The organism is Serratia sp. TSO36 (assembly GCF_057808395.1).
The window spans coordinates 113,351-225,356 of the sequence record NZ_JBJZOU010000015.1 but is presented as its reverse complement, the minus strand read 5'-3'; the positions used below and the strand labels follow the sequence as shown (position 1 = coordinate 225,356).

The following is a 112,006-nucleotide window of genomic DNA, read 5'->3' as shown; positions in this document are numbered from 1 at the left end:
TGAGGAAGATTTTGCCTTCCTTGAAGGTGGAGACGCGGATTTTCGGCCCTTGCAGATCGCCGAGTATAGCGACGTGACGTCCCAGTTTTGCGGCGATTTCGCGCACTTTGTCAGCGCGAGCCTGGTGATCTTCCGGGCTGCCGTGGGAGAAGTTAAGCCGAACTACGTTGGCGCCGGCGGCAATGATCTTTTCCAGATTATTGTCGCGGTCAGTAGCCGGACCCAGGGTGGTAACGATTTTGGTTCTTCTGAGCCGTCTGGACATGTATTACTCCGTTGACTGGTGAAGCAAATATTGGTGTTGCGATAACGTCGGATAACGAAACCAGGCGTGAAATGTAATTTTACAACACTGATATTTCACCCGGGTTACCCGCATGAGCATGTTAACAGGGTACCGCCTCTGATGCCGTCATTCAAATGTCTGTTGAACGGCGATTTTTTCTTCGTCGGGTCACGAATCAAAACTGTTGGGAATGACCACGCCTTTATCAAAGCGCGATTCTTTGAGCGCTTCTTTGACCCGCTTCAAGTTATCTCTGAATTTAGCCCCTCGGCGCAAGGTAAATCCGGTGGCGAGCACGTCAATGAGCGTTAATTGCGCGATCCGCGACACCATCGGCATGTAAACGTCGGTGTCTTCGGGCACGTCGAGCAGCAGAGCGAGGGTCGCTGCCTGGGCGAGCGGGGTGTCGCGCGAGGTGATAGCCAATACCGTGGCGTCGTTTTCTCGCGCCAGGTGGGCCATCTCCACCAGATTCTTGGTGCGGCCGGTGTGTGAGATCAGCACCACCACGTCGCCTTCGCCGGAGTTCATGCAGCTCATGCGCTGCATGACGATGTCATCGAAGTAGACCACCGGAATGTTGAAGCGGAAAAATTTGTTCATCGCATCGTGCGCCACCGCCGCGGAGGCGCCCAGGCCGAAGAAAGAGATCTTTTTTGCCTGGGTGAGCAGGTCAACCGCACGATTGATTGCGGCAATATCCAAATTTGCCTTTACTGTATCCAGGCTGGCCATGACCGATTCGAAGATCTTGCTGGTATAGGCATCGACGCTGTCGTCTTCCTCGACATTACGGTTTACGTAGGGCGTGCCGTTAGCCAGGCTTTGGGCGAGATGCAGTTTGAAGTCGGGAAAGCCTTTGGTATCAAGGCGGCGGCAAAAACGGTTGACGGTGGGTTCGCTGACGTCGGCCATGCGCGCCAGCGTGGCGATGCTGGAGTGAATGGCGGTCTGCGGGGAGGCCAGGATCACCTCGGCGACTTTCCTTTCAGATTTGCTCAGGAGTTCCAGATGGCTCTGGATTTTGTCCAGCGTATTCATATAACGAGAGTCACTCATGGTTTTATCCCTGTGGCTTTCAAGCAACAGCGTCGAATCTCGCCCGTGTTCGCCGTGCAAGCAGACGCCAAACGAGCGGCTGTAACCTGGAATCGATAGGGTATGACGATTTCAAACAAAGGAGAAATCAATGCCGGTTTAGTGAAAATATACTACGTGCTGGTAACCGTTGGCAGTCTCGACAGGGCGTATGCAGGCTTTTTTCACCAGAATATGACCTGTGTCTAACTTTCATAATGGTAACAGAGCGTCAAAAAAGACGAAAAATTACAGTTTTGCCCGGGACGAGGGCGCTGGCGCACATTGGCGCTTTCCACTGGAATATTGAGGTCTTTTTTTCTGCTTCTGCACCGGGTTTGCTGGCCGTAGTCAAACAGAGTACATTAGTAATGTAAGAAAATTACAAATATCCTGCAACGAGGAGATGAACATGGCGGTAACCTCTACAGCCCAGGCGTGTGACCTGGTTATTTTCGGCGCGAAAGGTGATTTGGCGCGCCGTAAGCTGCTGCCTTCCCTGTACCAGTTAGAGAAAGCCGGACACATCCACCCGGAAACGCGGATCATCGGCGTCGGCCGCGCGGAGTGGGATAAAAAAGCCTATACCGAAGTGGTCAAGGAAGCGCTTGGCACCTTCATGAAGGAAAAACTGGATGACGAACTCTGGGCCACGCTGAGCGCACGCCTGGACTTCTGCAATCTGGACGTCAACGACAGCAAGAACTTTACCAAATTGGGTAAAATGCTGGATCAGAAACACCGCACCACCATCAACTACTTCGCCATGCCGCCAAGCACCTTCGGCGCCATCTGCAAAGGGTTGGGCGAAGCCAAACTGAACCATGAGCCGGCGCGCGTGGTGATGGAGAAGCCGCTGGGCACCGATCTGGCGTCTTCCCGCGTGATTAACGACCAGGTGGCGGAGTACTTCAACGAATCCCAGGTTTACCGTATCGACCACTATCTCGGCAAAGAGACGGTGCTGAACCTGTTGGCGCTGCGTTTCGCCAACTCGCTGTTCGCATCCAACTGGGATAACCGCACCATCGATTCGGTGCAGATCACCGTGGCGGAAGAGGTGGGCATCGAAGGGCGCTGGGGTTACTTCGACCAGGCCGGCCAGATGCGCGACATGATCCAGAACCACCTGCTGCAGATCCTGACCATGATCGCCATGTCGCCGCCGGCGGATCTGACCACCGACCGTATCCGCGACGAGAAGGTGAAGGTACTGCGTTCGCTGCGCCGCATCGATCAGACCAATGTACGGGAAACCACCGTGCGCGGTCAGTACACCGCCGGTTTCGTCCAGGGCAAGAAAGTGCCGGGTTATCTGGAAGAGGAAGGGGCGAACAAGAGCAGCAGCACCGAAACCTTCGTCTCCATCCGCGTGGATATCGACAACTGGCAGTGGGCCGGGGTGCCGTTCTACCTGCGTACCGGTAAACGTCTGCCGACCAAATGCTCGGAAGTGGTGGTGTACTTCAAAAACCCACCGCTTAACCTGTTCAGCGACTCTTACCAACAGCTGCCGCAGAACAAGCTGACCATCCGCCTGCAGCCGGACGAAGGCATCGAAATTCAGGTGCTGAACAAGGTGCCGGGGCTGGATCACAAGCACCGTCTGCAGACCACCAAGCTGGATCTGAGCTTCTCGGAAACCTTCAACCAGGAGCACGTGGCGGACGCCTACGAGCGCCTGCTGCTGGAGACCATGCGCGGCATTCAGGCGCTGTTTGTGCGCCGCGATGAAGTGGAAGAGGCCTGGAAGTGGGTCGACTCCATCATGGACGCATGGAAAGCCGACAACGAGGCGCCGAAGCCTTATCAGGCGGGCACCTGGGGGCCGGTGGCCTCGGTGGCGATGATCACCCGCGACGGCCGTTCCTGGAACGAGTTCGAGTAATGCGCAATGCCGGCAGCCTGTCTGCCGGCTTTTTTTTGCCTGCGATCTGCGCGTGGGCCACATCACTTACGGTACGGCCGGACGTCCGCGCATTTGCGCGGAGCCCTGTGGCAGGGGCGTGCCATTGTTAACCGCGAGTAATGGAGAAATAACGATGAAAAACTGGAAAACCAGCGCCGAGCAGATCCTGACGGCAGGGCCGGTGGTGCCTGTTATCGTGATCAACAAGCTGGAGCAGGCGGTGCCGCTGGCGAAAGCGCTGGTTGCCGGCGGCGTGCGGGTATTGGAGGTGACGCTGCGGACCGCCTGCGGGCTGGAGGCGATCCGCGCTATCGCCAAAGAGGTGCCGGAGGCCATTATCGGCGCCGGTACGGTGATCAACCCGCAGCAGCTGCGGGAGGTGACCGAGGCGGGAGCGCAGTTCGCCATCAGCCCGGGGCTGACCGAAGCCTTGCTGCAGGCGGCGACGGCGGGGCCAATCCCGCTGATCCCGGGCATCAGCACCGTTTCCGAGCTGATGCAGGGCATGGATCACGGCCTGCGCGAGTTCAAATTCTTCCCGGCGGAAGCCAACGGCGGCGTGAAGGCGCTGCAGGCGATCGGCGGCCCGTTCCCGCAGGTGCGTTTTTGCCCGACCGGCGGCATTAAGCCGAACAACTACCGCGATTATCTGGCGCTGAACAGCGTACTTTGCATCGGCGGTTCCTGGCTGGTGCCGGCGGACGCGCTCGAAAGCGGCGACTACGCGCGCATCACTGAACTGGCGCGCAGCGCCGTCAGCGGGGCCGCGTTGTAACCCGCGCCGCGCCTGGGGTTGGCGCTTATTTGCGCGCCCGCGAATATCGCAAGGCTCAACGCTCCGTTGAGCCTTTTTTAATTTTTATCGTGATTAACGTTCTTATTTTTAACCCGTTTTTTTTCGATTTTTATGAAAACGGCAGTTTGCTTTCTTATTTTGGCTGTGGTAAAAATATCTCAGTCGAAAATTTTACTTTCATGAGGATATTGGGCAAATCGCACGGTGTGCGGCTGATAATAGAGAACGATTATGATGACTATTAACGGAATTACCCTCAGAACCTCTACGTGCCAACTCTTCCTGTCTGCGATCCTTGCCAGTGAGCATCACTGGTGCAGCGAGCTATAGCGTCTTTCTCCCTTAACCGGTGCCGGTAGCGGGCTTTCGCCTTCGCTCTACCGTTCAGCCGGGCAAACATTCTTTTTGCGTTTGGGTCAGTTTATCCCCAGGGATCTCTGCGTCTTGCGCGCCGCAATGCGCCGTTTGACGAGATAAATCGGGATAAATATGCCTTGGCGCGCGTTATTCGCCGTTTGGGAGAAAAATTATGATTTATTGGATCTTTTTAGGTTTGGCCATCATGACCGAAATCATCGGTACCTTGTCGATGAAATACGCCAGCGTCAATGGCGGCATGATTGGGCACATCGTGATGTACGTGATGATCACCGCGTCTTATGTGTTGCTGTCCGTAGCGGTAAAACGCGTGGCGCTGGGCGTGGCCTATGCGCTGTGGGAAGGCATCGGTATTCTGTTCATTACCCTGTTCAGCGTGCTGTGGTTCGACGAGCCAATCTCGGCGCTGAAGGTGCTGGGCCTGGCTACGCTGATCGCCGGCATCATGCTGGTGAAATCCGGTACCCGCAAAGAGCGAAAACAGGTCAGCCCGCGAGGTAACAACCATGCAACAGTTTGAGTTGTACCACATTGGGTTCCTGGGGCTGGCGATCGTGCTGGAAATCATCGCCAACATCTTCCTGAAGATGTCGGACGGCTTCCGTAAAATTTGGCTGGGGCTGTTGTCGCTGCTGTCGGTGCTCGGCGCGTTCAGCGCCCTGGCGCAGGCGGTGAAGGGCATCGATCTGTCGATCGCTTATGCGCTGTGGGGCGGTTTCGGTATCGCCGCCACCATCGCCGCAGGCTGGATCATGTTCGGCCAGCGGTTGAACGCCAAAGGCTGGATTGGCCTGGCGCTGCTGCTGATGGGGATGGTGATCCTTAAACTGTCCTGATAACGGGCAATAAAAAACCGCAGGCGTTGCCGTCTGCGGTTTTTTTTCGTCTGCGCTCAGGCTTACAGCGCGGCGATGATTTTGATTTCCACCTTGTACTTCGGATTCATCAGCTGCGCCTGCACGGTGCAGCGCACCGGCGCGCTGCCGGCGACCACCCAGGCGTCCCAGGCGGCGTTCATCGCGGCGAAGTCGGCGCTGTTGGCCAGGAAGATGGTGGCGTCCAGAATGCGGCTTTTGTCCGAACCTACACGCGCCAGCAGCACGTCGATGGCGGCGAGGGCGTTGGCGGTCTGCGCGGTCGCGTCGTCGTCCAGGTTCTCCGGCACGCTGGTGTAGTAAACGGTCTCGTTGTGCACCACGGCTTCGGACCAGCGCTGATCGGGATCAATTCTTTCGATATTCATTTGCTTATCTCCATATCATAGTCCCGCTAAGGGTAGCACAGCCGGTGATGAAAAAGCGCGGCGATAAAGTGGGTGGTAGCCGGGCGGCAGGCTTGGCATAATCACCGCTGAATGACACCGGCAGAGAGACAGCGTGACAGACGATTTTGCAACAGACGGCGCCTTGGCGCAGGCTATCAAGGGATTCAAACCGCGTGAGCCGCAGCGGCAGATGGCGCAAGCCGTCACCGAGGCGATCAATTTCAAGCAGGAGCTGGTGGTCGAAGCCGGCACCGGCACCGGCAAAACCTTCGCTTATCTGGCGCCGGCGCTGCGCGCCGATCGCAAAGTGATCATCTCGACCGGTTCGAAAGCGTTGCAGGATCAGCTGTATGCGCGCGATCTGCCCACCGTCGCCAAGGCGTTGAAGTACAAAGGTAAGCTGGCGCTGCTGAAGGGGCGCTCCAACTATTTGTGTCTCGAGCGGCTGGAGCAGCAGTCGATGGCCGGCGGTGAGCTGGCGGGGCAGACGCTGATCGATCTGGTGCAGTTGCGCAAGTGGTCGTCGCAGACCAAAGAGGGCGACATCAGTACCTGCAGCGAAGTGGCGGAGGACAGCTTCGTCTGGCCATTGGTGACCAGCACCAATGACAACTGTCTGGGCAGCGACTGCCCGCTGTATCAGGATTGCTTCGTGGTCAAGGCACGCCGCCGCGCGATGGATGCGGATGTGGTGGTGGTAAACCATCACCTGTTCCTGGCGGATATGGTGGTGAAAGAGGGCGGTTTCGCCGAGCTGATCCCGGAAGCCGAGGTGATGATTTTCGACGAAGCGCACCAAATCCCCGACATCGCCAGCCAGTATTTCGGCCAACAGCTCACCAGCCGCCAACTGTTGGATCTGGCGAAGGACATCACCATCGCCTACCGCACCGAGGTGCGCGACGCCGCTCAACTGCAAAAAAGTGCCGACCGTCTCAGCCTGAGCACGCAAGATTTCCGTCTGAATCTGGGCGAGCCGGGTTTTCGCGGCAATCTGCGTGACGTGCTCGGTGAACCGAACGTGCAGCGCGCTCTGTTGCTGCTCGATGACGCGTTGGAGCTGTGTTATGACGTGATGAAACTGTCGCTGGGGCGTTCGGCGCTGCTGGACGCCGCCTTTGAGCGTGCCACGCTGTACCGCGCGCGCCTCAAGCGGCTGAAGGCGGTGACGGAGCCGGGCTACAGCTATTGGTATGAATGCAACTCGCGCCATTTCGTGCTGGCGCTGACGCCGCTGACGGTAGCCGATCGGTTCCGCGAAATGCTGGACGAGAAGCCGGGCAGTTGGATTTTTACCTCGGCCACGCTGTCGGTCAACGAGCGGTTGGGCCACTTCACCGAACGGCTGGGGCTGACCAAGGCCAAAACGCTGCTGTTGCCGAGCCCGTTCGACTATGCCAAGCAGGCGCTGCTGTGCGTGCCGCGCTTTTTGCCTTCGCCGAATCAGCGCGGCGGAGCGCGCCAGCTGGCGCGCATGCTGCGGCCATTAATTGAAGCCAACAACGGCCGCTGCTTCTTTTTATGCACCTCGCACCAGATGATGCGCGAGCTGGCGGAAGAGTTCCGCGCCACGATGACGTTGCCGGTGCTGTTGCAAGGGGAAACCAGCAAAGGGCAGCTGCTGGCGCAGTTCGTCGCCGCCGGTAACGCGCTGCTGGTGGCGACCAGCAGCTTCTGGGAGGGGGTGGACGTGCGCGGCGATGCGCTGTCGTGCGTGATCATCGATAAGCTGCCGTTCACTTCACCGGACGATCCGCTGCTGAAGGCGCGCATTGAAGATTGCCGCCTGCGCGGCGGCGATCCGTTCAATGACGTGCAACTGCCGGATGCGGTCATCACCCTGAAACAGGGGGTGGGCCGTTTGATCCGCGACACCGACGATCGCGGCGTGCTGGTGATTTGCGATAACCGTCTGGTCATGCGGCCCTACGGCGAGGTGTTCCTCAATAGCCTGCCGCCTACGCCGCGCACCCGCGATTTGAAGCAGGCGATCGCCTTCCTGCAGGCTGCCGACACGTCGGCCACGTGAAAGATGAAGGGCTTACGGGGCTGTGCTACAATGCGCGCCCTGTATGAAAAACCCAGTTTTATTCCCGCCAGAGGTTGGCATGTCCACGCGAATTTTAGCGATCGATACCGCGACGGAAGCCTGTTCCGTCGCCGTCTGGAATCAAGGCGAAATCCACGCCCTGTTTGAGCTGTGCCCACGCGAGCATACGCAACGTATTTTACCTATGGTGCAGCAGGTGCTGGCGGAATCCGGCCTGGCGCTCAACCAGCTCGATGCGCTGGCCTTTGGCCGCGGCCCCGGCAGCTTTACCGGGGTGCGCATCGGCATTGGCATCGCTCAGGGCCTGGCGCTGGGCGCCGATCTGCCGATGCTCGGTATTTCCACGCTGCAAACCATGGCGCAGGGCGCCTGGCGCGTCTGCGGGGCGGAGCGGGTGCTGGCGGCGATAGATGCGCGCATGGGCGAAGTCTACTGGGGGCAGTTCGAACGCCAGGCGGACGGTAGCTGGTTGGAAAGCGAAGGCGAGGCGGTGTTGTCGCCGGCGCAGGCGCTGGAGCGTGCGCAGCGCCTGCAGGGCGAATGGGCCCACGTCGGCACCGGCTGGCAAACCTATCCCGATCTGGTCAAGGGGTCTACGCTGAGCGTGCGTGACGGGCAGATGCTGTTGCCGCAGGCGCAAGACATGCTGCCGCTGGCGCTGCACGCCTGGCAACTGGGGCTGGCGGTGGCGGTGGAAAACGCCGAACCGACCTATCTGCGCAATGAAGTCACCTGGAAAAAACTGCCGGGCCGCGAGTAAGCGCGGCCTATTGTGCTGTTGTTGAGGCCGGGCGATGAAAGCCTGCAACTTGAACGATGAAACGCGGTCAAAGTTACAGCCATTTCAGGAGATTGCGACCATGTTAATCCGCACTGCAAGTAAAAAGCTGTCGCTGCTGGCCGTCGCCTGCGGCGCGCTGGTTCTGTCCGGGTGCGTCACCGTACCGGATGCGATCAAAGGTTCCACCCCTTCGCCGGTGACTCAGCTTTCCTCGGTACAAAATGCACCTAATCTGTTTACCGGCGCGGAAGCCCGCTTCGGCGGCACCGTAGTAAACGTCGCCAACGAGCAAGGGCGCACGGTGCTGGAGATCGCGGCGGTGCCGCTCGACAGCGGTGCGCGGCCGATTTTGGGCGAACCGTCGCGCGGCCGCTTGCTGGCCACGGTAAACGGTTTCCTCGAACCGGTTGATTTCAAAGGCCAGTTGGTGACCGTCGTCGGCCCCATTACCGGCCTGAAAGAGGGGCGTATCGGCATGACGCCGTATCGCTTCGTGACGATGAACGTGACCGGTTTCAAACGCTGGCACCTGGTGCAGCAGGTGGTGATGCCGCCTGCGCCAATGGGCCCTTGGGGCTGGCGCGGTGGCCCGTGGGGACCCGGTTGGGGCGCAGGCTATGGTTGGTACAATCCTGGCCCGGCACAGGTGCAAACCATCGTAACCGAGTAGCATACGCTTGATATGATCACATTTGACAGGGCGGCTCAGGCCGCCCTTTTGCTTTTTGGGATAAGGAATATCCGACAATTAGTGACGTACATCGCAACCTGAATAATGTTTAAAACCTGCACTGGTCTGCTGAGTTAAAATATTGTTATGGTTAGGCTGCGAGTTTGAGGCTGCGATGATAATTAGTAATGATTTCAGGAGTAATACCTTGGATAAGGTCTGGTTAAAACGGTATCCGGCAGATGTGCCCGCAGAGATTGATGCCGATCGCTATTCGTCGTTGATCGAAATGTTTGAGCATGCCGTGCAGCGCTATGCCGATCAGCCCGCCTTTATCAACATGGGCGAGGTGATGACCTTCCGCAAACTGGAAGAGCGCAGCCGGGCTTTCGCGGCTTACCTGCAAAATGAACTGGGCCTGAAGAAGGGCGACCGCGTCGCGCTGATGATGCCTAACCTGTTGCAATACCCCATCGCTCTGTTCGGTATTCTGCGCGCCGGTATGGTGGTGGTTAACGTCAACCCGCTGTATACCCCGCGCGAGCTGGAACACCAGTTGAACGACAGCGGCGCCAGCGCCATCGTTATCGTCTCCAACTTTGCCCATACGTTGGAAAAAGTGGTGTTCAACACCCAGGTCAAGCACGTGATCCTCACGCGCATGGGCGATCAGCTATCGGCCGCCAAAGGCACGCTGGTCAACTTTGTGGTCAAGTACATTAAGCGCCTGGTGCCCAAATATAATCTGCCGGACGCCATTTCATTCCGCAGCGCGCTGCAGCGCGGACGCCGTCTGCAATATGTAAAGCCGGACATCATTAATACCGATTTGGCCTTCCTGCAATACACCGGCGGCACCACCGGCGTAGCGAAGGGCGCGATGCTGACGCACCGCAACATGCAGGCCAATCTCGAACAGGCCAAAGCCGCCTACTCGCCGCTGTTCCGTGAAGGGCAGGAACTGGTGGTGACGGCGTTGCCGCTGTACCACATTTTCGCGCTGACGGTGAACTGCCTGCTGTTTATCGATCTGGGCGGGCGCAATTTGCTGATCACCAACCCGCGCGATATTCCGGGGCTGGTGAAGGAGCTGGGCAAATACCCGTTCACCGCCATGAGCGGGGTGAATACCTTGTTCAACGCGTTGCTGAACAACGAAGAGTTCCACAAACTCGACTTCTCCACGCTGCGTTTCTCGGTCGGCGGCGGCATGTCGGTGCAAAAAGCGGTGGCCGAGAAGTGGGAGAAAACCACCGGCAAACACCTGCTGGAAGGCTATGGCCTGACGGAGTGCGCGCCGCTGGTGGCCGGCAACCCTTACGATCTGAAACACTACAGCGGCAGCATCGGCTTACCGGTGCCGTCGACGGATATTCGGCTGTTGGACGACAATGGCCAGGATGTGCCGCCGGGAGAACCGGGCGAACTGTGGGTCAAAGGCCCGCAAGTTATGTTAGGCTATTGGCAACGCCCGGAAGCTACCGACGAAGTGCTGAAAGATGGCTGGTTGGCGACCGGTGATGTGGTGACCGTGGACGAGCAGGGGTTTGTGCGCATCGTCGACCGTAAGAAAGACATGATCCTGGTCTCTGGTTTCAACGTTTACCCGAACGAGATCGAGGACGTGGTCAGCCAGCATCCGAAGGTGCTGGAATGTGCGGCGATCGGGGTGCCCAGCGAGGTCTCCGGTGAGACGGTGAAGATCTGCGTGGTGAAGAAAGACGCCTCGCTGACCAAGGAAGAGCTGTTGACCCATTGCCGTCGGCACCTGACCGGGTATAAAGTGCCTAAAATTGTTGAGTTCCGCGATGAATTGCCGAAGTCGAACGTCGGCAAGATTTTGCGGCGAGAACTGCGCGATGAGCTAAAAACGCCGAAACCGGCCGATGCCGCCTAGGTTTCGCTCTTGCGCCTGACTATCGACAACGCCGGTGAATGCCGGCGTTGTTGTGTTTGAATCCTACAAGAGAATGATGTTTTGAATTATCAGTTGATCACTACCGATGCCGGATTGCAGCAGGTCTGCGAGCAGGCGAGAAAGCATGCCCAGATTGCGCTGGACACCGAGTTTGTCAGAACGCGCACCTACTATCCGCAGCTGGGCCTGATCCAGCTCTACGACGGTGAACAACTCTCCCTTATCGATCCTCTGCCGATCAAGCAATGGCAGCCGTTTGTCGACCTGCTGGCCGATACCGCCGTGGTGAAGTTCCTGCATGCCGGCAGTGAAGATCTTGAAGTGTTTCTCAACGCCTTTAAAACGCTGCCGACGCCGATGGTCGATACCCAGATCCTGGCGGCGTTTACCGGCCGGCCGCTCTCCTGCGGTTTCGCGACGCTGGTGGCGGAGTATATGAAAGTTGAGCTGGACAAGAGCGAGTCGCGCACCGACTGGCTGGCGCGCCCGCTGACCGAAAGGCAGTGCGTGTACGCAGCCGCCGACGTGTTCTATCTGCTGCCGATGGCTAAACAGCTGGTGCAGGAGACCGAAGAGGCCGGTTGGACCGCGGCGGCCAACAACGAGTGCCTGCTGCTGTGCCAGCGCCGCAGCGAGGCGCTGGCGCCGGAATTGGCCTATCGCGAAATCAGCAATGCCTGGCAGCTGCGCCCGCGTCAGCTCGGTTGTTTGCAGAAGTTGGCGCAATGGCGGCTGCGCCAGGCGCGCGAGCGCGATCTGGCGGTGAACTTCGTGGTGCGTGAGGAAAACCTGTGGCAGGTGGCGCGCTATATGCCGTCTTCGCTGGGAGAACTGGATTCGCTGGGCCTGAGCGGGCCGGAGATCCGTTATCACGGTAAAACGCTGCTGGCGCTGGTGGCGGAGGCCGAAGCGCTGGACGAATCCGAGCTGCCGGCGCCGTTGGCAAACCTGATCGATCAGCCTGGCTACAAGAAGGTGTTCAAAGACATCAAGGCGGCGATCGCTACCGTCAGCGAGCAAAGCGGGTTGAGCAGCGAGCTGCTGGCATCCCGTCGCCAAATTAACCAATTGCTGAACTGGCATTGGCAACTGAAAGACGGCGAAAGTCGCCCTGAATTAATCAGCGGCTGGCGTGGCGATCTATTAATGGCACCGCTGCAGGACATCCTGAAAGATTATTAATCGCTGATTATCACCAGGGCAGGGTAGGGAAACTCTGCTCGGGTGAATATAGGCAGGAAATAATGCGTTGAAGGTAAATCTGGCCAGAATTTACTTTAAACGAGGCGGCGGCAAAGTTAATTGGGAATAGTCCCAAAGGGAAAAATCACTTTTTTACTACCGATAAAGCTTAATAACTGGATGCACATACAGTTACCCCCTGCATAAAATATACAGGGGGTAATTAATGCGTCGCAATCATTTAGCTGCTTCTTCCGATTCCGGTAATGTCACGTTAAGTTCAAGTACCGAAATATCGTCCCCTTTCTGCTCGAACTGCACGTGCAGCATTTCAGGATCGATCTGAATGTATTTGCAAATAACCGCCAGAATATCGCGTTTCAGATCAGGCAGATACGGGGGCTCACTGTCCCCGCGACGACGCTCTGCGACGATAATCTGCAGCCGTTCCTTGGCTATATTGGCTGTCTGTTTTTTGCGGGACAGAAAGAAGTCTAATAAGGCCATGGTTTATCCCCCAAAAAGGCGTTTCAGGAAACCCTTCTTCTCTTCTTCAATGAAGCGGAATGGGCGTTCTTCCCCCAACAAGCGGCAAACGGTATCGTCGTACGCCTTACCGGCGTCTGACTCGGCATCCAGAATGACAGGCTCACCCTGGTTGGAAGCGCGCAGCACGGACTGGTCTTCCGGGATTACACCCACCAGTGGAATGCGCAGGATTTCCAGCACGTCTTCCATGCTCAGCATGTCGCCACGGCTGACGCGGCCCGGGTTGTAACGGGTCAGCAGCAGGTGTTCCTTGATGGGTGACTCGCCTTTCTCGGCGCGGCGTGACTTGGAGGAGAGGATGCCCAGGATACGGTCGGAGTCGCGTACCGAAGATACTTCCGGGTTGGTGGTGATGATAGCTTCGTCGGCGAAATACAGCGCCATCAGCGCACCGGTTTCGATACCGGCCGGTGAATCGCACACCACGAAGTCAAAATCCATCTCGCCGAGATCGTTGAGAATTTTTTCAACGCCTTCGCGGGTCAACGCGTCTTTGTCGCGCGTCTGCGAAGCAGGCAGGATATAGAGGTTTTCAGTGCGTTTGTCTTTGATTAACGCCTGATTCAGCGTGGCATCGCCCTGAATCACGTTCACGAAATCATACACTACCCGACGTTCGCAGCCCATGATCAGGTCAAGATTACGCAGGCCGATATCGAAATCGATCACGACGGTTTTCTTGCCTTTCTGGGCCAGGCCGGTAGCGATGGCCGCGCTCGAAGTGGTCTTGCCAACGCCCCCTTTACCCGATGTAACAACAATAATGCGTGCCATGAAATGGATTCCTTGTCAAAAGGGCTTAATTTAAAGGTTGTATGGTTAAAGCGTTATCCAACAGGCTGAGTCGTACGGCCTGCCCGACGTAATCGGACGGGATTTGGTCGCTCAACCAGTACTGCCCTGCGATAGAGACTAGCTCAGCCGCCAGGTGGGTGCAAAAAATCTGACATTGCGTGTCGCCTGACGCGCCTGCCAGTGCGCGACCGCGCATCATGCCGTAGACATGAATGTTGCCGTCGGCAATCAGTTCGGCGCCGGCGCTGACGCTGCTGGTCACGATAAGATCGCAGTTGCGGGCGTAAATCTGTTGGCCGGAACGGACAGGCGTGCTGATGATGCGCGTTTTGGCGGGGGCGTTATCCGCCACCACGGGCGCAGGTGCAGGCTCCGGCGCCGCCATTTTCTGGCCTTTGCCTTCGCTCAGCAGCGGCAGCCCGGCGCGGGCTATCGCGCGCTTTTGACGCTCATCTCTGCAACCGCTGATACCCACAACGCGCAGACCTGCTGCCGCGACAGCCTGTTGAAGTTCTTTCCAGTTCGCATCGCCTTCCAGCGTTGCGACGTTGATAACAACAGGGGCGTTTTTCAGAAAAGCGGGCGCTTGCTCAACTTTTTCCTGTAACGCCTGACGTATTACCTCGGGCTGCGAATTATGCAAATGAACAACCGATAGGGTAAAACTGCTGCCTTTTAGCTCAATTGGCGATTGTGACATCTATCCTGACTCAGTCTCAGCAACTTTAAATCCCCGGAATACCACTCGGGGTGCGATATTCCGATGTACTATAAGCATGTTATAGTCAGAGTTATATCCAGGCAAGACGCTCCCTCAATTAAATAGAGTTAAAAAAATGCTTTGTGTGATCTATAGAAGCCCGAAACGCGATCAAACTTATCTTTATGTCGAAAAAAAAGACGATTTCTCTCGTGTGCCAGAGGATCTGATGAAAAGTTTCGGCGTGCCGCAATTCGCCATGATGCTTTCGCTCGATGAGCGCAAGAAATTGGCCTCGGCGGATATCGAAAAGGTGAAGCAGGCGTTGAAAGACGAAGGCTATTACCTGCAGTTCCCGCCGCCGGTTGAAAACCTGCTCAATCAGCATCTGGCGGGCGACAAGGCCTGAAACAGTCGCCACGGCCAAGGGAGGCGCGATGACACGTTCGGCGAGAAGAACCGTATTGGCCGCTTGGCTGGCGCTGGGCGGTGTGCTGATGCCCGGCGCGCCGCAGGCGGCTCAGGAGACGACGCTGGCGGCGAGCGGCCGCGATCCGGCGCAGTTCCCGGCGTATGTCGAGCAGCTCAAGCGCCGGGCGCGGGAACAGGGCATCAGCCAGGGCACCCTTGACCGCGCTTTTGCGCAAATCCATTTCGTCGATCGGGTGATCAAGGCCGATCGCAATCAGCCGGAGCAGAAAATTACCCTGGACGACTACCTGCGGCGGGTGATGTCGCCCGTCAAGATGCGTCAAGGGCGCGAACTGTATCGGCAGCGCCAGGCGCAATGGGCGCGCGCCAGCGAGCGCTACCGGGTGCCGGGGCGCTATATCATTGCGCTGTGGGGCATGGAGAGCGCCTACGGCAAGATTCAGGGGCGGGAAGACGTGGTGTCCGCGCTGGCGACGCTGGCGTTTGAAGGGCGCCGCGAGGCCTTTTTCAGCCAGGAGCTGATGGCGGCGTTGCAGATAGTCGAGCAGGGGCACGTCGGCGATACGCCGCTGAAAGGCTCCTGGGCCGGCGCGATGGGGCAATGCCAGTTTATGCCGAGCTCTTTCTTGCGCTACGCGGCGGACGGCGACGGTGACGGGCGCATCGATATCTGGAATAACATTGATGACGTCTTTGCGTCTACGGCCAGTTATTTGTCCAAAGAGGGCTGGCAGCCCGGTATCGGCTGGGGGCGCGAGGTTAAACTGCCCGCCGGTTTCAAGCGATCCGAGCTGGGGTTGAAAGACGCGCAGGCGCGCAGCGTCAACGCCTGGCAACAGCGCGGGGTGCGTCGTGCGGATGGCAGTGCATTGCCGCATGCCGTCCAGCGCGGTTGGATCATCGCGCCGGATGATCTCCAGGGGCGGACGTTCCTGGTCTATGATAATTTCCGCACCCTCATGCACTGGAATCGCTCTTACTATTTCGCCATCGCCGTGGGTATGATGGCGGACGCGATCGGGCATTGATCCGGCACACCAATAATCGGCTTGGCGCGCCAAGCCTCCACAGTTTGGGAGAAGCGGTATGTATCAACATAGAGACTGGCAGGGTTCGCTGCTCGATTTTCCGGTGAACAAGGTGGTTTGTGTCGGCAGCAACTACGCCGATCACATCAAGGAAATGGGCAGTGCGGTTTCCGTCGAGCCGGTGGTGTTCATCAAACCGGAAACGGCGCTGTGCGATATTCGCCAGCCGGTGGCTATCCCCAAAGAGTTCGGTGCGGTGCACCATGAGGTGGAGCTGGCGGTATTGATCGGCACGCCGTTGAAACAGGCCAACGAAGACCGCGTTGCGCGGGCGATCGCCGGCTACGGCGTGGCGCTCGATCTGACGCTGCGCGATCTGCAGGCGGGTTTTAAAAAGGCCGGTCAGCCGTGGGAGAAGGCCAAGGCTTTCGACGGTTCCTGCCCGATGTCGGGGTTTATCCCGGTGGCGGAATTTGGCGATCCGCAAAACGCCGAGCTGTCATTGACCGTCAACGATCAACTGCGCCAGCAGGGCAATACGCGTGACATGATCACGCCGATCCTGCCGCTTATCAGTTACATGAGCCGTTTCTTCACGCTGCGCGCCGGCGACATCATCCTGACCGGCACGCCGCAGGGCGTAGGCCCGATGGCCTCCGGCGACATGCTGAAAATCAGCCTGAACGGCAAAATGCTCAGTACCCGCGTGATCTGATCTCTCGCCGCCGGCGCCGTCGGCGGCAAAGCTTGCATCTTGCGGCTAAAATGTCTATATAGTCCCCCCTCGAACCTGTGCGCAGGTGACTTATCCATTTACCGAAACCGGACGCTAACATGTCACAACTCGCTTTTTGGCAACAGAAAACGCTGGCGGAAATGTCAGAACAAGAGTGGGAATCGCTGTGCGACGGGTGCGGGCAATGCTGTTTGAATAAGCTGATCGACGAAGATACCGACGAGATTTATTTTACCAACGTAGCCTGCAACCAGCTCAACATCAAATCCTGCCAATGCCGCAACTACGAGCGGCGCTTCGAGCTGGAAGAAGACTGCATCAAACTGACGCGCGAGAACCTCACCACCTTCGATTGGTTGCCGCCGACCTGCGCCTATCGCCTGATCGGCGAAGGCAAGCCGCTGTTCCCCTGGCATCCGCTGCTGAGCGGCTCCAAGGCGGCGATGCACGGCGAGCGCATCACGGTGCGGCATATCGCGGTGCGCGAGAGCGAAGTGGTGGACTGGCAGGACCATATCCTCAACAAGCCGGACTGGGCCAGATAAAGGCGGGCGCCTGCAGGGCGAAATGGGGCTTCATGCAAGAGGGCGGCGTGTTCAGACATGCCGCCCTCTTGCATTATTTAATCATTGGCGTGCGAATGGCGTTGACGCTCGAGGCCGGACAGAGGGAAATTTCAACATTTGATTCAAGGATGATAGGGGCTTGCGTAATAGGAGGTAGGGGGAAAAAAGCCCCTGCAAAGATGAGGGGCAAGACACACAACAACACCAGGGAAATCGGTAGTACTCACTTTGCCGATACTATAAGGATTTTATGTGTAAACTTCACCAAAATATTGTGCTCTGAATGTGACAAAGGTGCGGTCGTTCATAAGTAACGGTAATTTATTGATGCCTGTAGGTAGGGATGGCCGCGCTGGCGCAGCCTGTTTTTACCCGCCGGCGTCGCAGAAGTTTAATGTTATGTAAATTACGCGCTTAACCGCGCCAGGATGCTTCTTTTCAAACGATAAGTTGGGTAATTTGGCCGCTCTCCCGCAAGTTCGAGAGTATAACAATGAAAATGGTCCGTCTGTTTGCCGTGGCTGGAGCGCTGATCGTGCTCGTTTACTTCCTTACACATACCTGAGAGGGTTTTCTCTCGGAATGTGACAGCAATACCTAAAAAAACGGCGCCTTTCGGCGCCGTTGTTGTTTGTCAGCCGATCAGCGGCCGAACAGATCGCGGCGACGTGGGCGAACAAATTGTGCGATCAGCACAATCAGCGCCACCAGCAGATAGGCGCCGAAGATGCCGACCAGCCACTGTGGCATTTCCAGCGTCAGGAATTGCCATTGGCGCACGGAGCAGTCGCCGGAAGCGTGGAACACCGCCGGCAGCCATTTGTCCAGCGGCAGCCACGAAGGGAAGCTCACGAAGAAGTCGCAGGTATTGAACGGCGAAGGGTGCAACTGGATCATGGTGTGCTTCCACGCCAGCTGGAGGCCTTCCCAAGCGCTGTAGATCCACAGCAAGATCGCCGCGTAGCGCAGCGGGGTTTTCGGCGCGATGGCGCCCACCAGCGAGGCGCCGAGAATGCCGAACAGCGCACAACGCTCGTAAATGCACATCACGCACGGCTGCAGCAGCATAACGTGCTGAAAATAGAGCGCGACCAGTTCCAACACCAACGCTGTCAGGGCCATTAGCAGCCAGGCGCCGCGTCCTTGTGAACAGCGGTTAAAGAATTGCAACATATCTAGATTCTTCCATGCAGTAAGCAATTGAACCGGCAGTGTAAACCAATTCCTCCTCGCTGCCAGCCTCCTGGGCTGGATTCAGCGTAAAATAGTCGGTTCACCCTGCCGGCACCGTCTCAGTGGCCGACGGCGTCGATGGGCGGCAGCGTCAGCCAATGCCACTGCGTCAACAGCTCGGTCGCCGGTTCCAGCGTGAACTGGACGCACAGCAAGCCAACCACCGTCAGCACCACCGTATAAGGCAGGGCCATCCACACCATGCGGCCATACGACAGACGCACCAGCGGCGCCAATGCCGACGTCAGCAGGAACAGAAACGCCGCCTGCCCGTTAGGGGTGGCAACCGATGGCAGGTTGGTGCCGGTATTGATGGCGACCGCCAGCAGCTCGAACTGCTTCAGCCCGATAGCGCCGGTTTCCAGCGCGGTGCGCGCCTCGTTGATGTAAACCGTGCCGACGAACACGTTGTCGGAAACCGACGACAGCAGGCCGTTGAACAGATAGAACAGCGAAAGCTGAGAGGCGGGCTCGGCGCGCAGCACGAACTGGATCACCGGGCTGAACAGGTGCTGTTCGATGATCACCGCGACCACGGTGAAAAACACCGTCAGCAGAGCGGTGAACGGCAGCGCTTCCTGGAACGCTTTGCCGATGGCGTGCTCATCGTTCACGCCGCACAGGGAGGTGGCGAGCACGATCACCGACAGGCCGATCAGCCCCACTTCCGCCAGGTGGAAGGCCAGCGCCAGCACCAGCCAAACGCCGATCAGCGCCTGCATCACCAGTTTGAGCCGTTCTTGCTTGCTGCGGCCCGCGGTGGCCTTGCGGTCATACTCTTTCAGCACGTCGCGCACCGCCTCCGGCAACTGCGCGCCATAGCCAAACAGGCGAAAACGTTCTACCAGCCAACAAACCAGCAGGCCGCACACCAACACCGGCAGCGTGACCGGCGCCATACGCAGGAAGAAATCGATAAAGCCCCAGCCCGCGTTTTTGGCGATGATTAGGTTCTGCGGCTCGCCCACCATGGTCATGACCCCGCCGAGCGCGGTGCCGACGCCGGCGTGCATCAGCAGGCTGCGCAGAAAGGCGCGGAATTGCTCCAGCGTCTGTTTACGCTCTTCACCGGCGAAATCGCTGTCATCGCCGATGTCGCCATCGGGGCGATTCGAGGTCACGTTGTGATAGATGGAATAAAAGCCGGTGGCCACGCTGATCACTACCGCCACGACCGTCAGCGCGTCGAGGAAGGCGGAAAGTAAGGCGGCGGCCAGGCAGAACGCCAGCGACAGCAGCGTTTTCGAACGGATGTTGAGCAGCAGCTTGGTGAACACGAACAGCAGCAGCTGCTTCATAAAGTAGATGCCGGCCACCATAAAGATCAGCAGCAGCAGCACTTCCAGGTTATGTTCGATTTCCTGCGAAACCTGCGCCGGGCTGGTCATGCCGATAGCCACCGCCTCCAGCGCCAGCAGGCCGCCCGGCAGCAGCGGATAGCATTTCAGCGCCATCGCCAGGGTAAAGATGAACTCGACCACCAGCAGCCAGCCCGCGATAAACGGGCTGGCGAAAAAGAACACCAGGGGATTGATCGCCAGAAAAATGAGAATGGTCAGTTTGTACCAGTCGGGAGATTGCCCCAGAAAATTTTTGAGCAGAGCGCTGCGCAAGGTTGTTTCCATTGTCCTTTATGCATCCTTAAATCAGTCGTAGCACGTACCCTAACAATGCGGCGGGGGCGGGCGCAACCGGAGCTTGTTTTACGGCGGCAAATTTCCGCCGGCCGGTATTTTTGCTCGTTTTTTGCCACGTTATGCACACTTTCGTTTATTGTTTTTCGCTCACGCTATGTCATGTCAGCGCGATCTGGTATGATGAGCTGATTACTTTTACTGATTTTATCGTCGCAACGGAACGTCAAACACATGGTCATAAAGGCGCAGAGTCCTGCCGGTTTCGCGGAAGAGTACATTATTGAGAGTATTTGGAATAATCGCTTCCCCCCTGGCTCTATTTTGCCCGCGGAGCGTGAGCTTTCGGAGTTGATTGGCGTCACGCGCACCACGTTACGTGAAGTGTTGCAACGTCTGGCCCGCGATGGCTGGTTGACCATTCAGCATGGCAAACCGACCAAAGTGAACAATTTCTGGGAAACGTCCGGCCTCAATATCCTTGAGACCGTAGCCCGTCTCGATCACAAAAGCGTCCCGCAGCTGATCGATAACCTGCTGTCCGTGCGCACCAATATCGCGTCGATCTTTATTCGCGCCGCGGTGCGCAATCATCCTGAGCAGGCGCAGGAAGTGCTGGCGAAAGCCGCCGAGGTGGAAGATCAGGCGGACGCTTTCAATCTGCTCGATTACGAGATCTTCCGCGGCTTGGCGTTCGCTTCCGGCAACCCGATCTACGGCCTGATTTTCAACGGCCTGAAAGGGCTGTATACCCGCGTGGGCCGTTACTACTTCTCCAACCCGGAAGCGCGCAAGCTGGCGCTGGCCTTCTACAGCAAGCTGTCCACGCTGTGCCATGAGAAGCTGTACGACCAGGTGATGGATACCGTGCGCAACTACGGTAAAGACAGCGGGGCGATTTGGCAGAGCATGCAGGGCACCATGCCGAGCGATCTGACCGAAGCGCGTCGCTAATCGCGTGTCGATGAAATAACGAAGGGCGCCATGCGGCGCCCTTTGTCGTTGTGGCGGTTACAGCGGCGTCGGCCGCGGCGGGCAGCGATCGAGCAACTCCACGCTGCCGTCTTCGTTTTGCTGTTCGAGGATCACGTCGAAGCCCCACAGGCGATGCAGGTGCTTCAACACGTCGCGGCGGCTCTTATCCAGCGGCGCGCGTTCCTGTGGGATGTAGCGCAGCGTCAGCGAGCGGTCGCCGCGCAGATCCACGTTCCAGATCTGAATGTTCGGCTCGTGATTGCTCAGGTTGTATTGCGCCGACAGCTCCTGGCGGATCGCCCGGTAACCGGCCTCGTTGTGGATCGCGGCAATTTCCAGATAGTTGTTGCGATCGTCGTCCAGCACGGTGAACAACCGGAAATCGCGCATCACTTTGGGCGACAGGAACTGGCTGATAAAGCTCTCGTCCTTGAAGTCGCGCATGGCGAAGTGCAAGGTGTCCAGCCAGTCTTTGCCGGCGATGTCCGGGAACCAGTAGCGGTCTTCTTCGGTTGGCGACTGGCAGATTCGCTTGATGTCCTGGAACATGGCGAAGCCCAGCGCATAAGGGTTGATGCCGTTATAGTACGGGCTGTTGTACGGCGGCTGATACACCACGTTGGTGTGGCTGTGCAAAAACTCCAGCATAAACCGCTCGGTCACACGGCCCTCGTCGTACAAATGGTTGAGGATGGTGTAGTGCCAGAAAGTGGCCCAGCCCTCGTTCATCACCTGAGTCTGTTTTTGCGGATAAAAATACTGGCTGACTTTGCGCACGATGCGCAGCACCTCACGCTGCCAGGGTTCCAGCAGCGGCGCATTTTTCTCGATAAAATAGAGGATGTTTTCCTGCGGCTCGCTCGGATAGCGGCGCGCCTGCTCCGGCGACTCTTCACGTTCGACGCGTGGCAGGGTCTTCCACAGCGTGTTCACCTGGCTTTGCAGATACTCTTCGCGGCTTTTCTGGCGCGCTTTCTCTTCCACCAGTGAGATTTTCTGCGGGCGTTTGTACCTGTCGACCCCGTAGTTCATCAGCGCGTGGCAGGAGTCCAGCAGCCGCTCCACTTCATCGACGCCGTAGCGTTCTTCGCACTGGCTGATGTAGTGGCGGGCGAACAGCAGATAATCGACGATGGAGCTGGCGTCGGTCCAACTGCGGAACAGATAGTTATTCTTGAAGAACGAGTTGTGGCCATAGCAGGCGTGCGCCATCACCAGCGCCTGCATGGTGATAGTGTTCTCCTCCATCAGGTAGGCGATGCAGGGATTGGAGTTGATGACGATTTCATACGCCAGCCCTTGCTGGCCCTGTTTGTAGCGCTGTTCGGTTTCGATGAATTTCTTGCCGAAGGACCAATGGGTATAGTTTATCGGCATGCCGACGCTCGAATAGGCGTCCATCATCTGCTCGGAGGTGATCACCTCGATCTGATGGGGGTAGGTGTCGAGCCGGTAATGCTTGGCGACGCGGTCAATCTGCTCCAAATACACCTGCAGCAGTTCGAACGTCCAGTCCGGTCCATCGCTCAGACGTTTGTCATCCTTGACCTTTTCATGTGTTGAAGTAGTCATCAGCGCACCCTCATTATTCACGGGTCTTGCTCAAACGGCAGACCCTGTATCAAGCATAGTTCAAGTCATAATTAACCATTGCAAATCAGTGAAATAAAAATGCCGGTACGCAAGGGAGCGAGCGGCGGTCAATCCGGCGCCCGTCCCGGCAGAAAGCGCCTCAGCACTTGGCTCCCTCTCCGAGTATAGCCCTGCGGCAAGGGCGCGCAACACACTGCCTGCTGCGCGACAGGGATTGAAAAATGTTATGTTATATTGTAACTTTTGGTTTTTCTCAATAACGGACAAGGAGCGCATTTTGGCGAGGCATTTTGGCAAACTGGCGGTGGCGCTGGCCGCACTGTTTATCAGCGGGCAGGCGTTTGCCCACGGGCATCATTCACATGGCAAGCCGCTGACGGAGGTGGAAAAAAAAGCGGAGGCGGGCGTGTTCGACGATAAGGACGTCAAAGATCGCAATCTGGCGGATTGGGAGGGCGTCTGGCAATCCGTGTATCCTTATCTGCTCAATGGGGATCTTGACCCGGTGTTCAAGAAGAAAGCGGCAAAGGATAAGAGCAAGACCTTCGCGGAAGTAAAAGCGTATTACCGCAAAGGGTATGCTACCGATGTGGATACCATCGGCATTGAAAACGGCGTCATGGAGTTTCATCGCGGCGACCAATCCAGCGCCTGTCAGTATAAGTACGCCGGGCACAAGATCTTGACCTATGTTTCCGGTAAAAAGGGCGTGCGTTATCTGTTCGAATGCCAGGATGCCGGCAGCCTGGCGCCGAAATTCGTGCAGTTCAGCGATCATATTATCGGCCCACGCAAATCGGCACATTTCCATATCTTTATGGGCAACACGTCGCAGGAAGCGTTGCTGAAAGAAATGGACAACTGGCCGACTTACTACCCATTCCAACTGCAGACCAAAGAAGTCGTGGACGAGATGCTACATCATTGATGCCGCTCCCTCCCGTCACCACAAGCCCGCTTATGTGGGCTTGTGCTCAGTCAAACGGTCTGATTTGCAGGTAATCATCCGTCACTGCCATTTCAAATAATGTTTCATCCGCCAACAGGGTCGCACGCATTCGTTCCCGAGCTTGCCGGTAGCGTTCATCCAACTGAATATCACCGGCGTTTTCCCATGCGGCTCGGCTTGGCCACTGCGCATAGCCGATAAACTTCCCGCTCATATCTCGATGCAGGCGCGAGCCGAGGCTGCCGCGCTGCAGATAGATCCCTTGGGTCAACTCAAGCCAGGCCAGGCGAAAGGCGTGTTCGTGCCCGGTTTTGACTGAGAACCGGTAGATGGCGATGAACATAAGGGGTCTCCAGAAAAGCGACATGTGAACTTTAGGATCTGCTTCTGGCTTCAACGTTCATATCGTGCTGCCGCGTTCAACCTAAACGGGCGGGGCTAAGGCGTTCGCCTGTTTTATTCCAGTAGTGAAAACAAGGTTAATTTTTTGCCGAAATTTTACGCGTTTTTTCTGCTGCGGGGAGAGGGGATTCACTTTGTCTGTTATGTTGGTATTTTTTATTTTATTGGATTTTTATTCTGCTTACATGTCGGCTGATGTTTTTATATTCTGTTAAATCAATGTTGCTTATTACGCCTTTTTTGACTGCTGTCATTGATAGCGTTGCTATCGATTCAGCGGCGGTCTGACGCTTTAATCCCTTCTAAACCGCATCTTATCGCTATTTACGAGCGGCTATTGCAAATGCTCGGCTCATCGACGATAAATTAATTGTGAATATTGTCACGTTTGATGACGAAGTTGTTGGACGGATTTTTTCACTGAGTTAATTTCCTGTGAGCAGAAGATTATGCTTTGTGAAGCCTTGGGCTGGAGTCAGCGATGCGAGTGGTAATTTTAGGTAGTGGAGTGGTGGGCGTAGCCAGTGCCTGGTATTTGGCGAAGGCAGGGCATGAGGTGACGGTGATCGATCGTCAGCCTGGCCCGGCACTGGAAACCAGCGCGGCGAACGCCGGGCAGATTTCACCGGGCTATGCTGCTCCCTGGGCGGCTCCGGGCGTGCCGTTGAAGGCCATCAAGTGGATGTTCCAGCGCCATGCGCCGTTGGCGATCCGCCTCGACGGCAGCAGCTTCCAGCTGAGCTGGATGTGGCAGATGCTGAAAAACTGCAACACCGAACACTACATGACCAACAAAGGCCGCATGGTGCGCTTGGCTGAATACAGCCGCGACTGTATCAAGGCGCTGCGTCAGGAGACTGGCATCCAGTACGAAGGTCGCCAAGGCGGCACGCTGCAGCTGTTCCGCACCCAACAACAGTTCGAAAACGCAGCGAAAGACATTGCGGTATTGGAAGATGCCGGTGTGCCTTACAGATTGCTGGAAGCCGGCCAACTCGGCAGCGTCGAGCCGGCGCTGGCGCAGGTGGCGCACAAGCTGACCGGCGGCCTGCAGCTGCCGAACGACGAAACCGGCGATTGCCAGCTGTTTACGCAGCAGCTGGCAAAAATGGCGCAGCAGGCGGGCGTAACCTTCCTGTTCAACCGCAGCGTTGACCGCCTGCTGGTTGAGGGCGACAAGATCGCCGGCGTGCAGTGCGGCGAGGACGTGTTTAAAGCCGACAGCTACGTGGTGGCGTTCGGTTCGTATTCCACGGCGCTGCTGCGCGGCCTGGTTTCTATCCCGGTTTATCCGCTGAAGGGCTATTCGCTGACCATTCCTATCACCGATGAAGCGGCGGCGCCGTTCTCCACGGTGTTGGACGAGACGTACAAAATCGCCATCACCCGTTTCGATCAGCGCATCCGCGTCGGCGGCATGGCGGAGATCGTCGGTTTCAATACGCAGCTGGAGCAAAAACGGCGCGAAACGCTGGAGATGGTGGTGCGCGATCTCTACCCGAACGGCGGCAGAGTGGAAGACGCGACGTTCTGGACCGGCCTGCGGCCGATGACGCCGGACGGTACGCCCATTGTCGGCCGCACTTCGCTGAAGAACCTGTATCTCAATACCGGGCATGGTACGTTGGGCTGGACGATGGCCTGCGGTTCCGGGCAGCTGTTGTCCGATCTGATGTCCGGCATTACGCCGGCGATCCCTTCCGATGATCTGGCGGTGGCGCGTTACAGCGCCGGGTTTCGCCAGCAACACGCGGTTCCGCTGAACGACGTGCATCCCGCACGTTAATCGCCGACGCTGTCATAGACTTTCCCGGCCACGCGCAGGCGCGCGTGGCCGCTGTACGCTGCCCCAAGGAGAAGCGATGCCCCGTCCGATAACCGCCACGATGCATCTTGGCGCAATTGAAAATAACCTGCAGGTGGTGCGCCGTTTCGCCCCCGGCGCCAAAGTTTGGGCGGTGGTCAAGGCCAACGCCTATGGCCACGGCATCAAACACGTTTGGCGTAGCATGGCACAAACCGACGGCTTCGCCATGCTGGATCTGGCCGAAGCGGTGCTGCTGCGTGAGTCGGGTTGGCAAGGGCCGATTCTCCTGCTGGAAGGTTTCTTCCAGCCGCAGGATTTGGCGTTGCTCGATCGTTATCGCCTGACGACGGCGGTGCACAGCGACTGGCAGCTGGCGGCGATCGCCGATGCCACGCTGAGCGCGCCGCTCAATGTCTATCTGAAAGTGAACAGCGGCATGAATCGGCTGGGGTTCGCACCCGAGCGGCTGCACGAGGTGTGGCGCAGGGCGCAGGCGATTGCCAACATCGGCGAGCTTACGCTGATGAGCCATTTCGCCACCGCCGACGGCCCGGAAGGCGTGACCCAGCAGATGGCTACCATCGAGGCGGCCGCTGCCGATATCCCGCTGCCGCGCTGTCTGGCCAACTCGGCCGCCACGCTGTGGCATCCTTCTACCCACGACAGTTGGGTACGCCCTGGGATCATTCTGTATGGCGCTTCGCCGAGTGGGTGCTGGAATGACGTTGCGGCGACGGGGTTGCAGCCGGCGATGACGCTGAGCAGCGAGATCATCGGCATTCAGCAGCTGAAGTCTGGCGATCGCGTGGGTTACGGCGGCCGTTACAGCGCCGCCGGCGCGCAGCGTATTGGCGTGGTGGCCTGCGGTTACGCCGACGGCTATCCGCGTCATGCGCCGACCGGCACGCCGGTATGGGTTGACGGCGTGCTGACACGCACCCTGGGAACGGTATCGATGGATATGCTGGCGGTGGATCTGACGCCCTGTCCGCAAGTCGAGCTGGGCGCCGAAGTGGAGCTGTGGGGGAAACGCCTGCCGGTGGACGAGGTGGCCACGGCGGCAGGAACGTTGGGCTATGAGCTGCTGTCGGCGTTAGCGGCGCGGGTGCCGGTCGCCATTGAAGCCTGAGCCGCGGCTCAGGCGACTTTTCTGATCTGCCCTTTAATCTGCTTGCTGAGCCGCCGCGCGTGCAGCGCCAGCAGGCAGCCCGCCAGCATCACCAGTGCCAGCGACAGCTTCGGTTGCAGCGGCAACGCCATCGCCACCAGACCCAGCGCGGCACCGCCCGCCATCTGCACGAAACCGACCAGCGCGGACGCTACGCCGGCCTCATTGGAATACGGCTCCAGCGCGTAGCTGGTGGCCGGGCCCATCACGAACGCCAACCCGGCGCAGGCGCTGGCGACCGGCAACATATACGCCAGCCAGTGCGCTTGCGCCGTCGCGGGCAGTAGCATGACGCCCAGCAGCAGGCCCAGACAGCCCAGCCCCATCAACATGCCGCCGGTCGCCAGACAAACCGGGCGGCCGACCTTGTGGATGATGCGGTTGGCGAAGAAGCTGACCAGCATGATCCAGAAACCGTTGGCGCCGAACACCAGCGAGAATTGCAGCGGGGTCAGGCCGGCGGTGCCCATCAGCACGTTCGGCGCCAGAGAAACGTAGGTCAGCGCCATGCCCATCGCCCCGGAGTTGACCACCGCAAAGGAGAGGAAACGGCGATCGCTGAGGATGCGCGCGTATTGGCGCACCGGCAGCCCTTTGACCGGCACGGTGTCGGCAGGGCGAGTTTCCGGCAGGCGCAGCGCGATCAGCACCAACACCAGCAGCGCGTAGCCGACCAGGAACCAGAAGGGGGCGCGCCAGCCGAAGGCTTCGGCGAGCAGGCCGCCGAGCAGCGGCGCCAGCGCCGGGATGATGTTCAGCGTGCCGTTGAGAAAGCCGAAAGCGCGGGCGGCATCGTCGCCATTCAGGCGATCGCGCACGCCGCTGAAGGCGACGACGGCGGTACAGCAAACCGCCACCCCTTGCAGCAGACGCGAAGCGATGAAAATCGTCGGGCTGGTGGCCAGCGCCGCCATCGCGGCGCCGATCATGTAGAGGATAATGCCGGCCAGCGCCACCGGCTTGCGGCCATAGTTATCCACCAGCGGCCCGGCGATGACCTGGCCGAGGCCAAGCACCAGAATAAACAGTGAAATGGTGGATTGGATCAGCGCTTCGCTGCTGCCCAGGCCGACGGCAATGGCGGGAATGGTCGGCAGGTAAAGATCGATGCCTAATGGGCCGAGCAGCACCAGGCTGAGAAGCATAAACAGAAACTTTTGCATAACAGGAAAGGCACGTCCAAGTGACAAAGAGGGCTAGAGTAGAGACTCTGGCGGCAAATGAAAAGGGGCAAAGCGGGTCAGCGCTGCGCCCCTTGGCGGTAATAGAGCGCCGAGACGGTATCGGCCACATAACGGGCCTGGTGGCGAGCATCATCCAGCGCGCGATGCGGCATACCTTCGAACGGGCGGGCTTTTTTCGGGTTAAAGCCGTGCAGTTCCGCCAGCGTGATCACCGTGCGCACGTCCTGGGTATCCCAGAATTTCCACGGGCAGGGCATTTCCAATTGCTGGAAGGCGTGTTCGAGGATCGCGCAGTCGAACTCTTTGCCGTTGCCCCAGACTTTCACCGTGTCGGTGCTGTTCATATGGATAAAGCGGCTGAGGCTGCTCAGCACGCGTTTCAGGCTCTCGGTGCCGCTGAAGGCCTGTTTGCGGGCCTCATCGGACTGTTTCGCCCACCAGGCGACCGTATCCAGGCTAATGGTACGGCCCGGCTGGTCTTTCTGGCTGCTGACGGCGGCTTCGAATTCGGCGCCCAGCTCCCCGGTTCGGGGATCGAAAAACACCGCCGCCACCACCAGAATGACGGCGCTGGGTTTTATATCCAGGGTTTCAATGTCTAACATCAGATGGTGCATCGGCGTATCCGGCGGTTGCGTGGTGGCTTAATGTTACTACAGAACGTGCGCCGATGAGGGCTGTGTGCGCATGAAATCCTTTTAAAGCGCCGCGTTCAGGTTATGATATTCGGGATACTCTTGTCAGGTTGGTCGCTATCGGTGAGAACGCTTATCTTTATTCTGTGCATGGTCGGCTACTTGCTGCTGCTGGGCTACCTTGGCATGTTCGTCACGGACAAGATCTGTGAGAAGGCGGGTAACTACACTAAAATCTGCCGTATCGTAGACATTTCCGAACCGCACATCCCCTAATAGCCCCCTGGTTATCCCAGATAGTCGGTGGTAATCAGCGGCGTCAGGATGGCCGCCAGCGCCGTGAGCGCTCCCCATTGCCGCCAGCCCAGCCGCGCCAGCCAGTCATGCCGCTGCGGCGGCGTGGCCAGTTGTCCGACGGCCACGGCGCCGGTAAGCAGCAGCGTCAGAATCAGCAGCACCAGGCCACGGCTCACCAGCGTGAACTCAACATGCAGCACATTGGCGTAATACAGGCGCATCAGAATAAAATAGCTGAGCAAGACCCAGGCGAAAACGACGTTCTTCTTGAGCACCTGCTGCAGCATCAGCGCGAGGAACAGGCTGTGAAACAGCGACAGCAGCGGGGCCTCGATCGGATGCCGAACGCAGACGTTGTAGACCGCCATGTAAATGTTGAAAACCAGCAGGGTATAGATCACGTAAATATACCAGCCGTAGATGACCTTGAGTTTTTTCGGGTTCGGCGGCAGAGAGAGTGCGTCCGGTTTCATTAATGCCTCCTGATGATGCCATGCGAACGCTGCGGTTGAAGGCGGCGCGGCGACATCGTAATTTAAAATCCACAGGGTATATATCACCCGAGCGCTAAATGACAATTAAACGCCGGATCGGCTTTATTTCCGCGTTTGCCTGGAACTCTTTTGCGCTTGCGGGGTCGATTGGCGTGTGAACGCCTGGCGGTGTTCGCACCACAATGGAAGACGTAATGCATTGATATGAAAGATTATAAAAACACTTCGGGCACAAAAATCCTGCTGCTGTTCAGCCTGGCGTTTTATACGTTGTTGCCGCCGTTGTTGACGGCGGCCGTGTTTGACCGTTTCAATCTTAACCCGTTTGCGATCGTTAAATTTTTCCACTTTAACCCGTTTTCAGCCGATCGGGGCATACCCGGTTATCAGACGTTCTTCTACTTGCTGATGTTATGGTTGGGGTTGAATATTTTTCTCTGGCTGCTGGTGTGGGGCGCAGGGCGGCTGTATCAACGCTGGCGTGCGCCGCGCGGCTGATATTTTTCCAGGAGGGAAGAGTTACGCAGGGAAATGACTTTACATTCAATAATGAGACGTATTATCATTTGAATCGCCGGTGAGGGGAAAAGGGTTGTCTCCTTCTGTGCCCCCCGCTCCGGCACGACATTGCTCACATTGCTTCCAGTTTTCATGCCAGCCTTGCGCTGGCGTTTTTTTATCCCGCGCCAAAAATCCACTGCGCCGGTGGTCGGCCTCTTTTCATTAGCATGCCTGTTTAAAAACCCACGCGAGGTATTGGGGGCGTCAGAACAGCGAAAACAGCAACACCACCGGCAGGCTTAACGGCCAGGTTAACCCGATGGTCAGTGCGCTGATACAGCGAATTTTGACGGTGTCCCGGCTAACCAGGTAGGTGAAAATCATAGAAACTAACAGGCCGATAAAATAACAGTATTGCGTTGCAACCCACAGCGACGACATGAAACCCGATCCCAGTTGTATTTTTACGCGCGAATTCTAGGAGCTTGGCGGGGGATAATCAATGACCAAAGGCCGTTTATTCAAACCTTTATCCATAAGAATGCATAATTTATTTCTATAAAGAACGTAGGGTTATTAACGGTCTTACGTTTATTACCAAAAGAAATCAACAGCATAGTTACCGGTAACATTTCGCGCCTGGCAAACCCTCTTTCTGGAGGTGACTCCCCTAAGCAGTAAAAGTGCCGGTGAAGGGGGGGGAACGCGATGGGGGTTATGACTCATAAAAATTAGTGATGTATTGGCGGACGGACGGCTAAGGTGAGGTGGCGTCGGGTTTGGCGGTACGTGAGCCCTTGAGGTGCCGGTTTTAGCGCATCTGTCACGATGCGCCGCCAGCCGGCCAGGGAGGGGGATTGTGGGCGTTGCGGGTTTAATGAATGTTAAGACCGTAGACGAACAGCCACGAAAACAGCAGCGCCAGCAGGCATGCCATAAAAACGATGGAGATCATTTCCTTCACAACTTCATTCCTTTTCCCGTTGAGCTAAATTTACTTCTCTTTGTTTTTGCGCGAAATTTTAGATCGGTATAGGTAAAAATCCTAGTTTTAATCGTTTTTTTATCCACCCTTGCGGCGTAAGCCGCTTCGATAACGCCGTGGCGACGCCGGAGAATCGGGGAGGTTAACCCGTCGTAGCTATTGCTGAACGGCATGAGGCTGACTATATAAAATGGGGACTACGTGGCGTCGAAGGCAGCCGGGCACGTTCCTTCAGGGGGCTGTTCATCTACCTGCGGTGCTTTACTATGAGGTGAAGGAGTCGGCAATGAGCACAAAACCAACTATCGTGCTGGTACACGGATTCTGGGGCGGCGCCGCGCACTGGAGTAAGGTCATCCTCGAGTTGTCACGCAGGGGATATACGGCGATTCATGCGGTGGAAATGCCGTTGACATCGCTGGCTGAGGATGCTGAGCGCACGCGCAAGATGGTCGCGCAGCAAGCGGGACCGGTATTGTTGGTGGGGCACTCTTACGGTGGTGCCGTGATCACGGCAATGGGCAACCAGCCTAACGTGCTCGGCCTGGTCTACATCGCCGCCTTTGCGCCGGATGTCGGCGAAAGCCCCGGCGGCATTACGCAAGCGCATCCTCCTGCGGCAGTCGCGAATCTGGCACCAGACAGCGACGGCTATCTGTGGATCAAAGCCGACAAGTTTCACGAGAGTTTTTGCCAGGACCTTACCCCCGACGAGGCGCTGGTGATGGCGGTAGCGCAGAAGGCCCCGCTGGCCGATACCTTCGGTAACACCATCGGCGAACCGGCATGGAAACATAAACCGTCATGGTATCAACTTTCCAGCGACGATCGCATGATAGCGCCGGAGAATCAGCGGCGAATGGCGCAGCGGCTGCAGGCCAAGAAAATCATGGTGCTGAATGCCAGCCATGCCTCGCTGGTTTCCCATGCCGATGAGGTGGCGGGTTTGATTGACGAAGCGGCCGGTTTGAAATAAAGCAGGGGCAGGAAGGTTCGCCGGACTAAAGGGTGGCATTCTGCGACAGATTATCCCTTCGCTGCCTATTACGGCGGACTAAAGAGCCGGGTAATAGGAGCGAATTAGGGATAAGCGCTGATATCGCTATCGATATTAATAATCAACAGCATCATCGACACGACGGCGGCGGCAATAATGGCGTAGATGCCTGCCTTACGTATATCGCCTTAGCGTCCGTTAACGCCGATCATTTCTATGGCTGCACGATGCAACCGCTGAAAATAATCATCGGGCTGTTTTTCTATCTCCTGGATAAGGCTGGCGAGCAGGTTCTGTTTGGTTATCGGCTTGTTGGCGGTCAGCACCAGCAGCACGTTTTTGCCGAGCAGGCAGCATATTTGCTTATGGTATTCATCAACATCGTGCTTGTTGAGGCCATAGAGGGTGTAATCGATCATGATGTCTAACCTGCTGACAGGTAAATGCCCGCCGCAGCGGGCTGAGAAGCCATAGAAAAATAAAATGAGGCAAATTTCGCTTAGGAAGAGACTTAAGCGACGGGGTAACGATAACTGAATGGGAATATTCCTATCAAGCCGTGTGGGCACAGAGGCGAATGTTTAGGAATAACCTCAGAAGAACAAATAATAGAGACGGCCGTTCTGGGGAATCTGACTTATTATTGATATTGCCATTGCCTAAAAATCAAACATAGGTGATGTAAATATATAATGCGAAAAAGAAACAGCCGGAAAACGGCGTTTTCCGGCTGTGGTGACATTCACGCGACGTTATTCACACGGTCTGTTTGCGAAACAGTTCGCGGAATACCGGATAGATATCGTCCGGTTCTCGGATATGCTGCATGGCGAAGTTATCGAATCTTGCCTGCAGATCCTCATATTCGCGCCACAGCGTTTGATGAGCGCGGCGAGTGATTTCTATGTAGCTGTAATAACGCACCATCGGCAGGATCTTTTTCGCCAACAGCTCATGGCACAGCGGTGAGTCGTCGGCCCAGTTGTCGCCGTCCGACGCTTGCGCGGCGTAGATATTCCATTGCGCCGGGTCATAACGCTCTTCGACCACGTCGTTCATCAACTTCAGCGCGCTGGAGACGATGGTGCCGCCGGTTTCCTGCGAATAGAAGAACTCCTGTTCGTCCACCTCTTTCGCCTGGGTGTGATGGCGAATATAGACCACCTCGACGTTCTTGTAGGTTCGGCTCAGGAACAGATAAAGCAGAATGTAAAAGCGCTTGGCCATGTCTTTGGTCGCCTGATCCATTGAACCGGACACGTCCATCAGGCAGAACATCACCGCCTGGCTGGAAGGCTCCGGCCGGCGCTCATAGTTTTTGTAGCGCAGGTCGAAGGTATCGATAAACGGTACGCTTTCGATTTTCTTGCGCAGTTCGGCAATTTCCTTGCGCAGCCGCTCCTCTTCCAGCAATTGCACCGGTTCGGTGTTTTCCAGCTGGGTCAGCGCGTCTTCCAGCTCGTGCAACGCGCGTCTTTTACCGGCGGTCATGGCGGTACGTCGCGCCAACGAGTTCTGCAGCGAACGCACGACGCTGATGTTGGCCGGCACGCCGTTGGCGGTATAGCCGGCGCGATGGGTTTTGAACTCGGTCAACTGCTTGTACTGATTCTTTTTCAGGTTGGGCAGGGCGAGATCCTCGAACAGCAGATCGAGGTACTCGTCTTTGGAGATCTGGAAGACGAATTCATCCTGGCCTTCACCGTCCTGGCTGGCGTTGCCCTGGCCGCCGCCACCGCCTGCGCCGCCCTGAGGCCGCTCAACGCGATCGTTCTGCACGAAGTGGTCATTGCCCGGGTGAACGCGATGGCGAGTGCCGCCGCGCCCCTGATGAAACATCGGTTCGTTGATATCGTCAGTGGGGATGGAAACCGACTCCCCGCTGTCTACGTCGGTGACCGAACGCTTGTTGATGGCTTCGGCAATCGACTGTTTGATTTGCGACTTGTAACGGCGCAAGAAGCGCTGGCGGTTCACCATGCTCTTGTTTTTGCCGTTCAGCCTCCGGTCAATGAAATAGGCCATACTTCCCCCAAACGACGTTGCCAACTCTTCATGTCCCGGTCGCGACAGCGCAATATGCCAGCCCCTCCCTGGGCTGCGCTGCAACGTCCATGACTGTGGACATGGCCCTGATAATGCCGCTTACCTGAGGCGTTATGAGGATTTTCTGACCCGCAGATACCATTCACACAGCAGGCGCACCTGCTTGCGGGTATAGCCTTTCTCCATCATGCGGTCGACGAAGTCGTCGTGTTTCTTCTGCTCGTCCGTCGATGTTTTGGCGTTAAACGAAATGACCGGCAACAGTTCTTCGGTATTGGAGAACATTTTCTTCTCGATCACGGTGCGCAGCTTCTCGTAGCTGGTCCAGTTCGGATTACGGCCGTTGTTGTTGGCGCGGGCGCGCAGCACGAAGTTCACGATTTCGTTACGGAAATCTTTCGGGTTGCTGATGCCGGCCGGTTTCTCGATTTTCTCCAGTTCGGCGTTCAACGACTCGCGGTCGAACAGCTGACCGGTGTCGGGATCGCGATACTCCTGATCCTGGATCCAGAAGTCCGCGTAGGTCACGTAACGGTCAAAAATGTTCTGCCCGTATTCCGAGTAGGATTCCAGATAGGCGGTCTGGATCTCTTTGCCGATAAATTCGGCGTATTTCGGGATCAGATAGCCTTTCAGGTGCTCCAGGTATTTCTCTGCCAAATCCTGCGGGAACTGTTCGCGTTCGATCTGCTGCTCCAGCACATAGAACAGGTGTACCGGGTTGGCCGCCACCTCGGCGTGATCGAAGTTGAATACCCGCGAGAGGATTTTAAAGGCGAAACGGGTGGAGAGGCCGTTCATGCCTTCGTCAACCCCGGCGTAGTCGCGGTACTCCTGATAAGACTTGGCTTTCGGATCGGTATCCTTGAGGCTTTCACCGTCATACACGCGCATTTTCGAGTAAATGCTCGAGTTTTCCGGTTCTTTCAGCCGCGACAGCACGCTAAAGCGCGCCAGCGTTTCGAGGGTGCCCGGCGCGCAGGGCGCGTGGGTCAGCTCGCTGTGATCCAGCAGCTTGTCGTAAATCTTGATCTCTTCCGACACGCGCAGGCAGTAAGGCACCTTGACGATGTACACGCGGTCGAGGAACGCTTCGTTGTTCTTGTTGTTACGGAAGGTCACCCACTCGGATTCGTTGGAGTGCGCCAGAATGATGCCGTTGAACGGCAGGGCGGAGATGCCCTCGGTGCCGTTGTAGTTGCCTTCCTGGGTCGCCGTCAGCAGCGGGTGCAGCACCTTGATCGGCGCTTTGAACATCTCGACGAATTCCATTATCCCCTGGTTGGCGCGGCACAGGGCACCGGAGTAGCCGTAGGCGTCCGGATCGTTCTGCGCATGGTTCTCCAGTTTACGGATATCCACTTTACCGACCAGCGCCGAGATGTCCTGGTTGTTCTCATCGCCCGGTTCGGTTTTGGCGATGGCGATCTGCTCCAGGATGGAAGGGCGCACTTTGACGACTTTAAACTTGGTGATGTCGCCGCCGAACTCATGCAGGCGCTTCGCCGCCCACGGCGACATGATGGTGCCGAGATAGCGACTCGGGATGTTGAACTCTTTCTCCAGGATCGAGGCATCTTCCTGCGGGTTGAACAGGCACAGCGGATGATCGTTGACCGGGCTGCGTTCGCCGTTGGCGCTGAGGGTGTAGATGGGCACGCGCTGCATCAACGCCTTAAGACGCTCCGCCAGCGAGGATTTACCGCCGCCCACCGGGCCGAGCAGGTACAGGATCTGTTTCTTCTCTTCCAGGCCCTGCGCGGCGTGTTTCAGGTAAGAGACGATCTGTTCGATGGCCTCTTCCATGCCGTAGAATTCTTCAAAGGCAGGATAGCGTGCGATCACGCGGTTGGAGAACAGGCGCGACAGGCGTGATTCTAGCGCAGTGTCGACCATCACAGGTTCACCGATAGCCATCAGCAGACGTTCGGCCGCGTTGGCATAGGCACTGCGATCTTGCCGGCAAATGGTAAGAAATTCCTGCAGTGTGAACTCTTCGTCCTTGGCAGCTTCATAGCGCTGGCGATAGTGGTCAAATATGTTCATGATGCCCGTCCTTTCGTTATTAGCACAGGTTAAAGAGAGCGTGTGATAGTGTTCTGGCCCCCGGAAGATGAGAATACGCCTGAGTACAGCAACCCGTATGCCAACTTGGTGCGCTTATTATCGCGAGTTGCGCTGTTTGCCACTGGGCTCAGGATAAATTCACCTTCTGATTTAAGCTTAGTTTGCTTGCCGGAAAATTTCCTGCCGCAGAAAAAGCTTTTTTTAAGTCATATCAATGACTCAGTTATTACAGTGGAAGCCAAATGCCTTGTCTGGCGCGGCCTGCAGGATGAAACGTCATCGTTCCGCCATGATTAATTCATAATTCCGCTATAAGTTATTCGATCTTGGTCGTTTTCTATTGTAAAGATTAGGCGCGCAACTAAATTTTCACATAAACTATTGCGGCTATTAACCCTGTAATTTATGGAAAAAGAACCAGTGAAGATTTCAAAACTCAAAACGCTAGCAATTATCGCTTCCGCAATGGTTTGTGCGCAAAGTGCTCAGGCGGGAACCTGGTCACTCGGCGCCGGCGCGCTGGTTAGCCCGGACGCGTATCGCGGTTATCAGGATCGCGTATATCCGGTGCCCGTCATCGACTATGAAGGTGACGACTTCTACTTCCGTACTCTGACCGCCGGTTACTACCTGTGGAAAGATCAAGAAAACCAGCTGAGCATCATGGGTTACTACACGCCATGGGGCTACCGCCCTGGCGACAGCGATGACGATCGCATGAAGCGTCTCGACAAACGCCGCGGCACGCTGATGGCCGGCCTGGCTTATTCGCACCACGCGGAGTGGGGCACCCTCCGCACCACCTTCACCGGCGACACGTTGAACTACAGCAACGGGCTGGTGGGCGATGTGGCTTATCTGTACAAGTTTGATCTGGACGCGCTGACGCTGGTCCCGGGCGTAGGCGTGATGTGGAACAGCAAAAACCAGAACAAATATTACTACGGCGTTAGCGCCAATGAATCGCGCCGCAGCGGTCTGGACAGCTACACCCCAGGCGATAGCTGGGCGCCGTACCTTGAGCTGAGCGCCAATTACCAGATCAACAAAAGCTGGAACGCCTTCTTCCTCGGCCGCTATGTGAAGTTGTCGGATGAAGTGAAAGACAGCCCGATGGTGGATAAATCCTACACCGGTTTGTTGATGACGGGTGTGAGCTACACCTTCTAATCACGCATTGCACGATTATCGTGCATGGCGTGCATCAAAAAGGGGCGCTGGCGCCCCTTTTGCACATCTGCAGTGCGCTGTCGCGCGCGGCGCCTCAGGCCTTCTTACGGCTGCGGAAGGTCACGCCCAAACGGGCGGGCTGCTCGCCGGCGGCGACCAGCGGTTTGCTGACGCGCCCGGTCTCGATGCAGACCATGGTCTTGTAACCGTCGTTCGGCATATCCCCCATGCTGCAGGAGAGCTCCACGCCGGGGTTCCAAGCGATGACGTCGCTCATATGATGGTGGTGAACCTCTATGGTGCGCGCGAGCGCCGGATCGCGGATCTGGCTGAAGGCCTCCGGGCGGGTATAGACGCGGTCGGTTTGGCCGACGAAGGTCACTTCGCCTTCCTGAAGCGCCTCTGCGCCGCCCGCCACCTTGTCGATATAAGGCTCGCCCAGACCCGCCACGCTGACCCGATCGATGTCGCCGACCTGGAAGTAACTGTGCAGCGCCGCCGTGGCCTGATAATCGCCGTGCGATTCCAGTTCGATTTCGCACTCCGCACCCAGCTTGAAGCGGGCAATCAGCGTGAAGGCGTGCGGCCACAGTTTGCGGGTCTGCTCATTGTCCTTCAGCGTAAAGGTCAGGATGACGCCGTTGTCATCTTCATCGTGCGCCGTCAGGCTCCAGGGCTGGTTGCGGGCAAAACCGTGGGAGGGTTGCGCCACCGGGCCGAACCACGGCCAGCAGATCGGCACGCCGCCGCGGACGGCCTTGCCTTTGGCGAAGGGGGTATTGTTGCTGAGCCAAATCACCGGCTGCTCACCGCTGGGCTGCCAGGCCAGCAAATGGGCGCCTTGCAGCGCGACGGCGGCGCGCACTTTCGGATGCGACACCACAACCACGCCCAGCTCATCGAGTTGCCGCTGGCTGATGTAAGGCGAAATCTGTTCGGAAACGGGCAGGGTGAAAATTTTCTCGTTCATTTCATGACCTATTGTTTGCCGGAGAGACAAATAAAAAAGGGCGACAAAAATGTCGCCCTCATTATCAGCTTAACATCATGCCATTACTTGGAGATGTGAGCGATCAGATCCAGAACCTTGTTGGAATAACCGGTTTCGTTGTCGTACCAGGAAACCAGTTTCACGAAGTTGTCGTTCAGTGCGATACCGGCTTTGGCATCGAACACGGAAGTCAGGACTTCGCCGTTGAAATCGGTGGAAACCACGTCGTCTTCAACATAGCCCAGAACGCCTTTCATAGAACCTTCAGCGGCGTCTTTGATGGCTTTCTTGATTTCTTCGTAGGTAGCCGCTTTTTCCAGACGCACGGTCAGGTCAACAACGGATACGTTTGGCGTCGGTACGCGGAACGCCATACCGGTCAGTTTGCCTTTCAGCTCTGGCAGAACAACGCCAACCGCTTTCGCTGCGCCGGTAGAAGAAGGGATGATGTTCTGGGATGCGCCGCGGCCGCCGCGCCAGTCTTTGTGGGACGGACCATCAACGGTTTTCTGAGTTGCGGTGGTCGCGTGAACGGTGGTCATCAGGCCTTCAACGATACCGAAGTTGTCGTTGATGACTTTAGCCAGTGGCGCCAGGCAGTTGGTGGTGCAAGAGGCGTTGGACACGATGTCCTGGCCGGCATATTTATCAAAGTTGGCGCCGCGCACGAACATTGGGGTCGCATCTTTGGATGGGCCAGTCAGAACCACTTTTTTGGCGCCGGCGGTGATGTGCTTACGTGCGGTTTCGTCGGTCAGGAAGATACCGGTCGCTTCAGCAACCACGTCAACACCCACTTCGTTCCACTTCAGGTTAGCCGGGTCTTTCTCTGCGGTAACACGGATGGTTTTGCCGTTAACAACCAGGTGGCCGTCTTTAACTTCTACCGTACCGTTGAAACGGCCGTGAGTAGAGTCATACTTCAGCATGTAAGCCATGTACTCTGCGTCCAACAGGTCGTTGATTGCAACGATCTCGATGTCAGAACGCTCTTGAGCAGCACGGAAAACAATGCGACCGATACGGCCAAAACCGTTGATACCTACTTTGATAGTCATATATTCCACCAGCTATTTGTTAGTGAATAAAAGGTTGGTTGTAAAATTACAAAAACCTTACCCAGCGTCAAGCGGAATCGTGTCAATTCTTGCGGCAAGTCAAACCGGAAGGGTGGTTTTGCACGCTTATTGCACAGTCCATTTGCGCTCGGCCTCATCCGTTATATGGGGACAAGCCGCCAAGTATAAAGTCAGCATACGCAAGATGTGTGATCGCTATCACATATCATCGTGACGTGGCCTTTATGGGCTACAGTTTAGGCCAAAAACCCCTGCAGCGGTGTTAATTTTTTGTTATTATTAATCATTGTTTTCGTTGACATTATCCACATTCAGAGATAAGCACAAATGGCTAAAGAGACAACCCCCGGTCATCCGGTCACGGAACTGAATGAAATCCAACGTTATGTGACGCAACAGCGCGGCACCGAAGCGCCGTTCAGCGGCAAATTGCTGCACAACAAGCGCGAGGGCGTGTACCATTGCCTGTGCTGTAACCAGCCGCTGTTCTATTCCGAAACCAAATACGATTCCGGCTGCGGCTGGCCGAGCTTTTATGAGCCGGTTTCCGCCGATGCTATCCGTTATCTTGATGATAATTCACATAATATGCATCGTGTTGAAATCCGCTGTGGCCATTGCGACGCACACCTGGGGCACGTTTTCCCCGATGGCCCGCAGCCGACCGGCGATCGCTACTGTGTCAATTCCGCTTCACTCAGCTTTACCGATGGCGAAAATGGCGACCAAACGGCTGGTTAAGTGGTAATTTAACCAACAAAATCGATTCAGCTAATTATTCATCCGTAAGCGAGAAGGGCTCTGATGGACGTGAAAGATCTGATTGCGGCGATGACGCCCGAGATATACCAGCGCCTGGTACAGGCGGTTGAACTGGGCAAATGGCCGGACGGCGTGGCGCTGACGCCGGAGCAAAAAGAAAACAGCCTGCAGGCGGTGATGCTGTGGCAGTCGATCAACAACGTCGATCCGCAGCACATGAGCATCGGCACCGACGGGCAGATCGTGATGAAGAGCAAGCAAGAGCTGAAACAGCAGTTCGTTGCCGAGCCGTTGGCCAAACTCAAACCGCAGTAAGGCTTCCCTAATGAAAGCGGGGCGATGTCGCCATCGCCCCGTCGATTCACCGTTTTTCGCCCTTAATTCCCAGCGATTCCGCCAGCTGCTGCGCCAGCCGGTTGTCGTCATCCGCGCCGTATTCCCAGAACATCGCACCGCCCAATCCCTGACTTTTGATGTATTCGGCCTTGATGGCCACCGAACGCGGATTCTCGTAGGAGATGGCGAACAGCGGCTTGCCTTCGGCGGATTGCAGCGTCAGGTAAGGCACTTTGGCGTCGTCATCCCAGTGCTCGCGAAAACGATGCTGCGGATCGTTGAGCAATTTACTGACGATATCGTGGTATTTAAAGTAAGTGTCTTTGCTGAGATCCAGCCCCAGCGCGTTGAACAGGGCGGTTTCTCGCGCGCTGAAGTAAGGTTGCGTCACCGGATGTTTGGCGGCGTCCGGCTTGTCCCAGTCGATACCCGCCTCGGTCGCCCGTTTCGGAACCCGGCCGTAGAAACCGATGCCCAGGTTCATCTGCGCCGGTTTCAGCCCGGCAGCCAGATAATTCTTTACCACGAAATCGGCGCTGTAGCGGTCGGCGGCCGCCACGGTTGGCCAACGTTTGGAATCGTACAGGTTGGCATTGAAGTACTGCGTGCCGTAAGCCATGTCGTAGGTCATCAGATTGATGTAGTCGAGGTAAGGGGCAATGCTTTTCACATCGACCCATTCCTGCGGGCTTTTGACGTTGGCCCCGACGGCGATGGTTAGCAGCTTGCCTTTACCCAGTGCCTGGTGAAGCTCTTTTAGCAGCAGGGTGAAGTTGTCGCGATCCGCCGGTTGGCTTTCCACCAGCCCCCAGGCGCCGTTCACCGGATATTCCCAGTCCAGATCGATGCCATCCAGCTGATACTGGGCGATCACCTGCAGCGCGGAGCGGATGAATATCGCCCGGTTTTCCGCAGTTGCCGCGGCACCGGAGAAACCGCGTGCGCCCCAGCCGCCGACCGACAGCAGCACTTTCAGCTCGGGGTTCTGTTTACGCAGTATCGGCAGCCGTTGCAGATCGGCCGTGACCTTCGGCGACAGGTAGATCTGGTGGCGGCGAGCGGGGTCTTTCAGCGCCGCATTGGCTTCGCCTTTCTCGCCGTTGTAGATCAGGCCGAACGAATAGTTGAGGTGGGTGATTTGCGTGACGTCCAGCTTGTCGATATCGCCACCGGGGCCGGCGGTGACGTCGCCGCCGCCGTTGAAGTAGCCGACGGAGAGATAAGCCGCCTGGGCCGTGCCTGCGCCGGCCATAGCCAACTGCACCGCCGCCAGCAAAGGCAGCAGTTTTCGGGTTATTTTCATGTCTGTCTCCTTGGGTCGGCAAGGCCGACCGTACCGCCAGGGGCGGTCACAATAAAGCCGGGCTCAGTGGGCCCCGGATGCGTATAACCGATTGACGCCAAAAGCGTCGCAGCCATAACAGCAAAAGCGCCTGCTGCTCACAAGCGGCTGGCGGAGAAGAAGGGCGATATTGTGAGCGGCGTCGAAGTTTCCGCCGCCGCTCGGAGAAGGCGCCGCTGGCGCTTGGGAGGGGTTAGCGGGCGAGAAACTGTGACAGGGTAACCAGTTGCGCACCGGCGCGCGCCATGTCCTGCAGCGCCCGCTCGCTGTCGTCTGGCTGCAGATTCACGCCGCAGCAGCCATCGACGATCACCTGCGTCGGATAGCCGGCGGCCAGCGCATCCAGCACGCTGAACTTCACGCAGTAGTCGGTCGCCAGGCCCATGATTGCCAGCCGCTGGACGCCCTGCGATTGCAGCCAGCCGTGCAGTTCGGTCTGCGCACGGTGGCCGTTATCGAAGAATGCGCTGTAGCTGTCGATATCCGTATCCTGGCCCTTGCGAAAAACGGCATTGATGTGCTGCCGCTGTAACTGGGGGTGAAAATCGGCGCCGTGGCTCCCTTGCACGCAGTGCACTGGCCACCACACCTGCGGCAGGCCTTCCAGCTCGCCGAGGGTGCCGACCTGCGCATGGGAGTTCACCGCAAAACTGCGGTGATTGGCGGGATGCCAGTCCTGGCTGGCTACCACCGGTTCGCCACGCGCCAGACAGGCGGCGATCGCCTGATTGGCCACCGGGATGACGGCGTCGCCCGCCGTGACCGCCAGCGCGCCGCCGGGGCAGAAATCGTTTTGCAGATCGATCAACAACAGGGCCGTTTTCATCGCCGCTCCAGAGTTCAGTAGGTTAACCGTTGATGCTCAGCTCGCCGCGCAGGTCTTGCTGCATCAGGGCGCGGATTTGTTCCGGCGTCAGCGGCTGGCTCAGCAGGTAGTGCAGCTTGGTCAGGGCGGCTTCCACCGTCATGTCGAAACCGCTGATCACCCCGGCGTGCGCCAGCGCGTTGCCGGTGGCGTAGCCTTCCATATTGACGCGCCCGGAGATGCACTGCGTCAGGTTCACCACCACGATGCCGCGTTCTGAGGCCGCGCGCAACTCGTCGATCAGCTCGGCCTTCTGCGGCGCGTTGCCGACGCCGTAGGAACGCAGGATCAGCGCTTTGACCGGCTGCAGCAGGAAGTTGCGCACCACCGCGCCGGAAATGCCCGGATAGATAGTGACCACTCCGATCGGCTGCGGCGTAATGTCGTGCACCCGCAGCGCGCCGTTGCATGGCGGGCTGTCGATGCCTTGCTGGCGGCGAATGTGAATACCGGCTTCCAGCAGCGGCGGCAGATTCGGGGAGGCGAAGGCGTCGAAGCCGTCGGCGTGCGCTTTGGTGGTGCGGTTGCCGCGGAACAGCTTGTTGTTGAAGAACAGGCTGACTTCATTCACCGGATGGTTGGCCGCCAGATACAGCGCGTTGAGCAGGTTGGTCTGGCCATCGGAGCGCAGCTCCGCCAGCGGAATCTGCGAGCCGGTGACGATCACCGGTTTAGCCAGGTTTTCCAGCATGAAGGAGAGTGCCGACGCGGTGAACGCCATGGTGTCGGTGCCGTGCAGGATCACGAAGCCGTCGTAGCGATCGTAGTTCTGCTTGATGTCGTCGGCGATGTGCTGCCAGTCTTCCGGTGTCATATCCGAAGAGTCAATCAATGGCGCATATTCATGAATGGTGAAATCCGGCATTTCCGGGCGATGGAATTCGGGCATCAGCGCCAGCTGGCGCTGCAGGTGGCCGGAAACCGGGATATAGCCGTGATCGGAACGCTGCATGCCGATGGTGCCGCCGGTGTAGGCGACGTAAATGGATTTCTTTTGCATGGTCATGATTTTAACAAAGATAAGATGGGCTGAATTATAGGGGCATGGCGGCAGAAAAAAAGCCCGGCGATGGCCGGGCTGCAGAATTATTTGTCAGCGGACTTCTCCGCAGGTGAGACAGATCGCATAACGGTTTTGCGGATCGTTCAGGTTATTGAACAAACCCGGCTGTTCTTTCACCGCGTTGGCGACCGAGGCCAGCGGAGCGGGCAGCATGGCTTGAATCGCCGCCGGCAGCATGGCGTGAACGGAAACGCCGAACTGGCTGAGCACCATATCGCTCAGGCTTGGGGTATCGACGAACCAGTTGAGCTGCCACTGTTGCAGCTTCGCCAGCTCGGCGGCTTTTTTCACCGCGTCGTCGAAATCGCCCAACTGATCGACCAGGCCGTTGGCCTTGGCGTCGCTGCCGAGCCAGACGTGGCCCTGGGCGATTTGGTCAACCTGCTGCGGGGTCATCTTGCGCGATTTGGCGACCAAATCGAGGAAGTTCTTATACCCGTTTTCGATGTTCAGCTGCATCATCTGCGAGAACTCCTGCGGCAGCGCCTTGGTGACCGCAATGTCGGCCAGCGGCGAGGTCGCCACGCCGTCGGTGTGCACGCCCAGCGTATCCAGGGTTTTCTCGTAGGTGTTGATGATGCCGAAAATGCCGATGGAACCGGTCAGGGTGCTCGGGCTGGCGATGATGTAGTCGGCCGGCGTCGAAACCCAGTAGCCGCCCGACGCGGCCATGCCGCCCATCGAAACCACCACCGGTTTGCCGGCGGCGCGCACGGCGGCCAGTTCGGAGCGGATCACTTCGGATGCGCTGACGCTGCCCCCCGGGCTGTTGACGCGGAACACCACGGCCTTGATGGCCGGATCCAGACGGGCCTGACGCAGTTCGGCGGCGGTGCTATCACCCCCGACGTTACCCGGCGTCTGCGGGCCGTCCATGATGGCGCCGTTGGCGAAGACCACGGCGATCTTGCCGCCCTGGTTGGCGTCCGGTTTCGGCTGGTAGTCGTAGATGCTGATGGCGTTGAAATCGTTCGCCTGTTTATCCCAGCCGAAGGTCTTGACCAGCTGATTTTCGATCGCGGTGCGCGAGGCCAGCTCGTCCACCAGCTTATTGTCCAGCGCATAGCGAGCGGTGTCGCCACCGGCCGCCTGCAGGCCGCTCAGCACGCCGGCGGCGCCCGGGAACAGCTGCTGTGGCGTCAATTGGCGGTTGGCCGCGACGGTTTCCAGATAGTTCTGCCACAGGCCGCCAATCCAGCGGCTGTCCGCTTCGCGCGCCGCCGGAGACATATCGTCGCGGATCAGCGGTTCGACCGCCGATTTATAGGTGCCGACGCGGAAGATATTGGTGGTGACCTTGAGCATGTCCAGCAACGACTTGTAATACAGGTTGTTGGTGGCGAAACCGTGCAGATCGACCGCGCCCTGCGGCGACAGATAGACCTTGTTGGCGTAGCTGGCCAGGAAGTATTGCGTCTGGTTGTAGCTGTCGCCGATGGCGAAGATCGGCTTGCCGCTGTCGCGGAACTCGCGCAGCGCCTTGCCGATATAGCGCAGCGACGGCTGATCGGCGCCGACGAAGTCATTCAGCTGCAACACCATGCCGGTAATGTTTTTATCGTCTTTGGCCTTGCGGATGCTATCGACCACGTCGAACAGCGAGTTTTCCTGCAGACGGCTGCTGGAGGCGCCCAACAGCTCGCGGCCCCATTGCCGCACCCGGTTGTTTACCGAGGGCTGATCGACCACCACGCCGCTTAAATCGACCAGCAGCGCGCCGCGCGCCGGGGCCGTCGTGGTGGAGGAACTTTGGAAGGACAGATAGATGCCAACCCCAACCAGGATCAGCAAGACCAGGAACAGGTTAAGGATCAGTTCCCTGATAAAATTCAGCAGACGCCATGTCCACCGGAAAATGCCGGCAATAATTTGCCACAATGTGCGCATGTGCTCTCCAACAAGAGTCGAGAATGTTCCGCTATCCTAATGAGCGGCCGGGGAAATGTCAGCTTTAAATCGTGGCACACAGACGCTATCGCCGAGGCTGTAACTCGTCGTTTAGCTATGTTAACGTGGCCGGAATGAAAATTGTTATCAGGAGTTTACGATGGATGCTCTGGATCTTTTATTGAATCGCCGCTCGGCTTCGCGCCTGGCGGAACCGGCGCCGGCGGGGGAAGTGCGCCAAAATATCATCAACGCGGGCCTGCGTGCGCCCGATCACGGCGCGCTGCAGCCGTGGCGTTTCGTGATGATCGAAAATCAGGGTCTGGAGCGCTTCAGCCAGCTGCTGCAGGCGGCGGCGAAGCAGGATCAGCTGGACGAAGCGGCGATCGAAAAGGCCACCAAGGCGCCGTTCCGCGCGCCGCTGATCATCACCGTCATTGCGCACTGCACTGAAGAGACCAAGGTGCCGCGCTGGGAGCAGGTGGTTTCCGCCGGTTGTGCGGTGCAGGCGATGCAGATGGCGGCGCTGGCGCAGGGCTTTAACGGCATCTGGCGCACCGGCGCCTGGACCGAGCATGCGCTGGTGCGCGAAGCCTTCGGCTGCCGCGAGCAGGACGAGATCGTCGGTTTCCTCTATCTGGGCACGCCGCAGCTGAAGGCCGCCACCAAGGTGACGCCGCCGGACAGCACGCCTTTCGTCAGCTATTTCTGAGTTTTCTCCCGCGGGGCGCGGCGAAAATGCGCCAAACCCCGCAAAATCGCATGGTTTCTGAGCAGGTCGTTCGCTTATCGCTGGCGCGCTCTTATCAATCCCTTCGGCAAGCGCTACCCTATGTTATCTTGAGTGCCGTTACCGAAGGGAGTGGACTATGACATCGCCAGCGATCCGTTTAACCCAGTACAGCCATGGCGCTGGCTGCGGCTGCAAAATCTCACCGAAAGTTCTCGAAACCATCTTGCACAGCGAGCGGGAAAAGTTTGTCGATCCGCGCCTGCTGGTCGGCAATGAAACCCGCGACGACGCGGCGGTGTACGACATCGGCAACGGCGTCGGCATCATCAGCACCACCGACTTTTTCATGCCGATCGTCGACGATCCGTTCGATTTCGGCCGCATTGCGGCCGCCAACGCCATCAGCGACGTGTATGCGATGGGCGGCAAACCGATCATGGCGATCGCCATTCTTGGCTGGCCGATCGCCAAGCTGCCGCCGGAGGTGGTGCAGCAGGTGATCGACGGCGGCCGTTTCGCCTGCCAGCAGGCGGGGATCGCGCTGGCCGGCGGCCATTCCATCGATGCGCCGGAACCTATTTTCGGCCTGGCGGTCACCGGCGTGGTCAATACCGAGCGGGTGAAGAAAAACAGCGCGGCACAGGCCGGGGCGAAACTCTATCTGACCAAGCCGCTGGGCATCGGCGTGCTCACGACCGCCGAGAAACAAAGCAAACTGCGCCCTGAGCATCAGGGCCTGGCGACCGAAGTGATGTGCCGCCTGAACAAGCCAGGCGCCGACTTTGCCGAGGTGGCGGGCGTCACGGCGATGACCGATATCACCGGTTTTGGCCTGCTGGGCCACCTGAGCGAGGTGTGCCAGGGCTCCGGTCTGCAGGCGACGGTCTGGTTCGATCGGGTGCCGAAGCTGCCGGACGTCGAGGCGTATATCGCCGAAGGCTGCGTGCCGGGCGGCACCGGGCGCAACTTCGACAGCTATGGCCATCTGGTGGGCGAGATGAGCGATTTGCAGCGCCAGCTGCTGTGCGATCCGCAAACCTCCGGCGGCTTGCTGTTGGCGGTATTGCCAGAGGCGGAAGCGCAGGTGCTGGCGATTGCCGGGCAGCACGGTATCACCCTCAACGCTATCGGTGAATTGCATGCCGCACAGACCGGGCAGCCACTGATCGAGGTTGTGTAGTGTCCCACATCCAAGGAAGGCCGGACAGCGACGATTACCGACGCATTTTCCTGCAGGACGTGCCGCTGATTGACGTGCGCGCACCGATCGAATTTCAGCAGGGCGCCTTCGCACAGGCGGTGAATTTACCGCTGATGATCGACAGCGAGCGCCAGGCGGTCGGCACCTGCTATAAGCAGCATGGGCAGCAGGCGGCGATCGCGCTCGGCCACAGCCTGGTGAACGGCAAACTGCGCGAACAGCGCACCGCCGCCTGGCTGGCGGCCTGCGCAGCGCGGCCCGAAGGTTATATTTACTGCTTCCGCGGCGGGCTGCGCTCGCAGCTGGTGCAGCAATGGCTGCACGAGGCCGGCGTGAGTTATCCGCGTATCACTGGCGGTTATAAGGCGCTGCGCAATTATCTGCTCGGTGTACTGACGCAAAGCGCGGCATTGCCGATGGCCCTGGTGGGCGGCAATACCGGCAGCGGCAAGACGCTGCTGGTCAACGAACTGGCCGACGGCGTCGATCTGGAAGGCGCGGCGCGCCATCGCGGTTCATCTTTTGGCCGAACGCTGGCGGGGCAGAGCTCGCAGATAGATTTTGAGAATCGTCTGGCTGTGTTATTGCTGAAAAAACAGCATGGTGGCAGCCGCCGTTGGGTGCTGGAAGACGAAGGGCGGATCATCGGCAGCAACAATCTGCCGTTGCCGTTGTTCAACGGCATGCAGCAGGCGCCGGTGGCGGTGATCGACGATCCGTTCGATATTCGTCTGGCGCGTCTGCAGGCCGAATATATCGACGGTATGCGCGAACAGTTCGAACAGGCCTATGGTATGGAAGAGGGCTGGCGGCAGTACGACGACTATTTGCATCATGGCCTGTTCGCCATCCGCCGCCGTTTGGGTCTGGAGCGCTTCCAGCAGTTGACGCAGCGGCTGGAGGCGGCGCTGCGGGCTCAGCGCCTCAGTGGCCAGGGCGACGCGCACCGCGAATGGTTGGCGCCTCTGTTGCAGCAGTACTACGATCCGATGTATTGCTATCAGTTGGAAAAGAAAGCCCAGCGGATCGTCTTCCGTGGGAACTATGCAGAAGTAAGAGAATTCTTGATGACGTTCAGCCAGAAAAACGGTGATTAATGCGACTGTTCATAGCCGAGAAACCGAGTTTGGCGCGCGCCATTGCCGACGTCTTGCCCAAGCCGCATCGCCGCGGCGACGGCTATATCGCCTGTGGCAACAACGACGTGGTGACCTGGTGCGTCGGCCACCTGCTGGAGCAGGCCCAGCCTGACGCCTATGACAGCCGCTATGCGCGCTGGTCGTTGGCGGATCTGCCAATCATCCCCGAAAAATGGCGCTTACAGCCACGCCCTTCGGTCAGCAAACAGCTCAACGCCATTAAAAAGCTGCTGCACGAAGCCGATGAAGTGGTTCACGCCGGTGACCCGGATCGCGAGGGGCAACTGCTGGTGGATGAGGTGCTGGACTACCTGGATTTGACGGCGGAGAAGCGCCAGAACGTGCGCCGCTGTCTGATCAACGATCTCAATCCGCAGGCGGTGGAGCGTGCTGTCGAGCGTCTGCGCGACAACCGTGATTTCATTCCGTTGTGCGTGTCTGCGCTGGCGCGTTCGCGCGCCGACTGGCTGTACGGCATCAATATGACCCGCGCCTACACGCTGCTGGGCCGCAACGCCGGTTACGACGGCGTGCTGTCGGTGGGCAGGGTGCAGACCCCGGTGCTCGGATTGGTGGTGCGCCGCGACGAAGAGATCGAAAACTTCGTGCCAAAAGACTTCTTTGAGGTCAAGGCGCACATCGTCACGCCGAAAGAAGAACGCTTTGTGGCGCTGTGGCAACCCAGCGAGTCCTGCGAACCTTATCAGGATGAAGAGGGGCGTTTGCTGCACCGGCCGTTGGCGGAGCACGTGGTCAAGCGCATCGAGGGCCAGCCGGCCCTGGTCACGGCCTATAATGATAAACGGGAATCAGATACCGCGCCGCTGCCGTTCTCGCTCTCTACGCTGCAAATCGAGGCGGCCCGGCGCTATAACCTCAGCGCGCAACAGGTGCTGGACGTTTGCCAGCGGCTGTACGAAACCCACAAATTGATCACCTATCCGCGTTCCGACTGCCGCTATCTGCCGGAAGAGCATTTTGCCGGCCGCCACGCGGTGCTGAACGCCATCAGCGTGCACCAACCCGAGCTGTATCCGCAGCCGGTGATCGACAGCGATCGCCGCAACCGCTGCTGGGACGATAAAAAGGTCGATGCGCACCACGCCATCATTCCCACCGCCCGCGCCGGCAAGGTCAATCTGACGCAGGATGAACGGAATGTGTATGGGCTGGTGGCGCGCCAGTACTTGATGCAGTTCTGTCCGGATGCGGTGTTCCGCAAATGCGTGATCGAGCTGGATATCGCCGGCGGCAAATTCATCGCCAAGGCGCGTTTCCTGGCGGAGGCCGGTTGGCGTACGCTGCTGGGCAGCAAGGAGCGCGACGAGGAAAACGAAGGCGCGCCGCTGCCGGTGGTGGCCAAGGACGATGAGCTGCTGTGCGAGCGCGGTGAAGTGGTGGAGCGCCAGACGCAGCCGCCGCGGCCGTTTACCGACGCCAGCCTGTTGTCGGCCATGACCGGCATCGCGCGGTTCGTACAAGATAAAGCGTTAAAGAAAATCCTGCGGGCGACCGATGGTTTAGGTACGGAAGCGACGCGAGCGGGGATCATCGAATTGCTGTTCAAACGGGCGTTTCTGTACAAGAAGGGGCGCTATATTCACTCCAGCGAAACCGGGCGCGCGTTGATTCACTCGCTGCCGGATCTTGCTGCGCGTCCTGATATGACGGCCAACTGGGAAGCTACGCTGACGCAAATCAGCGAGAAATCCTGCCGCTATCAGGACTTTATGCAGCCGTTGGTCGGCACGCTGCAAGAGCTGATTTATCAGGCCAAGCAGAGCCGGGCGAGCATGGCGTTTCGTGGGTTGCCGCCGCCGCCTTCCAGCGGGGGCAAAAAACGCAGGAAAAGCGCCGGCAAGGCGCAGGAGAAGAGTGAATGAAGCATGGACTCAGTGGGGTTTTAGTCGCCGCAGTCTTGGCGTTTTCCGGCCTGGCCGCCGCCAATCGCGGCGATGTGGACGTGGTTTTGCCGGTTTCGCCGGAGATTTGGGGCACGGCCAAAAACGGCGTCAACCCGCCGCCGGCGCAGCCCTGCAACCGCTGTTGCGTCTACCAGAACCAGAATTATTCCGAAGGGGCGGTGCTCAAAGTCGAAGGGGAAGTGCTGCAGTGCGTGCGTGAGCCTAACACCATCGGCACCAACCCCTTGATTTGGGTGCGATTGAAGAAGTGACGATGTAACCTATCGCCGCGCTCAGCGCGCATCGCCTTGCGCGGCGATATAGTCCGCCAGCAGTGGAACGTCGGCGGGCGCCAGGGCGTATTCCTGCGCCTGTTGCGGCGTGACCCAGACCAGCGCCGAGTGGCAGCGCTGTTGCAATTCACCGGAGAACGCCGCGACTCGCCAGGCGTGCAGCCGGATGAGGCGTTCGCCTTGCTGCCACTGATTGCTGCCCACATAGTCGCCGATACGGGCGCAAATTCCCAATTCTTCATCCAGCTCGCGCGCCAGCGCTTCTGGCTGGCTTTCGCCCGTTTCAACCTTGCCGCCGGGAAACTCCCACAGACCGGCCTGATCGCTGCCTGTGCCGCGCTGGGCCAGTAAAATGCGGCCGTTCTGTTCCAGAATGGCGGCTACCACGTCGATAATTTTCATTGGCTTCACAGAGTAAAACCCCGGCGAGCGCCGGGGTGATGGGATTACAGCGTAAATTCCGCCCACACCGGCGCATGGTCGGAAGGTTTTTCCATGCTGCGGGTTTGGTAATCGATGCCGGTGGCGATGCAGCGCGAAGCCAGTGGGGTGCTGGCCAGCAGCAGATCGATACGCAGGCCGCGGTTGTCGTCGAACCCTTTGGAGCGGTAGTCGAACCACGAGAATTCGTCGCTGCGCCCCGGGTTGGCGTGGCGATAGGTGTCTACCAGGCCCCAATTCAGCAGGCGATCCATCCATTCGCGCTCTTCCGGCAGGAAGGAACACTTGCCGGTGCGCAGCCAGCGTTTGCGGCTGTCTTCGCCGATGCCAATGTCATAATCGCTTGGGCTGATGTTCATGTCACCCATAATCAACACCGGGGATTCAGCCGACAGCTGCTGCTCCAGGTAGTTTTGCAGATCCTGATAAAAGCGTGTTTTAGCCGGGAATTTGATCGGGTGGTCGCGGCTTTCACCTTGCGGGAAGTAGCCGTTGATCACCGTCAGCGTGCCCTGCGGCGTAGCCAGATCGGCCATGATGATGCGACGCTGCGCATCTTCTTCATCGGTCGGGAAACCGCGGCGCACGGCCAGAGGCTCCGCTTTGGTCAGCAGCGCTACGCCGTAATGGCCTTTTTGCCCGTGATAGAACACGTGATAGCCGTGCTGGCTGACTTCTTCCAGCGGGAACATGTCGTCGTGAACTTTCGTTTCTTGCAGACCGATCACGTCGGGCTGGTGCTGTTCGATAATTGCCGCCAGCTGATGCGGACGCGCGCGCAGTCCATTGATATTAAAAGAGACAAACTTCATGAGCGGTGCCGTTTTCACGAGAAAAATGTGCTGTGATAGTAGCAGAGTTTGGCGGGAAATGTAACGCAGACAGCGGCGGGACCGCTGGCTGCGCAGCGGCTTTATTTCGCCCAGCGGTCGTAATTTTTGGGTTGATAGTCGTCAAACTGTTGCAGCAGCGTTTGCGCCGATTCACTGATGTGCAGGGTGCCGAGGTAGTCGTGGCGCATAAAGCCCTGATCGGCGACGTGCTCGAGGAACTGGCTCAGCGGGCGGTAGAACCCGTTGACGTTGAGCAGGCCGACCGGTTTGTTGTGATAGCCGATTTGCCCCCAGGTCCAGATTTCAAACAGCTCTTCCAACGTGCCGATGCCGCCGGGCAGGGCGATAAAACTGTCCGCCAGCGCCGCCATACGGGCTTTGCGCGTGTGCATATCCGGCACCACCTCCAATTCAGTCAGGCCGCGATGCGCGGTTTCCGCTTCAACCAGGCGCTCGGGGATAATGCCGACAGCTTCACCGCCCGCCGCCAACACCGCGTCCGCCACGATCCCCATCAATCCTTTTTTGCCGCCGCCGTAGATTAAACGGCGCCCCTGTGCGGCCAGCAGCTGCCCCAGTTGACGAGCCTGCTCGGCATAAGCGGGATTGACGCCTTCGCTGGCGCCACAAAAAACGCAAATATTGTTTCGCATCCACCTGTTCCTTACTGCACTAAAGAAGCCAGTGGTATAGCGAATTGTCGGTCTTAGTTCAAGTTACGGTTGGATGAGAGCAAACAAAACGGCTGGGTGAAAGCGGTGAATAAGGGAAGATAGCTTGAGTTTTATTGGTGCGAGGATAATGAGTCGATTTGGAAATGTTCTGCAAGAGATGGTGGTGGGGGAAGGATAATTCGTCGCTGCGCGACTCACCCTGCGGGCCGCGCTGAAGCGCGTTGTCTCACTGCGTGAGACTCGAACCTTGTCGAAGCTTCTCATCCTTCCCCAGTGCGGAGCATTATGGGGGCGATGTGCTTTAAGTTTATTTGGGGTTTTCTATAAAGAGATGGTGGTGGGGGAAGGATAATTCGTCGCTGCGCGACTCACCCTGCGGGCCGCGCTGAAGCGCATTGTCTCACTGCGTGAGACTCGAGCCTTATCGAAGCTTCTCATCCTTCCCCAGTGCGGAGCATTATGGGTGCGATGTGCTTTAAGTTTATTTGGGATTTTCTATAAAGAGATGGTGGTGGGGGAAGGATTCGAACCTTCGAAGTCTGTGACGGCAGATTTACAGTCTGCTCCCTTTGGCCGCTCGGGAACCCCACCATGGTATTCATGGATTTACAAATTGTCGTTCCAGTTTTATCTGGAAGAAACCTGGCCGGTTTCTTTACTGCGTCTTCGCTCCTGGCGGAGAGAAGATGGTGGTGGGGGAAGGATTATTCGTCACTTCGTTCCTCACCCTTCGGGCCGCGCTAAAGCACGTTATCCTTCCCTTTCTGATTCGCTTTAACCCAATGCGTATCAGCAACGAAAAGATGGTGGTGGGGGAAGGATTCGAACCTTCGAAGTCTGTGACGGCAGATTTACAGTCTGCTCCCTTTGGCCGCTCGGGAACCCCACCATATACATGGCTATTTAACTGGCCTTGCTTGCGAGAGCGCTGTCTCGGTAAGCGGGGCGCATCATATCAAATGAAGCGGATGTGTAAAGCATTGAAATGCAGAAAATGAATCGTTTGCCGTTTTTTTATTCTTGGCGGTGCATCCCTGAACGAAATGCACCGATTTATTGAGCGATTAGAGAATAACGGTGCGGTTGCCGTAGACGAAGACGCGCTGCGCCAGCACCTGATACAGCGCGCGGCTAAGCACGTTTTTCTCCACGTCGCGGCCGGCGCGCATCATATCCTCGGCGGAGTAGGTGTGATCGACGTGGATCACGTCCTGCATGATGATCGGGCCTTCGTCGAGATTGTCGTTAACGTAGTGGGCGGTGGCGCCGATGATTTTTACCCCGCGCTCATAGGCCTGGTGATAAGGGCGCGCGCCGATAAACGCCGGCAGGAACGAATGGTGAATGTTGATCACCTGATTCGGGTAATGTTGCACGAAGGCCGGGGTCAGCACGCGCATATATTTGGCCAGCACCACGTAATCCGGCTGATATTGATCGATCTTGGCCGTCATTTCGCGGTCATGCTGTTCACGCGTCAGGCCTTCGTGGCTCACCAGATGGAAAGGAATATCGAAACGCTCCACCAGCGATTGCAGCGTGTCGTGGTTGCCGATCACGGCGGCGATTTCAACGTCGAGGCCGCCATAGGCGCTTTTCATCAGCAGATCGCCCAGGCAGTGGGCCTCTTTGGTGACCAGCACCACGATGCGCCGGCGCCCGGTGCTGTGCAGCTCACGCAGCGAACCTTCCGGCAGCGCGCTGTCCAGATCGGCCAGCAGCGTGTTGTCGTTGAAAATGCCTTCCAGCTCGGTGCGCATGAAGAAACGCCCGGTGCGGTGATCGACAAACTCATTATTCTGCACGATGTTGAGTTCGTGCTTGTAACAGATGTTGGTGATCTTGGCGATCAGCCCTTTGGCGTCCGGGCAGATGGTGCGTAACACTTTCCGTTGTACATTTTGGTGTGGCATGGGTTTGAGGATCCTGTCTGATACTGAACGGCCTGTCTGCGCAGGCGTAAACGTGAAGCGCCGGCCGGCTAGCGCCCGCAGCACTTCTTGTATTTTTTCCCTGAGCCACAGGGACACATCGCATTTCTGCCGGGCTGGGGTTTGGTGCCGTCGATATAATACCAACGTTGATCGCGACGAAGGAAGCGCGAGCGCTCATGCATCGCCTGTGGTTCGCCGCTTTCGCCATCGATAAAGCGGGCGATGAATTCGACGAAGCCTTCATCCGGCTCATGACCGGCTTTCTCTTCCACGATCGTCAGGCCTAACCATTCGGTATTTTTAAAGCTGTCGACGATTGCATTGCGCCACGCTTCGGCGCCGCAGTCGGGGTGCCAGGTGGCGATCAGATAGTCGACGTTATGACTCACGTAGGCGGTGAAGCGTGAACGCATCAGCTGACCGGGCGTGGGCGCCGGCTGATTGCCGCTGATAAAAGGGGCGCAGCACGCGTTATACGCCAGTCCGCTGCCGCATGGGCATGATTCGGGCAAAATAACTCCTGAGAACACGAGGCAGAAAATGAATTTAGCGCATATGTTACCTAACAATATTCGTCAGTGACAATCTACCCTGAAAGCAGAGAACACCTTTCACCGCGAGGATGGCGCTATGCGGCAAATCAAGATCGGACTGGCGCTGGGGGCGGGCTCGGCCAAAGGCTGGGCGCACATCGGCGTGATTAATGCGATAAAGAAACTGGGGATTGAGGTTGATATCGTGGCCGGTTGCTCCGTCGGCGCGTTGGTGGGGGCGGCGTTCGCCAGCCATCGTCTGCCGGCGATGGAGCAGTGGGTGCGATCGTTCAGCTATTGGGACGTGATTCGCCTGATGGATTTTTCCTGGCACCGTGGCGGCCTGTTGCGCGGCGAGCGGGTGTTTAACGCCGTCGGACAGTTGTTGAAGATCAATGATATCGCCGAATGTGCGCTGAAGTTCGGCGCCGTGACGACCAATCTCAGCACCGGGCGTGAGCTGTGGCTGACCGAAGGCGATATTCATCAGGCGATACGCGCCTCCTGCAGCATGCCTGGCCTGTTGGCACCGGTGTGGGCCGACGGCTATTGGCTGGTGGATGGCGCGGTGGTCAATCCCGTGCCGGTGTCGCTTTGCCGCGCCATGGGCGCCGATATCGTCATCGCGGTCGATCTGCAGCATGACGCGCACCTGATGCAGCAGGATCTGTTCTCGATACGTATCGAGGAAGAAAGCCCGGACGATGCGCCAGCGGCCACCTGGCGCGGGCGTCTGCGGGAGCGCATCGGCAGAATGCGGCAGCGCAAACCGGCGGCGGCGCCCACGGCGATGGAGGTCATGGGTACCTCGATTCAAATGCTGGAAAATCGCCTGAAACGCAACCGGATGGCGAGCGATCCGCCGGATGTGCTGATTCAACCTTTTTGCCCGCAAATCTCGACGCTGGATTTCCACCGTGCCAATGAAGCGATCGAAGCGGGATTGCTGGCGGTGGAAAAACAACTGGATCGGTTGTTGCCGTTGATAAAAAATAGATAATTCTCGGTTCTCGGTTGGCATTGCGCGGTCAGTCTGTTTCAGACGAGCATAAGTGACCTTTTTGAGCCACTATTACACTATGGAAAGGGACGAGGCTCGGCTGATGGCATTACCACTTACTCACAAGCGCATCTTGATCGTTGAGGACGAACAGGTTTTTCGTTCGGTGCTGGTCGGTTATTTGGCCTCGCTGGGCGCTGAAACCGGCGAGGCGACCAACGGTTTACAGGCGTTGAGTGCCGTCGATGACTTCAAGCCGGATCTGATTCTGTGCGATCTCGCGATGCCGGAAATGGGCGGTATCGAATTCGTTGAACACCTGCGTTTGCAGGGGGTACAGATCCCGGTGCTGGTGATCTCGGCCACCGACAAGATGGCTGACATCGCCAAGGTGCTGCGGTTGGGCGTGCAGGATGTGCTGCTCAAGCCGCTGACCGATCTCAACCGCCTGCGTGAAGCGGTGCTGGCGTGCTTATACCCCAATATGTTCACCTCCCAGGCGATTGAAGAGGTTGAACTGTTTCAGGATTGGGACGCGCTGAGCAAAAATCCTTCCGAAGCCGTCAAACTGCTTAAACAATTGCAGCCGCCGGTACAGCAGACCATTGCGCATTGCCGGATCAACTATCGGCAGTTAACCACCGGCGAAAATCCCGGCCTGGTGCTGGATATCGCCGCCTTGTCAGAAAAGGATCTGGCATTCTATTGTCTGGACGTCACGCGCGCCGGCGATAATGGCGTATTGGCGGCTTTGCTGTTGCGCGCGTTATTTAATGGGCTGCTGCAAGATCATCTGGCTAATCAACAGCATCGTCTGCCGCAAATGTCGGCATTGTTAAAGCAGGTTAATCAATTATTGCGGCAGGGGAAATTAGACGGTCAATTCCCTCTGTTGTTGGGATATTATCACGCCGAAAATAAAAACCTGATCCTGGTTTCCGCCGGGCTGCATGCCAACGTCAATACCGGTGACAATCAAATCCAGCTGAACAACGGCGTGCCGCTGGGGACGCTGGGAGCTACCTACATGAATCAGATCAGTCAGCGCTGTGCCGCCTGGCAGTGTCAGGTATGGGGCAGCGGTGGCCGATTGCGGCTGATGCTCAGCGCTGAATAACAGGCAGCGATCGGCGAGATCTTAAGCTATTCACTTATCGGTAATTAAACCGTTTATTTATTCTCCCGATTATCCGAACGGGTAATAGTCCTAAATGTTTTCTATTTGTGTTCCGGCTAATGCTCGGCGCGTATAAGCTGGTATACTCCGAAGGTTTTTTTATATCGAGCCCAAGCTCATAAAATGAGCGCTTTAGCTTTAAGAGAGGAAATAATGCCTGCTGTAAATCGCAAAGTCAGAAAAGCCGTGATCCCGGTTGCAGGCTTGGGTACGCGGATGTTGCCGGCCACCAAAGCCATTCCGAAAGAAATGCTGCCGCTGGTTGATAAACCGCTGATCCAATACGTCGTCAATGAGTGCATTGCGGCGGGGATTAACGAGATTGTGCTGGTCACCCACTCCTCCAAGAACTCGATCGAAAACCATTTTGATACCAGTTTCGAACTCGAAGCGATGCTGGAAAAACGCGTCAAGCGCCAATTGCTGGATGAAGTGCAGTCGATCTGCCCGAAAGGCGTTACCGTGATGCAGGTTCGTCAGGGCAATGCCAAAGGCCTGGGGCACGCAATTATGTGTGCCTACCCGATGGTGGGCGATGAGCCGGTCGCGGTGGTGCTTCCTGACGTGATCCTCGACGAATACAGCGCCGATCCGAAAAAAGACAACCTGCACGAAATGCTGCAGCGTTTCGAAACCACCGGCGTCAGCCAAATCATGGTTGAACCCGTGCCGCATAAGGATGTCGGAAACTACGGCGTAGCCGACTGCAAGGGCGTCGATCTGCAACCGGGCGAAAGCGCGCCGATGGTCAGCGTGGTCGAGAAGCCGTCGCCGGATAAAGCGCCTTCCAACCTGGCGATTGTCGGGCGTTACGTGTTGTCCGCCGATATTTGGCCGCTGTTGTCGAAAACGCCTCCAGGCGCCGGCGATGAAATTCAGCTGACTGACAGCATCGAAATGCTGATGCAGCAGGAAACGGTGGAAGCGTATCACCTGAAAGGCGTGAGCCATGACTGCGGTAACAAACTGGGTTACATGCAGGCGTTTGTAGAGTACGGCATGCGTCATGCCAGCTTGGGCAAAGAATTTTCTCAGTGGCTGCAACAGGTTGTTGCCGCTGACAAGAAGTAATTTGATCTTTCGTCTTAATTTGAAAAACTAGGATTTTCACATGAAAGTAACAGTTTTTGGTATTGGTTATGTGGGGCTGGTACAGGCCGCGGTGCTGGCTGAAGTTGGCCATGACGTTATGTGCATCGATGTTGATGAGCGAAAAGTCGAAAACCTGAAAAAAGGGAATATCCCGATTTTTGAGCCGGGCCTGGCGCCGCTGGTGCAGCAAAACTATGAGGCCGGGCGCCTGCATTTCACCACCGATGCCAAAGCGGGCGTGGCGCACGGGAATATCCAGTTTATCGCCGTCGGCACGCCGCCGGATGAGGACGGCTCCGCCGATCTGAAATATGTCACCGCGGTGGCGCGCACCATCGCCGAGCACATGACCGATCGCAAAGTGGTGATCGACAAATCCACCGTGCCGGTCGGCACGGCGGACAAGGTGCGTCAGGTGATGGCGGAAACGCTGGCTAAGCGCGGCAGCAACGTGCCGTTCGACGTGGTGTCCAACCCTGAATTCCTGAAGGAAGGCGCTGCGGTGGCTGACTGCATGCGCCCTGAGCGCATCGTGATCGGTACCGATAATAAAGAGGTGATCGAACCTATTCGTGAGCTGTACGAGCCGTTTAACCGCAATCACGATCGTATGATCATGATGGATATCCGCAGCGCGGAGCTGACCAAATACGCCGCCAACTGCATGTTGGCGACCAAAATCAGCTTTATGAACGAAATGTCCAACCTGGCGGAAATGTTGGGCGCGGACATCGAGAAAGTGCGTCAGGGCATCGGTTCCGATTCACGCATCGGCTATCACTTCATCTACCCTGGCTGTGGCTACGGTGGCTCTTGCTTCCCGAAAGATGTGCAGGCCTTGATCCGCACAGCGGAGCAGATCGGTTACCAACCGAAGCTGTTGCAGGCGGTAGAGCAGGTCAACTACCAACAGAAAGACAAGCTGAGCAGCTTTATCAAAGACTATTTCGGCAGCGATTTGAAGGGCAAAACCTTCGCACTGTGGGGCCTGGCGTTCAAGCCGAATACCGATGACATGCGTGAAGCCTCCAGCCGCGTGCTGATGGAGCAACTGTGGGCTGCCGGCGCCACCGTTCAAGCCTACGATCCGGAAGCGATGAACGAAGTTCAGCGCATCTATGGCCAGCGTGACGATCTGAAACTGATGGGCACCAAAGAGGCTGCGTTGCACGGCGCCGATGCGCTGGTGATTTGTACCGAATGGCAGAATTTCCGCGCGCCGGACTTCGACGTGATCAAGGGTGCGTTGAAACAGCCGGTGATCTTCGATGGACGTAACCTGTACGATCCGGAGCGTTTGGCGAATCGTGGCTTTACCTACTATGCGATTGGCCGCGGCGCATCGATTAAACCGGTTATTTAAGGAGTGACCATGAAATTCCTGGTTACAGGCGCCGCAGGGTTTATTGGTTATCACGTTGCAGAGCGTTTGTTGACCGCCGGGCATCAGGTTGTCGGCATCGATAACCTGAATGACTATTATGACGTGGGCCTGAAAACGGCCCGTCTGGACAGACTGGCGGATAAGCCGGGATTCCGCTTTATCAAGCTGGATTTGGCCGATCGCGAAGGCATGGCGGCATTGTTCGCCGAGCATCAGTTTCAGCGCGTCATTCATTTGGGCGCGCAAGCCGGCGTGCGTTATTCGCTGGTCAACCCGTTGGCTTATGCGGACGCCAACCTGATCGGCCATTTGAACGTGCTGGAAGGCTGCCGGCATAATAAGGTCGAGCATTTACTTTACGCGTCCTCCAGCTCTGTTTATGGCCTCAATCGCAAGCTGCCGTTTGCTACCGAAGATTCTGTCGACCACCCTGTGTCACTGTATGCGGCAACCAAAAAAGCCAATGAGCTGATGTCACACAGCTACTCTCATTTATACGGTCTTCCGACGACGGGGCTGCGCTTCTTTACCGTATATGGTCCCTGGGGGCGTCCGGATATGGCGCTGTTCAAGTTTACCAAGGCCATATTGGCGGGGGAGAGCATCGATGTATATAACCACGGTGAAATGCACCGTGACTTTACTTACATTGATGATATCACCGAGGCGATTGTGCGGCTGCAGGCGGTTATTCCGCAGGCAGATCCGTCATGGACCGTTGAACAGGGATCGCCGGCGACCAGTTCCGCGCCGTATCACGTTTATAATATCGGCAATAACTCCCCCGTTAAACTGATGGAATATATCACGGCATTGGAGCAGGCTTTGGGGGTAACGGCCCGCAAGAATATGCTGCCGATGCAACCTGGCGACGTGATGGATACCAGCGCGGATACCGCAGAGCTTTATCGTGACATTGGTTTTAAGCCGGAAACCAGCGTTGAAGAGGGTGTGAAGCGCTTTGTTGATTGGTATAAGGCATTCTACCAGGTTCAATAATTGAACGAGGGTAAATGCGATAAAGGGGCCTTAGGGCCCTTTTTTTTCACTGGGATTTCGTGCAAGGAGGAAAATGCGAATTAGGATATTTACTAAAAGAAAAGGGATGAGGCGGGATCACGGCTATAAGCTTTAAAATGAAAAGGCCCCCCGCAGGGAGCCTTTCAGATACGGACTGAATCGCTATTACAGCAGGAAATCATCCAGAGATTTACCTTGCTCTTCGATAGCTTTCTTAATCACCGCAGGGGTACGGCCTTGGCCGGTCCAGGTTTTCAGTTCGCCGTTTTCGTCTTTATATTGGTATTTAGCAGGACGTGCTGCACGTTTTGCTTTGCCGGCAGCCTTGTTGGCAGCCATGGTTTGCAGCAGTTCATTCGGATCGATACCGTCAGCAATCAGCATTTCGCGGTATTGCTGCAGTTTACGGGTGCGTTCTTCGATTTCTGCTTGAGCCTGGCTGTCTTCTTCGCGACGTTCGTTCACAACAACTTCCAGTTTCTCGAGCATTTCTTCCAGCGTTTCCAGTGTGCATTCTCTTGCCTGGGCGCGCAGAGTGCGGATGTTGTTCAAAATCTTTAATGCTTCGCTCATTGTCCTAGTCTCAAATTATATTGGTGGGGGGCGTCTCGATAATAATAGAGTGCTATTTTCCTTTCTGCAATAGCCAAATTGACTTGAATACTCAAATTTACCTTTTAAAAAACCGTTAATCGGATCTGTCCGACTAATATAGGAAGGGCTGTTAACTATTACCCTCAGCGCACTTAAGTCAAAATTTCAGCAGGCATGCTTTAAAATGCGCGTGGCACAAGGCTTTCATCGATAAGTTATCGCTGTAATTTATATCAATATTACAATGGGTTCTGTGGGCTTAATCACGTCATGACGAGGCAGACATTGTAAACAATAGGGGTATCTGGGTAAAGATTGCGTCAGGAAACGTCGGGGGAGAACGAAGGTGATTAAATGCCCTGTATTGGCCTCACGTATAATAGGCAAGCACTCCGCCGCGCTTGCGGCGCCTGCCGAGGTGAAAGGGGGGATTATGCATTAATCGGCAAAAGACCGGCTTAACCATTAGCAAGAATTAATAGTGATGACAGGCATACATTATCCTGTAAATAGCGGTAAAAAGAACGGGCCGACAGAAGGATATGTTTCGCTTGAAAGCGCATTATTACGGCGAACGCAATATTCGCTCGCTTTGGGCTGAGCCGGGGGGCGGGTTATGGTACACTCACCGTCCTAATCAACATTTGAATATTTCTTATACCATCGGAGTTGCGGGGCCATGGCTCAACTTTATTTTTATTACTCTGCGATGAATGCCGGCAAGTCCACCGCGCTGCTACAGTCTTCATATAACTATCAAGAACGTGGTATGCGCACGCTGGTGTTCACCGCGGAGATCGATCACCGCTTTGGGGTAGGCAAAGTCAGCTCGCGCATCGGTTTATCCTCGCAGGCCCAGCTTTACAACAACGACTCGATGCTGTACGCCATGATTCAGCAGGAGCATCAACAGCAGCCGGTGCATTGCGTGCTGCTGGATGAAAGCCAGTTCCTGACCAAGGCCCAGGTTGAGCAATTGTGCGATGTGGTGGACCAACTGGACATTCCCGTATTGTGCTACGGCCTGCGTACCGATTTTCTCGGTGAGCTGTTTATCGGCAGCCAATATTTGCTGGCCTGGGCTGATAAGCTGGTGGAATTGAAAACCATCTGCCACTGCGGGCGCAAAGCCAATATGGTGTTGCGGTTGGATGAAAACGGCCAGGCGATGCACGCCGGTGAGCAGGTGGTGATTGGCGGTAACGAGAGCTATGTCTCCGTCTGCCGCAAGCATTATAAAGAGGCGATTCACTCCCTGGAGTAGGGGAGAAAACGCCGCCAAAGCCCGCTGAAGCGTTTTGGTGACCTGAGTCGAAATGCAGCGCCTCGGGCGCAATAAAAAACCCGCCGTATGGCGGGTTTTTTTATCGGTTCACTGAACCGTTATTTCTTGGGCTTCTTTACCGCGGCTTTGGCGGCAGCCGGAGCGGCAGCTTCCTCTTCTACCGCTTCGCTGAATTCGCGGCCGTAGAAAGTATCCAGCATGATTTGCTTCAGTTCGGCAATCAGCGGATAGCGCGGGTTGGCGCCGGTGCATTGGTCATCGAACGCGTCTTCAGACAGCTTGTCGACTTTCGCCAGGAAGTCCGCCTCCTGCACACCCGCTTCGCGGATGGAGGTTGGGATGCCCAACTCGGTTTTCAGCTCGTCCAGCCAGGCCAGCAGTTTCTCAATCTTCTGCGCGGTGCGGTCGCCCGGGGCGCTCAGGCCGAGGTGGTCGGCGATTTCAGCGTAGCGGCGGCGCGCCTGAGGGCGGTCGTACTGGCTGAAGGCCGTCTGCTTGGTCGGGTTGTCGTTCGCATTGTAGCGAATAACGTTGGAAATCAGCATCGCGTTGGCCAGGCCGTGCGGAATGTGGAACTCCGAACCCAGCTTGTGCGCCATGGAGTGACAAACCCCAAGGAAGGCGTTGGCGAAAGCGATACCGGCGATGGTGGCGGCGTTGTGCACGCGTTCACGAGCAACCGGGTTTTTCGCGCCTTCTTTATAGCTGGCCGGCAGATACTCTTTCAACAGTTTCAGCGCCTGCAGCGCCTGGCCGTCGGAGTATTCGTTCGCCAGCACCGAGACGTAGGCTTCCAGCGCGTGGGTGACCGCATCCAGACCGCCGAAGGCACACAGGGATTTCGGCATGTTCATCACCAGGTTGGCGTCGACAATCGCCATGTCCGGGGTCAGCGCATAGTCGGCCAGCGGGTATTTCTGCCCGGTGGTGTCGTCGGTCACGACGGCGAATGGCGTGACTTCCGAACCGGTGCCTGAGGTGGTGGTGATGGCGATCATCTTCGCTTTCACGCCCATTTTCGGGAACTTGTAGATACGCTTGCGAATGTCCATGAAGCGCAGCGCCAGATCCTCGAAGTGGGTTTCAGGATGTTCGTACAGCACCCACATGATTTTCGCGGCGTCCATCGGCGAACCGCCGCCCAGCGCGATGATGACGTCCGGTTTGAAGGAGTTCATCTGCTCGGCGCCTTTACGCACGATGCTCAGCGTCGGGTCGGCTTCCACTTCGAAGAACACTTCGGTTTCGATGCCGTGAGACTTCAGAACCTTGGTGATCTGGTCGGCATAGCCGTTGTTGAACAGGAAACGGTCGGTCACGATGAAAGCGCGTTTTGCCCCGTCGGTCGCCACTTCTTCCAGCGCGATAGGCAGCGAGCCACGGCGGAAGTAGATCGATTTCGGAAGTTTATGCCACAACATGTTTTCTGCTCGCTTCGCTACAGTTTTCTTGTTGATCAGGTGTTTAGGTCCGACGTTTTCAGAGATGGAGTTACCACCCCAGGAGCCGCAACCCAGCGTCAGCGAAGGCGCGAGTTTGAAGTTATACAGGTCGCCGATACCGCCCTGAGAAGCCGGGGTGTTGATCAGGATGCGAGCCGTTTTCATTTTATCGCCGAAGTAGGCAATGCGAGCCGTTTGGTTATCCTGGTCGGTGTACAGGCAGGAAGTGTGGCCGATACCGCCCATGGCGACCAGTTTTTCGGCTTTGGCGACGGCGTCTTCGAAGTCTTTGGCCCGGTACATCGCCAGCGTCGGCGACAGTTTTTCATGGGCGAAAGGTTCGGACTCGTCGACCAGCTTCACTTCGCCGATCAGCACTTTGGTGTTGGCCGGCACTTTGATGCCTGCCATCTCGGCGATTTTCGGTGCGGATTGCCCGACGATGGCCGCGTTCAGACCGCCGTTTTTCAGGATGATGTCCTGCACCGCTTTCAGTTCTTTACCCTGCAGCAGATAGCCGCCGTGGGAAGCGAAGCGTTCGCGTACCGCATCATAAATAGAGTCGACGACGATGACCGACTGTTCGGAAGCGCAGATAACGCCGCTGTCGAAGGTTTTGGACATCAGGATAGACGCGACCACGCGCTTGATGTCTGCGGTTTCGTCTACCACCACCGGCGTATTACCGGCGCCGACGCCGATGGCCGGTTTGCCGGAGCTGTAGGCGGCTTTCACCATGCCCGGGCCACCGGTGGCCAGGATCAGGTTGATGTCCGGGTGGTGCATCAGCTGGTTGGACAGTTCGACGGTCGGTTGGTCGATCCAACCGATGATGTCTTTCGGCGCGCCGGCGGCGATAGCGGCTTGCAGCACGATATCGGCGGCTTTATTGGTGGCATTTTTCGCACGCGGGTGCGGCGAGAAGATGATGCCGTTACGGGTTTTCAGGCTGATCAGCGCTTTGAAGATCGCGGTAGAAGTTGGGTTGGTGGTAGGGACGATACCGCAAATCAGGCCGATAGGCTCGGCGATGGTGATGGTACCGAAGGTGTCATCTTCAGACAGGATGCCACAGGTTTTTTCATCTTTATAGGCGTTGTAGATGTACTCGGAAGCGAAGTGGTTTTTGATCACTTTGTCTTCGACGATACCCATTCCGGATTCTTCCACGGCCATTTTGGCCAACGGGATACGGGCATCAGCAGCGGCGAGGGCGGCAGCGCGGAAAATTTTATCCACTTGCTCTTGAGTGAAGTTGGCATATTCGCGCTGGGCTTTTTTGACACGTGCGACAAGCTCGTTCAGTTCAGCGACATTCGTTACAGCCATAATGCTCTCCTGATAATGTTAAACTCTTTCAGTAAATAAGCCGTGCGAGCCACTAGTATAGTCATAACGGGAATAAACGGTGATTTGAATACCGGGGCTTTCCCGCGTTATTTCTTCGCATGCTGCTGATTTGCTTAAAGAGCTTCACCCTACGCCAACCGGAGGGGCAGGCAGTGAGGAGAAGGGAACCGGCTGGGTTGCCGCCGACTTTGTTCTACTCCCTGACTACGACTAAGAGCTTACCCACTGTTGGGTAGTCGATTTGTGATCTAAATCATGAAAAGTGCAAGCTGACACCTTTCAGCTTGCCGGTGTTGGGAATCATTCTTGATAACTGTGAGCGATGACTCTTTTTTCAACATAAAAAATCAAAAGGCCAAACATCACTTTAACAAAGGGCATTTGTTTCGTTGCATAACTTGCTGACAGTCAAAAATGCTGCTTGGGCCGGATGGATTACCCGCGCCAATTCCATTACATTAGCGCGCATAGGCAGCACACCTTTTTTATAGCGATTAATGCGGAGCATCTGTGGGCCAATCTCTGTTGGATCTTTCCGGCTTTATCAAGTTCTTTGTCGGTCTGTTTGCGCTGGTCAACCCGGTGGGCATCTTGCCGGTGTTTATCAGCATGACCAGCTACCAGGCGGAAGCGGGGCGCAATAAAACCAACCTGACCGCCAACCTGTCGGTCGCCATCATTTTGTGGACGTCGCTTTTCCTGGGCGAAGGGATCCTGCGGATGTTCGGCATCTCTATCGATTCGTTCCGCATCGCCGGCGGTATTCTGGTGGTGACCATCGCCATGTCGATGATCAGCGGCAAGCTGGGGGAAGACAAGCAAAACAAACAGGAGAAATCGGAGAGCGCGATCCGCGAAAGCATCGGCGTGGTGCCGTTAGCGCTGCCGCTGATGGCAGGGCCGGGGGCGATCAGTTCCACCATCGTGTGGAGCTCCCGTTATCACAACTGGCAAAGCCTGCTCGGCTTTACGGTGGCGATCGCCTTGTTCGCCTTTTGTTGCTGGCTGTTGTTCCGCGCCGCGCCGCTGTTGGTGCGTTTGCTGGGGCAGACCGGCATCAACGTGATCACCCGTATCATGGGTCTGCTGCTGATGGCGCTCGGCATCGAGTTTATCGTTACCGGCATTAAGGCGATATTCCCCGGCCTGTTGTAATACCCTTTGTTTAGCCGCGTACCTTTCGCGTCGGCGTGGCTAAAATTAATTTTAAAGTTTAAATTATTTATTGGTTCGCATTATTATAGTGCACAGAGTGAATAAAAATTATGCCGTTGCACTCTTATGTTGCATAAATCTCATGTTGCTGCTCAAAAAAAACGCTGAGCGCTATTTCAACCACTTTTCCTCCCCCCTTTTCGCGCATTTTGCCCCCGTTCAACGGTAAAGCTGTTGTTAAATTAGTCACATCATTCTGTGGGGCTTGTCTCACTTTCATCCAGGTGTTATTAGTGATTAACCGCCCGTAGACAGGTGTTTGTTCTTTGAATGATTGGATTGTTAACTGAATGTTTCTTTTCGCGGCGATGAGATCGTGCTGACGGTTTCAATTGAAATGAATTCGGTTTTTTTACCTTTAAAATCATATCAATAACATTGGTTTTTCTTGGTCTCGAACACAGGGGACGGATCGGGCTTCGTGCGATAAAAGAGAATTGCTTAACATTTTCGTAAAATTTATTGGCTATGGAATTTGGCTTCTGCTAATTTCCGAGCAACTTTCCCGTGGTCAATTAACTGAAATGCGCCATAAAAACGGGAATGATTTTTGCTGGTATCCGTTTATTTAGAATTCTTATAAACACTTCACAAACTTCGATAAGCGATGCTTGTCGGTGAAAAGGAGCCTCAATTATGCAGCAAACCCTGAAGCGTACTTCTTTGACCTTGTTGATTAGCGGCGCGCTGAGCGTCGGCGCCGTAAATAGCGGTTGGGCGGCGCAGGTGCCGGCCGGCGTTCAGTTGGCGCAGCAGCAGAATATTGTGATCAACAACGGCAGCGAAGTGGCTTCATTGGATCCGCATAAGGTCGAGGGCGTACCGGAAAGCAATATCATTCTTAACCTGCTGGAAGGGCTGGTGAGCACCGACGCCAACGGGCATGTGGTGCCGGCGGCGGCGGCGAGCTGGGAAAACCAGAATTATCAGCAATGGACTTTCCACCTGCGTCCCGGCGCGGTGTGGAGCGACGGCAGCCCGGTGACCGCGCAAGATTTCGTCTACAGCTGGCAGCGTCTGGCCGATCCGAAAATCGCCTCGCCCTACGCCAGCTACCTGCAATACACCAAAGTCGAGAATATCGACGACATCCTGACCGGTAAGAAGAGCCCGCAGACCCTCGGCGTCAAGGCGCTGGACGACCAGACGCTGCAGGTGACGCTGAGCGAGCCGGTGCCGTATTTCATCAGCATGCTGAGCCACACGTCGCTCAAACCGGTCAAACGGGCGGTGGTAGAGAAATTCGGCGATAAATGGACGCTGCCTGCCAACTACGTCGGCAACGGCGCTTACCGCCTGAAAGAGTGGGTGGTGAACGAGCGCATCGTGCTGGAGCGCAGCCCGAGCTACTGGAACAACAAGCAGACGGTGATCAATCAGGCGACCTTCCTGCCGATTACCTCGGAAGTCAGCGACGTTAACCGCTTCCGCAGCGGCGAGATCGATATCACCAACAGCGCCATTCCGCCGTACCTGTACGTCAAGATGAAGCGCGAAATGCCTGAACAGCTGCACGTTAACCCTTATCTGTGCACCTTCTATTACGAGCTCAATAACAAGCAGGCGCCGTTCACCGATGCGCGCGTGCGTACGGCGGTGAAGATGACGCTGGATCGTGACATCATCGCCAACAAGATTATGGGCCAGGGGCAGATCCCGGCCTACAGCTTCACGCCGACCTTCACGGAAGGCGCCAACTTCACGCCGCCCGCGTGGGCCGGCTGGAGCCAGGAACAGCGCAACGCCGAAGCCAGGAAACTGCTGGCGGAAGCGGGCTACAGCGACACCAAGCCGCTGAAATTCTCGCTGCTGTACAACACCTCCGATCAAAACAAACAGCAGGCGATCGCCGCCGCGTCGATGTGGAAGAAGAACCTGGGCGCCGAGGTCACGCTGCGCAACCAGGAATGGAAAACGTCGCTGGAGAGCCGCCATCAGGGGCAATACGACGTGGCGCGCGCCACCTGGTGCGGGGATTACAACGAGCCCAGCGCGTTCCTGAACCTGGTGCTGTCCAACAGCAGCATCAATACCGTGTTCTATAAAAGCCCGGCGTTCGACGCCATCATGGCCGCCACGCTGAAGGCGCCGGATGAGGCCGCGCGCGCCGCGCTCTATCAGCAGGCGGAAGCGCAGCTGGACAAAGACTCCGCGTTGGTCCCGGTTTATTACCGCGTCAGCGCGCGGTTGATCAAGCCGACGGTGGGCGGGTTCACCGGCAAAGATCCGCTGGACTATACCGACGTTAAAAATCTTTACATTATCAAGCAGTAAAAGGGGTATTCCTGGCGCTAGTTCGCGGAGGAATATAGGGAAGGCCGGCCGCCGCATTCGTTCCGCGGCGGCGGGAAAACAGAGTCCGCTTACGGGCAACGCAGGTTCCACGAAGAGCCTGTGATAATAAAAACTGGAGTCGATAAGTATGACCAACATCACGAAGAAAACGCTCATTGCCGCCGGCGTCATCGCCGCGCTGGGCATCACAGCAACCACCTCCGCCTTTGCCGCCGAGGTTCCTGCAGGCGTGCAACTGGCCGACAAGCAAGAAATCGTCAAAAACAACGGTTCCGAAGTGCAGTCGCTGGATCCGCACAAAATCGAGGGCGTGCCGGAAAACAACGTCACCCGCGATCTGATGGAAGGCCTGGCGAACAACAGCCCGGACGGTTCCATCGTGCCGGGCGTCGCGGAAAGCTGGGATAACAAGGATTTCAAAGTCTGGACCTTCCACCTGCGTAAAGACGCCAAATGGTCCAACGGCAAGCCGGTAACGGCGCAAGATTTCGTCTACAGCTGGCAGCGCGTGGTGGATCCGAAAACCGCGTCGCCTTACGCCAGCTACCTGCAATACGCCCACGTGGAAAACGTCGATGACATCATCGCCGGTAAAAAAGACAAGTCGACGCTGGGCGTGAAGGCCATCGACGACCACACCTTCCAGGTGACCCTGAGCGAGCCGGTGCCTTATCTGGTTGAAATGACCCCGCACTACGCCATGAAGCCGGTTTACAAAGACGCGGTGGAGAAGTTTGGCGAGAAGTGGACGCTGCCGGCCAACTACGTCAGCAACGGCGCCTACAAACTGAAAGACTGGATTGTCAACGAACGCATCGTACTGGAACGCAACCCGGAATATTGGGATAACGCCAAAACCATCATCAATAAAGTGACGTTCCTGCCTATTTCGTCGGAAGTGACCGACGTTAACCGCTACCGCACCGGCGAAATCGACATGACTTACAACAACATGCCGATCGAACTGTTCCAGAAGCTGAAGAAAGAGATCCCGAAAGAGGTGCATGTCGATCCTTACCTGTGCACCTATTACTACGAAATCAACAACCAGAAGGCGCCGTTCACCGATGCGCGCGTACGTGAAGCGCTGAAGCTGGGCATGGACCGCGACATCATCGTCAACAAGGTGAAAAACCAGGGCGATCTGCCGGCCTACAGCTTTACGCCGCCATACACCGACGGCGCCAAGCTGACCCCGCCGGAGTGGTTCGGCTGGACGCAGGAAAAACGCAACGAAGCGGCGAAGAAACTGCTGGCGGAAGCCGGCTATGGCCCGGGCAAACCGCTGACCTTCTCCCTGCTGTACAACACTTCCGATCTGCACAAGAAGCTGGCGATCGCCGCCGCCTCTATCTGGAAGAAAAACCTGGGCGTGGACGTGAAGCTGGTGAACCAGGAGTGGAAAACCTTCCTGGATACCCGCCATCAGGGCACCTATGACGTGGCGCGCGCCGGCTGGTGCGCCGACTACAACGAGCCGAGTTCGTTCCTGAACATGATGCTGTCCGACAGCAGCAGTAACACCCCGCACTACAAGAGCGCCGAGTTCGACAAGCTGATGGCCAACGTGTTGACCGCGAAGAGCAAAGACGAGCGCGCCGATCTGTATCAGAAAGCGGAAGTTCAACTGGATAAGGATTCCGCGATCGTTCCGCTGTATTACTACGTGAACGCCCGTTTGGTGAAACCTTACGTCGGTGGCTACACCGGCAAAGACCCGCTTGATAACGTGTACGACAAAAACCTGTACATCATCAAGCATTGATACGGTAAGAGCCGGCGGCGCAGGCCGCCGGCCCATGTTGAGAATAATAAGCCGTCATCAGGCTGTCGCACAGGGTTAGGGCAATGCTTAAATTTATACTTCGTCGCTTGCTGGAAGCGATCCCGACACTATTTATCCTTATCACCATCTCATTCTTCATGATGCGCCTGGCGCCCGGCAGTCCATTTACCGGGGAGCGCGCATTGCCGCCAGAAGTTATGGCGAATATCGAGGCCAAATATCATTTGAACGACCCGATCTGGAAACAGTACGGTCATTATCTGGCGCAGCTTGCGCAGGGAGACTTCGGCCCGTCCTTTAAATACAAGGACTATTCGGTCAACGATCTGGTCGCCGGCTCTTTCCCGGTGTCCGCCAAACTCGGTCTGGCCGCGTTTCTGCTGGCGGTGGTGCTGGGGGTGAGCGCCGGCGTTGTCGCCGCGCTGAATCAGAACACCAAATGGGACTACACGGTGATGGGGTTCGCCATGACCGGGGTGGTGATACCCAGTTTCGTGGTGGCGCCGCTGTTGGTGCTGATCTTCGCCATCACGCTGAAATGGCTGCCGGGCGGCGGCTGGAACGGCGGCGCGCCTAAATTCATCATCCTGCCGATGGTAGCGCTGTCGCTGGCCTATATTGCCAGCATCGCCCGTATCACGCGCGGCTCGATGATTGAAGTGCTGCACTCCAACTTCATCCGCACCGCGCGCGCCAAAGGCTTGCCGATGCGTCGCATCATTTTCCGCCACGCGCTGAAGCCGGCGCTGCTGCCGGTGCTGTCCTACATGGGCCCGGCGTTCGTCGGCATCATCACCGGTTCGATGGTGATCGAAACCATCTACGGTCTGCCGGGGATCGGCCAGCTGTTCGTTAACGGCGCGCTGAACCGCGACTACTCCCTGGTATTGAGCCTGACCATTCTGGTGGGCGCACTGACCATTCTGTTCAACGCGATCGTCGATGTGCTGTATGCGGTCATCGATCCGAAAATCCGTTATTAATCTGGAGCACGCGAATGATGTTGACTAAAAAGAACAGCGAAGCTCTGGAACACTTCAGCGAGAAGCTGGAAGTGGAAGGACGCAGCCTGTGGCAAGACGCGCGCCGGCGCTTTATGCACAACCGCGCGGCGGTCAGCAGCCTGTTCATTCTGGTGTTGATCACGCTGTTTGTGGTGCTGGCGCCGATGCTGTCGCAATTTGCCTACGACGATACCGATTGGGCGATGATGTCCGCCGCGCCAAGCGTGGAATCGGGGCACTATTTCGGCACCGACTCCTCCGGGCGCGATCTGCTGGTGCGCGTGGCGATCGGCGGGCGCATCTCGCTGATGGTCGGCGTGGCGGCGGCGCTGGTGGCAGTGATCGTCGGCACCCTGTACGGCGCGATGTCCGGCTATCTGGGCGGCAAGGTCGACTCGGTGATGATGCGCCTGCTGGAGATCCTCAACTCCTTCCCGTTCATGTTCTTCGTGATCCTGCTGGTGACCTTTTTCGGCCAGAACATCCTGCTTATCTTCGTGGCGATCGGCATGGTGTCGTGGCTGGATATGGCGCGTATCGTGCGCGGCCAAACCCTCGGTCTCAAGCGTAAGGAGTTCATCGAAGCGGCGCTGGTGTGCGGCGTCTCCACGCGCAATATCGTGCTGCGGCATATCGTGCCGAACGTGCTCGGCGTGGTGGTGGTGTATGCCTCGCTGCTGGTGCCGAGCATGATCCTGTTCGAATCCTTCCTCAGCTTCCTGGGGCTGGGCACGCAGGAGCCGCTCAGCAGCTGGGGCGCATTGCTCAGCGACGGCGCCAACTCAATGGAAGTTTCACCGTGGTTGCTGCTGTTCCCGGCGGGTTTCCTGGTTGTCACTCTGTTCTGTTTCAACTTTATCGGCGATGGCCTGCGTGACGCCCTCGACCCGAAAGATCGTTAAGGAGTGCAATCATGAGCACCATTGAACATCCTCAACTGCAAACCGGCGCCGGCGTCAAAACGTCGCCGCTGCTGGACGTGAAAGACCTGCGCGTCACGTTCTCCACCCCGGACGGCGACGTGACGGCGGTGAACGATCTGAACTTCGACCTGCGCGCCGGCGAAACGCTGGGCATCGTCGGTGAATCCGGTTCCGGCAAATCGCAGACCGCGTTCGCCCTGATGGGGTTGCTGGCCAGCAATGGCCGCATCGGCGGTTCGGCCAAATTCAACGGCCGTGAAATTCTCAACCTGCCGGAAAATCAGCTCAACAAGCTGCGGGCCGAAGAGATCTCGATGATCTTCCAGGACCCGATGACCTCGCTCAACCCTTATATGCGCGTTGGCGAACAGCTGATGGAAGTGCTGATGCTGCATAAGAAAATGAGCAAAAGCGAAGCCTTCGAAGAGTCGGTACGCATGCTCGACGCGGTGAAAATGCCGGAAGCGCGCAAGCGCATGCGCATGTATCCGCACGAGTTTTCCGGCGGCATGCGCCAGCGCGTGATGATCGCCATGGCGCTGCTGTGCCGGCCGAAGCTGCTGATCGCCGACGAACCGACCACCGCGCTGGACGTGACCGTCCAGGCGCAGATCATGACGCTGCTCAACGAACTGAAGCGCGAATTCAACACCGCCATCATCATGATCACCCACGACCTGGGCGTGGTGGCCGGCATCTGCAACAAGGTGCTGGTGATGTACGCCGGCCGCACCATGGAATACGGCAGCGCGCGCGAGGTGTTCTACCAGCCGAGCCATCCGTACTCCATCGGCCTGTTGAACGCGGTGCCGCGCCTCGACGCCGAAGGCGAAGCGTTGCTGACCATTCCCGGCAACCCGCCGAACCTGCTGCGGTTGCCGAAAGGCTGCCCGTTCCAACCGCGCTGCCCGTACGCCATGGAGCAGTGTGCGAGCGCTCCGCCGTTGGAGCAATTTGGGGAAGGGCGCCTGCGCGCCTGCTTTAAACCGGTGGAGGCGTTGGTATGACAGCGGTAACTGACAAGAAAGTGCTGCTCGAAGTGGCCGATTTGAAAGTGCACTTCGACATTCATGACGACAAGCAGTGGTTCTGGCAGCCGCCGAAAACCCTGAAAGCGGTCGATGGCGTCACGCTGCGGCTGTTCGAGGGGGAAACCCTGGGCGTGGTCGGCGAGTCCGGCTGCGGCAAATCCACCTTCGCGCGCGCCATCATCGGCCTGGTGAAGGCCACCAGCGGGCGCGTCGCCTGGCTGGGGAAAGATCTGCTGGGCATGAGCGATGCCGACTGGCGCAAAACCCGCAGCGATATCCAGATGATTTTCCAGGATCCGCTGGCTTCGCTCAACCCGCGCATGACCATCGGCGAGATCATCGCCGAGCCGCTGCGCACCTACTACCCGAAAATGCCGCGTCAGGAAGTGAAGGACAAGGTCAAGGCGATGATGCTGAAGGTCGGCCTGCTGCCTAACCTGATCAACCGCTACCCGCACGAGTTTTCCGGCGGCCAGTGCCAGCGTATCGGCATCGCGCGCGCACTGATCCTCGAGCCGAAGCTGGTGATCTGCGACGAGCCGGTCTCCGCGCTGGACGTGTCGATTCAGGCGCAGGTGGTGAACCTGCTGCAGCAGCTGCAGCGCGAGATGGGGCTGTCACTGATCTTTATCGCCCACGACTTGGCGGTGGTGAAGCACATTTCCGATCGCGTGCTGGTGATGTATCTGGGCCATGCGGTGGAGCTGGGCACCTATGACGAGGTGTACCACAATCCGCAGCACCCTTACACCAAAGCGCTGATGTCGGCGGTGCCGATCCCGGATCCGGACAAGGAGAAGGAAAAGCAGATCCAGCTGTTGGAAGGGGAGCTGCCTTCGCCGATCAACCCGCCGACCGGCTGTGTGTTCCGCACCCGCTGCCCGATCGCTGGGCCGGAGTGCGCCAAGACGCGCCCGCTGCTGGAGGGCAGTTTCCGCCATGCGGTTTCGTGCCTGAAGGTCGATCCGCTGTAATGCGCCGCTAGCCGGCAACAAAAAGCCCCGCTGAATGAGCGGGGCTTTTTTTATCCGATATGCTATCGGCGAATCACTCTTTCCACAGAATGTGGCACAGCTTGTGGTCTTTCTCGCGGCAGATCAGCACGCGGGCGAACACGTCGTTGATCGGCTCGCCGTCGCTGTCCGCCAGACCGATCACCACCTCGGCGAAGAAGTCCGGGTTCAGATCGTAATCCACGTGCTCGCTCCAGTCTTCGGAGGGGTCGTACAGTTCAGCGCCGCCGCGCTCTTCAAACTGCAGGTTGAACAGCAGAATATCCGCCGGATCCAGATTGTCGCCGGCCAATTCGAGGAAGATGTCGTAGGCCTGTTCCAGCGTTTCGTCTTCGGTAAGGCGGTTATTCAAATCCATAAAAAAATCCTGATAACAAATGATTTGGCGCTATTAAAGCACGCTCGTCGCGGCTTTTACAGCAGCGGGCTGAAAAAGTAGAACAGGCGCTCGACCAGGCGATGCCAGAACGGCCGCTTCAGCCACTCTTTGGCGTTCAGCAGTTTGGAACGGGCGATGTAATCTTCCTGCACGCAGGCCAAATCGCTGCCGAAGCCGTCATCATCGATCACCAGCGTGATCTCGAAATTCAGCCACAGGCTGCGCATATCCAGATTGACGGTGCCGACCAGGCTGAGTTGCCCGTCCACCAGCACGCTCTTGGTATGCAGCAGGCCGCCTTCGAACTGATAGATCCTGACGCCGGCCTCCAGCAGCTCGGAGAAGAACGCGCGGCTGGCCCAGCGCACCATCATCGAATCGTTGTCGCGCGGCACGATGATGCTGACCTCGACGCCGCGCAGGGCGGCGGTGCAGATGGCGTGCAGCAGATCGTCGCTCGGCACGAAGTACGGCGTGGTCATGATCAGCTGCTCGCGCGCGGAATAGACCGCGGTCAGCAGCGCCTGGTGGATCATCTCCTCGGGGAAGCCGGGGCCGGAGGCGATCACCTGAATGGTGTGGCCGCTCTCCTGTTCGAACGGCATGATGTTGACGTCCGGCGGCGGCGGCAGAATGCGCTTGCCGGTTTCAATCTCCCAGTCGCAGGCATAGACGATGCCCATGGTGGTGGCCACCGGGCCTTCCATGCGCGCCATCAGGTCGATCCACTGGCCGACGCCCGCATCCTGCTTGAAGTAGCGCGGGTCGACCATGTTCATGCTGCCGGTATAGGCGATGTAGTTGTCGATCAGCACCACTTTGCGGTGCTGACGCAGATCCATGCGGCGCAGGAACACGCGCAGCAGGTTGACCTTCAGCGCTTCCACCACTTCGATGCCGGCATTGCGCATCATCGCCGGGTAGGGGCTGCGGAAAAATTGCAGGCTGCCGGCGGAGTCGAGCATCAGGCGGCAGTGTACGCCGCGCCGCGCGGCGGCCATCAGCGATTCGGCCACCTGATCGACCAGGCCGCCGGGCTGCCAGATATAGAACACCATTTCGATGTTGTGGCGCGCCAGCTCGATGTCGCGGATCAGCGCTTTCAGCGTATCGTCGGTGGTGGTGAGCAGCTGCAGCTGGTTGCCCTTGACGCCGTCAATGCCCTGGCGGCGGTTGCACAGTTGGAACAGCGGTTCGGCGACTTCGCTGTATTCGGTGGCGAAGATGCGGCGGCTCTCTTTCAGCTCCTTCAACCAACGGGCGGTCGACGGCCACATGGCCTTGGCGCGCTCGGCCCGGCGCTTGCCCAGATGCAGCTCGCCGAACGATAAATAGGCCACGATGCCGAACAGCGGCAGAATATAGATAACCAGCAGCCAGGCCATGGCAGAGGGAACCGCACGGCGTTTCATTAAAATGCGCATCGTCACGCCGGCGATCAGCAGCCAGTAGCCGAACACCATGAGCCAACTGATTACGGTATAAAATGTTGTCATAAAGGCGAAAAATCCCGTTCGCAAACCACCAATGATGAGTGTACGCACAGATCGGGCAAGGCGAAACCTTTTATCGGCGCTTATGTTACATAAATATGATGAAGTTAAGGCACTTGCTGAAAATGAAAGGGCGGCTTTTGCCCGCGCGGCGTCCGCTGTGCCGCCGATAACGGCGGCTTGGATCACGGGCGGAAAGGGCTATAATGCCCGCGGTTGGCATTAGACGAACGAGTGACGGAATTATGAGACGCAGTAGAAATGAAGTGGGCCGCTGGCGCATGTTGCGGCAGAGCCAACGCCGCCGGCATCGCTGGCTGGAGCGCCAGTCGTGCAGCAATCGCCATATCATCCGGGTGCGGCGCCGCCTGGACGATCAGCATCGGCGCGCGCTGCTGTTTGCGGTATCCTGCGAGTGGTAAAACGAAAACAGTCCCGTAAGGGACTGTTTTGTTATGGCGCCAGGGTTATTTGCCCAGATAGGCGTTGAGCATCCAGACCTGTTTTTCCTGCTCTTTGATGTAATCGCTCATCAGCGACGCGGTGCCTTCGTCGCCGGCGTCCGCCGCCACCGTCAGCAGTTCACGCTGCTGTTGCAGCAAGATTGAATACCCTTCCAACAGGCCGCGCAGCGTGCCCTTATCATCGGTCACGTTGGTGTGTTCCTTGATGTCGGCGGTTTTCAGATAGTCGCTGAAAGCGTGACGCGGCTGCGAGCCCAGCGTCAGAATACGTTCCGCCAGCTCGTCCACCTTGGTCAGCAGATCGTTATATGTCTCTTCGAACTTCGCGTGCAGTTCAAAGAACTGCGGGCCGGTAATGTTCCAATGATAGCCGCGCACGTTCATATACAGCACCTGATAGTTCGCCAACAGCGCGTTCAGCGCTTCGGCGAGTTTTGCCGATTGTTTACTGTCGAGGCCGATATGGGTTTTCGCTGCTTTCTTTGCCGTTGCCATAATAATCTTCTCCTGATTATCTGTTCCGATAGTAGACAGAATCAATTTCCATAGGGGATACAGTAACCGGATTTATCGCAGGGTTAAATACGATAACAGGCATTATTGCCATCGTTCAAACCGATGACGACAAATCCGTCGAGCAAATTGCCGAATCAGTTTACGCAGGTTCCGCCGGCGAAAAAAGCCGCTTTTATCGGTTACTTGCGCAGCGCCAGTTTTACCGCCCCGGCGCCCAGCGCCATTAACAGCGCGGCGGCGATCAGTACCGTAATAAACGCGCGATCAAAGGCCAGACGCGCCAGCTGCGTCAGCTGCTGCGCGCGATCGGCCGCCATCCCGGCCGCCAGGCGCAGGGCTTCGTCGATGCTGTCGTATGCCAGCGGGTTGACCGGCAGCTCCGCCGGCAGCGCCAGGCTATGGCTGTAAACCGCCGTCATCAACCCGCCGAGCAGCGTCACGCCCAGCACGCCGCCCAGTTCGTAGGAGACGTCCTCGATCGACGCCGCCATGCCGGATTTTTCCTCCGGCGCGTTCAGCATGATGGCGGTGGAAGCGGCGGTGATCACGCCGCCGAGGCCAAAGCCCACCAGCGCCAGGCTGACCAATTGCAATGCCATGCCGCTCTGGTATAACGCGGCAAGACCGGCGATGCCGAGAGTGGTCAGGACAAAACCGCCGAGGATGATGCTGCGTTCGCCGTAGCGTGGCAACAGCAGGCCGGCTACGGGTCCCGCCAGCGCCGAGGCCAGCGGGATCGGCAAAATAAACAGCGCCGCCTGCAGCGGGCTGAGGCCGAGCACCAGCTGCAATCGCTGGCTGAGCACCAGTTCGATGCCGATCAGCGCCACCATCGAAAGCAGCGCCACGCCGATGCCGCCGGCGAACAGCCGGTTGCGGAACAGAGAGAAATCGATCATCGGGTGGGCGCTGCGCTGCTGACGACGCACGAACAGGGCCAGGAACAACACGCCGATCAGGGCTGCCACAAGCAAGGCACTCACATCAGGCGTCGGCTTGCTCAGCTCCTTCAGCGCATAGATAGCGCCGACCAGACCAATCATGATCTGCACCGAGCCGACGATGTCCGAAGGGCGCGGGTTATCGCCACCGCAGCGCGGGATCAGTTTCCACGCCAGCGGCCAGACCAGCAGCACGACCGGCACATTGATCAGGAACACCGAACCCCACCAGAAATACTCCAGCAGCAGGCCGCCGACCACCGGGCCGATGGCCGCGCCGCCGGAGGCCACCGAGGCCCAGATGCCGATCGCCAGCGCGCGTTCGCGTTCGTCGGTAAAGACGTGGCGCACGATGGACAGCGTGGCGGGCATCATCATCGCCGCGCCAACGGCGAGGAACACCCGGGCGGCGATCAGCCACTCGGCGGTGGGCGAGAACGCGGCGCACAGTGACGCGACGGCAAACACCGGCAGTCCGGCGAGAAACAGCCGTTTATGGCCGATGCGATCGCTCAGCATGCCGGCGCCGGGCAACAGGCCGGCCACCACCAGCGGATAGGCGTTGACGATCCAGAGTTTTTGCGAGGCGCTGGCGTCCAGCGCCTGGGTTAAGCGCGGCAGGGCGGTATATAACACCGTCATATCGATGACGATCAGGAACAGGGCGCTGGCGACCATCGTCAGGATCAACCAGCGGTTCTTGGCGTACATAAGTCATAATCCAGTTAAAGTGGGCCGCGCGGAGGCGCCGCCATTCGGATAACCCACCGGCGATGCCGGGTGGTATACTGGTGATAATATATATCCATACGTTCGTATTGAAAAGAAGGGTTTCTTAATGGGACGTCAACGCAGCATCGATCGCGACAAGGTTTTGGACATCGCCGAAGAAATCGTCGCCACCCAGGGCGCCGCCGGCTTGACCATCGACGCCGTCGCCAAAGCGATGGGGATCTCCAAGGGCGGGGTGCAGTATTGCTTTGGCAGCAAAGACGCCCTGATTGATGCCATGTTCGATCGCTGGGGCAGTGCCTATGAAACGCTGTTCAAGGCTATCGCCGGCGACGATCCTTCACCGCAGACCGCTGTGCGGGCGCATATGCTGGCCACCCACAGTTCGGATCAGACCGCCAGCGCCAAGGCCGCCGGGCTGATGGCGACGCTGATTCAAACGCCGGAGCATCTGGCGAGCACGCGCGAATGGTATCGCAGCCGCATCGCCGGGCTCGATTTGACCACCGAAGAGGGCAAGCGCGCGCGCCTGGCGTTTCTCGCCACAGAAGGCGCCTTTATGCTGCGTTACTTTGGTTTGATGGATATCGACCAGGCGGAATGGGAAACGATGTTCGCCGATATGCAGGCGTTGATTTTAACTGAGGATGCCTATCGCACTGATAGCTAGTAAAGCCCGCAGTGAAGGGCGTATGGTTATCGAACAAGATATTCCCTCGAAGAACTTTTAAGCCAGCCACTCCGTGCTGGCTTTTTTTTGTTTGCGGGCAAGCGCCCAAGCGGTGCCCCCTGGAGGCAGGGGGCGGGGGGATTATTTACGGGCGTCCAACAGCGATTGGGCGTTCTCTGCGGTGACGACGGTCCACGGAATGTAGTAATGCTTCTGCGTGCCGCCTTCCCATTTCAGATCCTTGGCGTACTGTTTCCAGATATCCGACTGCGGCTGATAGCTTTCACCTTTCACGGCGCGCAGCGCGACGTCGATGGACCCCTGCATCTGGCCTTTGGCATCTTGCAGGATAGAGACCATTTCACCGGCCTGCACCGCATGAATCGCGTCGGAAACGCCGTCAACGCCGGCAATCGCGAAGTCCTTCACATTCAGGCCGGCGCCTTTAATCGCCTCGATAGCGCCCAGCGCCATCTCGTCGTTTTGGCCAATCACGCCGTTGATTTTGCCCCGATGTTTCTGCAGCCAGTTTTCCATCAGCGGCTGCGCTTCCGCGCGTGACCAGTTGGCCGTTTTGCGTTCAAGCACGGTGACCTGGCCGGCGCCGCACTCGGCTATCGCTTTATCATTGCCCTTGCCGCGCTGGATCTCGCCGCTGCCGCCTTTCGGGCCTTCGATAATCACCACGTTCACCTTATGGTTCTTGCAGTCGAGTTTGTCAAGTACGGCTTTGGCTTCCAGATATCCCCCCAACTCGTCATTAGACACCACTTCAGACGTCATCGCGTCCGTATTCAGGCGCGCATTGGTGACCACCACCGGGATTTTGGCCTCGTTGGCATTGGTGACGATATCGATATTGGCCTCAAAATCCATCGGGTTGACGATAATGGCATCGGCGCGCGTCTGGATAGCGGTGGCGGCCTGATCGTTTTGCACCGATGCATCATAACGCCCATCGTAGAAGGTCAGCACGGCTTCGCCGCTTTTCACCGCCGGGTGTTCCTTCCCGAACCTTTCCATCAATTGCACGAACTCGGCTTTGTTGCCGTACATCAATACCGCGATTTTAACCGGGGCGGCCTGGGCTGCCGACAGGCTGCCCAGCATCAGGGCAGAGGCAAACAACGCTATCTTGGTCTTATTCATGGTTTTCTCCTGGTAGAGTTGGGTCTGATGTTATTAATCGCTCTGTTGCTTACGCGAGGGGTCGAGCAATACGGCAAGGACAATCAATGCGCCTTTGATAATTTGTTGGTAATACGACTGCACGCCGAGCAGATCGAGGCCGTTATTCATCACCCCGATAATCAGCACGCCGAAGAAGGTGCCGACCAGCGTACCGACGCCGCCGGCCATGCTGGTGCCGCCGATCACCACCGCCGCGATGGCGTCCAGCTCATACCCTGCGCCCGCATTGGTCTGCGCCGAACCGGTGCGCGCCGTGAGGATCAGGCCGGCGATGCCGGCCAGCGCGCCGCACAGCGTATACACCAGTATTTTGATGCGTGTCACGTTAATCCCCGAGGTGCGCGCGCTCTTCGGGTTGCCGCCGACGGCGTAGATGTAGCGCCCGAAGAGGGTTTTATTCAGCACGAGCCAGGCGAGGGCGAACAGCACGATGAAGATGATGACGGGCACCGGAACGCCGCCGACATAGCCATTGCCTAACCAGCGGAAATCGCTGTTCAATTGCGATACCGGATTGCCGTTGGTGGTCAGCATGGTTAAACCGCGCGCCGCGGAGAGCATGCCCATGGTGACGATAAACGGCTGCAGCCGATAACGGGCTAACACGGTGCCGTTTACCAGGCCGCAGACGATGCCGATGCCCAGCGCCACAATCAGCGGCGCCATGACGGCGGTCGCGGTGTCGCCGATAGCCAATCCGCTGTTGTTGGTGGCGAAGCGGGCGGCGACGATCCCGCTTAACGCCAGCACCGAGCCCACGGAGAGATCGACGCCTGCCGTGATAATGACGAAGGTCATGCCGATCGCCAGAATGCCGTTGATCGAGACCTGGCGCAGGACGATCAGGGTGTTTTCATTGCTGAGAAAATAGTTGCTGCTCCAGGCCCCCTGAGCGACCTGATATTCGCCAATCAGCGCCACGATCAGGCACAGGGCGAAAAAGGCGATGATAATGCCGTATTTGTGCATACGGCGCTTATTGCGGGTGAAAAATGAAATTCCTGGTGATAAGGAGTGGGCGCTGCTCATTTTTTTTCTCTCTCTGTTAAACCGCAAGTTTCATCAGTGCTGCCTGGGTCGCATCGGCTGCCGAAAGCTCGCCGGCCAACTGCCCGTCACGAAACACCAATATGCGATCGCTCATGCCGATAATTTCCGAAAGCTCGGAGGAAACCATAATGATCCCTTTGTTTTGCAAGGCGAACTCCGACATAAATCGATAGATCTCTTTCTTGGCCCCGACGTCGATACCGCGCGTCGGCTCGTCGAGCAGCAAAACCTCCGGATCCAGCAGCGCCCAACGGCCCAGCACGACTTTTTGCTGGTTGCCGCCGCTCAGGTTGCCCACCGGCTGTTCGCCGTCGTGGGTTTTAACGTTGAAGCGCTGGATCATGTCGCGGGTTCGCGCCTGCTCCCATTTCTCGCTGACAAACCCCAGCCGGCTGATGGCGGCAAAAGAGGCGATATTGATGTTTTCACTGACGGAACGGCACAGCACCAGGCCGGTTTCCTTGCGATCTTCTGTCACGTAGGCAATACCGCTGTCGATGGCCTCGCGCGGAGAGTGGCGGTTCAGCGTCTTGTCGCCCAGGCGAATCGTGCCGCTGTCGGCATGCTGAATGCCGAAGATAAGATCGAGAAATTCACTGCGGCCCGATCCCACCAGCCCATAGATGCCCAGGATCTCACCGTGCTTCAGCTGCAGGCTGATATCTTTTATCTTGCTGCGCCAACACAGGTTATTGACCGCCAGCAAGACCTGTTCGCCGGGCTGGTTGAATTTGGCGAACTCGCTGTCGTACTCGCCGCCAATAATGTGTTCGATCAGCTGTTCACGGGTAATGTCGGCGATATAGCCTTCATGGATATAGGCGCCGTCGCGGAAAATGGTGTAGCTGTCCGCGATTTGGAATATCTCTGACAAACGGTGAGAGACGTAAATAATGCCTTTACCTTTTGCCGCCAGTTGCTGAAGCGTCTGAAAGATTTTCTGCGCATCCTCTTCGCCAATCGCCGAGGTGGGTTCATCCATGATGATGATGTCGGCATTGGCATGCGACAGCGCCTTGGCGATCTCGACCAGCTGCTGTTCGGCGACGCTCAGGTTGCGCATTTTTTCTCGGGCGTCGATCTTGAAATCGAGTTCTTTGAGCAGGCTGGTCGTGCGCTGGTTGAGCGTTGCGAAATCGACGAACCCCAGGCGTCTCGGCTCGCGGCCCAGCCAAATGTTTTCGGCCACCGTCAGATCCGGGATCGCGCTCAGCTCCTGCTGCACGATGGCGATGCCGGCATTGAGGGCTTCCCGAGGATGATGAAATTCGCAGCGTTGGCCATTGATAAAAATGTCGCCGCCGTCGGGTTGAATAAAGCCCATCAGAATGCTGAGAAAGGTGGATTTACCCGCGCCGTTGCCGCCGCACAGGGCATGGATGGATCCGCGCCGCAGGCAAAACTCCGCATTCTTGAGCGCCACGACCGGGCCGAAGGCTTTCCTGACGCCGCTGACCTCCAGCAGGTAGGCGGGCGCTGGCGTATGGGGATCTCGCGTCACAGTTGCACCTCCGGATAGGTCTGCTGCAAGCGTTGCAGGTAGCGTTGATAAAGCGTCTCGTATTGCGCCTGCCTGCCAGCGTTTGGCGGCGTGCGCGTGGCCTCATCCAGCGCAACGAAGCGTTGGCACAGTTCGGCCAGCAATGCGGCGGCGTTCCGGCGCGGATCGTCGGCCAACATCGTCGCCCACATCGCCTGAATGGCGCCGCCCAGCGCCGCGGTCTCTTTGGCTTTCAGACAGACCACCGGGCATCCCATTACGTCCGCTACGATTTGTCGCCAGGCGGCGCTGCGGGCGCCGCCGCCGGTGAGGCGGATTTCGCGCGCTTCGATGCCCTGACGGCGAAACAACTCGATGCCATAGCGCAATCCATACGTGGCGCTTTCGACCACCGCCAGGCAGAGATTGGCGCGGGTAAAGTTGTCGCTATCGAGGTTATGCAGGCTGGCGCGCGCGTGGGGCAATGGCGGAACGCGTTCGCCATTGAAGAATGGCAGCATCTCGACACCGCCTGCGCCGGGCGAAGCCTGCGCCAGCAAAGCGTTAAAGCCGGCAAGATCTTGGTCCAGCAGCGTTTGTACCGCGGTGGTGGCCGAGGTGACATTCATGGTGCAAATCAATGGCAGCCACCCGTTGGTGCTGGAGCAGAAGCCGGCAATCATGTCCGATTCCGCCGTGACGGGGGCGGCGGACCAGGCGAACAGCGTGCCGGAGGTGCCCAGGCTCAGGGTGAGGGTGCCGGCCTCGATGTTGCCGGAACCGATGGCCGCCATCATGTTGTCGCCGCCGCCGGTCGAGACCCGCACTGCCGGGCCGAGGCCGAGTTTTTCCGCGGCAGCGGGGCGCACCGTGCCGATGCAGCACTCCGCGCTTTTGAGCGGCGGCAGGGCTTGCCACAGGCGGCCGCTGTCGTCGATAAGATCGACGGCGGTTTTGCTCCAGCGACGGGTGCGCACATCGAACAACCCGGTGCCGGAAGCGTCGCCATATTCCGCTACGCGCTCCCCGGTCAGCCAGAAGTTCAAGTAGTCATGGGGCAACAACACGGTATGCAGTTGTGCCCACAGCGCCGGATGGTGCGTCTTGAACCAAAGGATTTTTGACGCGGTATAACCGGTGGCGATCCGCAGGCCAAGCGTTTCCTGCGAGCCGTTGGCTCCGCCGAGCTGTTGCAGGAGCCGTTCGTTTTCTTCTGCGGTTTCGGTATCGCACCACAGCTTGACGCTGTGCAGCACGTTGCCGTCTGCGTCCAGCGGCACAAACCCATGTTGTTGGCCCGATACCCCCAGAGCGTGAATCTCCCGTGCATCAACGCCGGCGTGAGTCACGGCTTGGCGAAAAGCGATGACTAGCGCCTCAATCCACCAGTCGGCCTCCTGTTCGCGCCGGCCATTGGCTTGGCTGATGAGACGGTGAGGGGCGTTGCCCTCACCGAGGATCACGCCCTGTGTGCTGTCGACAATCACGACTTTCGTGCCTTGCGTACCGCAGTCTATGCCAGCATAGAGCGCCATAGGATCACTCCATCTCCAGCATGATTTTGATGTCTGAGGCATGTCCCGCCGCCGCGCGCTCGAAGGCCGCCACGCTGTCGGAGAACTTGTAGGTTTGGCTTATCAACGGCTGGACGCGCAGCTTGCCGCTGCTCAACAGCCGCAGCGTGCGCGGGTACATGTTGGCGTAGCGGAAAATGGTCTTGAAGGTAATTTCCTTGGCCTGCGCGGCGACGATATCCAGCGGCGCGGCATCGATCGGCATGCCGACCAGCACGGCGGTCGCCCCGGGCGCCGCATGTTCGGCCAGCGTAGCGATAGCCGGTTTCGCGCCGCTGCATTCAAACACGACATCGGCGCCATTGCCGCTGGTGAGGGCGGCCACTTTCCCCGCCAGGTCGCCGGTTTTGATATTGACGGCGTGCAGCCCCTCGTAACTGGCCGCAACGGCGAGTTTTTCGTCGAACAGATCGCAAATAATGACGTCCGAGCAGCCGCCCGCCAGCGCCGCGAGGGCGGTGACCACGCCGATCGGCCCGGCGCCGATCACCAGCGCGATATCGCCGGGTTTGATCCCGGCTTTGGTGGCCGCTTGCATGCCGATGGCTAAGGGTTCCACCATGGCGCCTTCAGCGAAACTGACGTTGTCCGGCAATTTGAACGTGAAGGCGGCAGGGTGGATGACGGTTTCGCGCAGGCAACCGTGTACCGGCGGCGTCGCCCAGAAGCGAACGGCCGGGTCAAGGTTGTAAATACCGGCGCGCGTCTGCGCCGAGTTGAGATCGGGAATGCCGGGCTCCATGCAAACGCGATCGCCGATGCTGAGGTGAGTGACGTTTTTACCTGTCGCGAGCACCACGCCGGAGGCTTCATGGCCGAGCACCATCGGGGCGTTAACCACGAACGGGCCAATGCGGCCATGTTGGTAATAGTGCACATCACTGCCGCAGATGCCCACGGAATGAATTTTTATCTGCACATCATCGGGGCCCAGCGTTTCGGCAAGCTGGACGTCCTCGATAGCGATTTCCCCCGCTTTGGCCAACACTAATGCTTTCATATTGCCTCCTGGTGAATCATTTTTATGGTAACGGTATCATTTCAATGTGGCGATATTGGGCCAAAGCGAGGGGGTAAACTGTGATCGATGTTGGAATTACTCGACGAGAGTTAATTTTTCTGGTGGGTTGTTATTCAATATGGGGATAGCGATCACAAAATCGGCAATGCAATGACGGTTTTAATATCAGCGTGTTGATATCGATACCGTTACTTTGCAGGGGAAATGATGAACAAACGACAAACCGCCATAGCCGCTACGCTGGAATATTTGCGCAAGGCGGACATTATTCTGACCGAAGAAGAACAGCAACGTATTGAAATTGCGACATTTGGCCTGGCCGACTATCCCGCCTCAGGGCTGCAGCTGCTGACCTATGTCAACTCGCCTCGCTATTGTGCGAAAGAGTTGGTGCTGTTTCCAGAGCAGACTTGCCCGGAACATTTGCATCCTCCTTTCGCCGGCACGCCGGGCAAGCAAGAGACGTTTCGCTGCCGTTGGGGCGAGGTGTTTCTGTTTGTCGATGATGAAAACCTGACGCTTAATGACGCCGGCGGCGAACCGGTATGCCGGGTACCAGAGGGCGCGGAGCCTTGGTATACCTGCAATCGCTATATCCTCTTGCGGCCGGGCGAGCAATACACCATCGCGCCCAATACCCGGCACTGGTTTCAGGCTGGAAAGCGGGGGGCGGTGGTGTCCGAGTTCTCTTCCGAGAGCCGTGACGAGCTGGATATCTTTACCGATCCCCGGATTAACCGCCTGGCGGGCGTAAATCATTAGCGCCACGATGAAAGTTCTGTCATGATGTTGTTAATGGTACAAAATGATACTCAAAGCTAAGGAGCTGCATTTGGCAGTGGGTCGAGGACGGAAAGCGACGCTGGCTAGCGTCGCCGCACAGGCAAACGTCAGTAAAATCACCGCGTCGCGGGCATTTTCACAGCCGGACAAAGTTCATCCGGAAACGCTGCGCCGCATTCGGGAGACCGCAGCCGAACTCGGTTATGTGGTCAATGCCGCAGCGCGCAACCTGCGGGCGAAAAGCAGCAGAACCATCGGTATCGTCAACCCTGATATGGCCAACCCGTTCTTTGGCGGTCTGACGCGGCTGATGACGCTTGAAGCGCAAAAAATGGGATACGACACCCTGGTGTTCGACTCCTATGAGTCTCAGGAAAGCGAAGACAGAATCATCGACAAACTGATTGGCTACAACGTCGATGCGATCATTCTCTCGGTCATTTCCAACGATCATCTGTACCAGCCTTCCTACCTAAAACGGTTGGAAACCTTGAATATTCCGGTGGTTTTGATCGACCGGGAGCTGGACAATCGCCACTGCAGCGGGGTGTATATCGATAACCTGGACTGCGGCCTCCAGGCGGGGCGCTGGCTGCTGGAACAGAAGGCGCAGCGGGTGGTGGTGGTCTCCGGGCCGGAAAACTCCAACGTGGCACGTGACAGGGTCACTGGCTTGCAAGCGGCATTACAAGGCAAGGTGGCGTCGCTTGAAGTGCTGTATGCCGATTTCTTTATGGATGTCGCCTGGCAAGAGACGAGCCGTTGGTTGGCCAATAACCGCGCACCGGACTTTTTCGTCGGCTGCAATAACCAGATCTCCCTGGGCATTATCAAGGCCTGCATTGAACACCGGCTGCCGTTGATGCAGGACGTGTCGCTGTTCAGCATCGATGAGGTTTCACATGCTGAGATCTACGGTTTTCATTTCCCCTGCGTGTCGCATGATTTGCAAGAGATCGCCTGGCAAGCGTTGAATCTGGCGATCCGGCGCATTGCCGACCCCGATATCAAGCCGGGCAAGGTGGTGGTGCGGGGAAAACTCATCGCGTAGCGGCGGCGCCGTTCGCTTTACCCGTCATTTTTCAGCGCGTTGCGCCGTTTACGGCTCATCCCCGCGGCGGGACGGATTAGCAACCACAAACCGCTTCCTGCGGCCGCCGCGCCCAGCAGCATCGGCCAGGAAAGGGGCTCATCGAACATTAACCATGCCCAGCAGAAAGTGACGAAGGGACTGAGAAACAGCAGGCTCGTCACGCGCAGCGCAGAGGTGAGCCTTAGACAAAACCAGTACAGCCCGTAGCCGCCCAGCGTCGCCAGCAGCGCGGTCCAAAGCACGCCGATCACAAAACCCGTCGTCATGGTTGGCAGCAACGGGCCTTCAGCGCCGGCCATCGCGGCGAAAGCCAGTGCTGAAACCGCGCTTTGTATCCCCAGCGCGGCCGGCAAACTCATTGCCTGCGTCTGCGGCAGCCTTTGCTGCCACAGCGTCGCCAGCGCCAGCGACAGCATCCCCGCCAGCGGCAACAAGTAGCTCCACATTGGGGCGTTTCCCCATGAGATGGCGCTGCCGGTCGCTAACGTTACCCCGCTAACCCCCAATGTTAACCCGAACCAGACGCGGCCATCGGGCAGGCGACGTTGCACCAGCATGCTCAGCAGCGCCGTGCCGAGAGGGAGCAAATCGGCGATGAGCGCGGCCAGCCCGGCCGGCACGCCATATTCAATGCCTTTGCTGACGCCGGTCAGGTAACCGGTCATGGCGAGCAACCCGATCCCGGCGTGAACAGCTACCGTCAGCGGAGATGCGCGCCTTATGGCGCTCAGGCTAAATGGCAGCAGCGCGAACGCGACCACCACGCAGCGCCAGAACGCCACCAGCAACACCGGCGCGTAATCGGCGGCGAAGCGGATGCCGACGAAACCGGAGCTCCAGGCCACGATCAGCAGAACCTCGGCCGCAGCCAGCCAGAGGGCGGCTTTGCCGCAGTGGGAAGAGGGGCGGAATTGTGGCAGGGACATGGTGGTCACCTCCTTTTCCGCCCGATGGTAGTGAGTGGCTATAATTTAATAAATCGAATAATTTTTGTTTAGTTATTTAATGGAGTTAAATCATGCGGCCGACATTGGATATCGATCTCTTGCGCACTTTTCACGCCATTGCGCGTTTGGGGCAATTTCGCGCGGCGGCGGCATTTGTCAATCGCAGCCCCGCCGCCGTGAGCGTGCATATCCAGCGCCTGGAACAGCTGGCGGGCGGGCGCCTGCTGGAGCGTGACAATCAGTCCGTGGCGCTGACGCCGCTGGGAAACAGGCTGCTGGCCTCGACGCTCGGGCTGCTGAACGCCCATGACGATATTTTGCGGGAGCTGCAGGGCGCGCCGCTGAGCGGCCATATCAAATTGGGATTGCCCGATGAGTACGCTTCTCATGTGATACGCCATATTTTGCCGCGGTTTGCCGACAGTTTTCCCGCAGTGGAGCTGGAGGTCTCTACCGCCGCCAGCCAGGCGCTGGCGGAACAAATTGGCCGTAATCGGCTGCATCTTGCGCTGGTGGTTCAACCCTCGGGGAGACAGTGCCAGACACCGCTTGCGGTGACTGCGCCGGTGTGGGCCGGAGGCCGTTCGCTGGCGCTGCAGGCTAACCGGCCGTTGCCGCTGGCGTTGCATGCCGCCGACTGCCCTTATCGCGAAGCGATGCTCGAGGCGTTGACGGCCGCGGGGCGGCCATGGCGGGTCATTTTAAGCAGTCCCTCGGCCAGCGTGGTGGCCTCTTGCGTAGAGGCGGGGTTAGCCGTCACGTTGCTCGATCGGGCGCGGCTCTCTGGCGCGATGCGGATACTCGAAGAGTTGCCACCGGTCGCGCCGTATGAGCTGCAGCTGCTGCGCTCTTTCGCCGCCGACGGCGAGCCTGCGACGACGATGCTGGAGAAAGTCATCGGCGAGTATTTTCAGACCGGTGAACGCATCGCGCAGTAAGCGCGGCCAAACCTGGGAGGGCCGCCTCACATCCTATAGCCCAAACACCGCCGCCGCATTGCGATCCAAAATGGCGTTCACGTCTGCCTCCGGCAAACCCGCACGGCGGATGTAGTCCACCGTGGTTTGAAACAGGTCGCCCGGCTGGAACGGGAAATCGGTGCCGAACAGCAGCCGCTCTGCGCCGAAGGTCGCCGCCGCCGCTTGCAACGCGGGCACCTGATCGTGGCCTACCGTGTCGTACCACATGCGCAGAGCGGCGCGGCTCGGCGGTTCCGGCGTATGCGGCGCTTCCCACGCGACGGTTTGGTCGAGACGCTCCAGCGTCATCGGCAGCAGGCCGCCCAGGTGCGGCACAATGATTTTCATCTCCGGAAAGCGTTGGGGGATGCCGTGGAGAATAAAGTGCATGGCGGCGACCGTATCTTCGATCGGCGCGCCAATCGACCAGGTCAAAGCGTAATCGGCGATCAGCGGCGAATGCGCGCCGCGGCCGGCGGGATGAATGGCCAGCACGCTGTGGCGGCGATTGAGTTCCTGATAGAGCGGCTCGAACAGCGGGTTGGCAATAGACAGCCCGAGCACCGAGGTGGTGATGCAGGCGCCCAGCATATTGAGCTGGGTAAAGGCCCTTTCAAGCTCGAGCAACGCCGCGTCGATATGCGGCAGCGGCAAAGAAGCGATAGCCCGAAAGCGGGTGGGATAACGCGCTACCAGTTCCGCATATTCATCATTGATCCGGCGCGCGGCATCAACGGCCGCCTGTTCGTCTTCCAGATGCGGCGACAGCGGCGTCGCCGACAGGATTTGCATGTCGATGCCGGAGCTGTCCAGCAGGGCGAAGCGGGCGTCGAGTTCGCGCTCGGTGCGGCCGGCGCCCAGTTGCCGATAGGCGGCGACGTCGTGCACGCCATGCGCTTGCAAAAGATCCAGATACTCTGTGCTCCACAGGTGAGCGTGTACGTCGAGTCGCATCGGTCTATCTCCCGGCTTCGCGGCGATGCCGCGGGTTCAGGAGAGTATAGGCGGGCGACGCGACGCCTCCTGAAGGAGAGCATTTTTTCTACCGACGGGTTAGGGTGAGAGCACGCATTGATCCGGGAACGGCGCGCAAACGGGCGTTCCCGGTATTGGGAGGGCTGGAGATCAGAACACCTGTTTGAACGGTTTCACTGTCACGTCGGCATACACACCGGCGGCGATATAGGGATCCTGTTGCGCCCAGGCCTGGGCTTGCGCCAGCGACTCGAATTCGGCGATCACCGTCGAACCGGTAAAGCCGGCGGCGCCGGGATCGTTGCTGTCGATGGCCGGGTTAGGGCCGGCGACCACCAGGCGACCGGCGTCGCGCAGCGCCTGCAGGCGCGCCAGGTGTGCCGGACGCACCGCCAGACGATTTTCCAGCGAGTTGGGGACGTCTTGCGCGTAGATCAGATAAAGCATGTTTCACCTTTAAAATCATGGCTATAAAACGGTGCTACCAAGGTAGCGCAAAAGGCGCGGCAGGGGAACGGCGTAGGGCAAATTTCCCGGCGGATTGGCGCTTATGCCTTGAAGCCGCTACTTTTTATTCGTATAGTGCGGCGCGCTTAAACTGATATGCCATTGAGGTGAGGACATGACGGAACTGGTAAGGGAAAAACTCGATTTGCCGGCGGGCAAAAGCAAACTGCTGCTGCATTCGTGCTGCGCGCCCTGTTCCGGCGAGGTAATGGAAGCGATCCAGGCCTCCGGGATCGAGTACGCCATTTTCTTCTATAACCCCAATATTCATCCGCAAAAAGAGTATCTGCTGCGCAAGGAAGAGAACATCCGCTTCGCCGAGCAGCACGGGGTGCCGATCATCGATGCCGATTACGATACCGACAACTGGTTCGCCCGCGCCAAGGGGATGGAGAATGAGCCGGAGCGCGGCATTCGTTGCACCATGTGTTTCGACATGCGTTTCGAGCGCACGGCGCTGTATGCGCATGAGCACGGTTACGACACCATCTCCAGCTCGCTCGGCATTTCGCGCTGGAAGAACATGCAGCAGATCACCGACTGCGGCATTCGCGCGGCGGAAAAGTATCCTGACCTGGTGTACTGGGATTACAACTGGCGCAAGAAGGGCGGTTCGTCGCGCATGATAGAGATCAGCAAGCGCGAACGCTTCTATCAGCAGGAATACTGCGGCTGCGTCTATTCGCTGCGCGACACCAACTTGCACCGCAAGGCGCAAGGGCGGCCGCTGATCAAGCTGGGCGTGCTTTACTATGGCGATGAAGAATAACGCTTAATCACCGCAATCAACCCGCTACGGCGGGTTTTTTACTTTTTGACGCCAGGCGAAACGTTAATGAAGCGTGGTGTTCCGGCGATAAAAAAGCAACGGCCAGGTTAATATCCTTATGAGTTTGCTGGTTTTAGCCGCGCATACTGACGATTAAAGCGATAGTTTGCCTTTCGTTATTGAATATGATTGCTATTTGCATTTAAACTTGGCGAACCAGAGGAAACAGAATCATTATGCCGCTAAAAAAGATGTTCCTTAATCGCCGTATATCCGTGCCTTTCGTCTTGTCCGTAGGCCTGCACAGCGCCCTGGTGGCGGGATTGCTTTACGCTTCGGTAAAAGAAGTGGTGGAGCTGCCGAAGCCAGAGGACGCGCCGATCAGCGTCATGATGGTCAACACCGCCGCGATGGCCGAACCGCCACCGCCGGCGCCGGCCGAGCCGGAGCCGCCGCAGGTCGAACCTGAGCCGGAGCCAGAACCGGAGCCTATCGTGGAGCCGCCGCCGAAGGCGATCGTGAAGCCGGAGCCGGTCAAGCCGAAACCGAAGCCTAAGCCGAAGCCGAAGGTCGAAAAACAGGTCAAACCGGAGCCGAAGAAGGTCGAGCCGCGCGAGCCGTCGCCGTTCAACAACGATTCGCCGGCCAAGCCGATCGATAAAGCGCCGGTGAAACAGGCGCCTGCTGCGCCGGTGCAGGGCAACTCGCGCGAGGTCGGGCCAAGGCCGATCAGCCGCGCCAATCCGCTCTATCCGCCGCGGGCCCAGGCTTTGCAGATCGAAGGCAACGTGCGGGTACAGTTCGATATCGACAGCGACGGGCGCGTGAGCAACGTGCGTATCTTGTCGGCCGAGCCGCGCAACATGTTTGAGCGTGAAGTGAAGCAGGCGATGCGCAAGTGGCGCTATGAAGCCAAAGAAGCGAAAGATCGCACCGTCACTATCCGCTTCAAGCTGAACGGCACGACTGAATTGAACTGAGTTCGGTCAACACAAAAAGAAAGGGTCGCCTCGGCGACCCTTTTTGCATTTGCGGCGTAGCGTCAGTTTATTCTTCGAAGCCGACGCGGAAATTCATTTTGCCCTCAGGCAGCGCGCGCGAGTTGCCTTCCGCATCGACCGCCACATAGGTGAACACCGCTTCGGTCGCCCGGTAGCGCTGGCCGATCGGGGCGGAGGAGACTTTCTTGACCCACACTTCGATATTGATGGTGATCGAGCTGCGCCCGGTACGGATGCAGTGCGCATAGCAGCAAACCACGTCGCCTACCGCCACCGGTTTCAGGAAGGTCATGCCGTCCACGCGCACGGTTACCACGCGCCCTTCGGCGATCTCTTTTGCCTGGATGGCGCCGCCGATATCCATTTGCGACATCAGCCAGCCGCCGAAGATATCGCCGTTGGCATTGGTATCGGCCGGCATCGCCAGCGTGCGCAGCACCAGCTCGCCGCTGGGTAAAGGTCGTTGTTGTGTCATAGCAGTCTGCTTTTAAAGGGAGGGAATAACATCATACTGCCCGCGGCAAGCGCCGCAGGCATTAACAATTTTGTAACTATTTTTTCTGTTCTTCCGGCATGTGCCGGTAAATATAGATACCGCTGAGGAGGGTGAAGACCAGCGTCAGCACCGTCAGGCCAAAGACTTTGAAATTGACCCAGACGCTTTGCGGCAGCCAGAAGGCGACATAGATGTTCGCCAGGCCGCAGGCCAGGAAAAAGACCGCCCAAGCCAGGTTAAGGTTGCTCCACACTTTGTCCGGCAGCGTCAGCTCTTTGCCCAGCATGCGCTGAACCAGCGGTTTTTTGAGCACCCATTGGCTGATCAGCAGCGCCAGCGCGAACAGCGCGTAAATCACCGTGACCTTCCATTTGATGAACAAATCGTTGTGGAACACCAGCGTCAGGGTACCGAACACCAGCACCATCAGGAAGGTGATCAGCGTCATCTTCTCGACCTTGCGGTATTTCACCCAGGTGAACACCAGCGCCAGTGCGGTAGCGACGATCAACGCGCCGGAAGCGACGTAAATATCGTACAGCTTGTAAAAAGCGAAAAAGACAATTAACGGGAGGAAATCAAGAAACTGCTTCATAAATCAATCCATCATCTGTTCATCGGCCGACTATACCGGATTCGGCGAGCTCTGTGTACCGCCGGGCGCTGCCGATTATCGGCGTTTGGCCGGCGGATTTCTGCCGCGAAAGCAGGAATTTGCATAAACTTACGCGAGAAAGCGCGGGCGCATTGCCAGCGCGTGCCGCAGGCCGCATAGTAAGTAGCATAATAACCAGATAATTTACCGCGGAAAACAGCATGCAGTGGAAATCTCTCCAGGCCCTGACGCCGGGTTTGACGCATTTATTGGGCTATCAACGCAGTTGGCTCAAGCCGGATATTCGCGCCGGCCTTTCCGTCGCCGCCGTCGCCTTGCCGGTGGCCATCGCCTATGCCGAGCTGGCCGGGGTCAGCCCGGTGGTGGGGCTCTATTCCTGTATTTTGCCGATGGTGGCCTATGCGCTGTTCGGATCGTCACGCCAGCTGATCGTTGGGCCCGATGCCGCCACCTGTGCGGTGATCGCCGCGGTGGTGACGCCGCTGGCGGCGGGCAATATGGAGCGCCATTGGCAACTGACCATCATGATGACCGCCATGATGGGCGGCTGGTGCCTGCTGGCCAGCCGGTTCAAGCTGGGGGCGCTGGCGGATCTGCTGTCGCGGCCGATCCTCAGCGGGTTGCTGAACGGGGTGGCGATCACCATTATGGTCGATCAGATCGGCAAGGTGTTGGGGTTCACGGTGCGCCCGGCGCAGCTGATCGAGCGCATCTACGCGCTGCCCGGCAACCTGCTGCACAGCGACTGGCTGACGATGGCGGTGTCGTTGTTGACGCTGGTGACGCTGCTCGGATTTAAAAAATGGCGGCCAAACTGGCCGGCACCGCTGTTCGCCATCGTGCTGGCGGCGTTCGTGACCTGGGCGGGCGGCCTGCAACAGCATGGCGTGGTGACGGTGGGCGGTTTCAGCGGCGTGTTGCCGATCGTCCAGTGGCCGGATTTTCAGCCGGGGCTGCTGCGCGACATGGTGATCCCGGCGCTCAACCTGGCGGTGGTGAGCTTTGTCAGCATGATGCTCACCGCCCGCAGCTTTGCCGCCAAAAACGGTTATGAGGTGAACGCCGATGCCGAGTTTCGCGCGCTGGGGCTGGTGAATATCGTCTCAGCGCTGTCGCAAGGTTTCGCCATCAGCGGCGCAGACTCGCGCACCGCGGTGAATGACGCCAACGGCGGCAAGAGCCAGCTGGTGTCGATCATCGCCGCCGCGGTAATCGCCTTCGTCTTGCTGTTCCTGATGTCGCCGCTGCAGTTTATTCCGGTAGCGGGATTGGGGGTGGTGCTGATGTATGCGGCCTGGTCACTGCTGGACATTCGCGGCATCTGGATCTTGCGCCGTCGCAACGCGCAGGCGTTCCGCCTGGCGCTGTTTACCTTCCTCAGCGTGCTGCTGGTGGGGGTGATCAGCGGCATCGGGCTGGCGGTGTTGCTGGGGTTGATGCAGTTTCTGCGCACCGTCTTCCGGCCGACGGAACAGCTGCTGGGCGTCAACGACGAAGGCATGATCCATTCCATGGGCAACAACAATGGGGTGAAGGCGGTACCCGGCGTCATGATGTATCGTTTCAATTCGCCGCTGACCTATTTCAACGTGGCGTACTTCAAACGCCGCATTCTCAATTTGGTCGACGGCACGCCGTTCCAGCCGCGTTGGGTGGTGGTGGACGCGGTGGCCAGTTTTACCCATGCCGACATCAGCGTGTTGGCGGCCATCGACGAACTGAAACGCGATCTGTTACAGCGTAACGTTAGGCTGGTGCTGGCGGGGCGTCGCACCGAACTGACGCGTTGGTTCCGCATCAACCGCTTAGGGCGCGACAAAGAGCTGATTTTGGTGCCGGATCTGTATCTGGCCCTGAAGCTGATTCAGAGTAAGGAGCAGGCGGAAGCCGCCGTGATGGGGTAAACAAAAAAGGGGCGCGCCGAAGCGTGCCCCTTGATTTTCGCTGACGCCGGCGTTAGCCGCGCAGCAGCATATACAGGCGGAACAGGTAGATCAGCAGCAGGGCAGACACCAGGTTGCTCAACGCGGTCAACACCACGCTGGCGACGTTCGGCGTCAGCACCGACAGATGGCTCACCAAAAACAGCACCAGCAGTTTGGCCGCCAGCCACAGCATCATCGCCGGCACGATCACGCGCGCATTGGCGAAGGCCAGTTTGCTGCTCAGCTTGAGCGAAGCGAACACGCCTTTCTTGTCGACCGAGGCGATCACCGGCGCCAGTGCGAAGGCGATCGCCATCAGCACGCCCGGCACCACAAACAGCGTCAGGCCAAGCTGGATCAGCAGGGTGCAGATAAACAGCAGCAGCAGCAGGCGCGGCAAGTCGGGCGCCGAGGCGCCGAGCGCGCGCAGGGCGCTGGTGCGTTGCCCTTGCGACACCAGACGAATCAGCGTCAACATCCCGCCGACCAGCAGCACGTTACCGACCAGCGCGGAGAAGGTGGCGGCCGCCGACACTTTCAGCAACACCATCTGCTGTTCCGGCGTCATCTGCTGGATCACTTCCTGAATGCCCATACCGGTAGACGAAGCGAAATCGCTGGTGGTGGCAGCGAGCGTCGCCAACTGTTCGGCATCGGGGCTGAAGGCCTGATTCAGCAGCACGGAGATAAACGCCGTCAACAACGCCAGCATCAGGATGCTGGCCAGTTGGTTGCGTAAAAAGTTAAAACTGTCACGGTACAAAGCGTTGGCCGTGATAGACATGCAGACTCCTTGGCGTCGGGAAAACAGAGATAAATCAGTGGGTGATTGTACCCTGTTCCACGCTGCTGTGGCACCCCGCGAATTGCACTACGCCTATTTCTTCAACGATCGTCGTCTCAGGCAGCGACAGCGGCAGGGGCACCGGCAAGGGCGGCAGGCCGTAGCGTTCCCGGGCGCGATCGCAGGCTTCGTTGCGCAGGCCGTTTTCACCGGACTGATCGAACTCTCTGCACGGGCTGGGCCGATTGAGGTAGATCGAGCAGGACACGGCTTTGCCGATCTCGCCGTCCAGCGCGTTGCAGCGGGGGGACTTGCTGTTGGTCCCCTGCATGCAGCGCAGGAACGGGGTCAAAGGCTCCGTCAGGGAAAGAGGGACGGTGCCGCCGCCGTCTTCGGCTTCGGCCCAATAGAATGACACTCGAAAATAACCGCAGCATGCGCCGCAGCTGACACAGGGATTAAGGATTTCGCTCATCTTGATTGCCCGCCGACTCCTCACGGCACCAACCAAAACCAACACGGAAAATGAAATTACCTCAGCCGCAATTTTCTCCGCAACCGAAATTTGAACATGTAGATAATTTGCAACAAAATCGATTTTTTGATGCAGATCAATCCTTGATTTATTAGGCGGTTAGGTAACCTTGTTTTTAGTGGGATTTTAAATTTTTACACATAAGATGTGATCTCGATGGGATCACAAATACCCGAAAGTAGGTATATTCCCCCTCGAGCGATTAACCACACAAATGGAATGGATAATGAAAAAGACAACTCTGATGGTATTGGCGACGATGATGGCGCCTATGTTGGCAAGTGCGCATCAGGCCGGTGATTTCCTGTTCCGCGCGGGCACCGCGACGGTGCGTCCAAATGCGGGTTCGGACAACGTGCTGGGGTTGGGTTCGCTGGATGCGAAAAACAACACCCAGCTCGGTCTGACCTTCGGTTATATGGTGACGGACAACATCGGCGTTGAGTTGTTGGCCGCAACGCCATTCCGCCACAAGGTGACGCTGGGCGGCACCGATCTGGCGACCGTTCACCAGTTGCCGCCTACGCTGATGGCGCAATACTACTTCGGCGATAAGCAGGACAAACTGCGTCCTTACCTGGGCGTCGGCGTTAACTACACCACTTTCTTCGATGAGAAGTTCAACGACTACGGCAAAAGCGCCGGGTTGAGCAATCTCGATCTGAAAGATTCCTGGGGTGTGGCGGCGCAGGCCGGCCTGGATTACAACCTGGATGAGCACTGGATGCTGAACATGTCGGTGTGGTGGATGAATATCGAAACCAAAACTCGCTTCAACGATGCGAATGGCGGGCACCACAGCTTCGACACGCGTTTGGATCCGTGGGTGTTCATGTTCGGGGCGGGGTACCGCTTCTGATGAAGGCTCCAAGCAGGGAGGCGTTGCGCCTCCCTGTGTCGGTATTATTTAATCTGCATTACGTTTTCAACCGATTTCACGCCGGCCACGCCGCGTGTGACCTGCACCGCACGGTTGGCGTCATCGCTGGACGTCACGAAGCCGCTCAGCTGCACGCGTCCCTTAAAGGTTTCCACGCTGATTTCGCGTGACTTGATGTTTTTATCCGCCAGCAGTGCCGATTTCACTTTGGTGGTGATCACCGTGTCATCAATATAACCACCCGTTCCCTCAGATTTTGCCGTCGGCGCGCAAGCGCTCACCGCGACCGCCACAACGGCTGCCATGCACAAGGCCGAAAGGGTTTTAAAAAGCTTCATAAATTACTCTCCATGCAATGTTATGGTTGAAATTCGCTACGGTTTTTCGCCGCAGCGGGCGCATTCCCCAAATCAAACGAAGAAATGCATAGCGAACAAAGTTCATTGTGAGACAAGACCTGGGTTTGTTCAAATTTTTGCTGTAAATAAATGGAACAAACTTTGAGGGGAAACAAGCTGTTAAAGCGAGCGCCGGCAGGGCGCTCGCTGAAGAGGATCACGCCCGGGTGGCGCGCTTCATATTGCTGACGAAGGCCGCCAGCTTGGTCAGCATCTCCGCCGGGTTGGCATGGTGCTGTTCGATGATTTTGACGATTGCCGAGCCGGAGATCGCGCCGGCGGCCCCGGCCTGCAACGCGGCCTTCACCTGCTCGGGTTCGGAGATGCCGAATCCCTGCAGCGGCGGCGCGGCGTGGTACTCGCGCAGCTTGTTCACCAGGTGATGCAACGGCAGCTGCGCCCGGCTTTCGGTGCCGGTGACGCCGGCACGCGACAGCAGATAGGTGTAGCCGCGGCCGTGCGACGCGATTTCACGCAGCAGATCGTCATCGGCGTTCGGCGGGCAGATGAAGATCGGCGCGATGCCGTGGCGCGCGGCGGCGGCGCGGAACGGCGCAGACTCTTCAAACGGCACGTCGGCGACCAGTACCGAGTCCACGCCCACTTCGGCGCAGCGTTGATAAAACGCATCGATGCCTTTATGGAACACCAGGTTGGCGTACATCAGCAGGCCGATGGGAATGGTCGGGTGCTTCTGGCGGATGGCCGCCAGCATCTCGAAGCACTGGGTCGGCGTGACGCCGGCGGCGAAGGCGCGCAGCGTCGCGCTCTGGATGGTGGGGCCATCCGCCAGCGGATCGGAGAAGGGGATGCCCAGCTCCAGCGCGTCCGCGCCGGCTTCGATTAGGGTGTCGATAATCTGCAGCGACAGCGCCGGATTAGGATCGCCCAGCGTCACGAACGGGACGAAGGCGCCTTCCTTGCTGCTTTCCAGACGCGTGAACAGTTGCTGATAACGTTCCATCAGATTTCTCCCCGTGCTTTCAAAATGTCGTGAACGGTAAATATGTCTTTGTCGCCGCGGCCGGACAGGTTGACCACCAGGATCTGCTCTTTCTGCGGCGTTTCACGGATCATTTTCAGCGCGTGCGCCAGGGCGTGTGAGGATTCCAGCGCCGGGATGATGCCTTCATGGCGCGACAGCGCCTTGAACGCTTCCAGCGCTTCGTCGTCGGTGATCGACACATATTCGGCGCGGCCGCTGCTGTTCAGGTAGGCGTGCTGCGGCCCGACGGACGGGAAGTCCAGCCCGGCGGAAATTGAATAGGATTCTTCAATCTGGCCTTCGGCGGTCTGCATCATCGGCGCTTTCATGCCGAAGTAGATGCCGACGTGGCCGTGCTTCAGCGGCGCGCCGTGCTGGCCGGTTTCGATGCCCAGGCCAGCAGGTTCCACGCCGATCAGCCCAACGTCGGCGTCATCGATAAAATCAGCGAACATGCCGATGGCGTTGGAGCCGCCGCCGACGCAGGCGATAACCGCATCCGGCAGGCGGCCTTCGCGCTCCAGCACCTGCGCTTTGGTTTCTTCGCCGATCATGCGCTGGAATTCACGCACGATGGTAGGGTACGGATGCGGGCCGGCGGCGGTGCCGAGCATATAGTGCGCGGTTTCATAGCTGCCGGACCAGTCGCGCAGCGCTTCGTTGCAGGCGTCTTTCAGGGTGGCGGAGCCGCTGTGCACCGGGATCACTTCCGCGCCCATCAGCCGCATGCGGAACACGTTAGGCGACTGGCGCTCGACGTCTTTGGCGCCCATATAGATGCGGCATTTCAGGCCGAGCAGCGCGCAGGCGAGCGCCGACGCGACGCCGTGTTGGCCGGCGCCGGTTTCCGCGATGATCTCGGTTTTGCCCATGCGCTTGGCCAGCAAGGCCTGGCCCAGCACCTGGTTGGTCTTGTGCGCGCCGCCGTGCAGCAGGTCTTCACGCTTCAGGTACAGCTTGGTGTTGCTGCCGGCGGTGAGGTTTTTACACAGCGTCAGCGCCGTCGGGCGGCCCGCGTAGTTCTTCAGCAGATCGATAAATTCCGCCTGGAATGCCGGATCGCGCTGGGCGCTGACAAAGGCTTCTTCCAGTTGTTTCAGGGCCGGCATCAGAATTTGCGGCACGTATTGGCCACCAAATTCGCCGAAGTAGGGGTTAAGCAGCGTCATGAGAGTTCCCGTTATTATCCGTTATTAATGTTGAGCCGTATTCAGTAGGCGCGCAGGGTCTGAAAGACCGAGGTCAGGCGCGCGGGATCTTTGATGCCCGGTTCGCTTTCCACGCCGGAGTTGAAGTCCAGCCCGGCGCAGCCGAGCTTGGCCGCCTCGACGCAGTTGTCGGCGCGCAGGCCGCCCGCCAGCATCACGTTAGTCAGATCTTCACCTTGCAATACCGACCAGTCGAAGCGTTGGCCGGTGCCGCCGGCGCCGTTGTCGAGCAGATAACGGTCGACATGCTGCAGATCGCGCGCCGGCACCCGATCTTTCACGCTCAGCGCTTTCCAGATGCGGCAATCGGCCGGCAAGCGGGCGCGCAGGGCGTTGATATAGGCCTGGTCTTCTGCGCCGTGCAATTGCACCGCGTGCAGACCGAGGCGCTCAACGGTCAACGCCACGGTATCGACCTGGGCGTCGCAGAACACGCCGACGTACTTCAGCGGCGCGCCGGAGATCACTTCGCGGGCGCGGGTGATGTCCACATAGCGCGGCGAGCGGCCGACGAAAATCAGCCCGCCGTAGATGGCGCCGGCCTGATAGGCGGCGGCGGCGTCTTGCGGACGGGTCAGGCCGCACACTTTGTTGTCGCCCAGGATCACGCGGCGCACGGCGGCGCGCAGATCGGGTTCCGACATCAGCGCGCTGCCGATCAGGAAACCGTTGGCGTAATGGCTCAGCTCGCGGATCTGCCCGTAGTTGTTGATGCCCGATTCGCTGATCACCGTCACGCCGTGCGGCACGCGCGGCGCCAGCTGACGGGTGCGGTTCAGATCGATGCTCAGATCGCGCAGATCGCGGTTGTTGATGCCGACCACGCGCGCTTCCAGCGCGATCGCGCGCTGCAGCTCTTCTTCGCTGATCACTTCGGTCAGCACGCCCATATTCAGGCTGTGAGCCACCGCCGCCAGCTGGCGGTACTGCTCGTCGGTCAACACCGACAGCATCAGCAGGATGGCGTCAGCCTGATAGTAGCGCGCCAGGTAAATCTGATACGGATCGATGATAAAGTCTTTGCACAACACCGGTTGGCTGACGGTTTTACTGACCAGCGGCAGGAAATCGAAGCTGCCCTGAAAGTATTTCTCGTCGGTCAGCACCGAGATCGCCGAGGCGAAATCTTTATACACCGTGGCGATCTCCACCGGATCAAAGTTCTCGCGAATCAGTCCCTTGGAAGGCGAGGCCTTCTTGCATTCGAGAATGAAAGCCGTACGGGTGCCCTGCAGCGCGTGATAGAAGCTGCGTTCGCTCGGTACGATGTCGTTCTGAAAGCCGGCCAGGGGCTGTTGCTGTTGTCGCGCCGCGATCCATTGCGCTTTGTCGCGGACAATCTTGTGTAGCACGGTTTCCTGCATCATTTATCCTCTTGCCGCCAGTGCGATGACACGCTCATAGGCCTGCCCGCTGTTGATCATATCCAGTGCCTGCCGCGCATTTTGGCGCAGGTCTTCATGTCCGAATAACTTCAGAAGCAACGCGACGTTGGCCGCGACCGCCGCGGCGTGCGCCGGCTCGCCTTTACCTTGTAACAGCCGCGCCAAAATGTCACGGTTTTCTTCCGGCGTGCCGCCCAGCAAGGCTTCCAGCGGATAGGTTTCCAATCCGAAGGACTGCGGCGTGAGCTGGTAGCTGCTGATTTCGCCGTTGTTCAATTCCGCCACGTGCGTCGGGGCGTGGATCGCCACCTCGTCCATGCCGCCGCCGTGAACCACCGCCGCACGCTGATAGCCCAGCACGCGCAGGGTTTCGGCGATCGGCAGCACCAGTTCCGGGCTGTAAACGCCGATCAGCGCCAGCGGCGGACGCGCCGGGTTGATCAGCGGGCCCAGCACGTTGAACAGCGTGCGGGTTTTCAGCTGCTGGCGTACCGGCATGGCGTGACGAAAACCGGTGTGATACTGCGGCGCGAACAGGAAGCACACGCCGAGATCGTCCAGCGCCTTGCGCGCTTCTTCCGCCGGCAGATCCAGGCGGATGCCGAATGCCGCCAGCAGATCCGAAGAGCCGGAACGGCTGGAGACGCTGCGGTTGCCGTGTTTGGCGATCTTCGCGCCGCAGGCCGCCGCCACAAAGGCGCTGGCGGTGGAAATATTGATGCTGTTGGTGCCGTCGCCGCCGGTACCGACGATATCGGCGAACGGGTAGTCAGGGCGCGGGAACGGCTGAGCGTCGTCCAGCAGCGCTTTGGCGGCGCCGGCGATCTCTTCCGGGCGCTCGCCGCGGACTTTCATGCTGATCAACGCCGCCGCCAGTTGGCTCGGCTCCAGTTCGCCGCGCACGATGGCGCTGAACAGCTGTTGGCTTTCCTGCTGGCTCATCGACTCGGCGCGGTACAGTTTCTCAAGAATAGGTTGCATCGTCGTGTTCCTTATATTACTTCGCCAGCGCCCAGGCCAGGGTCTGCTCAAGCAGGCGCGCGCCGTGGGTGGTCAGAATCGATTCCGGGTGGAACTGGAAGCCGCACACGCGGCGACGGTCGTCGCGCACCGCCATCACCATCTCGCCGAAACGGGCGTTGACGGTAAGATCGGCCGGGATATTGCTGCCGACCAGCGAGTGGTAGCGCGCCACCGGCAGCGGGTTAGCCATGCCGGCGAACATGCCTTCGCCATCGTGAACGATCGCCGAGGCCTTGCCGTGCAGGATCTCGCCCGCCTGGCCGACCTGGCCGCCGTAGGCTTCGACGATCGCCTGGTGGCCGAGGCAGATGCCGATGATCGGCAGCCGCCCGCGCAGGCGCTGCAGCAGTTCCGGCATGCAGCCCGCTTCGGACGGGGTGCCGGGGCCGGGCGACAGCATCAGCACCGGCTGGGTCATGTGCTCCAGGCGTTCGATGATCACCTCGGCGGCGATCTGGTTACGGTAAATCACCACCTGGTGGCCGCTGGCGCGCAGCTGATCGACCAGGTTGTAGGTAAAGGAATCGACGTTGTCGAGCAGCAGAATATCGGCCATCAGAACACCTCCTTGGCATGGTGCGCAGTGGCGATGGCACGCAGCACGGCACGGGCTTTGTTGCGGGTCTCGTCGGCTTCCGCCTGCGGGACGGAATCCAGCACCACGCCGGCGCCGGCCTGCACGGTGGCGATGCCGTCTTCAACGTAGGCGGAGCGAATGACGATGCAGGTATCCAGATCGCCGGTGGCGGTGAAGTAGCCTACCGCGCCGCCGTAGCTGCCGCGGCGCGTGCCTTCGGAGGCGGCGATCAGCTGCATCGCCCGCACCTTCGGCGCGCCGCTCAGGGTGCCCATGTTCATGCAAGCCTGGTAGGCGTGCAGCACGTCGAGATCGGCGCGCAGGGTACCCACCACCCGGGAAACCAGGTGCATGACGAACGAATAGCGATCCACCTTGGTCAGATCGGCGACGTAGCGGCTGCCTGCCTGGCAGATGCGCGCCAGATCGTTGCGCGCCAGATCGACCAGCATCAGGTGCTCGGCCAGCTCTTTGTGGTCGGTGCGCATTTCCAGCTCGATGCGGCTGTCGAGATCCAGATCCAGCGAACCGTCCTTACTCCGGCCGCGCGGGCGGGTGCCGGCGATCGGGTAGATTTCGATTTGGCGATTGCCCGCGTCGTATTTCAGCGCGCTCTCCGGCGAAGCGCCGAACAGGGTGAAGTCATCATCCTGCATGAAGAACATGTACGGGCTGGGGTTGTTGTCTTTCAAGGTCTGGTAGGCCGCCAGCGGCGCCGGGCACGGCAGGGAGAAGCGGCGTGATGGCACCACCTGGAAAATCTCGCCCTGGCGGATGGCTTCCTGCAGCCCGCTGACCACCGCGCCGTACTCTTCGTCGCTCTGGTTGCAGCTTAGCTGCATGTTCTCCAACGTTTGATGCGGGATCGGCTGCGGGGTTTGTTGCAATTCGGCCTGCAGTTGTTCCAGGCGTTGCTGCAAACGCTGCGCTTCACTCGCCTGCTCACTGAAGACGCTGGCCTGCAGACGGGCCGAGCCTCGTTGGTGATCCAGCACCAGCAGGGTTTCCGCCAGATAGAAGCAGAAGTCCGGGCAGCGCTGATCCTGGCGCAGCGCCGGCAGGTCTTCGAAACCGGCGACCAAATCGTAGGCGAACAGGCCGCCCAGCATCACGGCTTCGCGCTCGTCCGCCGGAGAGTCCACCAGGGTCAGCAGCGTGCGCAGCGCGTCGAACACCGACAGTGAACGCAGGCGGGCGTCTTCGTCTTGCACCGCGTCGATCGCCGGGAAGCTCAGTTCGCGGCCGTTGGGGCGCGCCTGATTGCGCACCTCGGGCGGCAGCGCTTCGTCCAGCAGCGGCAGCAGCGCCGCACCGTTGGCGCTCAGTGCCTGCACGCTGACGGTGTGGCCCAGTGCGGTAATGCGCAGCGCGCTGTCGATCACCAGCAGGCTCTGCAGATTCTGTTTGCTGTTGATTTCCGCCGATTCCAGCAGCAGAGTGGCCGGACGGGCGCCGCACAGCTGGTGGAAAATGGTGGTGGGGTCGCCCCGGTAGCTGGCTTGCGCCTTCAGCAATATCAGTTGTGGTTTGGTGTTCATCATCGGTGGTTCCAGTGAATTCTGTCCATAAAAAAGCCCGCATCAGGTGCGGGCTCAGGAAATCTGCATTGTCAGATGACAGCTATGCGCGATTACACCGCCCGCAAGAGGGAGGTACGCCACCAACCGTGAAGAGAAATGTAGTTGTTCATTTGCAGACTCTCTCTGTTAACGCTCATCCGACACGGCCGTTGCCGTGAACTTGTGTACTAGTTAACTGGTTCGAGAAGGCAAAGTCAACCCTCTTTTTGCACAATGTTTTAGCGGTCAGCGTGAATTATATTCATCATCCGCCCGGCGCCTGCGGCTAGGGCAGAATAGATTTCCGTCCGGCCGCCGATCGCGGGTATGATAGAAAACCAAGCCATTGCCGGATAGCCGTTTTGACAGACAGTAACCCCCCATCCACCGCCTTTACTCTGTACGATCTCCACAGCCACACAACCGCCTCCGATGGCTACCTGACGCCGACGCAGCTGGTGCAGCGGGCGGTTGAGATGCGCGTGGGCGTGCTGGCGATCACCGATCACGACACCACCGCAGGCCTGGCCGAGGCCGCCGCCGCCATTGCGGAGCAGGCGTTGCCGCTGCGGCTGGTCAACGGGGTGGAAATCTCGACGCTGTGGGAAAATCATGAGATCCATATCGTTGGATTGGGCATGGACGTCGCGCACCCGGCGCTGGTGGCGCTGTTGGCGGAACAAACCGAACGGCGCAATCGGCGTGCGCAGGAGATCGGCGTGCGTCTGGGTAAGGCGCGCATTCCTGACGCCTATGCCGGCGCCCAGCGGCTGGCGGGTGCCGGCGCGGTGACCCGCGGCCATTTCGCCCGTTATCTGGTGGAGATTGGCGTGGCGGACAACATGGCGCAGGTGTTTAAGAAATACCTGGCCAAGGGCAAAACCGGCTACGTGCCGCCGCAGTGGTGTACAATAGAACAAGCCATTGATGCGATTCATCAATCGGGCGGCCAGGCGGTGATGGCGCATCCCGGCCGTTACGATCTGACCGCGAAGTGGTTGAAACGTTTGCTGGCGCATTTCGCCGAACACGGCGGCGACGCCATGGAAGTGGCGCAGTGTCAGCAGGCGCCGCATGAGCGCTCGCAATTGGCGAAATACGCCCAGGACTACCGTCTGTTGGCCTCGCAAGGCTCTGATTTTCACCAGCCTTGTTCGTGGATCGAACTGGGCCGTAAACTGTGGCTACCGGGCGGAGTCGAGCCGGTGTGGCGCGATTGGCCGCAGCCTGGCGAGGCGGTCTGATTTTACGCGCGTGGCAACGCGCGCGGGCATCATTTTAGGAGCAAGTCATGAGTCAGCTTTTTTATATTCACCCGGACAACCCGCAGCCGCGTTTGATTAACCAGGCGGTCGAGGTGTTGCGCAAGGGCGGGGTGATCGTTTATCCCACCGATTCCGGCTATGCGTTGGGTTGCATGCTGGAAGAGAAGGCGGCGATGGAGCGCATTTGCCGCATCCGTCAGCTGGACGGCAACCACAACTTTACTCTGATGTGCCGCGATTTGTCCGAGTTGTCGACCTATGCGCACGTCGATAATACGGCGTTTCGCCTGATCAAAAACAATACGCCGGGTAACTACACCTTCATTCTGAAAGCGACCAAGGAAGTGCCGCGCCGCCTGATGAATGAAAAGCGTAAAACCATCGGCCTGCGCGTGCCGTCGAACCCGATCGCGCTGGCGCTGCTGGAGGCGCTGAACGAACCGATGATGTCCACCACCCTGATGCTGCCGGGCAATGATTTTGCCGAATCCGATCCGGAAGAGATCAGCGATCACCTGGGCAAGGTGGTCGATCTGGTGATCCACGGCGGTTTCCTCGGCCAACAGCCGACTACGGTTATCGATCTGACCGAATCCTCGCCGGAAGTGGTGCGTGAAGGGGCGGGCGACGCGGCGCCTTTCCGCTGATGTGAACCGTCGCCGACTTGCCCATTGTCTGAAAATCGGCTGAAGCGACGCTATTTCGGGTGAAAGCAGCTATTCTTGACTACTTCAGAATTGATAATGGGCAGGATGCGCACCAATGATTAAACGGGTTTCTTTTTTAGCGGCCTTATTATTTTCCTCGATGGCAAATGCGGGTTTTTATTCGGGCAGTTCCTTGCTGGCCGAATCCGGCGGTTACGTAAAAAATAAAAACGGTGAGGCCACCGTGGCCGAAGCGCTTAACGGCGGCATGTTTATGGGATACGTCGCCGGCGTATTCGATACTTATTCGATGCAGGGCAACCGCAATATTTGCCCGGAAGCCGGGATGAGCATCGGCACGGCCGCCGATGCGGTGATGCGCTATTTGAACGAGCATCCCGAGCAGTTGCATTACTCTGCGCCTTCGGTGATCATGCTGGCGTTAAGCGCCGCCTATCCCTGCGTGCGCCATTAAATTTGCATTCCATTTAGTGCGCATTTTTTCATAAGGTGCGCTCTCATACTTTCCGCACGAACTTCAATAGATCAATCTCCGCGGCGCTGTCACCTTAGCTTCGTCGGCATCCCCCGAACGGGTCGGGGAGAGACGCGCAGGAGGTTATATGACCACATTTCACAGCGCCAACATCGCTCTCGATTATCAGGATATCGGCTCAGGACCGCTCACGCTGGTGCTGCTGCCCGGCTGGTGCGAGCCGAAAACCGTGTTCGATCCCTTCATCGCCCTGGCGGCAGAACGTTATCGGGTGATCAGCATCGACTGGCGCGGCCACGGCCTGTCGTCAAAAACGGCGGAGATGTCGCTCGCGGCGGACGATTTGCTGGAAGATGTGCGTCAGCTACTGACGGCGCTGCGTTTGGACAACGTGGTGACTCTGTCGGTGGCGCACGCCAGCTGGCTGGCGGTGGCGTTGGCCGAAGCGTTGCCGCAGCGGGTGCGGGGCATGGTGTTTCTCGACTGGATCATGACGCAGCCGGAACCGGCGTTCTTTACGGCGGTGAGCCGCATGCAGCAGCCGCAGCAGTGGCTGGCGGCGCGCGACGCTTTGTTCGCCTTCTGGCAGGGCGGCATCCGCCACGAACGGGTCAAACGCCATCTGGAGGTCGAGATGGCGCAAGAAGATTACCGGCTCTGGCGTGCCGCCGGCGTGGCCATCGAACAGGCCTACCGGCAATTCGGCTCGCCGCTGCAACGTCTGGCGGGAATGAGCGCGCCGCCGCCGTGCCGCCACATCTACTCGCTGGATCGCCGCGACGACTATCTGCGGCGCCAGCAGGCATTTGCCGCCGAGCAGCCGTTTTTCTCCGTGGTGCGTTTGGGGGAGGCTCGCACTCACCTCGGCATTCTGGAACGGCCCGACGCGGTGCTGTGGGCGGTGGAGGATTTTTTGGCGCCGTAAACGCCGCCCGAGGGAGGTCGCCGCCGATAAAGTGGGTTTCAACACCTTAGAAAGCCTGTATAATACGCGGTTCGATCCTGATAAATGTATTGTTACCGTTGTGGCGGCTGGCCGCGGCGGTTATCCCCCCGACGCCTGTGAAGGCGACATTAGAGGTTGCTCAATGAGCGAAAAGTTACAGAAAGTTTTAGCGCGCGCCGGGCATGGCTCGCGTCGTGAAATCGAAACCATGATTGAAGCCGGGCGCGTCAGCGTTGACGGCAAGGTCGCCAAGCTGGGCGATCGCGTTGAAGTGACGCCGGCGATGAAAATTCGCCTGGACGGTCATGTCCTGTCGATCAAAGAGTCTGAAGACGTGGTCTGCCGGGTGCTGGCTTACTACAAACCGGAAGGCGAGCTGTGTACCCGCAGCGATCCTGAAGGCCGCCCGACGGTGTTCGATCGTCTGCCTAAGCTGCGCGGTTCGCGCTGGGTGGCGGTAGGGCGCCTGGACGTCAACACCTCCGGTCTGCTGCTGTTCACCACCGATGGCGAACTGGCCAACCGTCTGATGCACCCGAGCCGTGAAGTGGAGCGCGAGTACGCGGTACGCGTGTTCGGCCAGGTCGACGATGCGAAAGTGAAGCAGCTGAGCAAGGGCGTGCAGCTGGAAGACGGCCCGGCCGCCTTCCGCACCATCAGCTTCCAGGGCGGTGAAGGCCTCAACCAGTGGTACAACGTGACCCTGACCGAAGGCCGCAACCGTGAAGTGCGTCGCCTGTGGGAAGCGGTGGGCGTGCAGGTGAGCCGCCTGATCCGCGTGCGCTATGGCGACATCGATCTGCCGAAAGGCCTGCCGCGCGGCGGCTGGGCCGAGCTGGATCTGCCGGCGATCAACTACCTGCGCGAGCTGGTGGAATTGAAGCCGGAAACGGTCAGCAAGATGCCGGTGGAGCGTGAGCGCCGCCGCGTGAAGGCCAACCAGATCCGCCGCGCGGTCAAGCGCCATTCGCAGGTGGCCGGCAGCGGCCGCCGCAGTGCGCCAGGCAGCAAGCCGGGTAAACCGGGCAAGCCGAGCAAACGCAGCTAATCTCTCATTCTGGCCCCGTTCGGGGCCAGAACTTTTGTTACCAATCGATCCCCTGTTGCGCCTTCACGCCCGCATCAAACGCGTGCTTCACCGGCCGCATCTCCGTGACCGTATCCGCCAGTTCCAGCAGATCGCGATGGCAACCGCGCCCGGTCAGGATCACCGTTTGGTGCGCAGGGCGCTCCAGCAACGCGGCCTTCAGCTCTTCCAGTTCCAGATAACCGTAGGTCAGCATGTAGGTCACTTCGTCCAGCAGCACCAGATCCAGGCTGCTGTCGGCCAGCATGCGTTTGCCGTGTTGCCACACCGCCTGGCAGGCGGCGGTATCGCCGGCTTTGTTCTGCGTCTCCCAGGTGAAGCCGGTGGCCATCACCTGAAATTCAACGCCGTGTTGCTGCAGCAGATTCTTTTCGCCATTGGGCCATTCGCCCTTGATGAACTGGATCACCCCGGCGCGCATGCCGTGGCCGACCGCCCGGGTGACGGTGCCGAAGGCGGCGGTGGTCTTACCCTTGCCGTTGCCGGTAAACACCAGCAGCAGGCCGCGCGTGTCCTGCGCCGTCGCGATGCGCGCATCGACCTGTTCTTTCAGGCGCTGCTGGCGCTGTTGATGACGATCTTCCGCCATGAAAACGCTCCTTATTCGGCCGCGCCGGGTTTACGGTTCGGCTGGGCGTCGAAGCTCATGCCGGTTTTGCGGCGGCTGTCTTCGCCCATCAGATACAGATACAGCGGCATGATATCGGCCGGGGTTTTCAGCTTGTTCTTGTCTTCGTGTGGGAAGGCAGATGCGCGCATTTTGGTGCGGGTGCCGCCCGGATTGATGCAGTTCACCCGCAGATTGCGGTTTTTATACTCGTCGGCCAACACCTGCATCATGCCCTCGGTGGCGAACTTCGACACCGCATAGGCGCCCCAGTCTGCGCGGCCGGTGCGCCCGACGCTGGAACTGGTGAACACCAGCGAACCCGCGTGGGATTTCAGCAGCAGCGGCAGCAGCGCCTGAGTCAGCATAAAGGTGGCGTTGACGTTAACCTGCATCACCTCTTGCCACATGGTCATCGACAGGTCGGCCATCGGCGCGATGTCGCCGAGCAGGCCGGCGTTGTGCAGCACGCCGTCAAGGCGGGGGATCTGGCGCGCCAGATCGTCGGCTATCTGCCGGCATTGCTCCGGCGTGGCGTGCAGCAAGTCCAGCGTCACCACCAACGCCGGGGCGCCGCCCTGGGCCGCGATCTCTTGTTGCACCGCCAGCAGCTTGCTTTCGGTACGCCCCAGCAGCACCAGCCGGGCACCGAAGCGCGCGTAGGTCAGCGCCGCTTCGCGGCCGATGCCGTCGCCGGCGCCGGTGACCAGAATGATACGTTGTTCGAGCAGATCTTGCTTGGGTTGGTAATGCACGATAAATCCTCGCCTGGGTGGCCGTTCTCCCGCAGATATCGGGGAGCAAGAGTGAAACGCGCGGCCGGGGCGGGAGCGAAGGCTCGACCGTCTGCGGGCCGCGCAGCGAATGCGTCTCATCATATTGATGAATAATGGGTGTTATATGCCTTAATCCGCCGGCATTTTCAATGCGTAGCAGGCTGAAATGGCATTCTTTTGTAACAAAAGCACGGCGGCGGCGCCTTGGTTCGGCCTTGAATCGTCCCCATAGTGATGCTCCGTGCGCAATGAATTTTCATTTAGCCGCGACAGCAGCCGCTGAGGTTGGCTAAAATGGGAAGAAGCATACTAACAACCTGTAAATAAAGGCGGAATCTGTGGAGTTTATATCTGTTTATGGCCTGTTTCTGGCCAAGGTTGCCACGGTGGT

Annotated in this window: 110 protein-coding genes, 2 tRNA genes, 2 other RNA genes, 1 pseudogene and 1 other annotated feature (2 of these 116 cut by a window edge); of the genes and pseudogenes, 57 read left to right on the top strand and 58 right to left on the bottom strand. The window is 58.3% G+C overall.

The genetic code is table 11. From position 1 onward, the window contains the following. Both pyk and ACK3CV_RS14490 read right to left on the bottom strand, forming a co-directional pair. On the bottom strand, nt 1-265 hold the beginning of the coding sequence (pyk, locus tag ACK3CV_RS14495) for a pyruvate kinase (RefSeq protein WP_019452801.1). 1,178 nt of this gene lie to the left of the window's left edge; the window shows 265 of its 1,443 coding nt (coding positions 1-265); it begins with the start codon at nt 263-265; its stop codon lies beyond the left edge, outside the window. Nucleotides 266-454: 189 nt separating this feature from the next. Then, the gene (locus tag ACK3CV_RS14490) at nt 455-1,327 is read right to left on the bottom strand and encodes a MurR/RpiR family transcriptional regulator (RefSeq protein ID WP_033634845.1); all 873 of its coding nucleotides are present in this window, start codon (nt 1,325-1,327) and stop codon (nt 455-457) included. Between the two features lie 448 nt (nt 1,328-1,775). On the opposite strand from ACK3CV_RS14490, the gene zwf reads away from it, so the two are divergent. From zwf to mdtI, 4 genes are all read left to right on the top strand, one after another. Then, nucleotides 1,776-3,251: a glucose-6-phosphate dehydrogenase gene (gene zwf / locus ACK3CV_RS14485; protein WP_033634844.1), complete on the top strand. Its 1,476-nt coding sequence runs from the start codon at nt 1,776-1,778 to the stop codon at nt 3,249-3,251. Nucleotides 3,252-3,405: 154 nt separating this feature from the next. Further along, the gene (locus tag ACK3CV_RS14480) at nt 3,406-4,047 is read left to right on the top strand and encodes a bifunctional 4-hydroxy-2-oxoglutarate aldolase/2-dehydro-3-deoxy-phosphogluconate aldolase (RefSeq protein ID WP_164140843.1); all 642 of its coding nucleotides are present in this window, start codon (nt 3,406-3,408) and stop codon (nt 4,045-4,047) included. Between the two features lie 550 nt (nt 4,048-4,597). After that, entirely contained in the window at nt 4,598-4,966 is a 369-nt protein-coding gene (gene mdtJ, locus ACK3CV_RS14475) for a multidrug/spermidine efflux SMR transporter subunit MdtJ (RefSeq protein WP_033634840.1), read from the top strand. Further along, the gene (mdtI, locus tag ACK3CV_RS14470) at nt 4,953-5,282 is read left to right on the top strand and encodes a multidrug/spermidine efflux SMR transporter subunit MdtI (protein WP_033634839.1); all 330 of its coding nucleotides are present in this window, start codon (nt 4,953-4,955) and stop codon (nt 5,280-5,282) included. The genes mdtJ and mdtI overlap by 14 nt, the downstream gene beginning before the upstream one ends. A gap of 62 nt (nt 5,283-5,344) precedes the next feature. Here the strand turns inward: mdtI and ACK3CV_RS14465 are convergent, their stop codons facing one another. Continuing rightward, the gene (locus tag ACK3CV_RS14465) at nt 5,345-5,689 is read right to left on the bottom strand and encodes a RidA family protein (protein ID WP_033634838.1); all 345 of its coding nucleotides are present in this window, start codon (nt 5,687-5,689) and stop codon (nt 5,345-5,347) included. 133 nt (nt 5,690-5,822) lie between these two features. Between ACK3CV_RS14465 and yoaA the strand changes: the two genes are divergently transcribed. The 5 genes from yoaA to rnd all read left to right on the top strand — a co-directional run bounded on the left by yoaA (nt 5,823) and on the right by rnd (nt 12,311). After that, the gene (yoaA, locus tag ACK3CV_RS14460) at nt 5,823-7,739 is read left to right on the top strand and encodes a DNA repair helicase YoaA (protein ID WP_049211978.1); all 1,917 of its coding nucleotides are present in this window, start codon (nt 5,823-5,825) and stop codon (nt 7,737-7,739) included. Nucleotides 7,740-7,818: 79 nt separating this feature from the next. Next, on the top strand, nt 7,819-8,520 hold the full coding sequence (gene tsaB / locus ACK3CV_RS14455) for a tRNA (adenosine(37)-N6)-threonylcarbamoyltransferase complex dimerization subunit type 1 TsaB (RefSeq protein ID WP_041035465.1): 702 nt from the start codon (nt 7,819-7,821) through the stop codon (nt 8,518-8,520). Between the two features lie 100 nt (nt 8,521-8,620). Further along, nucleotides 8,621-9,211 carry a Slp family lipoprotein gene (locus ACK3CV_RS14450; RefSeq protein ID WP_033638506.1) on the top strand — a complete coding sequence of 197 codons (591 nt, stop codon included), beginning with the start codon at nt 8,621-8,623 and terminating at the stop codon, nt 9,209-9,211. A 208-nt stretch (nt 9,212-9,419) separates the two neighbouring features. Continuing rightward, the gene (gene fadD, locus ACK3CV_RS14445) at nt 9,420-11,108 is read left to right on the top strand and encodes a long-chain-fatty-acid--CoA ligase FadD (RefSeq protein ID WP_033654397.1); all 1,689 of its coding nucleotides are present in this window, start codon (nt 9,420-9,422) and stop codon (nt 11,106-11,108) included. Nucleotides 11,109-11,189: 81 nt separating this feature from the next. Next, entirely contained in the window at nt 11,190-12,311 is a 1,122-nt protein-coding gene (rnd, locus tag ACK3CV_RS14440; RefSeq protein WP_041035461.1) for a ribonuclease D, read from the top strand. A gap of 237 nt (nt 12,312-12,548) precedes the next feature. Here the strand turns inward: rnd and minE are convergent, their stop codons facing one another. From minE to minC, 3 genes are read right to left on the bottom strand one after another with little or no spacing between them, the layout of a single operon-like run. Further along, nucleotides 12,549-12,818: a cell division topological specificity factor MinE gene (minE, locus tag ACK3CV_RS14435; protein WP_004932303.1), complete on the bottom strand. Its 270-nt coding sequence runs from the start codon at nt 12,816-12,818 to the stop codon at nt 12,549-12,551. Nucleotides 12,819-12,821: 3 nt separating this feature from the next. After that, nucleotides 12,822-13,634 carry a septum site-determining protein MinD gene (gene minD, locus ACK3CV_RS14430; RefSeq protein WP_016927452.1) on the bottom strand — a complete coding sequence of 271 codons (813 nt, stop codon included), beginning with the start codon at nt 13,632-13,634 and terminating at the stop codon, nt 12,822-12,824. 25 nt (nt 13,635-13,659) lie between these two features. Continuing rightward, nucleotides 13,660-14,355, bottom strand: a complete 696-nt coding sequence (minC, locus tag ACK3CV_RS14425; protein ID WP_025303113.1) for a septum site-determining protein MinC — start codon at nt 14,353-14,355, stop codon at nt 13,660-13,662. 136 nt (nt 14,356-14,491) lie between these two features. Here minC and ACK3CV_RS14420 point away from each other — a divergent pair, with 136 nt between their 5' ends. From ACK3CV_RS14420 to ycgN, 4 genes are all read left to right on the top strand, one after another. Beyond that, nucleotides 14,492-14,764 (top strand): YcgL domain-containing protein, encoded by a 273-nt coding sequence (locus tag ACK3CV_RS14420; protein WP_033634832.1) that lies wholly within the window; start codon nt 14,492-14,494, stop codon nt 14,762-14,764. Between the two features lie 28 nt (nt 14,765-14,792). Further along, entirely contained in the window at nt 14,793-15,815 is a 1,023-nt protein-coding gene (locus ACK3CV_RS14415) for a lytic murein transglycosylase (protein ID WP_039565772.1), read from the top strand. Nucleotides 15,816-15,873: 58 nt separating this feature from the next. After that, nucleotides 15,874-16,530, top strand: coding sequence for a fumarylacetoacetate hydrolase family protein (locus ACK3CV_RS14410; protein WP_033634830.1), 657 nt, complete (start codon nt 15,874-15,876; stop codon nt 16,528-16,530). Between the two features lie 119 nt (nt 16,531-16,649). Next, on the top strand, nt 16,650-17,096 hold the full coding sequence (ycgN, locus tag ACK3CV_RS14405) for a cysteine cluster protein YcgN (RefSeq protein WP_025159803.1): 447 nt from the start codon (nt 16,650-16,652) through the stop codon (nt 17,094-17,096). A 663-nt stretch (nt 17,097-17,759) separates the two neighbouring features. Here ycgN and dsbB read toward each other — a convergent pair. Then, nucleotides 17,760-18,290, bottom strand: coding sequence for a disulfide bond formation protein DsbB (dsbB, locus tag ACK3CV_RS14400; RefSeq protein ID WP_033634829.1), 531 nt, complete (start codon nt 18,288-18,290; stop codon nt 17,760-17,762). Nucleotides 18,291-18,409: 119 nt separating this feature from the next. Beyond that, nucleotides 18,410-19,975 (bottom strand): sodium/proton antiporter NhaB, encoded by a 1,566-nt coding sequence (gene nhaB / locus ACK3CV_RS14395; RefSeq protein ID WP_033634828.1) that lies wholly within the window; start codon nt 19,973-19,975, stop codon nt 18,410-18,412. A gap of 243 nt (nt 19,976-20,218) precedes the next feature. Here nhaB and fadR point away from each other — a divergent pair, with 243 nt between their 5' ends. Further along, nucleotides 20,219-20,938: a fatty acid metabolism transcriptional regulator FadR gene (gene fadR / locus ACK3CV_RS14390; RefSeq protein WP_033634827.1), complete on the top strand. Its 720-nt coding sequence runs from the start codon at nt 20,219-20,221 to the stop codon at nt 20,936-20,938. Between the two features lie 57 nt (nt 20,939-20,995). Here the strand turns inward: fadR and ACK3CV_RS14385 are convergent, their stop codons facing one another. After that, on the bottom strand, nt 20,996-22,531 hold the full coding sequence (locus tag ACK3CV_RS14385; RefSeq protein WP_004932268.1) for a SpoVR family protein: 1,536 nt from the start codon (nt 22,529-22,531) through the stop codon (nt 20,996-20,998). A gap of 298 nt (nt 22,532-22,829) precedes the next feature. Here ACK3CV_RS14385 and zinT point away from each other — a divergent pair, with 298 nt between their 5' ends. Further along, nucleotides 22,830-23,480 carry a metal-binding protein ZinT gene (zinT, locus tag ACK3CV_RS14380; protein ID WP_033647622.1) on the top strand — a complete coding sequence of 217 codons (651 nt, stop codon included), beginning with the start codon at nt 22,830-22,832 and terminating at the stop codon, nt 23,478-23,480. A gap of 46 nt (nt 23,481-23,526) precedes the next feature. Here zinT and ACK3CV_RS14375 read toward each other — a convergent pair whose 3' ends face one another. After that, entirely contained in the window at nt 23,527-23,844 is a 318-nt protein-coding gene (locus tag ACK3CV_RS14375) for an antibiotic biosynthesis monooxygenase family protein (protein WP_060418882.1), read from the bottom strand. Between the two features lie 540 nt (nt 23,845-24,384). Here ACK3CV_RS14375 and ACK3CV_RS14370 point away from each other — a divergent pair. Both ACK3CV_RS14370 and dadX read left to right on the top strand, forming a co-directional pair. Then, complete coding sequence (locus ACK3CV_RS14370; RefSeq protein WP_033647620.1) at nt 24,385-25,689, top strand: D-amino acid dehydrogenase; 1,305 nt, start codon at nt 24,385-24,387, stop codon at nt 25,687-25,689. A 76-nt stretch (nt 25,690-25,765) separates the two neighbouring features. After that, nucleotides 25,766-26,839 (top strand): catabolic alanine racemase DadX, encoded by a 1,074-nt coding sequence (gene dadX, locus ACK3CV_RS14365; RefSeq protein ID WP_164038934.1) that lies wholly within the window; start codon nt 25,766-25,768, stop codon nt 26,837-26,839. Nucleotides 26,840-26,847: 8 nt separating this feature from the next. On the opposite strand, the gene ACK3CV_RS14360 is transcribed toward dadX, so the two are convergent. Together ACK3CV_RS14360 and ACK3CV_RS14355 are read right to left on the bottom strand one after the other, a co-directional pair. Beyond that, on the bottom strand, nt 26,848-28,041 hold the full coding sequence (locus tag ACK3CV_RS14360) for a multidrug effflux MFS transporter (RefSeq protein WP_033647617.1): 1,194 nt from the start codon (nt 28,039-28,041) through the stop codon (nt 26,848-26,850). A 77-nt stretch (nt 28,042-28,118) separates the two neighbouring features. Next, a complete protein-coding gene (locus tag ACK3CV_RS14355; protein ID WP_033634819.1) occupies nt 28,119-28,679 on the bottom strand; it encodes a 3'-5' exonuclease in 561 nt (186 codons plus the stop codon). A 141-nt stretch (nt 28,680-28,820) separates the two neighbouring features. Here ACK3CV_RS14355 and ACK3CV_RS14350 point away from each other — a divergent pair, with 141 nt between their 5' ends. After that, nucleotides 28,821-28,973: a hypothetical protein gene (locus tag ACK3CV_RS14350; protein WP_223479875.1), complete on the top strand. Its 153-nt coding sequence runs from the start codon at nt 28,821-28,823 to the stop codon at nt 28,971-28,973. 11 nt (nt 28,974-28,984) lie between these two features. On the opposite strand, the gene ACK3CV_RS14345 is transcribed toward ACK3CV_RS14350, so the two are convergent. Next, nucleotides 28,985-29,467 (bottom strand): hypothetical protein, encoded by a 483-nt coding sequence (locus ACK3CV_RS14345; RefSeq protein WP_047567085.1) that lies wholly within the window; start codon nt 29,465-29,467, stop codon nt 28,985-28,987. Between the two features lie 225 nt (nt 29,468-29,692). Here ACK3CV_RS14345 and ACK3CV_RS14340 point away from each other — a divergent pair, with 225 nt between their 5' ends. Continuing rightward, on the top strand, nt 29,693-29,986 hold the full coding sequence (locus ACK3CV_RS14340; RefSeq protein ID WP_033647615.1) for a hypothetical protein: 294 nt from the start codon (nt 29,693-29,695) through the stop codon (nt 29,984-29,986). A 267-nt stretch (nt 29,987-30,253) separates the two neighbouring features. Here the strand turns inward: ACK3CV_RS14340 and ACK3CV_RS14335 are convergent, their stop codons facing one another. Then, nucleotides 30,254-30,430 carry a GhoT/OrtT family toxin gene (locus ACK3CV_RS14335; RefSeq protein WP_033634815.1) on the bottom strand — a complete coding sequence of 59 codons (177 nt, stop codon included), beginning with the start codon at nt 30,428-30,430 and terminating at the stop codon, nt 30,254-30,256. An 830-nt stretch (nt 30,431-31,260) separates the two neighbouring features. On the opposite strand from ACK3CV_RS14335, the gene ACK3CV_RS14330 reads away from it, so the two are divergent. Further along, nucleotides 31,261-31,950 (top strand): alpha/beta hydrolase, encoded by a 690-nt coding sequence (locus ACK3CV_RS14330; protein WP_164038932.1) that lies wholly within the window; start codon nt 31,261-31,263, stop codon nt 31,948-31,950. Between the two features lie 209 nt (nt 31,951-32,159). Here the strand turns inward: ACK3CV_RS14330 and ACK3CV_RS14325 are convergent, their stop codons facing one another. From ACK3CV_RS14325 to yeaG, 3 genes are all read right to left on the bottom strand, one after another. Then, complete coding sequence (locus ACK3CV_RS14325; RefSeq protein WP_004932237.1) at nt 32,160-32,390, bottom strand: biofilm development regulator YmgB/AriR family protein; 231 nt, start codon at nt 32,388-32,390, stop codon at nt 32,160-32,162. A 337-nt stretch (nt 32,391-32,727) separates the two neighbouring features. Then, a complete protein-coding gene (locus ACK3CV_RS14320; RefSeq protein ID WP_033634813.1) occupies nt 32,728-33,996 on the bottom strand; it encodes a YeaH/YhbH family protein in 1,269 nt (422 codons plus the stop codon). 132 nt (nt 33,997-34,128) lie between these two features. After that, nucleotides 34,129-36,063, bottom strand: a complete 1,935-nt coding sequence (gene yeaG, locus ACK3CV_RS14315; protein WP_004932230.1) for a protein kinase YeaG — start codon at nt 36,061-36,063, stop codon at nt 34,129-34,131. 42 nt (nt 36,064-36,105) lie between these two features. Here yeaG and ACK3CV_RS14310 point away from each other — a divergent pair, with 42 nt between their 5' ends. After that, nucleotides 36,106-36,381 (top strand): hypothetical protein, encoded by a 276-nt coding sequence (locus tag ACK3CV_RS14310; RefSeq protein WP_154067234.1) that lies wholly within the window; start codon nt 36,106-36,108, stop codon nt 36,379-36,381. Nucleotides 36,382-36,489: 108 nt separating this feature from the next. After that, on the top strand, nt 36,490-37,254 hold the full coding sequence (locus ACK3CV_RS14305) for a MipA/OmpV family protein (RefSeq protein WP_033647613.1): 765 nt from the start codon (nt 36,490-36,492) through the stop codon (nt 37,252-37,254). A gap of 94 nt (nt 37,255-37,348) precedes the next feature. On the opposite strand, the gene ACK3CV_RS14300 is transcribed toward ACK3CV_RS14305, so the two are convergent. Beyond that, nucleotides 37,349-38,224 (bottom strand): D-hexose-6-phosphate mutarotase, encoded by an 876-nt coding sequence (locus ACK3CV_RS14300; RefSeq protein WP_164038929.1) that lies wholly within the window; start codon nt 38,222-38,224, stop codon nt 37,349-37,351. A gap of 83 nt (nt 38,225-38,307) precedes the next feature. Next, a complete protein-coding gene (gene gapA, locus ACK3CV_RS14295; RefSeq protein ID WP_004932222.1) occupies nt 38,308-39,303 on the bottom strand; it encodes a glyceraldehyde-3-phosphate dehydrogenase in 996 nt (331 codons plus the stop codon). A gap of 348 nt (nt 39,304-39,651) precedes the next feature. Here gapA and msrB point away from each other — a divergent pair, with 348 nt between their 5' ends. Both msrB and ACK3CV_RS14285 read left to right on the top strand, forming a co-directional pair. Then, entirely contained in the window at nt 39,652-40,065 is a 414-nt protein-coding gene (msrB, locus tag ACK3CV_RS14290) for a peptide-methionine (R)-S-oxide reductase MsrB (protein ID WP_004932219.1), read from the top strand. 63 nt (nt 40,066-40,128) lie between these two features. Next, on the top strand, nt 40,129-40,401 hold the full coding sequence (locus ACK3CV_RS14285) for a YeaC family protein (RefSeq protein ID WP_164038925.1): 273 nt from the start codon (nt 40,129-40,131) through the stop codon (nt 40,399-40,401). 46 nt (nt 40,402-40,447) lie between these two features. On the opposite strand, the gene chiD is transcribed toward ACK3CV_RS14285, so the two are convergent. From chiD to sppA, 4 genes are all read right to left on the bottom strand, one after another. Then, nucleotides 40,448-41,725: a chitinase ChiD gene (gene chiD, locus ACK3CV_RS14280; protein ID WP_164038922.1), complete on the bottom strand. Its 1,278-nt coding sequence runs from the start codon at nt 41,723-41,725 to the stop codon at nt 40,448-40,450. Between the two features lie 232 nt (nt 41,726-41,957). After that, the gene (gene pncA / locus ACK3CV_RS14275) at nt 41,958-42,590 is read right to left on the bottom strand and encodes a bifunctional nicotinamidase/pyrazinamidase (RefSeq protein WP_164038918.1); all 633 of its coding nucleotides are present in this window, start codon (nt 42,588-42,590) and stop codon (nt 41,958-41,960) included. Nucleotides 42,591-42,612: 22 nt separating this feature from the next. Then, entirely contained in the window at nt 42,613-43,629 is a 1,017-nt protein-coding gene (ansA, locus tag ACK3CV_RS14270) for an asparaginase (protein WP_033638505.1), read from the bottom strand. Nucleotides 43,630-43,722: 93 nt separating this feature from the next. Next, nucleotides 43,723-45,579, bottom strand: coding sequence for a signal peptide peptidase SppA (gene sppA / locus ACK3CV_RS14265; protein ID WP_164038915.1), 1,857 nt, complete (start codon nt 45,577-45,579; stop codon nt 43,723-43,725). 160 nt (nt 45,580-45,739) lie between these two features. Between sppA and ACK3CV_RS14260 the strand changes: the two genes are divergently transcribed. From ACK3CV_RS14260 to ACK3CV_RS14240, 5 genes are all read left to right on the top strand, one after another. Then, nucleotides 45,740-46,291: an NAD(P)H nitroreductase gene (locus ACK3CV_RS14260; protein ID WP_004932204.1), complete on the top strand. Its 552-nt coding sequence runs from the start codon at nt 45,740-45,742 to the stop codon at nt 46,289-46,291. Between the two features lie 157 nt (nt 46,292-46,448). Continuing rightward, nucleotides 46,449-47,492, top strand: a complete 1,044-nt coding sequence (gene selD / locus ACK3CV_RS14255; RefSeq protein ID WP_164038913.1) for a selenide, water dikinase SelD — start codon at nt 46,449-46,451, stop codon at nt 47,490-47,492. Then, nucleotides 47,492-48,610: a tRNA 2-selenouridine(34) synthase MnmH gene (gene mnmH / locus ACK3CV_RS14250; RefSeq protein ID WP_164038910.1), complete on the top strand. Its 1,119-nt coding sequence runs from the start codon at nt 47,492-47,494 to the stop codon at nt 48,608-48,610. The genes selD and mnmH overlap by 1 nt, the downstream gene beginning before the upstream one ends. Next, nucleotides 48,610-50,535, top strand: coding sequence for a DNA topoisomerase III (locus ACK3CV_RS14245; protein WP_164038908.1), 1,926 nt, complete (start codon nt 48,610-48,612; stop codon nt 50,533-50,535). Before mnmH ends, ACK3CV_RS14245 begins: the two co-directional genes overlap by 1 nt. Next, entirely contained in the window at nt 50,532-50,828 is a 297-nt protein-coding gene (locus ACK3CV_RS14240) for a YnjH family protein (RefSeq protein ID WP_033647604.1), read from the top strand. Before ACK3CV_RS14245 ends, ACK3CV_RS14240 begins: the two co-directional genes overlap by 4 nt. 21 nt (nt 50,829-50,849) lie before the next feature. On the opposite strand, the gene ACK3CV_RS14235 is transcribed toward ACK3CV_RS14240, so the two are convergent. From ACK3CV_RS14235 to ACK3CV_RS14195, 9 genes are all read right to left on the bottom strand, one after another. Continuing rightward, a complete protein-coding gene (locus ACK3CV_RS14235) occupies nt 50,850-51,251 on the bottom strand; it encodes a pyrimidine (deoxy)nucleoside triphosphate diphosphatase (protein ID WP_164039048.1) in 402 nt (133 codons plus the stop codon). A 44-nt stretch (nt 51,252-51,295) separates the two neighbouring features. After that, entirely contained in the window at nt 51,296-52,102 is an 807-nt protein-coding gene (gene xthA, locus ACK3CV_RS14230) for an exodeoxyribonuclease III (RefSeq protein ID WP_164038906.1), read from the bottom strand. A gap of 101 nt (nt 52,103-52,203) precedes the next feature. Beyond that, nucleotides 52,204-52,776 (bottom strand): LOG family protein, encoded by a 573-nt coding sequence (locus tag ACK3CV_RS14225; protein WP_004932190.1) that lies wholly within the window; start codon nt 52,774-52,776, stop codon nt 52,204-52,206. Between the two features lie 179 nt (nt 52,777-52,955). After that, a non-coding RNA gene (locus ACK3CV_RS14220) (RtT sRNA) lies at nt 52,956-53,082 on the bottom strand. A gap of 47 nt (nt 53,083-53,129) precedes the next feature. After that, a non-coding RNA gene (locus tag ACK3CV_RS14215) (RtT sRNA) lies at nt 53,130-53,256 on the bottom strand. A 47-nt stretch (nt 53,257-53,303) separates the two neighbouring features. Then, nucleotides 53,304-53,388: transfer RNA gene (locus ACK3CV_RS14210), tRNA-Tyr, on the bottom strand. A gap of 213 nt (nt 53,389-53,601) precedes the next feature. Further along, a tRNA-Tyr gene (locus ACK3CV_RS14205) sits at nt 53,602-53,686 on the bottom strand. Between the two features lie 175 nt (nt 53,687-53,861). Then, nucleotides 53,862-54,710 carry a formyltetrahydrofolate deformylase gene (gene purU / locus ACK3CV_RS14200; RefSeq protein ID WP_016927485.1) on the bottom strand — a complete coding sequence of 283 codons (849 nt, stop codon included), beginning with the start codon at nt 54,708-54,710 and terminating at the stop codon, nt 53,862-53,864. A 68-nt stretch (nt 54,711-54,778) separates the two neighbouring features. Then, nucleotides 54,779-55,243 carry a YchJ family protein gene (locus ACK3CV_RS14195; protein WP_126192640.1) on the bottom strand — a complete coding sequence of 155 codons (465 nt, stop codon included), beginning with the start codon at nt 55,241-55,243 and terminating at the stop codon, nt 54,779-54,781. A gap of 118 nt (nt 55,244-55,361) precedes the next feature. Here ACK3CV_RS14195 and rssA point away from each other — a divergent pair, with 118 nt between their 5' ends. The 5 genes from rssA to ACK3CV_RS14170 all read left to right on the top strand — a co-directional run bounded on the left by rssA (nt 55,362) and on the right by ACK3CV_RS14170 (nt 60,916). Further along, the gene (rssA, locus tag ACK3CV_RS14190) at nt 55,362-56,264 is read left to right on the top strand and encodes a patatin-like phospholipase RssA (protein WP_033634795.1); all 903 of its coding nucleotides are present in this window, start codon (nt 55,362-55,364) and stop codon (nt 56,262-56,264) included. A gap of 103 nt (nt 56,265-56,367) precedes the next feature. Then, nucleotides 56,368-57,381, top strand: a complete 1,014-nt coding sequence (gene rssB, locus ACK3CV_RS14185; RefSeq protein ID WP_033634794.1) for a two-component system response regulator RssB — start codon at nt 56,368-56,370, stop codon at nt 57,379-57,381. Between the two features lie 213 nt (nt 57,382-57,594). Further along, nucleotides 57,595-58,512: a UTP--glucose-1-phosphate uridylyltransferase GalU gene (gene galU, locus ACK3CV_RS14180; protein ID WP_164038902.1), complete on the top strand. Its 918-nt coding sequence runs from the start codon at nt 57,595-57,597 to the stop codon at nt 58,510-58,512. A gap of 40 nt (nt 58,513-58,552) precedes the next feature. Continuing rightward, nucleotides 58,553-59,896 carry a UDP-glucose dehydrogenase family protein gene (locus ACK3CV_RS14175; RefSeq protein ID WP_033634791.1) on the top strand — a complete coding sequence of 448 codons (1,344 nt, stop codon included), beginning with the start codon at nt 58,553-58,555 and terminating at the stop codon, nt 59,894-59,896. Between the two features lie 9 nt (nt 59,897-59,905). Further along, on the top strand, nt 59,906-60,916 hold the full coding sequence (locus tag ACK3CV_RS14170; protein ID WP_033634790.1) for an NAD-dependent epimerase: 1,011 nt from the start codon (nt 59,906-59,908) through the stop codon (nt 60,914-60,916). A gap of 186 nt (nt 60,917-61,102) precedes the next feature. On the opposite strand, the gene hns is transcribed toward ACK3CV_RS14170, so the two are convergent. Beyond that, the gene (hns, locus tag ACK3CV_RS14165; protein WP_004932170.1) at nt 61,103-61,510 is read right to left on the bottom strand and encodes a histone-like nucleoid-structuring protein H-NS; all 408 of its coding nucleotides are present in this window, start codon (nt 61,508-61,510) and stop codon (nt 61,103-61,105) included. 700 nt (nt 61,511-62,210) lie between these two features. On the opposite strand from hns, the gene ACK3CV_RS14160 reads away from it, so the two are divergent. Beyond that, nucleotides 62,211-62,795 carry a thymidine kinase gene (locus tag ACK3CV_RS14160; protein ID WP_033634789.1) on the top strand — a complete coding sequence of 195 codons (585 nt, stop codon included), beginning with the start codon at nt 62,211-62,213 and terminating at the stop codon, nt 62,793-62,795. 119 nt (nt 62,796-62,914) lie between these two features. Here ACK3CV_RS14160 and adhE read toward each other — a convergent pair whose 3' ends face one another. Next, entirely contained in the window at nt 62,915-65,587 is a 2,673-nt protein-coding gene (adhE, locus tag ACK3CV_RS14155; protein ID WP_033634787.1) for a bifunctional acetaldehyde-CoA/alcohol dehydrogenase, read from the bottom strand. 531 nt (nt 65,588-66,118) lie between these two features. Here adhE and ACK3CV_RS14150 point away from each other — a divergent pair. The 7 genes from ACK3CV_RS14150 (at nt 66,119) to oppF (ending at nt 74,836) form a co-directional block, all read left to right on the top strand. Beyond that, the gene (locus tag ACK3CV_RS14150) at nt 66,119-66,763 is read left to right on the top strand and encodes a YchE family NAAT transporter (protein ID WP_015378089.1); all 645 of its coding nucleotides are present in this window, start codon (nt 66,119-66,121) and stop codon (nt 66,761-66,763) included. Nucleotides 66,764-67,459: 696 nt separating this feature from the next. After that, complete coding sequence (locus ACK3CV_RS14145) at nt 67,460-69,097, top strand: ABC transporter substrate-binding protein (RefSeq protein ID WP_164141597.1); 1,638 nt, start codon at nt 67,460-67,462, stop codon at nt 69,095-69,097. A gap of 148 nt (nt 69,098-69,245) precedes the next feature. Further along, on the top strand, nt 69,246-70,883 hold the full coding sequence (oppA, locus tag ACK3CV_RS14140) for an oligopeptide ABC transporter substrate-binding protein OppA (protein ID WP_086579959.1): 1,638 nt from the start codon (nt 69,246-69,248) through the stop codon (nt 70,881-70,883). A gap of 83 nt (nt 70,884-70,966) precedes the next feature. Next, entirely contained in the window at nt 70,967-71,887 is a 921-nt protein-coding gene (gene oppB, locus ACK3CV_RS14135; protein WP_033634784.1) for an oligopeptide ABC transporter permease OppB, read from the top strand. Between the two features lie 14 nt (nt 71,888-71,901). Then, complete coding sequence (oppC, locus tag ACK3CV_RS14130) at nt 71,902-72,810, top strand: oligopeptide ABC transporter permease OppC (RefSeq protein ID WP_033634783.1); 909 nt, start codon at nt 71,902-71,904, stop codon at nt 72,808-72,810. A gap of 11 nt (nt 72,811-72,821) precedes the next feature. After that, the gene (locus tag ACK3CV_RS14125; RefSeq protein ID WP_033634782.1) at nt 72,822-73,838 is read left to right on the top strand and encodes an ABC transporter ATP-binding protein; all 1,017 of its coding nucleotides are present in this window, start codon (nt 72,822-72,824) and stop codon (nt 73,836-73,838) included. Beyond that, nucleotides 73,835-74,836 (top strand): murein tripeptide/oligopeptide ABC transporter ATP binding protein OppF, encoded by a 1,002-nt coding sequence (oppF, locus tag ACK3CV_RS14120; protein ID WP_025303071.1) that lies wholly within the window; start codon nt 73,835-73,837, stop codon nt 74,834-74,836. Before ACK3CV_RS14125 ends, oppF begins: the two co-directional genes overlap by 4 nt. A 73-nt stretch (nt 74,837-74,909) precedes the next feature. On the opposite strand, the gene ACK3CV_RS14115 is transcribed toward oppF, so the two are convergent. Together ACK3CV_RS14115 and cls are read right to left on the bottom strand one after the other, a co-directional pair. Further along, nucleotides 74,910-75,233: an HI1450 family dsDNA-mimic protein gene (locus tag ACK3CV_RS14115; RefSeq protein WP_004932139.1), complete on the bottom strand. Its 324-nt coding sequence runs from the start codon at nt 75,231-75,233 to the stop codon at nt 74,910-74,912. A 56-nt stretch (nt 75,234-75,289) separates the two neighbouring features. Further along, on the bottom strand, nt 75,290-76,750 hold the full coding sequence (gene cls, locus ACK3CV_RS14110) for a cardiolipin synthase (RefSeq protein WP_033634781.1): 1,461 nt from the start codon (nt 76,748-76,750) through the stop codon (nt 75,290-75,292). Between the two features lie 242 nt (nt 76,751-76,992). Between cls and ACK3CV_RS14105 the strand changes: the two genes are divergently transcribed. Beyond that, entirely contained in the window at nt 76,993-77,169 is a 177-nt protein-coding gene (locus tag ACK3CV_RS14105) for a YciY family protein (protein WP_025159792.1), read from the top strand. A gap of 45 nt (nt 77,170-77,214) precedes the next feature. On the opposite strand, the gene ACK3CV_RS14100 is transcribed toward ACK3CV_RS14105, so the two are convergent. Continuing rightward, complete coding sequence (locus ACK3CV_RS14100; protein ID WP_004932132.1) at nt 77,215-77,706, bottom strand: Dps family protein; 492 nt, start codon at nt 77,704-77,706, stop codon at nt 77,215-77,217. Nucleotides 77,707-77,906: 200 nt separating this feature from the next. Continuing rightward, entirely contained in the window at nt 77,907-79,379 is a 1,473-nt protein-coding gene (smfY, locus tag ACK3CV_RS14095) for a multidrug efflux MFS transporter SmfY (protein WP_033634780.1), read from the bottom strand. 127 nt (nt 79,380-79,506) lie between these two features. Here smfY and ACK3CV_RS14090 point away from each other — a divergent pair, with 127 nt between their 5' ends. Beyond that, nucleotides 79,507-80,070 carry a TetR/AcrR family transcriptional regulator gene (locus ACK3CV_RS14090; RefSeq protein WP_033647594.1) on the top strand — a complete coding sequence of 188 codons (564 nt, stop codon included), beginning with the start codon at nt 79,507-79,509 and terminating at the stop codon, nt 80,068-80,070. A 141-nt stretch (nt 80,071-80,211) separates the two neighbouring features. Here the strand turns inward: ACK3CV_RS14090 and ACK3CV_RS14085 are convergent, their stop codons facing one another. The 5 genes from ACK3CV_RS14085 to ACK3CV_RS14065 form a co-directional block, all read right to left on the bottom strand. Next, nucleotides 80,212-81,219, bottom strand: a complete 1,008-nt coding sequence (locus tag ACK3CV_RS14085) for a substrate-binding domain-containing protein (protein ID WP_033634778.1) — start codon at nt 81,217-81,219, stop codon at nt 80,212-80,214. A 33-nt stretch (nt 81,220-81,252) separates the two neighbouring features. Next, entirely contained in the window at nt 81,253-82,230 is a 978-nt protein-coding gene (locus ACK3CV_RS14080) for an ABC transporter permease (protein ID WP_489009872.1), read from the bottom strand. Between the two features lie 76 nt (nt 82,231-82,306). Continuing rightward, nucleotides 82,307-83,812 carry a sugar ABC transporter ATP-binding protein gene (locus ACK3CV_RS14075; protein ID WP_164141595.1) on the bottom strand — a complete coding sequence of 502 codons (1,506 nt, stop codon included), beginning with the start codon at nt 83,810-83,812 and terminating at the stop codon, nt 82,307-82,309. Further along, nucleotides 83,809-85,326: a xylulokinase gene (gene xylB, locus ACK3CV_RS14070; protein WP_164141593.1), complete on the bottom strand. Its 1,518-nt coding sequence runs from the start codon at nt 85,324-85,326 to the stop codon at nt 83,809-83,811. The genes ACK3CV_RS14075 and xylB overlap by 4 nt, the downstream gene beginning before the upstream one ends. A gap of 4 nt (nt 85,327-85,330) precedes the next feature. After that, on the bottom strand, nt 85,331-86,365 hold the full coding sequence (locus ACK3CV_RS14065) for an NAD(P)-dependent alcohol dehydrogenase (protein ID WP_033634775.1): 1,035 nt from the start codon (nt 86,363-86,365) through the stop codon (nt 85,331-85,333). Between the two features lie 228 nt (nt 86,366-86,593). On the opposite strand from ACK3CV_RS14065, the gene ACK3CV_RS14060 reads away from it, so the two are divergent. Both ACK3CV_RS14060 and ACK3CV_RS14055 read left to right on the top strand, forming a co-directional pair. Continuing rightward, nucleotides 86,594-87,148, top strand: coding sequence for a D-lyxose/D-mannose family sugar isomerase (locus ACK3CV_RS14060; protein WP_060706585.1), 555 nt, complete (start codon nt 86,594-86,596; stop codon nt 87,146-87,148). Nucleotides 87,149-87,218: 70 nt separating this feature from the next. Continuing rightward, nucleotides 87,219-88,220 (top strand): LacI family DNA-binding transcriptional regulator, encoded by a 1,002-nt coding sequence (locus ACK3CV_RS14055; protein WP_039565832.1) that lies wholly within the window; start codon nt 87,219-87,221, stop codon nt 88,218-88,220. A 17-nt stretch (nt 88,221-88,237) separates the two neighbouring features. Here ACK3CV_RS14055 and ACK3CV_RS14050 read toward each other — a convergent pair whose 3' ends face one another. Beyond that, entirely contained in the window at nt 88,238-89,188 is a 951-nt protein-coding gene (locus tag ACK3CV_RS14050; RefSeq protein WP_052475419.1) for a DMT family transporter, read from the bottom strand. 92 nt (nt 89,189-89,280) lie between these two features. Here ACK3CV_RS14050 and ACK3CV_RS14045 point away from each other — a divergent pair, with 92 nt between their 5' ends. Then, nucleotides 89,281-90,147, top strand: coding sequence for a LysR substrate-binding domain-containing protein (locus tag ACK3CV_RS14045; protein WP_164141591.1), 867 nt, complete (start codon nt 89,281-89,283; stop codon nt 90,145-90,147). Nucleotides 90,148-90,180: 33 nt separating this feature from the next. On the opposite strand, the gene ACK3CV_RS14040 is transcribed toward ACK3CV_RS14045, so the two are convergent. Beyond that, complete coding sequence (locus tag ACK3CV_RS14040; protein ID WP_164141590.1) at nt 90,181-91,122, bottom strand: amidohydrolase family protein; 942 nt, start codon at nt 91,120-91,122, stop codon at nt 90,181-90,183. 171 nt (nt 91,123-91,293) lie between these two features. Further along, nucleotides 91,294-91,590, bottom strand: coding sequence for a YciI family protein (locus tag ACK3CV_RS14035; RefSeq protein ID WP_033634770.1), 297 nt, complete (start codon nt 91,588-91,590; stop codon nt 91,294-91,296). A gap of 175 nt (nt 91,591-91,765) precedes the next feature. Between ACK3CV_RS14035 and ACK3CV_RS14030 the strand changes: the two genes are divergently transcribed. Together ACK3CV_RS14030 and tonB are read left to right on the top strand one after the other, a co-directional pair. After that, nucleotides 91,766-92,419 carry an epoxyqueuosine reductase QueH gene (locus ACK3CV_RS14030; RefSeq protein ID WP_025303057.1) on the top strand — a complete coding sequence of 218 codons (654 nt, stop codon included), beginning with the start codon at nt 91,766-91,768 and terminating at the stop codon, nt 92,417-92,419. A 236-nt stretch (nt 92,420-92,655) separates the two neighbouring features. Beyond that, nucleotides 92,656-93,399 carry a TonB system transport protein TonB gene (gene tonB, locus ACK3CV_RS14025; protein WP_016927510.1) on the top strand — a complete coding sequence of 248 codons (744 nt, stop codon included), beginning with the start codon at nt 92,656-92,658 and terminating at the stop codon, nt 93,397-93,399. A 67-nt stretch (nt 93,400-93,466) separates the two neighbouring features. Here tonB and yciA read toward each other — a convergent pair whose 3' ends face one another. Together yciA and ACK3CV_RS14015 are read right to left on the bottom strand one after the other, a co-directional pair. After that, nucleotides 93,467-93,895 carry an acyl-CoA thioester hydrolase YciA gene (yciA, locus tag ACK3CV_RS14020; RefSeq protein ID WP_004932085.1) on the bottom strand — a complete coding sequence of 143 codons (429 nt, stop codon included), beginning with the start codon at nt 93,893-93,895 and terminating at the stop codon, nt 93,467-93,469. A 76-nt stretch (nt 93,896-93,971) separates the two neighbouring features. Beyond that, the gene (locus ACK3CV_RS14015) at nt 93,972-94,511 is read right to left on the bottom strand and encodes a septation protein A (RefSeq protein WP_004932082.1); all 540 of its coding nucleotides are present in this window, start codon (nt 94,509-94,511) and stop codon (nt 93,972-93,974) included. Between the two features lie 221 nt (nt 94,512-94,732). Here ACK3CV_RS14015 and ACK3CV_RS14010 point away from each other — a divergent pair, with 221 nt between their 5' ends. Further along, nucleotides 94,733-96,436, top strand: a complete 1,704-nt coding sequence (locus tag ACK3CV_RS14010; protein ID WP_033634768.1) for a SulP family inorganic anion transporter — start codon at nt 94,733-94,735, stop codon at nt 96,434-96,436. 52 nt (nt 96,437-96,488) lie between these two features. Here ACK3CV_RS14010 and ACK3CV_RS14005 read toward each other — a convergent pair whose 3' ends face one another. Beyond that, nucleotides 96,489-97,241 (bottom strand): YciC family protein, encoded by a 753-nt coding sequence (locus tag ACK3CV_RS14005; RefSeq protein ID WP_033647584.1) that lies wholly within the window; start codon nt 97,239-97,241, stop codon nt 96,489-96,491. 34 nt (nt 97,242-97,275) lie between these two features. Further along, a complete protein-coding gene (locus tag ACK3CV_RS14000) occupies nt 97,276-97,716 on the bottom strand; it encodes a YkgJ family cysteine cluster protein (RefSeq protein WP_164141588.1) in 441 nt (146 codons plus the stop codon). A gap of 286 nt (nt 97,717-98,002) precedes the next feature. On the opposite strand from ACK3CV_RS14000, the gene ompW reads away from it, so the two are divergent. Beyond that, on the top strand, nt 98,003-98,635 hold the full coding sequence (ompW, locus tag ACK3CV_RS13995; RefSeq protein WP_004932076.1) for an outer membrane protein OmpW: 633 nt from the start codon (nt 98,003-98,005) through the stop codon (nt 98,633-98,635). Nucleotides 98,636-98,679: 44 nt separating this feature from the next. On the opposite strand, the gene ACK3CV_RS13990 is transcribed toward ompW, so the two are convergent. The 6 genes and pseudogenes from ACK3CV_RS13990 to ACK3CV_RS13965 form a co-directional block, all read right to left on the bottom strand. After that, nucleotides 98,680-98,994: a BON domain-containing protein gene (locus tag ACK3CV_RS13990; RefSeq protein ID WP_033634764.1), complete on the bottom strand. Its 315-nt coding sequence runs from the start codon at nt 98,992-98,994 to the stop codon at nt 98,680-98,682. Nucleotides 98,995-99,211: 217 nt separating this feature from the next. After that, nucleotides 99,212-100,018: a tryptophan synthase subunit alpha gene (gene trpA, locus ACK3CV_RS13985; protein WP_033634763.1), complete on the bottom strand. Its 807-nt coding sequence runs from the start codon at nt 100,016-100,018 to the stop codon at nt 99,212-99,214. After that, nucleotides 100,018-101,208 (bottom strand): tryptophan synthase subunit beta, encoded by a 1,191-nt coding sequence (gene trpB, locus ACK3CV_RS13980; protein WP_164141586.1) that lies wholly within the window; start codon nt 101,206-101,208, stop codon nt 100,018-100,020. The genes trpA and trpB overlap by 1 nt, the downstream gene beginning before the upstream one ends. A gap of 41 nt (nt 101,209-101,249) precedes the next feature. Continuing rightward, the gene (gene trpCF, locus ACK3CV_RS13975; protein WP_164039045.1) at nt 101,250-102,611 is read right to left on the bottom strand and encodes a bifunctional indole-3-glycerol-phosphate synthase TrpC/phosphoribosylanthranilate isomerase TrpF; all 1,362 of its coding nucleotides are present in this window, start codon (nt 102,609-102,611) and stop codon (nt 101,250-101,252) included. Between the two features lie 3 nt (nt 102,612-102,614). Next, a pseudogene (gene trpD, locus ACK3CV_RS13970) lies at nt 102,615-104,211 on the bottom strand (bifunctional anthranilate synthase glutamate amidotransferase component TrpG/anthranilate phosphoribosyltransferase TrpD). Beyond that, nucleotides 104,211-105,773: an anthranilate synthase component 1 gene (locus ACK3CV_RS13965; RefSeq protein WP_489009868.1), complete on the bottom strand. Its 1,563-nt coding sequence runs from the start codon at nt 105,771-105,773 to the stop codon at nt 104,211-104,213. Before ACK3CV_RS13965 ends, trpD begins: the two are co-directional and overlap by 1 nt. Nucleotides 105,774-105,797: 24 nt before the next feature. Beyond that, nucleotides 105,798-105,901 (bottom strand) — a sequence feature (Trp leader region). A 252-nt stretch (nt 105,902-106,153) separates the two neighbouring features. Here ACK3CV_RS13965 and rnm point away from each other — a divergent pair. The 5 genes from rnm (at nt 106,154) to rluB (ending at nt 110,193) form a co-directional block, all read left to right on the top strand. Beyond that, entirely contained in the window at nt 106,154-107,035 is an 882-nt protein-coding gene (rnm, locus tag ACK3CV_RS13960) for an RNase RNM (protein ID WP_033634757.1), read from the top strand. A gap of 47 nt (nt 107,036-107,082) precedes the next feature. Further along, entirely contained in the window at nt 107,083-107,703 is a 621-nt protein-coding gene (locus ACK3CV_RS13955; protein ID WP_033643268.1) for an L-threonylcarbamoyladenylate synthase, read from the top strand. 115 nt (nt 107,704-107,818) lie between these two features. Further along, complete coding sequence (locus tag ACK3CV_RS13950) at nt 107,819-108,178, top strand: Rap1a/Tai family immunity protein (RefSeq protein ID WP_033634755.1); 360 nt, start codon at nt 107,819-107,821, stop codon at nt 108,176-108,178. Between the two features lie 148 nt (nt 108,179-108,326). Continuing rightward, entirely contained in the window at nt 108,327-109,124 is a 798-nt protein-coding gene (locus ACK3CV_RS13945) for an alpha/beta fold hydrolase (protein ID WP_033634754.1), read from the top strand. A 163-nt stretch (nt 109,125-109,287) separates the two neighbouring features. Beyond that, nucleotides 109,288-110,193 (top strand): 23S rRNA pseudouridine(2605) synthase RluB, encoded by a 906-nt coding sequence (gene rluB, locus ACK3CV_RS13940; protein ID WP_033634753.1) that lies wholly within the window; start codon nt 109,288-109,290, stop codon nt 110,191-110,193. A gap of 37 nt (nt 110,194-110,230) precedes the next feature. Here the strand turns inward: rluB and cobO are convergent, their stop codons facing one another. Beyond that, the gene (gene cobO, locus ACK3CV_RS13935; protein WP_164141582.1) at nt 110,231-110,821 is read right to left on the bottom strand and encodes a cob(I)yrinic acid a,c-diamide adenosyltransferase; all 591 of its coding nucleotides are present in this window, start codon (nt 110,819-110,821) and stop codon (nt 110,231-110,233) included. An 11-nt stretch (nt 110,822-110,832) separates the two neighbouring features. Further along, nucleotides 110,833-111,594 carry a YciK family oxidoreductase gene (locus tag ACK3CV_RS13930; RefSeq protein ID WP_033634751.1) on the bottom strand — a complete coding sequence of 254 codons (762 nt, stop codon included), beginning with the start codon at nt 111,592-111,594 and terminating at the stop codon, nt 110,833-110,835. 359 nt (nt 111,595-111,953) lie between these two features. Here ACK3CV_RS13930 and sohB point away from each other — a divergent pair, with 359 nt between their 5' ends. Then, nucleotides 111,954-112,006, top strand: the start of a protein-coding gene (gene sohB / locus ACK3CV_RS13925; protein WP_164038891.1) for a protease SohB. The gene runs 994 nt beyond the window's last position; only the first 53 of its 1,047 coding nucleotides appear in the window; it begins with the start codon at nt 111,954-111,956; its stop codon lies off the right edge, out of view.

Excerpts from the sequence above, each read along its gene's own strand:
- ACK3CV_RS14490 (WP_033634845.1), bottom strand. The coding sequence starts at position 1,327 with ATGAATACGCTGGACAAAATCCAGAGCCATCTGGAACTCCTGAGCAAA.
- zwf (WP_033634844.1), top strand. The coding sequence starts at position 1,776 with ATGGCGGTAACCTCTACAGCCCAGGCGTGTGACCTGGTTATTTTCGGC.
- ACK3CV_RS14480 (WP_164140843.1), top strand. The coding sequence starts at position 3,406 with ATGAAAAACTGGAAAACCAGCGCCGAGCAGATCCTGACGGCAGGGCCG.
- mdtJ (WP_033634840.1), top strand. The coding sequence starts at position 4,598 with ATGATTTATTGGATCTTTTTAGGTTTGGCCATCATGACCGAAATCATC.
- mdtI (WP_033634839.1), top strand. The coding sequence starts at position 4,953 with ATGCAACAGTTTGAGTTGTACCACATTGGGTTCCTGGGGCTGGCGATC.
- ACK3CV_RS14465 (WP_033634838.1), bottom strand. The coding sequence starts at position 5,689 with ATGAATATCGAAAGAATTGATCCCGATCAGCGCTGGTCCGAAGCCGTG.
- tsaB (WP_041035465.1), top strand. The coding sequence starts at position 7,819 with ATGTCCACGCGAATTTTAGCGATCGATACCGCGACGGAAGCCTGTTCC.
- ACK3CV_RS14450 (WP_033638506.1), top strand. The coding sequence starts at position 8,621 with ATGTTAATCCGCACTGCAAGTAAAAAGCTGTCGCTGCTGGCCGTCGCC.
- minE (WP_004932303.1), bottom strand. The coding sequence starts at position 12,818 with ATGGCCTTATTAGACTTCTTTCTGTCCCGCAAAAAACAGACAGCCAAT.
- minD (WP_016927452.1), bottom strand. The coding sequence starts at position 13,634 with ATGGCACGCATTATTGTTGTTACATCGGGTAAAGGGGGCGTTGGCAAG.
- minC (WP_025303113.1), bottom strand. The coding sequence starts at position 14,355 with ATGTCACAATCGCCAATTGAGCTAAAAGGCAGCAGTTTTACCCTATCG.
- ACK3CV_RS14420 (WP_033634832.1), top strand. The coding sequence starts at position 14,492 with ATGCTTTGTGTGATCTATAGAAGCCCGAAACGCGATCAAACTTATCTT.
- ACK3CV_RS14415 (WP_039565772.1), top strand. The coding sequence starts at position 14,793 with ATGACACGTTCGGCGAGAAGAACCGTATTGGCCGCTTGGCTGGCGCTG.
- ACK3CV_RS14410 (WP_033634830.1), top strand. The coding sequence starts at position 15,874 with ATGTATCAACATAGAGACTGGCAGGGTTCGCTGCTCGATTTTCCGGTG.
- ycgN (WP_025159803.1), top strand. The coding sequence starts at position 16,650 with ATGTCACAACTCGCTTTTTGGCAACAGAAAACGCTGGCGGAAATGTCA.
- dsbB (WP_033634829.1), bottom strand. The coding sequence starts at position 18,290 with ATGTTGCAATTCTTTAACCGCTGTTCACAAGGACGCGGCGCCTGGCTG.
- nhaB (WP_033634828.1), bottom strand. The coding sequence starts at position 19,975 with ATGGAAACAACCTTGCGCAGCGCTCTGCTCAAAAATTTTCTGGGGCAA.
- fadR (WP_033634827.1), top strand. The coding sequence starts at position 20,219 with ATGGTCATAAAGGCGCAGAGTCCTGCCGGTTTCGCGGAAGAGTACATT.
- ACK3CV_RS14385 (WP_004932268.1), bottom strand. The coding sequence starts at position 22,531 with ATGACTACTTCAACACATGAAAAGGTCAAGGATGACAAACGTCTGAGC.
- ACK3CV_RS14375 (WP_060418882.1), bottom strand. The coding sequence starts at position 23,844 with ATGTTCATCGCCATCTACCGGTTCTCAGTCAAAACCGGGCACGAACAC.
- ACK3CV_RS14370 (WP_033647620.1), top strand. The coding sequence starts at position 24,385 with ATGCGAGTGGTAATTTTAGGTAGTGGAGTGGTGGGCGTAGCCAGTGCC.
- dadX (WP_164038934.1), top strand. The coding sequence starts at position 25,766 with ATGCCCCGTCCGATAACCGCCACGATGCATCTTGGCGCAATTGAAAAT.
- ACK3CV_RS14360 (WP_033647617.1), bottom strand. The coding sequence starts at position 28,041 with ATGCAAAAGTTTCTGTTTATGCTTCTCAGCCTGGTGCTGCTCGGCCCA.
- ACK3CV_RS14355 (WP_033634819.1), bottom strand. The coding sequence starts at position 28,679 with ATGCACCATCTGATGTTAGACATTGAAACCCTGGATATAAAACCCAGC.
- ACK3CV_RS14345 (WP_047567085.1), bottom strand. The coding sequence starts at position 29,467 with ATGAAACCGGACGCACTCTCTCTGCCGCCGAACCCGAAAAAACTCAAG.
- ACK3CV_RS14340 (WP_033647615.1), top strand. The coding sequence starts at position 29,693 with ATGAAAGATTATAAAAACACTTCGGGCACAAAAATCCTGCTGCTGTTC.
- ACK3CV_RS14335 (WP_033634815.1), bottom strand. The coding sequence starts at position 30,430 with ATGTCGTCGCTGTGGGTTGCAACGCAATACTGTTATTTTATCGGCCTG.
- ACK3CV_RS14330 (WP_164038932.1), top strand. The coding sequence starts at position 31,261 with ATGAGCACAAAACCAACTATCGTGCTGGTACACGGATTCTGGGGCGGC.
- ACK3CV_RS14325 (WP_004932237.1), bottom strand. The coding sequence starts at position 32,390 with ATGATCGATTACACCCTCTATGGCCTCAACAAGCACGATGTTGATGAA.
- ACK3CV_RS14320 (WP_033634813.1), bottom strand. The coding sequence starts at position 33,996 with ATGGCCTATTTCATTGACCGGAGGCTGAACGGCAAAAACAAGAGCATG.
- yeaG (WP_004932230.1), bottom strand. The coding sequence starts at position 36,063 with ATGAACATATTTGACCACTATCGCCAGCGCTATGAAGCTGCCAAGGAC.
- ACK3CV_RS14305 (WP_033647613.1), top strand. The coding sequence starts at position 36,490 with ATGGAAAAAGAACCAGTGAAGATTTCAAAACTCAAAACGCTAGCAATT.
- ACK3CV_RS14300 (WP_164038929.1), bottom strand. The coding sequence starts at position 38,224 with ATGAACGAGAAAATTTTCACCCTGCCCGTTTCCGAACAGATTTCGCCT.
- gapA (WP_004932222.1), bottom strand. The coding sequence starts at position 39,303 with ATGACTATCAAAGTAGGTATCAACGGTTTTGGCCGTATCGGTCGCATT.
- msrB (WP_004932219.1), top strand. The coding sequence starts at position 39,652 with ATGGCTAAAGAGACAACCCCCGGTCATCCGGTCACGGAACTGAATGAA.
- ACK3CV_RS14285 (WP_164038925.1), top strand. The coding sequence starts at position 40,129 with ATGGACGTGAAAGATCTGATTGCGGCGATGACGCCCGAGATATACCAG.
- chiD (WP_164038922.1), bottom strand. The coding sequence starts at position 41,725 with ATGAAAATAACCCGAAAACTGCTGCCTTTGCTGGCGGCGGTGCAGTTG.
- pncA (WP_164038918.1), bottom strand. The coding sequence starts at position 42,590 with ATGAAAACGGCCCTGTTGTTGATCGATCTGCAAAACGATTTCTGCCCC.
- ansA (WP_033638505.1), bottom strand. The coding sequence starts at position 43,629 with ATGCAAAAGAAATCCATTTACGTCGCCTACACCGGCGGCACCATCGGC.
- sppA (WP_164038915.1), bottom strand. The coding sequence starts at position 45,579 with ATGCGCACATTGTGGCAAATTATTGCCGGCATTTTCCGGTGGACATGG.
- ACK3CV_RS14260 (WP_004932204.1), top strand. The coding sequence starts at position 45,740 with ATGGATGCTCTGGATCTTTTATTGAATCGCCGCTCGGCTTCGCGCCTG.
- selD (WP_164038913.1), top strand. The coding sequence starts at position 46,449 with ATGACATCGCCAGCGATCCGTTTAACCCAGTACAGCCATGGCGCTGGC.
- ACK3CV_RS14245 (WP_164038908.1), top strand. The coding sequence starts at position 48,610 with ATGCGACTGTTCATAGCCGAGAAACCGAGTTTGGCGCGCGCCATTGCC.
- ACK3CV_RS14240 (WP_033647604.1), top strand. The coding sequence starts at position 50,532 with ATGAAGCATGGACTCAGTGGGGTTTTAGTCGCCGCAGTCTTGGCGTTT.
- ACK3CV_RS14235 (WP_164039048.1), bottom strand. The coding sequence starts at position 51,251 with ATGAAAATTATCGACGTGGTAGCCGCCATTCTGGAACAGAACGGCCGC.
- xthA (WP_164038906.1), bottom strand. The coding sequence starts at position 52,102 with ATGAAGTTTGTCTCTTTTAATATCAATGGACTGCGCGCGCGTCCGCAT.
- ACK3CV_RS14225 (WP_004932190.1), bottom strand. The coding sequence starts at position 52,776 with ATGCGAAACAATATTTGCGTTTTTTGTGGCGCCAGCGAAGGCGTCAAT.
- purU (WP_016927485.1), bottom strand. The coding sequence starts at position 54,710 with ATGCCACACCAAAATGTACAACGGAAAGTGTTACGCACCATCTGCCCG.
- rssA (WP_033634795.1), top strand. The coding sequence starts at position 55,362 with ATGCGGCAAATCAAGATCGGACTGGCGCTGGGGGCGGGCTCGGCCAAA.
- rssB (WP_033634794.1), top strand. The coding sequence starts at position 56,368 with ATGGCATTACCACTTACTCACAAGCGCATCTTGATCGTTGAGGACGAA.
- galU (WP_164038902.1), top strand. The coding sequence starts at position 57,595 with ATGCCTGCTGTAAATCGCAAAGTCAGAAAAGCCGTGATCCCGGTTGCA.
- ACK3CV_RS14175 (WP_033634791.1), top strand. The coding sequence starts at position 58,553 with ATGAAAGTAACAGTTTTTGGTATTGGTTATGTGGGGCTGGTACAGGCC.
- ACK3CV_RS14170 (WP_033634790.1), top strand. The coding sequence starts at position 59,906 with ATGAAATTCCTGGTTACAGGCGCCGCAGGGTTTATTGGTTATCACGTT.
- hns (WP_004932170.1), bottom strand. The coding sequence starts at position 61,510 with ATGAGCGAAGCATTAAAGATTTTGAACAACATCCGCACTCTGCGCGCC.
- ACK3CV_RS14160 (WP_033634789.1), top strand. The coding sequence starts at position 62,211 with ATGGCTCAACTTTATTTTTATTACTCTGCGATGAATGCCGGCAAGTCC.
- adhE (WP_033634787.1), bottom strand. The coding sequence starts at position 65,587 with ATGGCTGTAACGAATGTCGCTGAACTGAACGAGCTTGTCGCACGTGTC.
- ACK3CV_RS14145 (WP_164141597.1), top strand. The coding sequence starts at position 67,460 with ATGCAGCAAACCCTGAAGCGTACTTCTTTGACCTTGTTGATTAGCGGC.
- oppA (WP_086579959.1), top strand. The coding sequence starts at position 69,246 with ATGACCAACATCACGAAGAAAACGCTCATTGCCGCCGGCGTCATCGCC.
- oppB (WP_033634784.1), top strand. The coding sequence starts at position 70,967 with ATGCTTAAATTTATACTTCGTCGCTTGCTGGAAGCGATCCCGACACTA.
- oppC (WP_033634783.1), top strand. The coding sequence starts at position 71,902 with ATGATGTTGACTAAAAAGAACAGCGAAGCTCTGGAACACTTCAGCGAG.
- ACK3CV_RS14125 (WP_033634782.1), top strand. The coding sequence starts at position 72,822 with ATGAGCACCATTGAACATCCTCAACTGCAAACCGGCGCCGGCGTCAAA.
- oppF (WP_025303071.1), top strand. The coding sequence starts at position 73,835 with ATGACAGCGGTAACTGACAAGAAAGTGCTGCTCGAAGTGGCCGATTTG.
- ACK3CV_RS14115 (WP_004932139.1), bottom strand. The coding sequence starts at position 75,233 with ATGGATTTGAATAACCGCCTTACCGAAGACGAAACGCTGGAACAGGCC.
- cls (WP_033634781.1), bottom strand. The coding sequence starts at position 76,750 with ATGACAACATTTTATACCGTAATCAGTTGGCTCATGGTGTTCGGCTAC.
- ACK3CV_RS14105 (WP_025159792.1), top strand. The coding sequence starts at position 76,993 with ATGAGACGCAGTAGAAATGAAGTGGGCCGCTGGCGCATGTTGCGGCAG.
- ACK3CV_RS14100 (WP_004932132.1), bottom strand. The coding sequence starts at position 77,706 with ATGGCAACGGCAAAGAAAGCAGCGAAAACCCATATCGGCCTCGACAGT.
- smfY (WP_033634780.1), bottom strand. The coding sequence starts at position 79,379 with ATGTACGCCAAGAACCGCTGGTTGATCCTGACGATGGTCGCCAGCGCC.
- ACK3CV_RS14090 (WP_033647594.1), top strand. The coding sequence starts at position 79,507 with ATGGGACGTCAACGCAGCATCGATCGCGACAAGGTTTTGGACATCGCC.
- ACK3CV_RS14085 (WP_033634778.1), bottom strand. The coding sequence starts at position 81,219 with ATGAATAAGACCAAGATAGCGTTGTTTGCCTCTGCCCTGATGCTGGGC.
- ACK3CV_RS14080 (WP_489009872.1), bottom strand. The coding sequence starts at position 82,230 with ATGCACAAATACGGCATTATCATCGCCTTTTTCGCCCTGTGCCTGATC.
- xylB (WP_164141593.1), bottom strand. The coding sequence starts at position 85,326 with ATGGCGCTCTATGCTGGCATAGACTGCGGTACGCAAGGCACGAAAGTC.
- ACK3CV_RS14065 (WP_033634775.1), bottom strand. The coding sequence starts at position 86,365 with ATGAAAGCATTAGTGTTGGCCAAAGCGGGGGAAATCGCTATCGAGGAC.
- ACK3CV_RS14060 (WP_060706585.1), top strand. The coding sequence starts at position 86,594 with ATGAACAAACGACAAACCGCCATAGCCGCTACGCTGGAATATTTGCGC.
- ACK3CV_RS14050 (WP_052475419.1), bottom strand. The coding sequence starts at position 89,188 with ATGTCCCTGCCACAATTCCGCCCCTCTTCCCACTGCGGCAAAGCCGCC.
- ACK3CV_RS14045 (WP_164141591.1), top strand. The coding sequence starts at position 89,281 with ATGCGGCCGACATTGGATATCGATCTCTTGCGCACTTTTCACGCCATT.
- ACK3CV_RS14040 (WP_164141590.1), bottom strand. The coding sequence starts at position 91,122 with ATGCGACTCGACGTACACGCTCACCTGTGGAGCACAGAGTATCTGGAT.
- ACK3CV_RS14035 (WP_033634770.1), bottom strand. The coding sequence starts at position 91,590 with ATGCTTTATCTGATCTACGCGCAAGACGTCCCCAACTCGCTGGAAAAT.
- ACK3CV_RS14030 (WP_025303057.1), top strand. The coding sequence starts at position 91,766 with ATGACGGAACTGGTAAGGGAAAAACTCGATTTGCCGGCGGGCAAAAGC.
- tonB (WP_016927510.1), top strand. The coding sequence starts at position 92,656 with ATGCCGCTAAAAAAGATGTTCCTTAATCGCCGTATATCCGTGCCTTTC.
- yciA (WP_004932085.1), bottom strand. The coding sequence starts at position 93,895 with ATGACACAACAACGACCTTTACCCAGCGGCGAGCTGGTGCTGCGCACG.
- ACK3CV_RS14015 (WP_004932082.1), bottom strand. The coding sequence starts at position 94,511 with ATGAAGCAGTTTCTTGATTTCCTCCCGTTAATTGTCTTTTTCGCTTTT.
- ACK3CV_RS14010 (WP_033634768.1), top strand. The coding sequence starts at position 94,733 with ATGCAGTGGAAATCTCTCCAGGCCCTGACGCCGGGTTTGACGCATTTA.
- ACK3CV_RS14005 (WP_033647584.1), bottom strand. The coding sequence starts at position 97,241 with ATGTCTATCACGGCCAACGCTTTGTACCGTGACAGTTTTAACTTTTTA.
- ACK3CV_RS14000 (WP_164141588.1), bottom strand. The coding sequence starts at position 97,716 with ATGAGCGAAATCCTTAATCCCTGTGTCAGCTGCGGCGCATGCTGCGGT.
- ompW (WP_004932076.1), top strand. The coding sequence starts at position 98,003 with ATGAAAAAGACAACTCTGATGGTATTGGCGACGATGATGGCGCCTATG.
- ACK3CV_RS13990 (WP_033634764.1), bottom strand. The coding sequence starts at position 98,994 with ATGAAGCTTTTTAAAACCCTTTCGGCCTTGTGCATGGCAGCCGTTGTG.
- trpA (WP_033634763.1), bottom strand. The coding sequence starts at position 100,018 with ATGGAACGTTATCAGCAACTGTTCACGCGTCTGGAAAGCAGCAAGGAA.
- trpB (WP_164141586.1), bottom strand. The coding sequence starts at position 101,208 with ATGACGCTGCTTAACCCCTACTTCGGCGAATTTGGTGGCCAATACGTG.
- trpCF (WP_164039045.1), bottom strand. The coding sequence starts at position 102,611 with ATGCAGGAAACCGTGCTACACAAGATTGTCCGCGACAAAGCGCAATGG.
- ACK3CV_RS13965 (WP_489009868.1), bottom strand. The coding sequence starts at position 105,773 with ATGATGAACACCAAACCACAACTGATATTGCTGAAGGCGCAAGCCAGC.
- ACK3CV_RS13955 (WP_033643268.1), top strand. The coding sequence starts at position 107,083 with ATGAGTCAGCTTTTTTATATTCACCCGGACAACCCGCAGCCGCGTTTG.
- ACK3CV_RS13950 (WP_033634755.1), top strand. The coding sequence starts at position 107,819 with ATGATTAAACGGGTTTCTTTTTTAGCGGCCTTATTATTTTCCTCGATG.
- ACK3CV_RS13945 (WP_033634754.1), top strand. The coding sequence starts at position 108,327 with ATGACCACATTTCACAGCGCCAACATCGCTCTCGATTATCAGGATATC.
- rluB (WP_033634753.1), top strand. The coding sequence starts at position 109,288 with ATGAGCGAAAAGTTACAGAAAGTTTTAGCGCGCGCCGGGCATGGCTCG.
- cobO (WP_164141582.1), bottom strand. The coding sequence starts at position 110,821 with ATGGCGGAAGATCGTCATCAACAGCGCCAGCAGCGCCTGAAAGAACAG.